At 35.6% G+C, this 115,343-nt stretch carries 100 protein-coding genes, 1 tRNA gene and 1 riboswitch (1 of these 102 running past the window's edge); of the genes, 33 read left to right on the plus strand and 68 right to left on the minus strand.

The genetic code is table 11. From position 1 onward, the window contains the following. The first annotated feature begins 349 nt into the window (after positions 1 to 349). From L3049_RS19000 to L3049_RS19015, 4 genes are all read left to right on the plus strand, one after another. Entirely contained in the window at positions 350 to 1,081 is a 732-nt protein-coding gene (locus L3049_RS19000; protein WP_275111412.1) for a polyprenol monophosphomannose synthase, read from the plus strand. Positions 1,082 to 1,111: 30 nt separating this feature from the next. After that, positions 1,112 to 2,452, plus strand: coding sequence for a dihydroorotase (locus tag L3049_RS19005; RefSeq protein ID WP_275111413.1), 1,341 nt, complete (start codon positions 1,112 to 1,114; stop codon positions 2,450 to 2,452). Positions 2,453 to 2,480: 28 nt separating this feature from the next. Then, positions 2,481 to 2,978, plus strand: coding sequence for a hypothetical protein (locus tag L3049_RS19010; RefSeq protein ID WP_275111414.1), 498 nt, complete (start codon positions 2,481 to 2,483; stop codon positions 2,976 to 2,978). Positions 2,979 to 3,478: 500 nt separating this feature from the next. Next, entirely contained in the window at positions 3,479 to 4,420 is a 942-nt protein-coding gene (locus L3049_RS19015; RefSeq protein WP_275111415.1) for an NAD(P)-dependent oxidoreductase, read from the plus strand. 74 nt (positions 4,421 to 4,494) lie between these two features. Here the strand turns inward: L3049_RS19015 and L3049_RS19020 are convergent, their stop codons facing one another. The 9 genes from L3049_RS19020 to L3049_RS19060 form a co-directional block, all read right to left on the minus strand. Then, entirely contained in the window at positions 4,495 to 5,127 is a 633-nt protein-coding gene (locus L3049_RS19020) for a hypothetical protein (protein ID WP_275111416.1), read from the minus strand. A gap of 96 nt (positions 5,128 to 5,223) precedes the next feature. After that, entirely contained in the window at positions 5,224 to 5,763 is a 540-nt protein-coding gene (locus tag L3049_RS19025; protein WP_275111417.1) for a hypothetical protein, read from the minus strand. A 429-nt stretch (positions 5,764 to 6,192) separates the two neighbouring features. Beyond that, the gene (gene metF, locus L3049_RS19030; RefSeq protein ID WP_275111418.1) at positions 6,193 to 7,152 is read right to left on the minus strand and encodes a methylenetetrahydrofolate reductase [NAD(P)H]; all 960 of its coding nucleotides are present in this window, start codon (positions 7,150 to 7,152) and stop codon (positions 6,193 to 6,195) included. A 55-nt stretch (positions 7,153 to 7,207) separates the two neighbouring features. Then, positions 7,208 to 10,876, minus strand: a complete 3,669-nt coding sequence (gene metH, locus L3049_RS19035; protein ID WP_275111419.1) for a methionine synthase — start codon at positions 10,874 to 10,876, stop codon at positions 7,208 to 7,210. 1 nt (position 10,877) lies between these two features. Continuing rightward, a complete protein-coding gene (locus L3049_RS19040) occupies positions 10,878 to 12,137 on the minus strand; it encodes an aspartate kinase (protein ID WP_275111420.1) in 1,260 nt (419 codons plus the stop codon). Positions 12,138 to 12,160: 23 nt separating this feature from the next. Continuing rightward, positions 12,161 to 13,351, minus strand: coding sequence for a homoserine dehydrogenase (locus tag L3049_RS19045; RefSeq protein WP_275111421.1), 1,191 nt, complete (start codon positions 13,349 to 13,351; stop codon positions 12,161 to 12,163). Continuing rightward, entirely contained in the window at positions 13,341 to 14,375 is a 1,035-nt protein-coding gene (locus L3049_RS19050) for a homoserine O-acetyltransferase family protein (RefSeq protein ID WP_275111422.1), read from the minus strand. The genes L3049_RS19045 and L3049_RS19050 overlap by 11 nt, the downstream gene beginning before the upstream one ends. Positions 14,376 to 14,503: 128 nt before the next feature. Next, positions 14,504 to 15,823 (minus strand): O-acetylhomoserine aminocarboxypropyltransferase/cysteine synthase family protein, encoded by a 1,320-nt coding sequence (locus L3049_RS19055; protein WP_275111423.1) that lies wholly within the window; start codon positions 15,821 to 15,823, stop codon positions 14,504 to 14,506. 471 nt (positions 15,824 to 16,294) lie between these two features. After that, positions 16,295 to 16,401, minus strand: a riboswitch (SAM riboswitch). Positions 16,402 to 16,514: 113 nt separating this feature from the next. Then, entirely contained in the window at positions 16,515 to 17,768 is a 1,254-nt protein-coding gene (locus L3049_RS19060; RefSeq protein ID WP_275111424.1) for an aspartate kinase, read from the minus strand. A 353-nt stretch (positions 17,769 to 18,121) separates the two neighbouring features. On the opposite strand from L3049_RS19060, the gene fbp reads away from it, so the two are divergent. Then, the gene (gene fbp / locus L3049_RS19065) at positions 18,122 to 19,144 is read left to right on the plus strand and encodes a class 1 fructose-bisphosphatase (protein WP_275111425.1); all 1,023 of its coding nucleotides are present in this window, start codon (positions 18,122 to 18,124) and stop codon (positions 19,142 to 19,144) included. A 94-nt stretch (positions 19,145 to 19,238) separates the two neighbouring features. On the opposite strand, the gene L3049_RS19070 is transcribed toward fbp, so the two are convergent. Both L3049_RS19070 and L3049_RS19075 read right to left on the minus strand, forming a co-directional pair. Beyond that, the gene (locus tag L3049_RS19070) at positions 19,239 to 19,643 is read right to left on the minus strand and encodes a hypothetical protein (protein WP_275111426.1); all 405 of its coding nucleotides are present in this window, start codon (positions 19,641 to 19,643) and stop codon (positions 19,239 to 19,241) included. 56 nt (positions 19,644 to 19,699) lie between these two features. Continuing rightward, positions 19,700 to 20,806: a transglutaminase domain-containing protein gene (locus L3049_RS19075; RefSeq protein ID WP_275111427.1), complete on the minus strand. Its 1,107-nt coding sequence runs from the start codon at positions 20,804 to 20,806 to the stop codon at positions 19,700 to 19,702. 467 nt (positions 20,807 to 21,273) lie between these two features. Between L3049_RS19075 and L3049_RS19080 the strand changes: the two genes are divergently transcribed. Then, a complete protein-coding gene (locus tag L3049_RS19080; protein ID WP_275111428.1) occupies positions 21,274 to 21,858 on the plus strand; it encodes a hypothetical protein in 585 nt (194 codons plus the stop codon). Position 21,859: 1 nt separating this feature from the next. On the opposite strand, the gene L3049_RS19085 is transcribed toward L3049_RS19080, so the two are convergent. Beyond that, complete coding sequence (locus L3049_RS19085) at positions 21,860 to 22,150, minus strand: YciI family protein (RefSeq protein WP_275111429.1); 291 nt, start codon at positions 22,148 to 22,150, stop codon at positions 21,860 to 21,862. A gap of 328 nt (positions 22,151 to 22,478) precedes the next feature. On the opposite strand from L3049_RS19085, the gene L3049_RS19090 reads away from it, so the two are divergent. Together L3049_RS19090 and mfd are read left to right on the plus strand one after the other, a co-directional pair. Then, positions 22,479 to 23,621 carry a transcription-repair coupling factor family protein gene (locus L3049_RS19090; RefSeq protein WP_275111430.1) on the plus strand — a complete coding sequence of 381 codons (1,143 nt, stop codon included), beginning with the start codon at positions 22,479 to 22,481 and terminating at the stop codon, positions 23,619 to 23,621. After that, complete coding sequence (gene mfd, locus L3049_RS19095; RefSeq protein ID WP_483874633.1) at positions 23,579 to 25,828, plus strand: transcription-repair coupling factor; 2,250 nt, start codon at positions 23,579 to 23,581, stop codon at positions 25,826 to 25,828. Before L3049_RS19090 ends, mfd begins: the two co-directional genes overlap by 43 nt. Before the next feature lie 42 nt (positions 25,829 to 25,870). Here the strand turns inward: mfd and L3049_RS19100 are convergent, their stop codons facing one another. Then, the gene (locus tag L3049_RS19100) at positions 25,871 to 26,980 is read right to left on the minus strand and encodes a PAS domain S-box protein (RefSeq protein WP_275111432.1); all 1,110 of its coding nucleotides are present in this window, start codon (positions 26,978 to 26,980) and stop codon (positions 25,871 to 25,873) included. Positions 26,981 to 27,186: 206 nt separating this feature from the next. On the opposite strand from L3049_RS19100, the gene L3049_RS19105 reads away from it, so the two are divergent. The 7 genes from L3049_RS19105 to L3049_RS19135 all read left to right on the plus strand — a co-directional run bounded on the left by L3049_RS19105 (position 27,187) and on the right by L3049_RS19135 (position 33,963). Beyond that, a complete protein-coding gene (locus L3049_RS19105) occupies positions 27,187 to 27,924 on the plus strand; it encodes a type III pantothenate kinase (protein WP_275111433.1) in 738 nt (245 codons plus the stop codon). 249 nt (positions 27,925 to 28,173) lie between these two features. Continuing rightward, positions 28,174 to 29,085, plus strand: a complete 912-nt coding sequence (locus tag L3049_RS19110) for a hypothetical protein (protein WP_275111434.1) — start codon at positions 28,174 to 28,176, stop codon at positions 29,083 to 29,085. Between the two features lie 14 nt (positions 29,086 to 29,099). Next, positions 29,100 to 29,510, plus strand: a complete 411-nt coding sequence (locus L3049_RS19115) for a hypothetical protein (protein ID WP_275111435.1) — start codon at positions 29,100 to 29,102, stop codon at positions 29,508 to 29,510. Positions 29,511 to 29,514: 4 nt separating this feature from the next. Then, a complete protein-coding gene (gene lptC / locus L3049_RS19120; RefSeq protein ID WP_275111436.1) occupies positions 29,515 to 30,084 on the plus strand; it encodes an LPS export ABC transporter periplasmic protein LptC in 570 nt (189 codons plus the stop codon). Between the two features lie 41 nt (positions 30,085 to 30,125). Beyond that, on the plus strand, positions 30,126 to 30,329 hold the full coding sequence (locus L3049_RS19125) for a hypothetical protein (RefSeq protein ID WP_275111437.1): 204 nt from the start codon (positions 30,126 to 30,128) through the stop codon (positions 30,327 to 30,329). Beyond that, complete coding sequence (locus L3049_RS19130) at positions 30,330 to 31,589, plus strand: hemolysin family protein (RefSeq protein ID WP_275111438.1); 1,260 nt, start codon at positions 30,330 to 30,332, stop codon at positions 31,587 to 31,589. A 250-nt stretch (positions 31,590 to 31,839) separates the two neighbouring features. After that, a complete protein-coding gene (locus L3049_RS19135) occupies positions 31,840 to 33,963 on the plus strand; it encodes a peptidylprolyl isomerase (RefSeq protein ID WP_275111439.1) in 2,124 nt (707 codons plus the stop codon). 165 nt (positions 33,964 to 34,128) lie between these two features. Here L3049_RS19135 and L3049_RS19140 read toward each other — a convergent pair whose 3' ends face one another. The 17 genes from L3049_RS19140 to L3049_RS19220 form a co-directional block, all read right to left on the minus strand. Then, on the minus strand, positions 34,129 to 34,575 hold the full coding sequence (locus L3049_RS19140; protein WP_275111440.1) for a GatB/YqeY domain-containing protein: 447 nt from the start codon (positions 34,573 to 34,575) through the stop codon (positions 34,129 to 34,131). 34 nt (positions 34,576 to 34,609) lie between these two features. Beyond that, a complete protein-coding gene (gene ftsZ / locus L3049_RS19145; protein WP_275111441.1) occupies positions 34,610 to 35,839 on the minus strand; it encodes a cell division protein FtsZ in 1,230 nt (409 codons plus the stop codon). A 43-nt stretch (positions 35,840 to 35,882) separates the two neighbouring features. Next, complete coding sequence (ftsZ, locus tag L3049_RS19150) at positions 35,883 to 37,079, minus strand: cell division protein FtsZ (RefSeq protein ID WP_275111546.1); 1,197 nt, start codon at positions 37,077 to 37,079, stop codon at positions 35,883 to 35,885. Positions 37,080 to 37,227: 148 nt separating this feature from the next. Next, positions 37,228 to 38,490: a cell division protein FtsA gene (gene ftsA / locus L3049_RS19155; protein WP_275111442.1), complete on the minus strand. Its 1,263-nt coding sequence runs from the start codon at positions 38,488 to 38,490 to the stop codon at positions 37,228 to 37,230. Between the two features lie 4 nt (positions 38,491 to 38,494). After that, positions 38,495 to 39,223 (minus strand): cell division protein FtsQ/DivIB, encoded by a 729-nt coding sequence (locus L3049_RS19160; protein WP_275111443.1) that lies wholly within the window; start codon positions 39,221 to 39,223, stop codon positions 38,495 to 38,497. Continuing rightward, positions 39,223 to 40,590 (minus strand): UDP-N-acetylmuramate--L-alanine ligase, encoded by a 1,368-nt coding sequence (gene murC, locus L3049_RS19165; RefSeq protein ID WP_275111444.1) that lies wholly within the window; start codon positions 40,588 to 40,590, stop codon positions 39,223 to 39,225. Before murC ends, L3049_RS19160 begins: the two co-directional genes overlap by 1 nt. A 3-nt stretch (positions 40,591 to 40,593) precedes the next feature. Then, on the minus strand, positions 40,594 to 41,691 hold the full coding sequence (gene murG, locus L3049_RS19170) for an undecaprenyldiphospho-muramoylpentapeptide beta-N-acetylglucosaminyltransferase (RefSeq protein ID WP_275111445.1): 1,098 nt from the start codon (positions 41,689 to 41,691) through the stop codon (positions 40,594 to 40,596). Then, a complete protein-coding gene (locus L3049_RS19175) occupies positions 41,678 to 42,847 on the minus strand; it encodes an FtsW/RodA/SpoVE family cell cycle protein (protein WP_275111446.1) in 1,170 nt (389 codons plus the stop codon). The genes murG and L3049_RS19175 overlap by 14 nt, the downstream gene beginning before the upstream one ends. A gap of 9 nt (positions 42,848 to 42,856) precedes the next feature. Further along, on the minus strand, positions 42,857 to 44,194 hold the full coding sequence (gene murD / locus L3049_RS19180) for a UDP-N-acetylmuramoyl-L-alanine--D-glutamate ligase (protein ID WP_275111447.1): 1,338 nt from the start codon (positions 44,192 to 44,194) through the stop codon (positions 42,857 to 42,859). Positions 44,195 to 44,204: 10 nt separating this feature from the next. Next, on the minus strand, positions 44,205 to 44,555 hold the full coding sequence (locus tag L3049_RS19185; protein ID WP_275111547.1) for a four helix bundle protein: 351 nt from the start codon (positions 44,553 to 44,555) through the stop codon (positions 44,205 to 44,207). 54 nt (positions 44,556 to 44,609) lie between these two features. Beyond that, a complete protein-coding gene (gene mraY, locus L3049_RS19190) occupies positions 44,610 to 45,296 on the minus strand; it encodes a phospho-N-acetylmuramoyl-pentapeptide-transferase (RefSeq protein ID WP_275111448.1) in 687 nt (228 codons plus the stop codon). Further along, positions 45,280 to 45,864, minus strand: coding sequence for an MraY family glycosyltransferase (locus L3049_RS19195; protein ID WP_275111449.1), 585 nt, complete (start codon positions 45,862 to 45,864; stop codon positions 45,280 to 45,282). Before L3049_RS19195 ends, mraY begins: the two co-directional genes overlap by 17 nt. Positions 45,865 to 45,866: 2 nt before the next feature. Then, positions 45,867 to 47,324, minus strand: a complete 1,458-nt coding sequence (locus tag L3049_RS19200) for a UDP-N-acetylmuramoyl-L-alanyl-D-glutamate--2,6-diaminopimelate ligase (RefSeq protein ID WP_275111450.1) — start codon at positions 47,322 to 47,324, stop codon at positions 45,867 to 45,869. Between the two features lie 12 nt (positions 47,325 to 47,336). After that, positions 47,337 to 49,433: a penicillin-binding protein gene (locus tag L3049_RS19205; protein WP_275111451.1), complete on the minus strand. Its 2,097-nt coding sequence runs from the start codon at positions 49,431 to 49,433 to the stop codon at positions 47,337 to 47,339. A gap of 68 nt (positions 49,434 to 49,501) precedes the next feature. Continuing rightward, entirely contained in the window at positions 49,502 to 49,837 is a 336-nt protein-coding gene (locus L3049_RS19210) for an FtsL-like putative cell division protein (RefSeq protein WP_275111452.1), read from the minus strand. A gap of 9 nt (positions 49,838 to 49,846) precedes the next feature. Continuing rightward, positions 49,847 to 50,746, minus strand: coding sequence for a 16S rRNA (cytosine(1402)-N(4))-methyltransferase RsmH (rsmH, locus tag L3049_RS19215; protein WP_275111453.1), 900 nt, complete (start codon positions 50,744 to 50,746; stop codon positions 49,847 to 49,849). Between the two features lie 57 nt (positions 50,747 to 50,803). Then, positions 50,804 to 51,265 carry a division/cell wall cluster transcriptional repressor MraZ gene (locus tag L3049_RS19220; protein ID WP_275111454.1) on the minus strand — a complete coding sequence of 154 codons (462 nt, stop codon included), beginning with the start codon at positions 51,263 to 51,265 and terminating at the stop codon, positions 50,804 to 50,806. A 207-nt stretch (positions 51,266 to 51,472) separates the two neighbouring features. Here L3049_RS19220 and glsA point away from each other — a divergent pair, with 207 nt between their 5' ends. Together glsA and glsB are read left to right on the plus strand one after the other, a co-directional pair. Continuing rightward, the gene (gene glsA, locus L3049_RS19225) at positions 51,473 to 52,309 is read left to right on the plus strand and encodes a lyso-glycine lipid O-acyltransferase GlsA (protein ID WP_275111455.1); all 837 of its coding nucleotides are present in this window, start codon (positions 51,473 to 51,475) and stop codon (positions 52,307 to 52,309) included. Positions 52,310 to 52,461: 152 nt separating this feature from the next. Continuing rightward, entirely contained in the window at positions 52,462 to 53,442 is a 981-nt protein-coding gene (glsB, locus tag L3049_RS19230; RefSeq protein WP_275111456.1) for a glycine N(alpha)-acyltransferase GlsB, read from the plus strand. 98 nt (positions 53,443 to 53,540) lie between these two features. Here the strand turns inward: glsB and L3049_RS19235 are convergent, their stop codons facing one another. From L3049_RS19235 to L3049_RS19245, 3 genes are all read right to left on the minus strand, one after another. Continuing rightward, positions 53,541 to 55,442 (minus strand): amidophosphoribosyltransferase, encoded by a 1,902-nt coding sequence (locus L3049_RS19235; RefSeq protein ID WP_275111457.1) that lies wholly within the window; start codon positions 55,440 to 55,442, stop codon positions 53,541 to 53,543. A 36-nt stretch (positions 55,443 to 55,478) separates the two neighbouring features. Then, positions 55,479 to 55,973, minus strand: a complete 495-nt coding sequence (locus tag L3049_RS19240) for a hypothetical protein (protein ID WP_275111458.1) — start codon at positions 55,971 to 55,973, stop codon at positions 55,479 to 55,481. 85 nt (positions 55,974 to 56,058) lie between these two features. Further along, complete coding sequence (locus L3049_RS19245; RefSeq protein ID WP_275111459.1) at positions 56,059 to 56,892, minus strand: universal stress protein; 834 nt, start codon at positions 56,890 to 56,892, stop codon at positions 56,059 to 56,061. Positions 56,893 to 57,296: 404 nt separating this feature from the next. On the opposite strand from L3049_RS19245, the gene miaB reads away from it, so the two are divergent. Beyond that, entirely contained in the window at positions 57,297 to 58,628 is a 1,332-nt protein-coding gene (miaB, locus tag L3049_RS19250) for a tRNA (N6-isopentenyl adenosine(37)-C2)-methylthiotransferase MiaB (protein ID WP_275111460.1), read from the plus strand. A gap of 99 nt (positions 58,629 to 58,727) precedes the next feature. Beyond that, a complete protein-coding gene (locus tag L3049_RS19255; RefSeq protein WP_275111461.1) occupies positions 58,728 to 59,246 on the plus strand; it encodes a GNAT family N-acetyltransferase in 519 nt (172 codons plus the stop codon). Here the strand turns inward: L3049_RS19255 and L3049_RS19260 are convergent. Beyond that, positions 59,243 to 59,554, minus strand: coding sequence for an STAS domain-containing protein (locus L3049_RS19260; protein WP_275111462.1), 312 nt, complete (start codon positions 59,552 to 59,554; stop codon positions 59,243 to 59,245). The genes L3049_RS19255 and L3049_RS19260 overlap by 4 nt on opposite strands. A gap of 297 nt (positions 59,555 to 59,851) precedes the next feature. Between L3049_RS19260 and L3049_RS19265 the strand changes: the two genes are divergently transcribed. The 3 genes from L3049_RS19265 (at position 59,852) to L3049_RS19275 (ending at position 66,737) form a co-directional block, all read left to right on the plus strand. Beyond that, positions 59,852 to 63,115 carry a S41 family peptidase gene (locus tag L3049_RS19265; RefSeq protein ID WP_275111463.1) on the plus strand — a complete coding sequence of 1,088 codons (3,264 nt, stop codon included), beginning with the start codon at positions 59,852 to 59,854 and terminating at the stop codon, positions 63,113 to 63,115. Positions 63,116 to 63,600: 485 nt separating this feature from the next. Then, on the plus strand, positions 63,601 to 66,021 hold the full coding sequence (locus L3049_RS19270; RefSeq protein ID WP_275111464.1) for a S9 family peptidase: 2,421 nt from the start codon (positions 63,601 to 63,603) through the stop codon (positions 66,019 to 66,021). Between the two features lie 134 nt (positions 66,022 to 66,155). Next, positions 66,156 to 66,737: a HutD/Ves family protein gene (locus tag L3049_RS19275; RefSeq protein ID WP_275111465.1), complete on the plus strand. Its 582-nt coding sequence runs from the start codon at positions 66,156 to 66,158 to the stop codon at positions 66,735 to 66,737. A 13-nt stretch (positions 66,738 to 66,750) separates the two neighbouring features. Here L3049_RS19275 and L3049_RS19280 read toward each other — a convergent pair whose 3' ends face one another. Together L3049_RS19280 and L3049_RS19285 are read right to left on the minus strand one after the other, a co-directional pair. Then, complete coding sequence (locus L3049_RS19280) at positions 66,751 to 67,587, minus strand: LytR/AlgR family response regulator transcription factor (protein ID WP_275111466.1); 837 nt, start codon at positions 67,585 to 67,587, stop codon at positions 66,751 to 66,753. A 6-nt stretch (positions 67,588 to 67,593) separates the two neighbouring features. After that, the gene (locus L3049_RS19285) at positions 67,594 to 70,500 is read right to left on the minus strand and encodes a sensor histidine kinase (protein ID WP_275111467.1); all 2,907 of its coding nucleotides are present in this window, start codon (positions 70,498 to 70,500) and stop codon (positions 67,594 to 67,596) included. 259 nt (positions 70,501 to 70,759) lie between these two features. Here L3049_RS19285 and L3049_RS19290 point away from each other — a divergent pair, with 259 nt between their 5' ends. The 5 genes from L3049_RS19290 to L3049_RS19310 all read left to right on the plus strand — a co-directional run bounded on the left by L3049_RS19290 (position 70,760) and on the right by L3049_RS19310 (position 78,814). Beyond that, positions 70,760 to 71,782 carry a hypothetical protein gene (locus L3049_RS19290; RefSeq protein WP_275111468.1) on the plus strand — a complete coding sequence of 341 codons (1,023 nt, stop codon included), beginning with the start codon at positions 70,760 to 70,762 and terminating at the stop codon, positions 71,780 to 71,782. 81 nt (positions 71,783 to 71,863) lie between these two features. Next, entirely contained in the window at positions 71,864 to 75,433 is a 3,570-nt protein-coding gene (locus tag L3049_RS19295; RefSeq protein WP_275111469.1) for a PKD domain-containing protein, read from the plus strand. Positions 75,434 to 75,611: 178 nt separating this feature from the next. Next, complete coding sequence (locus L3049_RS19300; RefSeq protein ID WP_275111470.1) at positions 75,612 to 76,460, plus strand: hypothetical protein; 849 nt, start codon at positions 75,612 to 75,614, stop codon at positions 76,458 to 76,460. A gap of 76 nt (positions 76,461 to 76,536) precedes the next feature. Beyond that, positions 76,537 to 77,538, plus strand: coding sequence for a S41 family peptidase (locus tag L3049_RS19305; RefSeq protein ID WP_275111471.1), 1,002 nt, complete (start codon positions 76,537 to 76,539; stop codon positions 77,536 to 77,538). A gap of 205 nt (positions 77,539 to 77,743) precedes the next feature. Beyond that, positions 77,744 to 78,814, plus strand: coding sequence for an ATP-grasp domain-containing protein (locus L3049_RS19310; protein ID WP_275111472.1), 1,071 nt, complete (start codon positions 77,744 to 77,746; stop codon positions 78,812 to 78,814). Between the two features lie 59 nt (positions 78,815 to 78,873). Here L3049_RS19310 and L3049_RS19315 read toward each other — a convergent pair whose 3' ends face one another. The 16 genes from L3049_RS19315 to L3049_RS19390 form a co-directional block, all read right to left on the minus strand. Beyond that, positions 78,874 to 79,866, minus strand: coding sequence for an electron transfer flavoprotein subunit alpha/FixB family protein (locus L3049_RS19315; protein ID WP_275111473.1), 993 nt, complete (start codon positions 79,864 to 79,866; stop codon positions 78,874 to 78,876). Between the two features lie 12 nt (positions 79,867 to 79,878). Beyond that, positions 79,879 to 80,661 carry an electron transfer flavoprotein subunit beta/FixA family protein gene (locus tag L3049_RS19320; protein WP_275111474.1) on the minus strand — a complete coding sequence of 261 codons (783 nt, stop codon included), beginning with the start codon at positions 80,659 to 80,661 and terminating at the stop codon, positions 79,879 to 79,881. Between the two features lie 93 nt (positions 80,662 to 80,754). After that, positions 80,755 to 81,894, minus strand: a complete 1,140-nt coding sequence (locus L3049_RS19325; RefSeq protein ID WP_275111475.1) for an acyl-CoA dehydrogenase — start codon at positions 81,892 to 81,894, stop codon at positions 80,755 to 80,757. Between the two features lie 122 nt (positions 81,895 to 82,016). Continuing rightward, positions 82,017 to 83,222, minus strand: coding sequence for an acetyl-CoA C-acetyltransferase (locus tag L3049_RS19330; RefSeq protein ID WP_275111476.1), 1,206 nt, complete (start codon positions 83,220 to 83,222; stop codon positions 82,017 to 82,019). Between the two features lie 56 nt (positions 83,223 to 83,278). Beyond that, positions 83,279 to 83,938 (minus strand): 3-oxoacid CoA-transferase subunit B, encoded by a 660-nt coding sequence (locus tag L3049_RS19335; RefSeq protein WP_275111477.1) that lies wholly within the window; start codon positions 83,936 to 83,938, stop codon positions 83,279 to 83,281. 80 nt (positions 83,939 to 84,018) lie between these two features. Continuing rightward, positions 84,019 to 84,807 (minus strand): lysine 5,6-aminomutase subunit beta, encoded by a 789-nt coding sequence (gene kamE, locus L3049_RS19340; protein ID WP_275111478.1) that lies wholly within the window; start codon positions 84,805 to 84,807, stop codon positions 84,019 to 84,021. Between the two features lie 152 nt (positions 84,808 to 84,959). Next, positions 84,960 to 86,513, minus strand: coding sequence for a lysine 5,6-aminomutase subunit alpha (gene kamD, locus L3049_RS19345; protein WP_275111479.1), 1,554 nt, complete (start codon positions 86,511 to 86,513; stop codon positions 84,960 to 84,962). Positions 86,514 to 86,519: 6 nt separating this feature from the next. Further along, the gene (gene kamC, locus L3049_RS19350; protein ID WP_275111480.1) at positions 86,520 to 87,938 is read right to left on the minus strand and encodes a lysine 5,6-aminomutase reactivase ATPase KamC; all 1,419 of its coding nucleotides are present in this window, start codon (positions 87,936 to 87,938) and stop codon (positions 86,520 to 86,522) included. Positions 87,939 to 87,942: 4 nt separating this feature from the next. Next, positions 87,943 to 88,950 carry a lysine 5,6-aminomutase reactivase subunit KamB gene (gene kamB, locus L3049_RS19355; RefSeq protein WP_275111481.1) on the minus strand — a complete coding sequence of 336 codons (1,008 nt, stop codon included), beginning with the start codon at positions 88,948 to 88,950 and terminating at the stop codon, positions 87,943 to 87,945. Beyond that, a complete protein-coding gene (gene kamA / locus L3049_RS19360; RefSeq protein ID WP_275111482.1) occupies positions 88,950 to 90,200 on the minus strand; it encodes a lysine 2,3-aminomutase in 1,251 nt (416 codons plus the stop codon). Before kamA ends, kamB begins: the two co-directional genes overlap by 1 nt. Next, a complete protein-coding gene (gene kdd / locus L3049_RS19365; RefSeq protein WP_275111483.1) occupies positions 90,200 to 91,234 on the minus strand; it encodes an L-erythro-3,5-diaminohexanoate dehydrogenase in 1,035 nt (344 codons plus the stop codon). Before kdd ends, kamA begins: the two co-directional genes overlap by 1 nt. Positions 91,235 to 91,298: 64 nt before the next feature. After that, entirely contained in the window at positions 91,299 to 92,144 is an 846-nt protein-coding gene (gene kce, locus L3049_RS19370) for a 3-keto-5-aminohexanoate cleavage enzyme (RefSeq protein WP_275111484.1), read from the minus strand. 7 nt (positions 92,145 to 92,151) lie between these two features. Then, entirely contained in the window at positions 92,152 to 92,535 is a 384-nt protein-coding gene (gene kal, locus L3049_RS19375) for a 3-aminobutyryl-CoA ammonia lyase (protein WP_275111485.1), read from the minus strand. Positions 92,536 to 92,548: 13 nt separating this feature from the next. Continuing rightward, positions 92,549 to 93,196 (minus strand): CoA transferase subunit A, encoded by a 648-nt coding sequence (locus tag L3049_RS19380; RefSeq protein ID WP_275111486.1) that lies wholly within the window; start codon positions 93,194 to 93,196, stop codon positions 92,549 to 92,551. A gap of 570 nt (positions 93,197 to 93,766) precedes the next feature. Continuing rightward, positions 93,767 to 94,282, minus strand: a complete 516-nt coding sequence (locus tag L3049_RS19385) for a hypothetical protein (RefSeq protein ID WP_275111487.1) — start codon at positions 94,280 to 94,282, stop codon at positions 93,767 to 93,769. A 119-nt stretch (positions 94,283 to 94,401) separates the two neighbouring features. Then, positions 94,402 to 95,082: a zinc metallopeptidase gene (locus L3049_RS19390; protein ID WP_275111488.1), complete on the minus strand. Its 681-nt coding sequence runs from the start codon at positions 95,080 to 95,082 to the stop codon at positions 94,402 to 94,404. 296 nt (positions 95,083 to 95,378) lie between these two features. Between L3049_RS19390 and L3049_RS19395 the strand changes: the two genes are divergently transcribed. From L3049_RS19395 to L3049_RS19410, 4 genes are all read left to right on the plus strand, one after another. Then, on the plus strand, positions 95,379 to 96,545 hold the full coding sequence (locus tag L3049_RS19395; protein ID WP_275111489.1) for a 1-acyl-sn-glycerol-3-phosphate acyltransferase: 1,167 nt from the start codon (positions 95,379 to 95,381) through the stop codon (positions 96,543 to 96,545). Between the two features lie 83 nt (positions 96,546 to 96,628). Beyond that, on the plus strand, positions 96,629 to 96,844 hold the full coding sequence (locus tag L3049_RS19400) for a hypothetical protein (protein WP_275111490.1): 216 nt from the start codon (positions 96,629 to 96,631) through the stop codon (positions 96,842 to 96,844). A 165-nt stretch (positions 96,845 to 97,009) separates the two neighbouring features. Then, positions 97,010 to 97,201, plus strand: coding sequence for a hypothetical protein (locus L3049_RS19405; RefSeq protein ID WP_275111491.1), 192 nt, complete (start codon positions 97,010 to 97,012; stop codon positions 97,199 to 97,201). A 133-nt stretch (positions 97,202 to 97,334) separates the two neighbouring features. Continuing rightward, positions 97,335 to 97,631, plus strand: coding sequence for a hypothetical protein (locus tag L3049_RS19410; protein ID WP_275111492.1), 297 nt, complete (start codon positions 97,335 to 97,337; stop codon positions 97,629 to 97,631). Positions 97,632 to 97,694: 63 nt separating this feature from the next. On the opposite strand, the gene rprY is transcribed toward L3049_RS19410, so the two are convergent. The 5 genes from rprY to L3049_RS19435 all read right to left on the minus strand — a co-directional run bounded on the left by rprY (position 97,695) and on the right by L3049_RS19435 (position 102,577). Further along, positions 97,695 to 98,381, minus strand: a complete 687-nt coding sequence (gene rprY / locus L3049_RS19415; protein ID WP_275111493.1) for a response regulator transcription factor RprY — start codon at positions 98,379 to 98,381, stop codon at positions 97,695 to 97,697. Positions 98,382 to 98,387: 6 nt separating this feature from the next. After that, on the minus strand, positions 98,388 to 99,902 hold the full coding sequence (locus tag L3049_RS19420; RefSeq protein WP_275111494.1) for a sensor histidine kinase: 1,515 nt from the start codon (positions 99,900 to 99,902) through the stop codon (positions 98,388 to 98,390). Positions 99,903 to 100,316: 414 nt separating this feature from the next. After that, positions 100,317 to 101,060 carry a ribonuclease III gene (gene rnc / locus L3049_RS19425; protein ID WP_275111495.1) on the minus strand — a complete coding sequence of 248 codons (744 nt, stop codon included), beginning with the start codon at positions 101,058 to 101,060 and terminating at the stop codon, positions 100,317 to 100,319. 3 nt (positions 101,061 to 101,063) lie between these two features. Next, complete coding sequence (gene fabF, locus L3049_RS19430) at positions 101,064 to 102,317, minus strand: beta-ketoacyl-ACP synthase II (protein WP_275111496.1); 1,254 nt, start codon at positions 102,315 to 102,317, stop codon at positions 101,064 to 101,066. A 23-nt stretch (positions 102,318 to 102,340) separates the two neighbouring features. After that, positions 102,341 to 102,577: an acyl carrier protein gene (locus L3049_RS19435; protein ID WP_129255248.1), complete on the minus strand. Its 237-nt coding sequence runs from the start codon at positions 102,575 to 102,577 to the stop codon at positions 102,341 to 102,343. 199 nt (positions 102,578 to 102,776) lie between these two features. Here L3049_RS19435 and purN point away from each other — a divergent pair, with 199 nt between their 5' ends. Further along, positions 102,777 to 103,337, plus strand: a complete 561-nt coding sequence (gene purN / locus L3049_RS19440; protein ID WP_275111497.1) for a phosphoribosylglycinamide formyltransferase — start codon at positions 102,777 to 102,779, stop codon at positions 103,335 to 103,337. Here purN and L3049_RS19445 read toward each other — a convergent pair. From L3049_RS19445 to leuS, 4 genes are all read right to left on the minus strand, one after another. After that, complete coding sequence (locus L3049_RS19445) at positions 103,329 to 104,600, minus strand: peptidoglycan DD-metalloendopeptidase family protein (RefSeq protein ID WP_275111498.1); 1,272 nt, start codon at positions 104,598 to 104,600, stop codon at positions 103,329 to 103,331. The genes purN and L3049_RS19445 overlap by 9 nt on opposite strands. A 91-nt stretch (positions 104,601 to 104,691) precedes the next feature. Next, positions 104,692 to 105,564 carry a YitT family protein gene (locus L3049_RS19450; RefSeq protein WP_275111499.1) on the minus strand — a complete coding sequence of 291 codons (873 nt, stop codon included), beginning with the start codon at positions 105,562 to 105,564 and terminating at the stop codon, positions 104,692 to 104,694. Positions 105,565 to 105,590: 26 nt separating this feature from the next. Further along, positions 105,591 to 106,451, minus strand: a complete 861-nt coding sequence (locus tag L3049_RS19455) for a YitT family protein (protein WP_275111500.1) — start codon at positions 106,449 to 106,451, stop codon at positions 105,591 to 105,593. Positions 106,452 to 106,546: 95 nt separating this feature from the next. Beyond that, positions 106,547 to 109,309, minus strand: a complete 2,763-nt coding sequence (gene leuS, locus L3049_RS19460) for a leucine--tRNA ligase (RefSeq protein ID WP_275111501.1) — start codon at positions 109,307 to 109,309, stop codon at positions 106,547 to 106,549. 221 nt (positions 109,310 to 109,530) lie between these two features. Here leuS and L3049_RS19465 point away from each other — a divergent pair. Continuing rightward, positions 109,531 to 109,604, plus strand: a tRNA-Arg gene (locus tag L3049_RS19465). A 293-nt stretch (positions 109,605 to 109,897) separates the two neighbouring features. Here the strand turns inward: L3049_RS19465 and L3049_RS19470 are convergent. The 7 genes from L3049_RS19470 to gdhA form a co-directional block, all read right to left on the minus strand. After that, the gene (locus tag L3049_RS19470) at positions 109,898 to 110,365 is read right to left on the minus strand and encodes an ExbD/TolR family protein (RefSeq protein ID WP_275111502.1); all 468 of its coding nucleotides are present in this window, start codon (positions 110,363 to 110,365) and stop codon (positions 109,898 to 109,900) included. Next, entirely contained in the window at positions 110,365 to 110,940 is a 576-nt protein-coding gene (locus tag L3049_RS19475) for an ExbD/TolR family protein (protein ID WP_275111503.1), read from the minus strand. Before L3049_RS19475 ends, L3049_RS19470 begins: the two co-directional genes overlap by 1 nt. 48 nt (positions 110,941 to 110,988) lie before the next feature. Then, complete coding sequence (locus L3049_RS19480; RefSeq protein ID WP_275111504.1) at positions 110,989 to 111,438, minus strand: hypothetical protein; 450 nt, start codon at positions 111,436 to 111,438, stop codon at positions 110,989 to 110,991. Between the two features lie 9 nt (positions 111,439 to 111,447). Further along, a complete protein-coding gene (locus L3049_RS19485) occupies positions 111,448 to 112,260 on the minus strand; it encodes a MotA/TolQ/ExbB proton channel family protein (protein ID WP_275111505.1) in 813 nt (270 codons plus the stop codon). A 213-nt stretch (positions 112,261 to 112,473) separates the two neighbouring features. Beyond that, positions 112,474 to 113,508 (minus strand): asparaginase, encoded by a 1,035-nt coding sequence (locus L3049_RS19490; RefSeq protein ID WP_275111506.1) that lies wholly within the window; start codon positions 113,506 to 113,508, stop codon positions 112,474 to 112,476. A 14-nt stretch (positions 113,509 to 113,522) separates the two neighbouring features. Further along, positions 113,523 to 114,290 carry a TatD family hydrolase gene (locus L3049_RS19495; RefSeq protein WP_275111507.1) on the minus strand — a complete coding sequence of 256 codons (768 nt, stop codon included), beginning with the start codon at positions 114,288 to 114,290 and terminating at the stop codon, positions 113,523 to 113,525. Between the two features lie 122 nt (positions 114,291 to 114,412). Next, a protein-coding gene (gene gdhA / locus L3049_RS19500; protein WP_275111508.1) for an NADP-specific glutamate dehydrogenase crosses the window boundary here: on the minus strand, positions 114,413 to 115,343 show its 3' portion. Its footprint extends 404 nt past the window's final position; 931 of the gene's 1,335 nt are visible here — the last part of the coding sequence; its start codon lies beyond the right edge, outside the window; its stop codon occupies positions 114,413 to 114,415.

A 115,343-nucleotide genomic window follows, 5' to 3' on the forward strand; every position in this document is an offset into this window, starting at 1 on the left:
CATTTTGTGATCGTCTTCACATTACGAGCCTAAGCATCTGAAAACGTGAGAGAAAAAATTTCAAAAAATATAAAATGAGCGAATGCCAAACTGTATTGCTGAGATAAATTGCATTCGCTAACAATAGAAACAATTATCCATTAGGGATAGAAGCGATATCCTTTTGACGAGGAACGAGAGAAAAGATTTAGCGGATAGCCCGACCAATTATCTATTAAAACAAATAGATAATTGGGAATGGCCAGATAAAAAATAGAAATTTTAGTCTTTTTAACTATCCATCGGAAAAGAAATTAGGTAGATATATTATCTTCGTACGATAAAATTGTTTTAACACTTTAATTCTCTCATGGTGACAAATCGTATTGTTATTATACCTACTTACAATGAAAAGGAAAACATTGAAGCTATTGTAAGGAAGGTTTTTTCGCTGGATACCCCTTTTGATATTCTTGTTATAGAAGATAACTCGCCTGATGGGACTGCTGCTATTGTGAAAAAGCTACAAAAAGAGTTTTCGCAGCTACATATTATAGAACGTAAGGGCAAACTTGGATTGGGTACGGCATATATTGCTGGATTTAAATGGGCATTGGAACACAATTATGAATATGTGTTTGAAATGGATGCTGATTTTTCGCACAACCCGGAAGATTTGGTACACCTATATAAGGCATGTTCGGAAAAAGGTGGTGATATGGCCATTGGTTCTCGCTACGTTTCCGGTGTAAATGTTGTAAATTGGCCTATGGGTAGAGTATTGATGTCGTATTTTGCATCGAAATATGTTCGTATCGTTACTGGTATGAAGATTCATGATGCTACTGCGGGCTTTAAATGCTACACGAAAAAGGTACTTGAAACGATCGATTTGGATAAAATTCGATTTAAAGGCTATGCTTTTCAGATAGAAATGAAATTTACCACATGGAAATTTGGCTTTACTATTATTGAAGTGCCGATTATTTTTACTGATAGAACCCAAGGAACCTCTAAAATGAGTGGTGGAATTTTTAATGAAGCTGTTTGGGGCGTGATTAAAATGAAATTGAGAAGCTTCTTCACCAAATACGAAAGATAGATTTACTATACTATATAACTAAACAACCAAATGTCAAGTATTCTTATAAAAAATGCCTTGATTATTAATGAAGGCAAAAAGTTTGCAGGAAGTGTTCTTGTAAAAGATCAGTTGATTGAAAAAATTTATACTTCAGCACCAGAAGTAACAGATCCTAATTGCAAGGTGATTGATGCTGGTGGAAGAATATTAATTCCTGGTGTAATCGACGATCAAGTTCATTTTCGTGATCCGGGAATGCCTCACAAAGGCGATATATTTACGGAATCGAGAGCAGCTGTGGCCGGAGGAACAACTTCATTTATGGACATGCCAAATGTAAAGCCTCAAACTCTTACACAAGAATTGCTTGCTGAACGATACAAACTGGGTGCTGAGAAATCTCTGGCTAACTACTCGTTCTATATGGGAGCTTCTAACACGAATTTGGAAGAGGTTATTAAAACCAACCCTAAAGATGTTTGTGGTATTAAAATCTTTATGGGGTCGTCTACCGGAAATATGTTAGTTGATGATATCGATACGCTTTCTCAGATTTTCGAAAAAGCACCTTTGCTTATCGCAACACATTGCGAAGATTCACCAACAATTGATGCCAATCTTGAAACTTACCGTGAGAAATATGGTGATGACATCCCTATGGATTATCATGGTGAAATTCGATCGGCTGAAGCTTGTTACAAATCATCTTCAAAGGCAATTGAACTGGCTAAAAAATACAACACTCGCTTGCATATCCTTCACCTTTCCAGTGGAATAGAAATGGATTTATTCGATAATAAGATTCCATCGAAGGATAAGCGAATCACTTCTGAAGTTTGTGTTCATCATCTAAGATTTAATGATTCAGATTATGCAGAAAGAAAAGCAAGAATCCGTTGGAATCCTGCCATTAAAACTGCTGATGATCAATCTAAAATTTGGGAAGCTTTACTTGACGATCGTTTAGATGTTATTGCAACAGATCATGCGCCACATACAATTGAGGAAAAAGATGGCAACTATATGCAAGCTGCTGGCGGTGGACCATTGGTACAACACTCTCTTGTTTCTATGCTTGAATTTGCACACAAAGGTAAGCTGTCTGTTGAGAAAGTAATTGAAAAAATGTGTCATGCTCCTGCTGATGTGTTCCAGGTTGAAAAAAGAGGTTATATCCGTAAAGGTTACTTTGCAGACTTAGTTCTTTTATCAGAAGATGAATGGACAGTAAACAAAGAAAATATCCTATACAAATGCGCTTGGTCACCTTTCGAAGGCGATCGTTTCCATTATAAGGTAGATCAAACTTTTGTAAACGGACATTTGGCTTACGATAATGGTCAATTTGATGAAAGTAATAAAGGAATGCGATTGAGTTTTGATAGATAGATCTTCTGAAAAATAACATTGTACTAAAATGATAAAACGTAATAATATACTAACAGCTCTGATTTTTTCAGGGCTGTTTTTGTTTTCCTGCCAGCAGAAAGAGACAGTTAAAAACAATGAGCAAACGGGAATAAAAATAGCAAAGCCGATTACTTATGAAGTTTTGGTAAAAAATCCGAATCCCGATGATGATTGGAAAACAGAGTGCTTGGCAAATACCGACACAAAAATATTGGTAGAGGACATTCTTAAAGCCGTAAAAAATGGAAATTTACCGGCCTTTGATTATTACGACAATCATGAATTATCAAAATCGGAAATTAAAGAAATCATTAAAGAAGGCAATTTAAGCGAGAACACGGCCAATATACAATTTGAAGAAGAATGGTATTGGGATAAAAACGAACTTGCCTTAAGCAAGAAGGTTAATAAAATAATGTTGGGCTATGCTGTATACGATGGTAAAGGAGCTGTTCGTGGTTACAAGGCTAGTTTTGTGATTGATTTAAACTTGAATAAAAATTAACTATTTTAATTACTTAAGGCTTATAAGTATTACAATCTATTTTTTGCATTGGGCTATCCGCCCAAACCCGACTTCATTTATTCATTAAAGCCTACTTTTATTTGTATTCATGATTTCCGCTTTGCTCCAATTGTTGGCTTGATCCAAAAAACGAAGCAAAAAAAATCAAGGCTGCTTTTTAAATACCTTTCTTATCTGCCTCATGCTTAAGTGCGGCCAGGTGATCTTCGAACAATCCCGATAGCTATCGGGACTAAGCTTCCCGGTCTTACTAAATCTTAGAGGCAAAACAAAAACTCTTTAAAATAAATGCCACTTAACGTGTGCCTTATACAATATTCCTTTATAGGATCACACACTATTAAAACGTCTAAATAAATTTAGTAAAAGCTTTTTTCAGAAACGTTTAGGACGCGATTGATTTTCCATCTATTTTTGCACAAAATATTTGAGTCTCGAACATTCTTGATTCTTGATCCTTTAAACTTGACACTTAAAGAATGAAAGTACTATTTATAGATTCTACCCATCCAAGATTGATGGAGATGCTTGTTGAAGCAGGATTTGATTGCACTTATGCTCCAGAAAAAAACAAGGAAGAGCTTTTAGAGATATTTCCTGAGTTTGATGGTTTTATTATCCGAAGTAAGTTTAAGCTGAATAAGGAAGAATTAGATCAGGCGGCAAACTTAAAATTTATAGGACGCGTTGGTGCCGGTCTTGAAAATATAGATGTGCCATACGCCGAAAGCAAAGGAATTACTTGTTTTAATGCCCCGGAAGGTAATCGCGATGCCGTGGGAGAACATGCACTTGGTATGCTTCTTTGCTTATTCAACAACCTATACCGATGTAACACTGAAGTTGGCATGGGAATGTGGCGTAGAGAAGAAAATCGAGGATTGGAAATAAAAGGTAAAACTGTCGGAATTATTGGTTATGGTAATATGGGAAATGCCTTTGCTCAACGCCTTAAAGGTTTTGGTTGTAAAGTAATTGCTTACGACAAATACAAATTCGATTATACCGACGAGTATTGCGAAGAAAAACAATTGCAAGATCTTTTCGACAATTGTGATATTCTAAGTCTTCATATACCTCAAACCGAAGAAACCATGTTTATGGTAAATGAAGAATTCATAGCTAAGTTCAAGAAACCTTTCTTTCTTATTAACACAGCTCGTGGAAAAATTGTAAGAATTTCTGACTTAGTTAAACATCTAAAAACGGGTCAGGTTCGTGGCGCTTGTCTCGATGTTTTAGAATACGAGAAAACTTCTTTCGAAGATTTACATGCCAATGAACTTCCTGATGATTTCAAATATTTAATTGATGCTGAGAATGTCTTATTAAGCCCGCACGTTGGTGGCTGGACACATGAATCAAACATTAAATTATCAGAAGTTACAGCTCAAAAGATCATTGATGAATTTGGGAAGTAATCTCCATTAAAATAAAACAAAGCCTCAATTCGAAAACGAATTGAGGCTTTTGCAATTATATAGGTGCGACCAAATTATAAAATTAAATTCGGTTCATTTTCACGAATCACGTAAGTTCTAATTTTTTCAACAAATTTAAACAGTATTTCAATCTTCTCTGGTTCCTCAAACCAATCTTGCGTTGTATAGATTCCAAAATGAGATTCTTCCTTTAGTTCAGGAACAAAACTCACATCAACACCATTAATACCGACCCTTAAACGCAAATCAAATTCCAGAGCATTTTTAATTATTTCTTGCACTCTCGTATTTGTGAAAATTCGATCGGCTCCAGTCAATTGATATTTTTCAAAAACTACCTTAGAATCGAAATTTTGACTTCCAGTTTTATTATTCTCATTGTTAGAGAAAAAGTTCAATTTATCGGTAATGAACTTCTTACGAATACTAATTTTTGTTGACTTAGAAACTGGTAAAGAGAAAAATACCCCACTACAATGCGCTATTCCACTAACATTTTTAGGATCAGAAAAGCAAGTAAAGAAAGTATTACTGTTAGGATGATTCTTAATGTATACTAATCTTTTATGATACACAATTGGCTGCATAGCATTTGACGAGTAGGCATCCTCTGAAGATTTAATATCTCGCCCTGTACTTTTTGCAAAATCTTGCAATTTCTGAATACTTGATTTTTCCCCTTCCATAAACAATGATTCTAATATTAATTTGCTTTCAATGACTTACAACAATCAAAGGATTAATTTAGCATAAAAACATTTTAGAATCAAAACACATAAGAACTAGAAACCGTAAGCCATACCTAATCCAAAGTAGTGATAAGCCTCATCGGTTAGTTCAATTTCCGATTCCATAATTACAGACCATCCATTTCCTATTGAAACTCTGATACCAATTGGCACCCACAATGGAATTGTTGTTTCATCACCAAAGTTGATGTCCATGTCTAAACCAGTAATTAGTTTTGTTCCTGATGTTAGTGGTATTGTAATATTTGCTGTTCCATCGAAACAAAAATCATGGAAATGATGCGCTCCTGCCGACAAGGATAGATTTTTGCTGATACCAAATTCAAGATCACCACCATAATAGTTTACATCTCCAAAGGCACCAATTTTTGCTCCAAGATCAACGTTTCGTCCAATACCTACGCCAGCATGAAAAAACATCAAAAACTCTGTATTTCCATCATACACAAACATAGAAGGTTCAAAACCAATTGCTGCTTCTCCACTTCTTAATACTCCAGATGTGTTAAAAACTTGCGCGTTTCCCACTATTGCAATAAATATCAAACTCAATAATATTATTCTTCTCTTCATAAGTCCTCTTTAAATTATTATCTAGAAACTAAGGAATGACCTATAATATTGTATTTAAAAGGACATTTTATAATTCGAGCCGTAAGGCTTTTACTTTTACCTTTTAGAGCCAGAGAGGCTCTTCATTTTTGGCTTAACCCAAAAACGAAGCAAAAAACTCAAGGCTACTTAAAAAATATCATCCAAATTCTTGTAATACTTAAGTGCGGCCGAGTGATCTTCGAACAAGTTCTCAGCTTCTCGGTCTTACTAAAGCTTTACTTCAATTCAGATAACATTTCTTAAAATGCCAGTACAATAGTATGTACATTATCTTTATTTTAATACACCATATTATAAAATAAAAATCCCTGCTCCAATCAGGAACAGGGATCAAAATATTTTATTAGACTCTTATAGGTACTTCGAACGCTGTCAGGTCAATAATTACTAATAAATAGCTTTTGCGATATCTCGAACACAATTCGATGCCATTAAGGTATAAAAATGTAATGAAGGAACTCCATGTTTTATCAATTCTTTTGATTGATGAATTCCCCATTCTGTTCCAAGCTCTTTCACTTGTTCGTTCGTTTTACATTTGCGAACCTCAGCAGCTAATGCTTCGGGAATATCAACTTTAAAAACCTGAGGTAATAAATTCAACTGACTAAGTGCAGAGATTGGTTTTATTCCCGGAATTAAAGGCACTGTTATCCCAGCTTCACGAATTTTCTTCTCAAACTCGAAAAACTTTTGATTATCGAAAAACATTTGTGTGACTATATAGTCAGCCCCGGCATCAACTTTCTTCTTAAGGTGATAGATGTCAGAATCCAAATTTGGAGCTTCTTCATGCTTTTCAGGATATCCAGCTACGCCAAAAGAAAAAGGAGAATCAAAAGCTTCAGTTTGAGTTCCATCCAAATACTCTCCTTTATTAATTTGATTTACCTGATTAATCAAATCAATCGCATATTTGTGCTCTCCCTCAATTGGAATAAAACCATGACGAGGTGAAGAATCTCCACGAAGTAATAACAAATCAGTTATCCCAAGAAAATTCAAGTCAATCAAAGCATTCTCGGTTTCCTCAGGTGTAAATCCTTGGCAAATAACATGAGGTACAACTGTTAACTTATATTTATTTTTAATTGCAGCAGCAACGGCAACCGTCCCTGGTCGTTTATTAGTCAGTTTCTTTTGAAAAGTTCCATTAGCAGATTCTGAGAAAATCACCTCATCGCAATGTGACGTAATATTTATATACTTAGGATCAAACTCTTTAAGCATATCAATAGTATTGAATACTTTGTAGATACTATTTCCTTTACGAGGAGGCAAAAGCTCAAAAGAAAAATGTGTGGTCTTATTTTCTATGGCCTGGTTGATATGATCAATTACTTTCATTGGTTTTAGTTAGATATAAGCTTCGAGACAGAAATCTCAATCCTTATTATTGATACTATATTATTGCACTAAGCAATTTTTTTGCTTTTTCTTCTGATATTCCTTTACGGGATGCGTAATCCTTCAACTGATCTTCTTTGATTTTATCAATCGCGAAATACATTGCTTCCGGATGAGCCATTACCAATCCACTTACAGTTGCCGTTGGATACATTGCAAAATTCTCTGTTAAAGTTGCTCCAATATTCTCCTCTACTTTTAAAAAATCCCAAAGCACCTGTTTTTCTGAATGTTCGGGTAATGATGGATAACCAAATGCCGGGCGAATTCCCTGATAGTTTTCACGAAGCATGTCCTCTATACTTCCATCCTCATTGGTAGCATAACCCCAATCTTCTTTACGGATTTTTTCGTGCAACAATTCAGTAAATGCTTCTGCCAATCGATCAGCCAAAATCTTTACCATGATACTGTTGTAATCATCATGATTTTCGTTCAATTTTTCTACAATCTCATCTAATCCCAGACCAGATGTAACTACGAAAGCACCTATATAATCAGTTCTGTTAGATTCTTTTGGAGCAATAAAATCGCTCAAGCATAAATTGGTTAAGCCTTTCTTGAATTTCTCTTGCTGACGAACACCACAGAAGCGTGTAATTTCTTTCGATCTATCCTCATCCTCGTATAAAACAATGTCATCTCCTACACTATTTGCAGGGAACAGACCAAAAACTGCTGCTGCTTCAATCAAATTTTTCTCTTCAATCTCATCCAACATCAGATTAGCATCATCAAAAAGTTTCTTAGCCTCATCTTTAAATTCTGCATCCTCCATAATTTCAGGATACATACACTTCAGCTCCCAAGCCACAAAAAAGAATGTCCAATCAATATACTTTCGAATTTCGCCAATCGAGTAGTTTTTTAACACCTGCAAACCTGTTTTATTCGGCTTATGAATCGGTTCAGTAGACCAATCGTAACGTTCCCTATTCGCACGAGCCTCTTCTATAGAATAATATTCTTTTGGTTTTTGATTTTCGTGAGCAGCTCGAACTTCCTGATATTGTTCTTTAACGGTTGACAGAAATTCATCGCGCTTCTTTTTATTACACAGGTTTTTGAAAATACCAACCGATTTTGAAGCATCAGCAACATAAACAACACCTCCGGAATAATTGGGTTCAATTTTCACAGCTGTATGCAGTTCTGATGTTGTTGCTCCTCCTACTACCAAAGGAATGTCTAAACCAAGTCGTTCCATTTCTGAAGCAACAAAAGCCATTTCTTCCAAAGAAGGTGTAATCAAACCACTCAAACCTATAGCATCAACTTTTTCTTCAATGGCAACTTCCAATATTTTAGCGCAAGGCACCATCACACCAAGGTCAATTACTTCAAAATTGTTACAGCCCAATACAACGCCAACAATATTTTTACCAATATCGTGAACGTCACCTTTTACAGTAGCCATCAGAATTTTACCCGCATTACTTGCTGCTAAACCTTTTTTCTCCTCCTCGATAAAAGGTTGAAGGTAAGCAACAGCTTTTTTCATAACCCGAGCAGATTTTACAACCTGAGGTAAAAACATCTTTCCTGATCCAAAAAGATCTCCAACAACATTCATCCCATCCATTAAAGGACCTTCAATTACTTCAAGTGCTCTTGGATAATTCTGACGAGCTTGTTCAGCATCCTCATCAATATAGTCAGTAATCCCTTTCACCAATGAATAGGATAATCGCTCCTTGACAGGCTTTTCTCTCCAGGCATCCGTCTTAACTACAGCTTTCCCTTGCGATTTCAATCCTTCAGCAAAATCGATTAACTGTTCAGTTGCTTCCGAATGACGATTAAGGACAACGTCTTCAACTTTCTTAAGAAGTTCTGGTTCAATCTCATCGTAAATCTGCAACATGCCCGGATTCACAATTCCCATATCCAAACCTTCCTTTATGGCATAATAAAGGAAAACAGAATGCATCGCCTCTCGAACAATATTGTTACCACGGAAAGAAAATGACAGGTTACTAATACCACCACTAATTTTAGCATGCGGTAAGTTGGCCTTAATCCAAGTCATTGTCTTAATAAAATCAACAGCATAATTATTGTGTTCTTCGATACCCGTTGCTATAGCCAATACATTAGGATCGAAAATAATATCCTCTGGTGGAAAATTTACCTTTTCAGTAAGTGTCTTATAAGCTCTTCCACAAATTTCGATTCGTCGCTCGTAAGTATCGGCCTGACCTTTTTCATCAAAAGCCATAATTACGGCAGCTGCTCCGTATCTTTTTATCTTTTGTGCCTTTTCAATAAAATCAGCCTCACCTTCTTTCATAGAGATAGAGTTGACCACACATTTACCTTGTACGCATTTCAATCCAGCTTCGAGCACCGACCATTTTGATGAGTCAATCATGATAGGCACTCGAGAAATTTCTGGTTCAGAAACCAATAATTTTAGGAAAGTGACCATCTCAGCTTCGGCATCCAACATGGCGTCATCCATATTCACATCAATCACCTGAGCTCCATTCTCAACCTGACTGCGTGCTATAGACAAGGCTTCTTCGTATTTCTTCTCTCCTATCAAGCGTGCGAACTTTCGAGAACCAGCCACATTGGTTCGTTCTCCCACATTCACAAAATTACTTAAGGAATTCACACGCAATAGTTCCAATCCACTCAAACGAGTTTCTTTTTCAACTACAGGAATCTCTCTAGGTTCAGCATCTTTAACTGCCTGAGCTAATGCTTTAATATGTTCTGGTCGAGTGCCACAACACCCACCTACAATATTTATCTTCTCGCCCTTCAACAAAACTGAAAGGTCAGAGGTCATCGTTTCAGCAGTTTCGTCGTATTCCCCCAGTTCATTGGGTAGTCCGGCATTCGGATAAACACTTACATAAACGGGAATTAATTTATCTAATTGCTCAATATATGGTACCAAATCCTTAGCTCCAAAAGCACAATTCAAACCTAAACTCAACAGACGATCTGTCTTCATCGATGTCACAAAAGCCTCCAAGGTTTGTCCGGAAAGTGTTCTTCCACTGTTATCGGTAATGGTACCCGAAAGCATGATTGGAATATCAAGATCTCTTTCAGTCAATATTTCATCCGCAGCAAAAACAGCAGCTTTAGCATTCAGGGTATCGAAAATAGTTTCAATCAACAAAGCATCTACACCACCATCAATCAAACCTTTTATTTGAACCGAATATATCTCAACCAAATCATCGAATGATACCTCACGATAACCTGGGTCTTCAACTTTGGGCGACATAGACGCCGTTTTATTGGTTGGACCAATTGCTCCAGCCACCCAACGTGGTGTTAAAGGATCTTCCTTTAGAATTTCATCAATAACTTCGCGCGCATTCTTGGCGGCTTCAAAATTCAACTCATAAGCTAAGTCTTCCAAACCATAATCGATTAACGAAATCGCATTGGAATTAAAGGTATTTGTTTCAAGAATATGAGCACCTGCTCTTAAAAAATCTCTATGAATAGATTTTATTATATCAGGTTTGGTCAAAGTTAATAAGTCATTATGCCCTTTCTGGTCACTTGAGAAATCTGCAAAACGAGTTCCACGAAAATCCGAATCAGTCAACTTGTGTGCCTGAATCATTGTTCCCATTGCTCCGTCTAAAACAAGAATTTGCTTCTTTAGTGCTTCTTTTATAGATATCAATTTCTGCTCCATTTTAATTTGCGACTGTTAGATAGATTGCGGTATTACTATTTTTTTGTTCAACCAAAACGTGATGTTTTAGTTGTATTTCTTCAATTGTAGCTGGTGTGTAATGTCGAACAGTGATTAATTCTAAATCATCACTCAATTCAACATCGTATTTTTGCTCTAATTCTTCCACTAAACTCTGCATGTCTCTTGCCGAACTGTTTGCACAAAAAGCAAAGCTAACTGCAGTGTTCTGAGTAAAATTAAGCTTTATTCTATATTTTGTCACCAAGGTGAAGATAAAAACCAAGTCTTTCTCACCAATAAATGAAAAATTTAAAGGTTTTAAAGTCACTAACATCTGCCTTTTCTTTACAATGTAATTTGGCAACAATGGTTGCGGCTGATCTCCCTTGGTAATTAATGTTCCTTTTTGCGATGGATCGATAAAAGATTTTACCCACAAAGGAATTTTTTTAGCCTGCAAAGGCTTTATGGTTTTCGGATGAATTACTCTTGCTCCATAGTACGACAACTCTATTGCCTCATGGTATGGAATCAAATCAATCTTAGTAGTTTCTTCAAAATAATCAGGATCTGCATTTAATATTCCCAACACATCTTTCCATATGATCATTTTATCAGCGCCAAGCAAGTGAGCCAAAATGGCTGCGGTATAATCAGATCCTTCTCTTCCTAAAGAAGTTGTATTTCCTTCTGGATCTCTGGCAATAAACCCTTGCGTAATGTACAATGCAGTCGGATTATCAGAAAATACAGCATTTGCCTTTTCCTTGGAAGAATCCCATAGAATATTGGCATCTACATAATTATCATCTGAATCCAAACAGGTTCTGACATCAATCCATTTGTTGCTTTGCTCTATTGAATTTAAGTAAGCAGATACAATTTTTGTTGATAAAAGCTCTCCAAAACCAATCACCTGATCGTATTCAAAATTGAATTGATCAGATGATGGTTTCGAAATTTTGGTTTTTAGCTCAATGAAAAGAGCGTTAATTTCCGAATTTAGACTCGTAGGAATTTCTTCGAATAAATCTTCGATTACTGAAGTGTGGTTTCTCTTCAGTAAATCAAAAAGTTCCAAGGTCTTTGTATCTCCAGAAAAATAAGCATCTACAAGTTCTTCCAGCAAATTGGTGGTTGTACCAATCGCCGAAATCACGACAGTGAGTGGACGCTTGACTTTGCCAATAATTTGGCAAATATTTTTGATAGCAGTCGCATTTTTTACCGATGCGCCACCAAATTTGTATATGATCATTTTTTGATATCTGATTAGTGTTGCTATTCTTCGCCTAAGTATGCTAGGAAAATATCTTTCCCTTCAATTTGCTTTCGGATTTTTATCAGTTCTGAAATATTCAAAGTTCCAATCACATAATTAAAATCTTTCCCTTTAAGCGATTCTGAGATTTCTTTGAAATTAAATAAGGCCAAGTCGTTGGTATCTGAATACCTTAAATAGATTTGAACCGGCATATCATTCGTGTATTCTAAACCACCATAATATTTCAATTTCTTGTACTCATACTTATAATTATAAGCCAAAGCCGTAATATCTGAAAGTACCGCCGATCCTGTTGGATGCGAACCAGCTCCTTTACCATACATAAACTGGTTATCGTAGAAATTCCCTTGGATCAACACACCATTATAATGATCTTCGACTGTATAAGCATGTTCCGAAGGTTTTACAAATTTAGGTGCTACCAATAAATTCACATGATTACCATTCACCTTAGTTACTTTACCTAATAAACGAATCTTATAGCCTTTTTGTGAAGCCAATTGAATATCATTAGCTGTCAATCTTGAGATACCAATATTAAAAACCTGATCAGGATGAACAAACAATCCAAAACCATGTACTGTAAGCGTAATTAGTTTATAAAGCGTATCGAAACCTTCAACATCAGATGTTGGATCGCTCTCTGCAAATCCCAATTCTTGTGCTTGTTTTAAAGCTACCTGATAATCTGAATTTTCATTGAAAATTTTACTCAAGATATAATTTGATGAGCCATTTAAAATACCACTTACCGATTGCAATAAGTCATTATCGTAATACTCCTCAAGATTACGGATGATTGGAATACTACCACAAGCCGATGCTTCATATAAGAATGATACCTTCTTCTCCCATTGTAATTGAATCAACTCCTCGATATGATAGGCTAACATCTTTTTATTTGCAGAAACAACATGTTTTCCATTCTGAAGCGCTGTTTTTACAATTCGATACGCCTCATCAGCATCATCAATCAATTCTGCAACAACATTAATCTTTGGATCATTCAAAATATCATCTGGATTAGTGGTTAGTAATTTAGAATCTATATCTCTTTCCTTTTCTGCATCCTTCACACAAACTTTTACGATTGATGCATCTAAGCCTTTACTATTTTTAAGAACGTGGGCCAATCCAGAACCAACTACTCCGAATCCGAAAATGCCTATTTTTAATTTATTGCTCATTGCTATTGTTGTCGATTAAGAAGGTTTTTAATACTTGAGTTAGTTGTTCTTGTTCCAAAAGGAATCCATCATGTCCGTAAATCGAATTGATTTCAAGGAATTCTGCCTTTGGAATATGATCTGCAATAAATCTTTGTTCTTGAATTGGGAAAATTTGATCAGAATTCACACCAATAACCAATGTTCTTGATTTTATTCCGCTTAAAGCTGAAACCAAACCATTTCTACCTCTTCCCATATCATGGCTGTCCATGATCTTTGATAAATGCCAATAAGCATAGGCATTAAATCTTCTGGCTAACTTCTCTCCTTGGTATCGTTGGTATGAACTTGCACGGTAATCATCTACTTTTCCTTCCTCATTTTCTTGCTGAGAATGATCGTAGGTAGCATAAGTCCGATAGCTCAATAAGGCAATCGATCGAGCAACACGCATGCCATTCAATCCTGCTTTATCATTCGATTCTTTCCAAGTTGAATCATTTGCAATCGCCATTCTTTGCGACTCATTAAAAGCTATTCCCCAAGGCGAATGCTGTGCATTACTTGCCAAGAAAACCAGATGATCTAAATATCCATTCAAATTGTAAGCCCACTCTAAAGCTTGCATCCCACCAAGAGAACTTCCAATCAGCGTGTGAATTTTTTCAATGCCTAGTTCTATTCGTAAAAGTTCATGAGCCGCAGTCAAATCACGAACGCTTAAGTGTGGAAAATCATGATAATAAGCCTGTCCGTTGTCCGGATTTTTTGAAAGAGGACCAGTTGAGCCATAACATGAAGCAAGTGTATTGTCGCATACGATGAAATAATCTTTCGGGTTAAAGAAATCTTCTTCACCAAATAAACCAGCCCACCAATCGAAAACATCTGAATTAGCTGTTAGTGCATGACAAACCCATATCACATTATTTTTCTCAGGATTATATTCTCCATAAGTGTGATAAGTTAGTTCTAGCTCTTTCAGACATTCGCCTGATTCAAGTTCTAAACCTTCTTTATGGATATAACAATTGGAATTCACAGTTTACAATTTTTGTTTTGTTTGTTGTTTTGTATTAAGAATAGATTGCACAATGCTAAACTTGTACAAATACTAGTTCCCAGTCGATCACCTACGAGAAGATGATCGGCTGGGATAAACTATAAAAACTAATTGATTGTCTCTACATTAATTGCTTTCTCTACAGATTGCTTGATATCAGCTTTTATATCTTCGATATGCTCAATACCTACGGAAATCCTTAACAATCCTGGTTCAACTCCCGAATCCTTTTGCTCCTGTAAACTCAGTTGTTCATGCGTTGTTGAACTCGGATGGATAATCAATGTTTTAGCATCTCCCAAATTGGCAACATGAGAAAGTAATTCAACACCATCAACCAATTTATCTGCAACTTCTTTTCCTCCTTTTACTTTGAAAGTCAGAACTGAACCTGCACCTTTTGTAAAATATTTTTTTGCTTTTTTGTAATAAGGGCTTGAAGCTAAACCCGGGTAGTTCACTTTCTCAACCCAATCCTGCTCTTCTAACCATTCTGCCAAAGCAATTGTATTTTCAACATGACGATCTAATCGAAGGGACAATGTTTCCAGCCCTTGTAGAAGCAAAAATGAATTAAATGGACTCTGTGAACAACCATAATCTCTTAAACCTTCAACACGTGCACGAATTGCAAAAGCAATGTTTCCAAATGGGCCTTCCGAACCGAAAACATCCCAGAATACAAGTCCATGATATCCTTCTGAAGGTTCACTAAATTGAGGAAATTTTCCATTACCCCAATTGTAATTTCCGGCATCAACTATAACACCACCTACTGCAGTTCCATGTCCGCAAATCCATTTAGTTGCCGACTGTACAACCACATTTGCTCCATGATCAATTGGTCGAAATAGATAACCGCCAGCACCAAGAGTATTATCCACGATTAAAGGCAAATCATACTCTTTTGCAATGGCTGAAACCTTCTCAAAATCAGGGATAGAAAATTTTGGATTCGGTAATGCCTCAACATAAATTGCTTTTGTATTTTCATCGATCAAAGGCACAATTGTTTCAGGCTCATCAATATCAACAAATCGGCACTCAATCCCCAAACGTTTAAATTGAACTTTGAACTGGTTATAAGTTCCACCGTATATTTGAGCAGCACTTACAAAATTGTCGCCACACTCAAGAATATTGGTTAGTGCAAGAAATTGAGCCGCCTGACCAGAACCTGTTGCAACAGCAGCAACACCACCTTCCAGTGCTGCAATTCGCTTCTCAAAAACATCATTAGTTGGGTTCTGTAAACGGGTATAAATATTCCCGAATTGCTTCAAACCAAATAAGTCTGCTGCATGCTTAGAATCGTTGAATGTATAGGCAGTTGTTTGATATAATGGTACCGCTCTTGAGTTAGTTGTTGCATCAACTTCCTGACCTGCGTGTATTTGTAATGTTTCGTATCTTAAATTTTCAGACATAGCTATTCGTATTTTGAACAGGCTGATAGCTGTTAGCTATTTGCTTTTTTATTAGCATGGCCACCAGTTTTCCTGATTTGCCATCCAGCACAAAAGCCTACTCCTTGATTAAAAAAATTGTTTAATTGGTTAGAAACCTAAAAGGTTTCGAATGGTCACAAATACAGATCTATCTTATCAGTAAACTATCTGAATGTGGTTTTTTCAGGTTTAGTTGTACCTATTCCTTGTTCTGAAAATACAGAAACATGAAAATTAAGCAAGATTGAATTTGAGTTCCCTAATCGGAGTTATTTTATACGCACCGGCATCTAAAAAAGGGGAAATTTTATAGACAGAATGCGTTATAGCATACGCATAGCCATTTGCATTCGCATCATTGGAGTTGATGCATTATGTAGTTGCAAATGTAAATTTAACTCCTGTGGAGTTACCTGATTGATGTAATGATTTTCTGTCTTCATAATTTCTAATTTATATTCACCAATTACTTGGTCAGGATTTGACACCTTTCGGTTTTGGTACCGCGGTTGTCAGAAGGTCATCGAGCCTGTTCTCTCACTTCTTCTGTATAAATTATAGATATCCTCCTAGGAGTTTTACCTTAAATAACTTTGACAAAGATAGAGAAGTTTTTTAATTGTCCAAACAATTAAGACCTCTTTGTCTTTTTATTTTTTAAGTTAAAATCCTAAACCAACACAAATTGAGCTGTGTCTCTACTTCGCTGTTCTAACAGTATTTCTCTACCTTTCGTCATTCTTTCAACTGCCTCTTGGTTATGATGACGAATGGTTATCAATTCCAAGTCATCATTGTATTTTACCTCAAAATCGATTGATATTTCTTCAATTAATTCTTTTAATCGTCTGTCAGAATTATCAACACAGACCGAAAAACTAATTGCTGAATTCTGAATTAAATTTACTTTGACGCGATGTTTTGCAAACAAGGAAAACAAGGAACTCAACTTTTCTTCCAAAATAAAAGAGAAGTCAATTGGGCGAATCGAAATCAAGACCTGATCCTTTTTTTGAATGTAAACAGGAAGTAAATAATCTAATTTTTTAGATGCGGTGCTAATTAAAGTTCCCGATTCATTCAAATCAAGAAAAGAGCGCACTTGCAATGGAATCTTTTTCTTTTTTATTGGTTGTATTGTCTTTGGGTGGATCACCTTTGCTCCATAAAATGCAAGCTCTATTGCCTCCTGATAAGTAATCCGTTCTAATTTTTGTGCATCTGGCAACCATTTCGGATCTGCATTCATGATTCCTGGTACATCTTTCCAAATTGCCAACTTATCAGCATCTAAAATATAGGAAAGAATTGCGGCTGAATAATCAGAGCCTTCTCTTCCTAAAGTAGTTGTTTGATTGGTTTTTGTTCCACCAATAAAGCCTTGAGTTATATAAACGAAAGTACTGTTGAAACTAAATGTTTGTGAGACCAACTTCTCTGATAATTTCCAATCAATTCTCCCCTCTTTGTATGTATCATCCGTTTTTAAACAAGTACGAATATCTACCCACTTATTTGGACGACCACTTAAGCGAAGAAATTCAGATACAATTGTGGTTGAAATCAGCTCCCCGAAAGATACAATTTGGTCATACTCAAATTCAAAACACAAAGACGGCTCTTTTTCAAGATATTGTGACAATTGATTAAAAAGAACTTCAATCTTTTCATATACTGCATCCTCTTTTTTAGGAAACAATTCATTTACTATTGATAAATGATATTGTTTTACAGCTAATAATTTAGAGTCTTGATCATTTTTATTAAAAAAGGCTTCAACAATTTCTTCCAACGCATTAGTCGTTTTCCCCATAGCAGAGAGAACAATTATTGTTTCCTCCCTATACGACTGAACGATCTTCACAAAATTACGCACGCCATCAGCACTATTTACCGAAGCTCCACCAAATTTAAATATGTTCATCAGATAATTATTAAAACGATTCTTAAATTAACACTTTAAACTCTATTCTTAGAATTAAAAAATGAAGTTACTAAATATTGTATTAGCATTTTCATCTTTACCAAAAATTAAAGAATTCTGTTCTAATTTTCGCTTCTCAAACCATAAAAAATGACACAATTTCACTTCTCTTAAAAAATCATCTAATTGTTAATCAAATTGGCTAAAATAATGAATCACTACCTCTACCTAGTATACCTAGGCCGATACCCCCAAAAACACCTCCCGAAAACGTTTGAAATAAGCTTTAGGAGGTTCAATAAAAAAAATTAACTTTATGGCACCAAACAAGACCAAACCAAAAGCCAAAAAAAATGACTGAACAGAATAACGTTCAAACACTGAACCAGTTCATAATTCAGCGTCAAGCTGAATACCCAAATGCCTCGGGTGAATTATCTCGTATGCTACATCACATTGGCATTGCTTCTAAAATTGTAAATCGTGCTGTTAATAAAGCAGGCTTAGTTGATGTTTTAGGAGCTCATGGAGATCAAAATGTACAAGGGGAAGATCAACAAAAGCTAGATATTTTTGCAGATACGCATTTCATAGATGCACTTAGAGCAAGTGGTGAATGTGCCGCAATAGCCTCGGAAGAGCAGGAAGATATGATCATTTTTGATGATGAAATGGGACGTAATGCAAAGTATGTTTTTTGTATGGATCCACTTGACGGTTCTTCGAATATTGATGTGAATGTTTCTATTGGAACAATCTTCTCAATTTATCATCGTGTAAGTAAAAAAGGAGAATTACCAACCAAAGAAGATTTTTTGCAGGAAGGAACAAAACAAGTTGCTGCAGGCTATGTGATTTATGGATCTTCGACTATGCTTGTGTATTCTACAGGTAATGGTGTAAATGGATTTACTCTGGATCCTTCAATTGGAGAATTCTGCTTGTCACATCCTAATATTAAGACACCAAAGAATGGAAATATTTATTCCATTAATGAAGGAAACTATATCAACTTCCCAGAGGGTGTGAAGAAGTTTATCAAGTATTGTCAGGAGAAAGATTCAAAGACGAGTCGTCCTTACACATCGCGTTATATTGGATCCTTAGTAGCTGATTTTCATAGAAACTTGTTAAAGGGCGGTATTTTTATTTACCCTAATACCAGTAAAAATAGTAATGGTAAATTACGCTTACTTTACGAATGTAACCCTGTTGCCTTTATTGCAGAACAAGCCGGAGGTTTGGCTACGGATGGCACACAACGAATTTTAGAAATCAAACCAGAATCTCTTCACCAACGTGTTCCTTTTTATACTGGATCAACAAAAATGGTGGAAAAAACAGAAGAATTTCTACATTTCTTTAACAACATCTGAAACAGGATTTTCAGAAAAATAAAGTAACACACTACTATTAACAAAAGCCACTTCGTAAGAAGTGGCTTTGTTTATATGTAAAATCAATTGTAAACTAAACCAATATTGTTTTACCTGGCTCTAAATTTAAACTTCTTAAAATTTTATTTAATTCGATTAAGGATTCTTCATCAATTAAACCTACATTAATTTTTATTTCCGTCTTTTTCGTCTTTATAACATAATTACCTGAAGCTGATTTTACACAAACAACTTCTGATAAACTAATCCTTCTAGGTATTAACGAATTCTTGCAAAGAACTCCACTTTCAATTGTTAGAAATTGATTTTTCGATTCGTAAATATAGGTTGCGATATGAGTTACTCCTAAGACAATATACGCATAGTCATTCCATCTCAATTGTTCATTAAACAAAAGGTTTGCCACACCTAATAAGATCCATGCAATTCCAAAATAAAGGAAGTATTTTAGTCTTTTTCTTTTGTACTTTATTCTCATTTTACTTATCTCAAATATTAATTACAGCAAAAAAGTGCATTCAATCTGTTCCGTAATTACATTTTATCATAGAACAACGATTTCCGATAATTCTTACTCGTACTTAAAATTTTATCAAGAAATTTTTTCTGTGCATTTACATTTTGCATATCAGCTTTAAGAGCACTATAAAGTTGATCCATTTTCTGCTTAGTGATTTTATTAGGCGTCCTTATCTTATCCAAATGCCTCTTAGCGGTATCAAAAGAACTAAAAATATCATCCATCATTTCAATTAAATATTCATCTCCTTTGTCAGGCTTAAATAAATCATTTCTGAAATCAATAAATCTATTTAGCGAAAATATACCTTCCTTATACGCCTTTAAAGCTAAATTATATTTCATTGTCACATCTCGTTTATAACAAGATTCTATTGCCTTTTCCAATTCTAAACTATAAACATAACTCAAATAATTATTTATACCACCTTTATCAATTCTACCTTTAATGCAAATGATCCGCGCAAGATCATATTGAGAACTATATTTCTTAATACTATCCCGATAATTAAAATAAACGTCTCTATTTTTCCCTATTGTTTTTCCCTTTTCAAACTCTATATTTGATACCGGATAATTTAACAATTGCCATATTGGATCAAATGGCATATGGGTCTTTATTGCATTTTCAGCTCTCATCTGAAAATAATCATAGGTCATCTTCTTTTTGAAAGATCTCTTACGTAACTCACCTGCTCCCCAGGTAGGATCAAAAACAAACCACCTGAAATCAATCTTTGCAACACACCAAGCATGAGGGCTTCTACTAATAACTCCTTTCTCCTTTGTATAACCTACTACAATGTAGGATTCAATCCCTATTTTATTTACAATTTCATTAAATAAAATGGTATAATTTTGACATGTCCCTTTTCTATTTTTTAAAGTGACCTCTGAATTCCTCTCTATATTAAACTTATACATACTTTCAACATCATAACTGATATTTCTTGTAATCCAAGAATAGGCCGCTTTTACCTTGTTACTTTCCGATCTTAAATTAGCACTTATGTAATTGGCTATATTTTTAGTGTTTGTAGTAAGAGAATCAGGAATATTAAATCTATAGCTATTAGACTTAAAGCTGTCAGGATCAAAATTTTCTATTGTATGTTGTCCCATTGATATTGTATTTGAACAATATAAAATGACGAACAACAAACTCATTCTCATCGTTAATTTTTTATGAAAGGTAAACGCCATATTCTTTCAATTTATTAATGCAGTTTTAAAATATCAATTTTTTATGATAAAATGAATCATCGACACAACAAAAAATACTAAACATATTCATTACAAATACACACTCTATTTAAGGTTGTTATAAAGGATGTCTTTATTCTAATCAATCGGTATTCATACATAAAAACAATAAGATTTTTTTTTACCAAGCGCAAGTGCTTTTCACAAAAAACACAAGTTACAATTCCAATATTAGATAAAGAATTTCATCTATTAGCCATGAGACATCACACTAATTGCTTGACACTTAAAAACCATTTTTGTAAATTAAAACTTGTATTACTTACAGATCTCTCAGTATAAAATTGCGCGTTTAGCATCCATTTCTGCACGAAAACAAAAAAAATATGGAAAATTCAATTTCAAAATTATTGATTACTATCATTCTAATCACTATTCCTGCGATTATCTTTTCACAAGATCAAAAGGTAATTATTAATGATTTAGAATTAAATGAAATACAGCTAAATGAAATTGAAACGAAATATGGAGTTCAACCAAAAGCTGGAAATTATTGGTATGATAGCAAAAGTGGTTTGTATGGAGTTGTTGGTTATGCTTCTTATGGATTCATGTTGTCTGGTCATGATTTTGGAGAGTTAAGACAAGATGCTTCTAATGGTAACACAAATGTAATTGTAAATGGCCGTGAACTTCCTAAAAACGAATGGATGGTCTGGAGTTACGTTTTGGGTTATTACATTCAAGTTGGAAATTACTGGTTCGATCATCAAGGTAATGCTGGTTATATTGGCAACCCAATTCCAACAGTTAATTTATATTTAGCTGCCCAACAAAACTATTATACCGGACAAGGCAGCGCTGGTGATAACTTTTGGTCTACCCGATTTAGTGCAGGAAATTCCGATCGCGGAAATACGCGAGGATATGTGAGTGTACCTGGCCATGGTCCTGTTGGGTACGGATTTTGAACTAAACCTCTAACAAACAAGTCAACTCATCACTCGTCATGCTTGGAATAAATTCGGTGATCGAATAATCAGCTAAATCATTTTTATGGAAAGGATCCATTGCTAAAACTTCTTCCAACTGACTCTTATCCTTCATTTGTGATAGAATAATGCCACCCGTCCTAGGGACTTTTCTTCCCGAAGCCTTAAAATTACCTAAAGCATATTGCTCCTTTAAATATTGAACGTGATTATTCAATTCGGCCTCTACTTTTTCTAAAGGAACTTTATAGGTTAATGATATAATGAACATGATTTATTATTTGCTTTGTATTTAATGAAAAACCAAGTTTCGAAAGTAACTATTATTTATAATCAGTGAAATTAAAGAATCTAAAAATATTGGAACAATTACTGTCATTTATTTCACCCTTTCGCCTATCGGCACTTTCCCTTAAAAGGGAAAGATTGAATTTGAAAATACACTGCTAAATATTCTTTACCAATCTTTGTACTTTTTCTTTGGTTCTTGATCCTTTCTCCTTGTTACTTGGCACTTTGTTCTTGATCCTTGTCACTTTTAACCTGTCCCTAAAATATTTTCCCTAAATTTGCCAATCAAATAATAAAAGGATAAGGATTTGGAACTAAAGCAACTTATACAAATTTTCTCTGAGCATCCTGCTCGTTATAGCATTGAAAAATACCTAGAACAAAAAAAGAACTTTCAACTTCATTTAAAAGGTGCAATTGGATCTTCTTTGTCATTGGTTATATCTGCACTTTCGCCAAGTAAACGTCCACATGTTTTAATTTTTAACGATAAGGAAGAAGCAGCGTACTTCTACAACGATTTGTGTAATCTTATAGATGATAAAAGTGTTTTGTTCTTTCCATCGTCATACAAACGATCGGTACAATACGAGAAAACAGATAGTTCCAATATCATTCTTCGTGCTGAATGTTTAAAACGATTAACTTCAGACCAACATCCAACATTTATCATCACCTTTCCAGAAGCTATTGTTGAAAAGGTAATTACGCAAGGGCAATTAGAAGAAAACACCTTAAGCATTAAAGTCGGAGAAAAATTATCGCCTGAATTTGTTGAAGAAGTACTGGTAGATTATGAATTTGAGCGAGCCGATTTTGTTGTAGAACCAGGACAGTATTCTATTCGAGGAAGTATTATCGATATTTTTTCCTTTTCGGATGAACAACCTTACCGAATCGATTTCTTTGGAGAAGATGTAGATTCCATTCGTATGTTCGATGTGGAAAATCAGCTTTCTATTAAAAAATTCGAATCGGTTGATATTATCCCAAACATACAAGAGAATCTGTTAAAGGAATCACGAATCTCATTCCTTTCCTTTGTTCCTAACAATACAATTTTTTGGTGTAAAAACTTCCAATTTTCTTGCGATAGAATTCAGTCTATCTACGAAAGTACAATTGAGAAAGTACCTTTTTTAGAACTTGGAGAAGACCGAGTTTCTACTAAAGATTATTTAATAGACAGCAAAGAATTCTTACATCAGATTAATGAGTTTTCCATTCTTGAATTTGGTCAGAAATTCTTTTTAGCTGCGCAAGAGGTTATTCAATTCAATCAAAGCCCTCAGCCAGCTTTCAATAAAAATTTTGATTTGCTCGGTCAGGAATTGATGAATAATAATGCAAAGCAGAAAGCAACTTTATTCTTTCCGATAATCCGAAACAAATCGAAAGGATACACAACATATTTGAAGATAAAGGAATTGAAGTTGAATTCCAAGATGTAAATCAAACGCTTCACGAAGGCTTTTCTGATCAGGATTTGCGAATTTCATGTTATACCGATCATCAAATTTTTGACCGGCATCATAAATTTAAACTAAAGAATGCGACGGTTCATAAAGCGAAAGAAACAGTCACCTTAAAGGAAATAAATAGGCTTCATCCTGGAGATTTTATTGTGCATTCCGATCATGGTATTGGTCGTTTTGGAGGATTGCAAAGAATTGAAACCAATGGAAAATCGCAGGAAGTTATTCGTTTGGTTTATAAAGATGACGATATTCTTTTTGTGAGTTTGCACTCATTGCATAAAATATCAAAGTATAAAGGGAAAGACGGATCTGCACCTAAAATATATAAACTTGGTACTGGTGCTTGGCAAAAACTAAAGGATAAAACCAAGTCTAAGATTAAGGATATAGCTAAGGATCTTATTTTGCTCTACTCAAAACGTAAAGCCGAACGAGGATTCCAATTTAGCCCTGACAGTTTCATGCAGCAGGAGCTAGAGGCATCCTTTATATACGAAGACACACCGGATCAGGTAAAAGCGACTAAATCGGTGAAAGAAGGTATGGAATCTGCTATCCCAATGGATAGATTGGTTTGTGGTGATGTAGGATTTGGGAAAACCGAGATAGCTATACGTGCTGCATTTAAGGCTGTGGCCGATGATAAGCAAGTTGCAATTCTGGTTCCTACAACCATATTGGCTTTCCAACATTTTAAAACTTTTTCAGACCGATTGAAGGATTTTCCATGTACGATTGATTATATCTCGCGAATGCGAAAGCCAAAGGATCAAAAGGAGACCTTAAAGAATCTGAAAGCTGGTAAAGTTGATATACTAATAGGAACACATCGAATAATTGGAAAGGATATTCAGTTTAAAGATTTGGGACTTTTAATCGTTGATGAGGAACAAAAGTTTGGTGTATCTGTGAAAGAAAAACTAAAGCAGATGAAAGTGAATGTAGATACATTGACCCTAACTGCAACACCAATTCCTCGTACACTTCAATTCTCATTGATGGGGGCACGCGATTTATCTATTATTAATACGCCACCACCAAACCGTTACCCAATTGCTACCGAAATTCATAATTTTAATGAAGATATTATTCGTGAAGCTATAACTTACGAGGTTGAGAGAAATGGTCAGGTTTTCTTTATTCACAATAGAGTTCAGAATATTCACGAAGTAGAAGCCATGCTTCATCGTGCTGTACCGGGTATTTCTACCATTGTGGCACATGGACAAATGGATGGGCCGAAGCTTGAGAAGATTATGCTTGAATTTATTCGGGGTGATTACGATGTTTTAATTGCGACAACAATTATCGAGTCGGGGCTTGATATTCCAAATGCAAATACCATTATTATAAACAATGGGCAGAATTTTGGTTTAAGTGAGCTGCATCAGTTACGTGGGCGTGTTGGCCGTTCCAACAAGAAAGCCTTTTGTTATCTTCTAACACCACCAATGGAGTCGATGACTCAAGAGGCCCGACAGCGTTTAAACGCTATCGAGAGTTTTTCAGAACTAGGATCTGGCTTTAATATTGCCATGCAGGATTTAGATATTCGTGGTGCAGGTAATTTATTAGGAGGAGAACAAAGTGGTTTTATTTCTGATATAGGATATGAAACCTATCAGAGAATTTTAAATGAAGCGATCTTAGAACTTAAGGAAACTGAGTTTAAAGATGTGTTTGCCGAAGAAAAAGCACAAGAGGAAATAGAAATTAAGCGATTCATTACGGATTGTCAGATTGATACTGATTTGGAGATTCTGTTCCCTGAATCATATATTGAGAGTATTTCAGAACGTATTCGTTTGTACCGAGAACTAGATAATATTCAAAAGGAAGAGGAAATAGATGTTTTCGCAAGCCAACTTAAAGATCGATTTGGTGAAATCCCGGAAGCATCTATTGAATTACTTAATGTGGTTCAATTAAGATGGTTTGCACTTGATTTGGGTATTGAAAAACTGATTCTTAAAAGCGGTAAGCTAGTTCTTTATTTTATTTCTGATCAAAGCTCTGCCTTTTATCAATCAGCCCAATTTAGTAAGGTCTTACAATTCTTACAAACGCAACCAATTCCGTGCAAAATGAAGGAAGCAAAAAATCGTTTGAGTCTAAGTTTCGATAAAATTAACAACATAAAAAAAGCCAGTGAAATACTGACTTTAATTAATACTTTATAATAATAAGAATTCCCATTCAAATTTGAATGGGAGTTTATTTTTTTAAGAACATGCTTTTGTATCTCTTATATAACATACAATGCCCGTTTCTTCACCGTTATCATTTTTAAGCAGATTAGCCATTAGCTTTAAGTCTTTTTTTTCATTCTTAATGTCTAAAGAAACATCCACCTTATAAATTCCATTTTCTCTTACCGGACTTAATATATCTCCAACAAAAGATTTTTCTTCTCCTTCAATAATTACTTCTTCGTATTCCTTTCCAAGAACTTTAGCTTCTTCAATTCCAAAAATACGTTCGCAGGCTCTATTCCATGATTTAATTGTTCCATTTAAATCGAAAGTAACAACACCATCTGCCAAATTATTAATAATGTTCGCTTTTTCAGCTAACAATTGACGATATGCAAATTCCTGGGTGATATCTCTAACAATTAATTGCAAATTCATTTTCCCGTTAAACTCAATTTGAGCACCAGTTAAACCAACATCAAAAAGTTCACCATGAATTGTTTTCAACTTAAGATGTGTATAGGCAATTCCTTTTTCCATTGCTAGAGACGTTTCCAAACGCTCTTTGAAAATAGGGGCATAATGTTCATCTACAAAAGAAAGCAATGGCAAGCCCATTAAATCTTCAATGTATGCTGTTTTGAAAAGTTTTAAACCCAAGCAGTTTAAATATTCAATCAATCCATTTTCATTAATTACGATAATGGCCTCAGGAGAATCAGTAATAAAATTTCTAAACCGTTGTTCACGCATTTTCTGATCCAAATCGAATTGATGTTTGTAAAAAGCCAATTCTATTGAAATACCCAATTCTTTTTTATCAATGGGTTTTACAAGATATCCATACGAGTGGGTATTGATTACTCTTTGAATTGTACTTTCCTCAGTATCGCTCGACAAGAAAATAACTGGAATATCAAATTTAGATTTAATTAATTCGGTGGTTTGAATTCCATCCATGCTTCCACCTAAATGTACATCCATTAAAATAATGTCAGGCTTTAAGGTTTCGCATAAACGAATAGCTTCCTTACCATCTTCTACAATTTCCAAAAGATCATATCCTAATTCTTTCAAGAACATTCTAAAAATGGTCGAAATCAAACTATCATCCTCTACAATTAATATTTTTTTCTTCATCAATCTGAAATTGAATAATTAATCGAATTAACTCTACATTGACACTACATCCTATCATTTCTTCGCATTAAAATTGAAGATGTAAAACCTCTTCCCTTTAAAATGATTTTGTAAAACCATAGTATCACTCCAATATATGCATAAAGTTTGCTAATTTTAAGCGATTTTACAAGATATTTATAATAATTAAGTTTACATTTTTTCTTTTGAATCTAATAATCGACATAGGAAACACGCAAATAAAAGCAGCCTTATTTGAAAACCATCAATTGGTGAAGCTTTTTACATCAAGTAAGCCTGAAATTGATTTTATCAAAGAAATCTTTTCGCGGACAGATAAAATTCAAAACGCCATTGTTTCCTCGGTTCGAAAATCTCCTGAAGAATTAGTCTCTTTCTTAAAACAACAGTGTGGGAAAGCAATATTTTTTAATTCCGAAATTGCTATTCCACTTGAAAATTTATACGAATCGAAAAGCACATTAGGATATGATCGTCTAGCCGCTTGTGTTGGTGCTTATGGCAATCACCCCAATCAAAATCTTCTTGTGATAGATGCAGGAACTGCAATTACTTTTGATTTTGTGAATGATAAAGCACAATATATAGGAGGTTGTATTTCACCGGGATTAAAAATGAGATTTAGAGCTCTGCATGAATTTACTCAAAAGCTTCCTGAACTTTCCCAAAATGATGACTTTCATCTAATAGGCAAGAATACCAATGATGCAATTGTATCAGGTGTTCAAAATGGTTTACTGTTCGAAGTTGATGCTTATATCAACAATTTAAAAAATGCTCATCGCAACATAGAAGTTATTTTTACTGGTGGCGATGCTCCTTTTCTTGTAAAATCAATCAATAACAATGCAATCTTAGCTCCTGAGATCGTGTTAGAAGGCTTAAACAAGATACTGGAATTTAATTTGTTGAATCACTCTTAATAATCACTTTTCTTTGCAACTTTCCAATTTATTTATAGTTTTGCATTGAGCTCAAAAAAAGAGCAGTTGAAGGACGTTTTTAAAGCTTGTACAAATTTTTGGTACGAGTTTTGCAGTTTTAATTCTGACATAACTAAAACTTTCGTTATATTTATAGCATGATTTTGAAATCTGATTTTATCAGTAAAATCTAGTGATCGAAATTTTAGTTTAGAAACAAAAAGAAACTTGATTATAAAAATTAGTAATATGAAGACAAGAATTTTATTCGTAACAATGGTTCTTTTGTTTTCAGGTCTGTTTACTTCAAAAGCACAGACTTTGGAATCAAAATATGGGTTAGATAGTACTCAGACAATTTTGAATGCATCTCTTTATATTGAGATGGTAAAGCAAAAAAATTATACTGAAGCATTATCACAATGGAGATATGTTTATAATAATGCTCCTGCCTATCAGAAGTCTACTTATATTAATGGTGTGAAAATCATGACTGCACAATTGCGTGCTACAAAGGATTTCAAGTATGTGGATACCTTGATGATGATTTACGATAAAAGGATTAAATATTTCGGTACCGATCGTAAGTATTCTAAAGGATGGATTCTTGGTCGTAAAGGTGGTGATTTATTCAAATACAAAAAGAAAAGTATTCCTGCTGTTAAAGAAGCTTATAGTATTCTTAAGCAGTCAATCGAAATTCAAGGGTTGAAATCAGAAGCTAAGGTAATTGCTAATACAATGGAAGCTTCTAAAATTTTGGTTCAAAACAACGAGATTGAAGCAGAAGAAGTAATCGACAACTATCTATTGTATATGGATATGGCGAAAAAGCAAATGGATGCTCAAACGGATGAAAAGAAGAAAGCTAACATTAACAATGCTAGATTAAACGTTGAGAAGATTTTCTTTGCTGCAGGTGTAGCTGACTGTGAAACATTAAGTAATATTTTCACGCCTAAGTTTGAAGCAAATCCTGAAGATATGGTTTTGATCAACAAGATCATGAAAATGTTGAATCGTCAGGAGTGTGAAGATGGTGCTTTATATGCAAAAGTAGCAGAGCAGAAATATAAGCTTGAGCCTAGTGCTGATGCAGCTCACAACTTGGCTAAAATGTTTATCAAGAAAAAGCAATTTTCTAAAAGTAAGGTTATCTAAAACAGGCCATCGAATTGGAAGAAGATGCTGATGTTAAAGCTGATTTACACTATAAATTAGCATATATCAAATTTTCAAAAAAAGAATATGCTGGTATGAAGTCTAACGCTTTAAAAGCTGCAGCATTAAGATCAAACTGGGGACAGCCTTACTTATTAATTGGAAAAGCATATGCTGCTTATAGCCAAAAATATGGTTCTACTGAATTAGAAAAGCAAGCTGTATATTGGGTTGCGGTTGATAAATTCAAGAAAGCTAAGAGCGTAGATCCTGAGTGTGCTGAAGAAGCTCGTAGTTTAATTAACGATTACTCAAGACACTTTCCAAGAACAGAAGAAGCTTTTTTCGAAGGAATTAAGCAAGGTGATACTTATAAAGTAGGTGCTTGGATTAACGAATCGACTAAAGCAAGATTAACAGAATAACACATTGAAAAATATCAACAATATTATCAAAAGCATTGTTGCCCTGGTTGGGGCGACAATGCTTTTGTCTTGTGAAAATAACATCAAAGAGGTACAAGATGCCACAAGCAAAGAAGACACTCCTGAAGTATCGGGCGAAGAAGTAGAATTTATCTATACCGATTCAACCAGAATTGTACATCGTGCATTTGCTGTAGAATTTACCCAAATTACTACGGAAGGTAAAGAATATGATGAATTCCCTAAAGGAGGAAAACTGATTTCATACGATAAAGATGGCACTGTAGCTGGACAAATTGAAGCCAAGTATGCCAAACACATTGTCTCTGAACAATTATGGGAACTTCGTAACGATGTTGTCGCTGTAAGTGACGATGGTAAAACCATTAACACTGAATTAATGTATTGGGATCAGAAAAAAGGTGAGATTTACTCTGATCAATATGTGAGAATTACTGATGAAGATGGTCAAGTTTTAGAAGGCAATAGTTTTTCTTCAGATGAGAAAATGAATAATATTATATTGAAAAAAGTTTCTGGTGAAGTATATTTAAAAGATGAAACAGAACAATAAGATAAAATTCATATTATATTGCAACTAAAATCATTTATAACGTGAAACAGAAACTACCTTTTATTTTAGAAATCATTTGGTTTGTGGTTATGATTGTAGCTCTAGCAGCTGCCATTCACAAAACTACACAATCAGGTTTTTCTGAGAGCATTTTACTTTATGTTATCGCTCTTGTTGCAACATTAATGTTCGCCAGTAGAAGATACATGAGAAAGTTACAAGAGAAAAACCAATCCCCGAAATAAATGAATGACCTGATCATCATTTTTATCATGTTAGCTTTGTCGGCTTTTTTCTCCGGCATGGAGATTGCTTTTGTTGCTGCCAACAAGCTAAGAATGGAACTTGATAAGAGTAAAAATACTTTGACCTCAAGAATCATCAATATTTTTACGAATCATCCTGGTCATTATATTTCAACCATGTTAGTTGGCAATAATATTGCATTGGTTGTTTATGGTATCATGATGGCTAAAATTCTAGAGCCAAGTATTGCTAATTGGGTCGATTCTGAGTTGTTGATAATGACAATACAGACCTTATTTTCTACGCTTTTAATTCTGTTTACTGCAGAGTTTTTACCCAAAACACTTTTTAGGCTAAATCCAAATTTCTCCTTGAACCTATTTGCGGTGCCAGTCATGTTTTTTTACATTGTCTTCTATCCGCTTACCTCGTTTACCATTTTTCTATCGAAGAACATTATCTATAAGGTCTTCAAAACAAAAATCAGCGAAGACGAAGAAACCAGAGCATTTGGAAAGGTTGATTTGGATCATTTGGTGCAGGAAGGGCAAGAAGGGCAAACTGTTTTAGACGAAGATGAGCATAACATGAAACTTTTTCGTAATGCTCTGGATTTTTCGAATGTGAAGCTACGTGAGTGTTTTGTGCCTAGAACTGAGATTGAAGCCATGGAAATGGGTGGTGAAATTGATGTGCTGACACAGCGTTTTATTGAAACGGGCTATTCGAGAATCATGATTTATAAAGAATCTATCGATAATATTATTGGTTACGTCCACTCTTCGGTTCTATTTAGAAATCCTCAGAGTATAAAGGCGGCTTTAAGCCGTGTTATTATTGTACCGGAAACAATGGCTGCTCACAAACTATTAAATTTGTTTACCCGAGAGCAGAAAAGTGTAGCAGTAGTGGTTGATGAGTTTGGAGGCACATCTGGAATGGTAACCATTGAAGATATAATGGAAGAGATTTTCGGTGAAATTGAAGATGAACATGACAATATTGACTTAGAGGAAGAAAAAATTTCGGATACTGAATATATCTTATCTGGACGGTTAGAAATAGACTATTTAAATGATAAGTATGAACTAAATCTGCCTGAATCGGAGGATTTCGAAACACTTAACGGCTATTTGTTATTTACCCATGAAAGTATTCCCAAATACAATGAAACCATTCGCATTGAAAATTTCCATTTTAAAATAATGGAAGTAAGCAGTACAAGGGTTGACAAAATCCGCCTAACAATTCTCGAATAATTCTCCTTTTTTATATTGGAGAAACTCAGGAAGAACTTCACTATTTATATCAATAACAAATACGCTTTTATCTGATTTTTCTCTACAAATATGTAGGTAAAAGCCTTTCTTATCAGTCATTAACAGATCTGTTTTTCAATCTCTTCTTATTTTACTATAAAACCTAACAATCCTAATGAAATAAAAGGCGATCATTTCCCATTTTTTTGTATATTCGTAGCCTATTTTAAGAATAATTAAATCTTTTTAGATGGCAACATTACAGAAAATAAGAAACCGCGGAGTTTTTATAGGAATTATCATTGGTGGAGCCTTGTTGGCATTTATAGCTGGTGACGCCTTAAAATCAGGTGGTTCTCTTTTAACAAACTCACGAAATGAGATGGCTGAAATTGCAGGGGAATCTGTGAATATTCGTGATTTTCAAAATCGTTTCAACCACAACCTAGAAGTAACCAAAATGATGGGAGGTCAGAACTCTATACCTTCTGATCAAATGGATAAGATCAGAGAGCAAGTTTGGCAACAAATGGTTCAAGAGATCGTAATGAATCGTGAGTACGATGAGTTAGGAATTTCGATTTCTTCTGACGAGTTATTTGACATGGTTCAAGGTCGTAATATCGATCCAACGATCCGTCAGATTTTCCAAAATGAAAACGGTCTTGTTGATAAAGATCAAGTAAGAGCAACACTTAAGCAACTGATGGCAGCTCCTGATGGAACGCCTCAAAAAGCATACTGGTTAAATATTGAAGAATCATTAATTGCTCAAAGAACCTTAACTAAGTATAATACTTTAATTGCTAAAGGTCTTTACATGCCAAGTGCAATGATTAAAGAAATGGCAACTAAAGGAAGTAAAAAAGTTGATTTCAACTATATCGTAAAAAGTTATAATCTTATTCCTGATAGTACAATTACTGTTACTGAATCAGAAATTAGAGAATATTATAACGATAATAAAGAACTTTTTAAGCAAGGCGAATCTAGAAAAATTGACTACGTTCCTTTTAGTATCGAGCCATCAACTGACGATTTTAAATACACTGAGAAGTGGATCGCAGATCAAAAGGAAGATTTCGCAAAAGAAAGTAACAATGTTCAGTTTGTTGAATTGAATGGTGATACTGATTTTAACGCATATTATTTCAAGAAAGACGAAATGTCTAATAAGGAAGTAAACGACTTTGCTTTTGCAGCTGCTAAAGGTGATGTTTTTGGTCCTTATGACGAGAATGATGCTTACAAATTAGCAAAGATTGCTGATGTTAAGATGATGGCTGATTCAGTTAAAGCTCGTCATATTTTAATTCGTCCGCTTAATGGAGATTTTAAAGCTGCTGAAGCGAAGGCTGATAGTTTGAAACAGCTAATTAATAAAGGAGCTAAGTTTGCTGAAGTAGCTAAAGCTAATTCTGAAGATCAAGGTTCTGCTGTGAATGGTGGTGATCTAGGTTGGTTTACTCAAGGACGTATGGTTCCTGAGTTTAACGATGCTGCTTTCTCATCAAAGAAAAATGAAATTAAGATTGTAACAACACAGTTTGGTGCTCACTTAATTCAGGTTGTTAATTTAAGCAAGCCAGTTAAAAAAGTACAGATTGCTGTTCTTGATCGTAAGGTTGAAGCGAGCACAAAAACAACTCAAGGTGTTTATGCTAGAGCTCGTACTTTTGCAGGAAACAATATCGAAAGAGCTGCTTTCTTGAAAGCAATTACTGCCGAGAACTTAAGTCGTAGAACTGCAAATCTTAAAAAAGATACCAAGTTAATTCCAGGATTAGAAAACTCTAGAGATTTAGTTAGAGCTGCATACAATACAGATGAAATGGAAAGTGTTTTACTAACACATGACAACTCAGCTGTATTTGAGTTTGGTAATAAGTTTGTTGTTGCTATACTTTCAAATATCAAAGAAGAAGGATATGCTTCAATTCAAGATCAAGTTTCTGCTATTAAGCGTGCAGTTAGAAAAGAAAAGAAAGCTGAGCAAATTATTGCTGCTATGAATAAAAATAGTGCAAGCGCTCAAAGTTTACTTTCTGTTGCTCAAAAGGAAAACTTGGAAGTTAAGAATGCTGCTGATGTATCATTCCAATCGTTCCAGATACCAGGTGCAGGAATTGAGCCAAAAGTTATCAGTACTGCTGCTTTACTTGAAAAAGGTAAGATCTCTTCAGCTATAGAAGGAAACCAAGGTGTTTACATGTTGGTTGTAACAAATGAAACTTCTGATGAAGTAACAGATATGACTGTTGAAGCTTTCAAATCGAGATTAGAGCAAGGTTACCAATACAGAGCAAACTATCAAGCATTCCAAGCATTAAAAGAAAATGCTAATGTTGTTGATAAAAGATACAAGTTTTACTAGAGATTAGTAAAACCACAAAAAAAGCGAGATGAATTTCATCTCGCTTTTTTTATGCCTAATTCCTTATGCCACATTAAAATTAATAGCATTTGATGCATCGTATACAGGCCCAAAAAAAGAGGCTTAGCCAAAGCTAAACCTCTTCAATGTATTTTCTCGTATGGTTTAAGCCAATACTGCTTTTACCTTATCAGCAATTGCTTTTCCATCAGCTTTTCCGGCCAATTGTTTCGATGCCATTCCCATTACTTTCCCCATATCTTTCATTGAAGAAGCTCCTGTTTTAGCAACGATCTCTTGAATTGCAGTAGTTAGTTCCTCATCACTTAGCTGAGCAGGCAAATACACCTCTAAAAAGCCCATTTCAAGCAATTCTTTATCTGCTAAATCTTCACGTCCACCAGACTTATAAGTATCTGCTGAATCTTTACGTTGTTTTACCAATTTTTGAACAAGCTTAACAGCTGAATCGTCATCTAATTCGCTAGCTCCAGTTTTAGTCATCTCCAGAGTAAAAGCCGTTTTCAATGCTCGAATAGCTTGTAATTTATCTTTTGCTTTTGCCTTCATGGCAGCTTTCATATCCGAATTGATCTGTTCTAATAAGCTCATTGTTCTGTCTATTTAAATTTTCAGTATGTATTCCTTATTCTTCGTCAAGAGTAAATTTAATTACTTTTCCTGATTGATATCCATGTCTACCCAAATTCTTTAACTTTCTTTTGTAAGCAGGTACATTTTCGATTTCATCAATTTCAGATTCTTTCAAATCAGTAAGAATCAGTTTTTCATCCACCACTTCTTCTTCTTCCAACTGCATTTTGGTTTGTTCTACAGTATTTGCCTGACCTCGTTTGGCATGAAAAGTCGTTGTTCTAGATTGCTGGTTCTGTTCTGGAATCAAACCATGATCAAAGCCAGTTGCAATAATTGTAACAGAAACTTTATCGCCCAAGGCAGAATCCTGGCCAGTTCCCCAGATAATATTTCCACTATCGCCAACAGCTTCGTATACATAGTCGGTAATTTCTCCCACTTCATCCATAGTTACTTCTTCCTGACCAGAACTAATATTCAATAAAATATTACGAGCTCCTCGAACATCATTACTATTCAATAATGGTGAGGTAAGAGCCTCACGAATGGCATTAACTGCACGATCTTCTCCTTCGGCACTTGCTGATCCCATAACTGCTACACCACTGTTGGTCATAACTGTTTTAACATCTTCAAAGTCAACATTGATATAACCATGCAGGGTTATAATTTCAGCTATACCTTTAGCTGCAGTGGCTAAAACATCGTCGGCTTTTGAGAAAGCTGTCGAAAGTTTTAAATCGCCATATATTTCAGAAAGTTTAGCATTATCAATGACCAGAAGGGAATCAACACTTTCCTTAAGTTTCTTAATACCCTCTATTGCCTGATTGATGCGTTGCTTACCTTCAAAACGGAAGGGAATGGTAACAATTCCAACCGTAAGAATATTCATATCTTTGGCAGCTTTTGCAATAATAGGAGCCGCTCCTGTACCTGTGCCACCGCCCATACCAGCTGTAATAAATACCATTTTGGTATTATCTTCTAGAACATCGGTAACATCATCTAAATTCTCTATTGCTGACTGTTCTCCTTTTTCAGGCTTATTTCCAGCACCACGTCCTTCTGTTAAAGATTCTCCAAGTTGAATTTTTTTAGGCACACTACTTTTCGCTAATGCTTGTGCATCGGTATTACAGATGACAAAATCAACGTCTTTGATGCCCTGCTGATACATGTAGTTAACAGCATTGCCTCCGCCTCCTCCAACTCCAATTACTTTAATAATTGAAGATTCGTCTTCTACTAAGCCAAAATCCATTAATTCCTCGCTCATTTCTTCTTATATTATACAGATCAAAATATTCAACAACTCGACACTACATAGAAGTATCATCATTATCAAAAATCTGTGTAAACTTACCTATAAACCAATTGTCTAATCCACCTTTCTTGTGTTCCTCTTCTGGTGTTTCTTCGACCTCAACAGGTTCCTTTTTTTGAACAGGAGCTTCTCTTTTCACTTCCTGTTCTTCAACCACCTCGCTACGCGCTTCCTCAGAACGTCTTCGCATCAATTCTTCTCGACGCTGCTTTTCTTCTCGTCTTTTTGCCGCTGCAATTTCCTCCGACTCAGCCGGATTCTCAATAATTAATTCCAATTTTGGAGCTGCGTCACGAACCGATTTTCTTGGCTCTATATTCAAATCAGGAATTGGATTTTCAGAGAAGCCAGTTGCAATTATGGTCACACCTAACTCATCATCCAACTGATCGCTATTCCCATTTCCCCATATAATGCTCACCTCATCACCTACTACATCATGAACGTATTCGGTAATTAGACTAACTTCTTGCATTGTAACCTCTTCTTTTCCCGATATAATATTCAATAGAATATTTCGAGCTCCGCAGATGTTATTGCTATTCAATAGTGGTGATGTAAGAGCTTCTTCGATTGCACGAATTGCTCTGTCTTCTCCAGAGGCAGATGCAGAACCCATAACGGCTACTCCACTATCACGCATCACAGTTTCAACATCGGCAAAATCGACGTTTACATAGCCGTGAACTGTAATAATTTCTGCGATACTTTTAGCTGCAATCGATAAAACATCATCAGCCTTTGCAAAGGCATCCGATAATTTTAAATCGCCATACATCATCCTTAACTTTTCGTTATTAATGATCAAAAGTGCATCAACATGTTTCTCCAGGTTTGCAATTCCTTCCATCGCCTGCTCAATTCTCCGTTTGCCTTCAAATCGAAATGGAATGGTTACAATGCCAACCGTTAATACACCTTGTTGTCTTGCTGCTTCTGCAATAATTGGAGCGGCACCAGTACCTGTTCCACCTCCCATACCTGCAGTAACAAATATCATTTTGGTTTTTTGGCTTAAAACCCTGTTTATTTCTTCGATGCTTTCCTTTGCAGATTCCCTACCACGTTCTGGTTTATTTCCAGCTCCTCTGCCTTCGGTAAGTGATCTACCAAGTTGCACTTTAATAGGTACCTGACTATTTTCCAATGCTTGTGCATCGGTATTACAAATTACAAAATCAACCCCTGTGATGTCCTCCTTTTACATGTGGTTAACAGCGTTACTTCCACCGCCACCAACACCAATCACTTTAATTATAGATTTCTCTTTAGGTTCAAAATCAACCGGTAACAATTCGTCAACCATGATCTCACAAGTATTAGGGTTACAAATATTCTATTTACATTTTCATATCATCAGTATCAAACAAAGCACCAAAAAACCGCTGTAATCCTTTCTTTTTTGGTTTATTCCCTTTGTCTGAATTCCGATTTTGAGTCTCTTGATCAGGCTTGTTCATTCCCTGCAACAGCAATCCGATTCCTGTTGAAAAGATTGGTAAATCCAAAGCTTCTTCCAATTCGATCTTATCAGAAGTACCTGGATATCCTACTCGAACATCAAGTCCAGTTTGTTCTTGCGTTAACAAGTCAAGATTTTTCAATAAGGCACCACCTCCAGTTAAAACAATTCCAGCTCCAATTTTATCATGTAAGCCAGTTATCTCAATCTGAAATTTCACACTATCAATAATCTCCTCCATTCTACATTGAATGATTTGAGCTAATGTTTTAAAAGAAATCTCTTTAGGATCCCATCCTCCAACACTTGGTATGGTAACTACCTTTTCTTCGGCAGCCATATCAGCCACAGCTTCACCAAACTGAATTTTTAGAGCTTCGGCTTGCTTAATTAGAACAGAACAACCTTCTTTAATATCACGAGTTACAATGTCTCCCCCAAATGGGATTACAGCCGTATGTCTTAATATACCATCGAAATATACAGTAATATCTGTAGTACCTCCTCCAATATCTACTAAAACAACACCAGCTTCTTTTTCCTCTTCGGTAAGCACTGCAAGCGAGGAAGCCAAAGGTTCCAAAACAAGCTCTTCAATCTCGAGCCCAACTTCTTTCACACATTTTTCAATATTACGTGCAGATGCAGTTCGCCCAATGATAATGTTAAAGTTACCATCTAATCTTCTTCCAGCCATTCCAACTGGATTTCGAATACCTGCCTCTTTATCCACAACAAAATCTTGTGGAATTACATGCAATATTTGTTCTCCGACCTCAATCGGAATTCTCAAATTTTCATTTAATATTTCGTCTACATCCGCCTTGGTAATTTCACCAATTCCATTCTGAATGTATTTAAATTGTCTGTTTTTGATACTTCTGATATGTTGGCCTGCTATACCAACATACACGCGAGAGATGTCTTTATTTGATTTTGCCATCAATTTCTCAACAACTTCTCGAATTGCTTCTATTGTATCTTCAATACTGTGTATAACTCCTCGTTTCACACCTTTCGAAACGGTCTTCTCCATTCCAAGAATGCGCAATTTCCCCTCGGAGTTTTTCTCTCCCAGAATGGCAACAATTTTTGTTGTGCCAATATCGATAGCTGCTATTATCTTATTTCTACCCGTCATTCTATTACTTTTTTGTGCAAACTACCTGATCCTTATACTTCAAGTTGATCGTTTTGTATGCATTCCAGCCTTTTTTTGAAAAACCTTCAGAATACAAAGCACCCAACTTTTGAAATTTCCGATGATAATTTTCTATACTCCCTAATTCAATTTTATGTGCACCAACGCGTGGAATCAATATATACTCTTTATTCCTACTAACATGTATCTGCGTTATTTGCGACTTCCAAAATTCATCATTTGTAATAAATTTCACCAAGTCGAACAGCTCTTCTTTTATCAACTTATCATTTACTGCCCCTGAAACAACTAAAACCCTTGATGTATAGTTCCTCGACAAAGGCATTTTCTCTCCTTCTTCGTCAATATAATACCCATTACCTTGAAGTATCCTAACAATTGGATTGCGTTGCTTAATTTCAACAATCAATTTTCCCGAAAGAGAATTGTAGACCTCCGATTTTTTCACGTAGGGAATTTGATCAATCAGCTCTTCCAATACCTCCTTGTTAATATCGGCAATTGGCAATCCTTCTAAAGAGGGATATTCCTTTTTTATAATTCTTTCAACATCAGAATTATTCACAAACCCCCTTGTTATGCTATCTACAACGTTAACTGTAGTGCCCGCAAAACTAAGCTTCTCATTTTTGCTGTTCGCAAAAGAAAAAACCACAATTAAATATCCAAAAAAGAATACCCAAACCAATATGTTCGCTACTTTCTTCAGCATTATATTCTTTGATTCAATACCTTTTCTATAGGTTCTACCAATTTATCAATATCACCTGCTCCCAAAGTTAATAATACTTCAAGTTCTATTTCCTTAAGTACTTCTATCAATTCCTCTTTCTTGCACAATTTAGAAGGCACTTTCAAATTTTTAAAAATAATCTCAGAAGTAACGCCTTCGATAGGCAATTCCCTAGCCGGATAAATATCCAACAAAATCACCTCATCCAGAAGATTTAAACTTTCGGCAAACCCATCAGCAAAATCCCGAGTTCTCGTGTATAGATGAGGTTGAAAAATACCCGTGATTTTTTTATCTGGATAAATGGCTTTAACCGATGAAATGCTTTCCCATAATTCTTTTGGGTGATGTGCATAATCATCAATAAATACTAAATTTTCATTTTTGATGCGATAATCAAACCTTCTGCGAACACCTTCAAAAGAAGCCAGCGCTATTCGAATTTCTTCTTCTTTCACTCCGCAAAGTAGAGCCACACTTGTTGCCGCTACTGCATTTTCTACATTTATCTTACCTGGATAAGAAAACTTTAAATTTTGAAGAACCCCACTTGGATGAATTAAATCAAATTGATAAAACCCTTCAACCAACTTCATGTTTTTCACATAAAAATCAGCCTCCTCTTTTAAAGAATAAGAGTAAGTTGATATGTCATTCGTTTTAAGAATCAAGCCCTTTTTATGAACTAAACTTCCTCCTTTTTTGATTTGAGAAACAAACTCCTGAAAACTTTTTTCCAACTCATTTTTATCGCCATAAATATCCAAATGATCCGCGTCCATCGAAGTTATTACCGCAATTTGTGGATGCAATTGTAAAAATGAACGATCGAATTCATCAGCCTCTAAAATAACCCAAGGGCTATTTTTTGAAAGCAACAAATTAGATTGATAATTACGCGAAATACCACCTAAAAAAGCATTACAGCCAAGAGATGATGTTTTAAAAATATGTGATGTAATAGTGGAAACCGTAGTTTTTCCATGCGTTCCTGCTATTCCTATTCCATTTAAATGATCGGAAAGCAAGCCTAAAACTTCAGAACGTTTTTTAATCACAAAATCATTTGCTTGAAAAAATTTCAATTGCGCATGACTAGAAGGTATAGCAGGAGTATAAACGACTAGCGTTTTTTCATTTGCTTTGTATGGCTCAGGAATTTGATTAAGCTCTTCGTCGAACGTAATTCCAATTCCTTCTTTTATTAATTCTGCGGTGAGTTGAGTCGGTGTTCGATCGTAACCAAACACATTCTTGCCAATGGAATGAAAATATCGAGCAATAGCACTCATTCCGATTCCACCGATGCCTATAAAATAAATATTTTTAAAATCCTCAATCCGCATAATCTATATTAATGCAATTATTTGTTCTGCAATTTCATCTGCTGCGTTTGGCTTAGCTAAAGCCTTGCAGTTTTCTGACAAAAGAGCTAATTTTTCTTCATCCTTAATCAATTCCAAAGCTGTACCTATCAACTTGTCCTCTGCTTCAATATCCTTAACCATTACAGCGGCATTTTTATTTACCAATGCCATTGCATTTTTGGTTTGATGATCTTCAGAAACATTAGGAGAAGGTACTAAAATACATGCTTTCTCGACCAGGCAAAGTTCAGAAATTGTACCTGCACCCGCTCTTGATATAACCATATCCGCGGCAGCATAAGCCAAATCCATACGACTTAAAAAATCGGATACTTTCAAGCATGGAATATCCCAATTGCTTAATTCTTCTCGAACTTTTTCAATGTAAAATTTTCCTGTTTGCCAGATTACCTGAACATCCGAATCTGACAGAGCTTTAAGTGACTTAAGAACACTGTTGTTAATTGTTCTTGCACCCAAACTTCCTCCCACAATTAGAATTGTTTTCTTTGCTGGATCTAAGTCGAAATACGCTACCGCTTCTTGTTTTTTAGAAGAGATATCAAGTAAATCTTTTCTAACCGGATTTCCCGTCATTAGAATTTTATCAGATGGAAAAAAACGTTCCATACCTTGGTAAGCCACACATATTTTATTGGCTTTTTTTGCCAGTAGTTTATTGGTAATTCCAGCGTATGAATTCTGCTCTTGAATCAACGAAGGAATTCCCATTTTATTTGCAGTGTGCAAAAGAGGACCACTTGCGTAGCCACCAACACCAATCACGACATCTGGTTTAAATTCTTTTATTATTTGCTTGGCCTTTCTTAGACTTTTGAATAATCTGGAAAAAAACTTTAAGTTCTCTTTGCTAAAATTTCGTTGTAAGCCTCTGATAGGTAAACCTATTATTTTGTAACCAGCCGATGGTACTTTCTCCATCTCCATTTTGCCTTCTGCACCAACGAATAGTATTTCAATATTGTCTTGTTTTGCCTTTAGAGCATTGGCAATAGAAATGGCCGGATAGATATGTCCTCCGGTTCCTCCTCCGCTAACTATTATTTTAATTTTCTGCATGCTTTAATTCTTCTTGTTCTTTTACTGAACGACTTACGCTTAAAATCATTCCCAAGGCTGCACTGGTAAATATTAACGATGTACCTCCCATGCTGACGAGTGGTAAGGGTTGCCCCGTAACGGGAATTAAATTTACCGAAACAGCCATATTAGTTAAGGCTTGTGCCACAATGCTTAAGCTGAGACCTATGACGAGAAATGCGGGAAATGTCCGATCACATTTCCTGACAATTGATCCTGCTCTGTAGATTAGAAAAAGATAAAGTGCCAAAATTCCAAAACCTCCTGTCCAGCCTAATTCTTCGAGAATAATGGCGTAAATAAAATCAGAGTAGGGATGAGGTAAGAAATTTCGCTGATCACTATTACCAGGACCTTTCCCTAGAATTCCTCCCGAGGCAACTGCTATTTTAGCTTGATCTACTTGATAGTTCTGACTATTATTTACATTGGTTTCATCTTTATCGAAAAAGTTAACAATTCGACTTCTTACGGTCTGCACACGACCAATACTTGGCAATAGTGGCGCCATAACAATTAGCATAATTACCAATCCCAATACAACTCCTACCGATCCAAGCAAATACTTTTTAGCTACTCTACCAATAAACATTAGCAAATAACAAACTCCTCCAAGCAGTACCGAAGTTGAAAAGTCATCTAAAAAAATTAGAAAACAGACAATTCCTACGGGTATAATTATATGCAGAAAAGCTTCTTTTTTACAGGAATCTTCGGATTGAAATCGCGATAAAGTCCTGGAAACATGAAGTATTAAGGCCAATTTTGCGAGTTCCGAAGGCTGAAAATTAAAGCCAATCCCAGGAATGGTAATCCATCTGGATGCATCGTTCAAATTCGTCCCTACAAATTTGGCCAGTATGAGCAAACCAATGGAGACGATCAACACCAAGTTTGCCGAACTCGAGTAAACCTTAAAATGTATTCGGTGAACCACATACATGATCATGTAACAACCACCTAATAATATCAATTGCTTGATAAAAAAGTAAGAGGTATTACCACCTTTTACCTTATAGGCAAGCGTTCCGGTCGAGCTATACACAACCAGCAAAGAAATCATCGATAAAAAGAAGATGATGACCCAAATCACCTTATCTCCCCTTAAGCTTAAATTCTTTAACAACTTCCCCATCTCAAGTATTTATAAATTTCGTACTTCTTCTTTGAACTGATTTCCGCGATCTTCATAATTCTTGAACAAATCGAAACTTGCACAAGCTGGAGATAACAAAACGATTTCTTCTTTTTTTGCTATTTGATAAGCCTGACTTACCGCCTCTTTCATCGAACTAGCATCTACGATTGTATTGACCTTTCCATCAAAAGCGGCATGTATTTTAGAGTTATCAACTCCCAAACACACAATACCACTCACTTTTTCACAAACCAAATCAGCCAATATAGCGTAATCATTTCCTTTGTCTACACCACCAACAATCCAAACAATTGGCTCTTCCATACTCTCCAACGCATACCAAGTTGCGTTAATGTTTGTCGCCTTTGAATCATTAATAAATTGAATTCCCCTAACACGCACAACCTTTTCTAGACGATGATCGACACCTTGAAAATCACTTAAACTTTCGCGAATAACTTCTTTTCTGATCTGTAGAACGTTGCCTGCAATTCCAGAAGCTAGTGAGTTATAAACATTATGAATTCCGTGTAAAGACAAATCTTTTTTATCCATTGAAAATAAATTTTCGTTGTATTGAATTTTTAAAAGTTCGTTCTCAATCCATCCACACATTTCCTTTTCTTCCTGAACAGAAAATGGTAATAATTGAGCGAGAGTATCACAATTCAACAATTCAGTTCTAATGATTTCGTCATCAGTGCAAAAAACAAATGAATCCTCGGATTTCATATTTTGCAAAATTCTAAATTTTGAATTGATATAGTTTTCCATTTTATAATCGTACCGATCTAAATGATCTGGCGTAATATTTAATAAAATGGCAATATTGGCTCTAAAATCATACATCCCATCTAGCTGAAAACTGCTCAATTCAATCACATAATGGGTGTAATTTTGTTCTGCCACTTGCCAGGCTAAACTTTCTCCTACATTTCCTGCTAAACCAACATTTAAACCTGCTTTTTTTAGCATGTGATGCAGCAACATAGTTGTAGTTGTTTTGCCATTGCTTCCTGTAATACAAATCATTTTCGCATCGGAATACCTTCCTGCGAATTCAATTTCCGAAATCACAGCTATTTTTTTCTCTTTCAACTTTAAAATTATTGGAGCTGTATCAGGAATCCCTGGACTTTTAACAACTTCATCAGCTGATAAAATCAATTCCTCGGTATGCTTCTTTTCCTCAAACTTTAGTTGATATCGATTAAGCGCTTCTTTGTACTTAGGACTTATTTCTCCTAAGTCTGAAACAAACACATCAAAGCCTTTTGACTTAGCCAATACAGCTGCGCCAACCCCACTTTCTCCTGCTCCTAATATGACGATTCTATTTTTCAATGATTAATGTTTAATTGTTATTGCTTAATGATGCCTTTGCTGACTTAATAATACTCGTTATTAATTTTATGACCTCAATGGCATCCTTATTTATATCTTCAAATTGTTTCGAATTTAAAAAGCCAGTTTCACTCAACAGTTCAATCCAATAAATTGCTTCATTAATCTCCTTTTGAGCTATTGCCATTTTATGAATAAAATCTTTTTTACTCTCAGCAAATTCAGCCTCTCGGATCATTGCACCAACACTTGTTCCACTTCGTAAAAGCTGCTTAGAAAGTGTAAATTCTTTTTTATCCTCAGACAAAAATTTATGCAGCCTCACAATCCGAATTGCAAATACAAAACTCTTATCCCTTATTACATTTTTCCTTCATCAATTGATTGGTGATAATTAATCCTTAAACATTAATAACTACCTAATTTTAAGGGTCACGATAGTGATTACTGCCAAGAAAATACCAATAATCCAGAATCGTGTAACGATTTTAGCTTCAGGGTATCCCTTTAATTGATAATGATGGTGAAGAGGTGCCATTCTAAATATTCGACGACCTTCACCGTATTTTTTTCGTGTGTATTTAAACCATGAAACTTGCATCATTACAGAAACATTCTCAACCAAGAAAATTCCGCATAATACAGGTATTAAAAGCTCTTTATGGATGATAATTGCAAGAACAGCAATAATTCCTCCCAACGAAAGACTTCCTGTATCGCCCATAAATACTTGTGCAGGGTATGAATTGTACCAAAGGAAACCAATAGTTGATCCAATAAATGCGGCGATGTAAACAACAAGTTCACCCGAGTGAGGAATGTACATGATGTCGAGGTAACTTGCATAAACCAAGTGACCTGATAGGTAAGCTAAAATACCAAGTGTTGCTCCAATTATGGCAGAAGTTCCGGTAGCCAGACCATCTAGACCGTCGGTCATATTTGCACCATTTGAAACTGCTGTAACAATAAATATCGTAACGATAATAAAAAGAATCCACGCAAGAATCCCTGAATATTCACCACCAAAACGAACTAAATCTTCATAATCGAATTCATTATTTTTAAAGAAAGGAATCGTTGTTTTAGTTGACTTTAACATCTTTCGTTAAACGAGTTACTCCTGGATCTTCTGCGGTAAAACCTGTATCAACCAATTCTGTTTGAACGCCTAACTCATCTATGGATACCTTTTCTCTAACAACTACATCATCATTCATGTATAAGGTTAGACCAACAATTAATCCTAAACCAACTTGCCCAGCAATTTTAAATCGACCTTTTAAACCTTCTTTATCTTTTTTGAAAACTTTGATATAGTCATCTATAAATCCAATTAACCCTAACCATACAGTGGTTATAATCATTAGAATGATATAAATATTGTCGAGCTTGGCAAATAAAAGAACAGGTACTAAAATGGAAATTAGAATAATGATTCCCCCCATAGTTGGTGTTCCTTTTTTCTCAATTTGACCAGCAAGTCCCAAGTCTCTTACGATTTCGCCAATTTGTTGTTTTTGTAGATAATAAATTATCTTTTTACCAAAAACAGTAGCTATAAACAGTGATGTCATGATGCTTAATGCAGCACGAAACGAAATATAATCAAACATTCCAGCTCCTGGAAAATCTAACTCATGTAGGTATTTAAAAAGGTAGTATAACATGCTTATTGATTAAATATTTCGTTAATAATTTCTTTGTCATCGAAGTGATGCTTCACACCGTTTATTTCCTGGTAATCTTCGTGTCCTTTTCCAGCTACCAGGATAATATCATCTTTTTGGGCCAGCATAATTGCTGTACGAATAGCCTCTTTACGGTCGGTAATGGCCAAAACCTTACGAAGGTTGTGCGCATCAACACCCACTTTCATCTCCTGAATGATCTGATCTGGATTTTCAGAACGAGGGTTATCAGATGTTAGAATAACCTTATCACTATATTCTGCACTAACTTGCCCCATTAACGGACGTTTGGTCTTGTCTCTGTCACCACCGGCGCCTACAACTGTAATTACAGTTTCGTTATGAGTTCGAAGCTGGTCAATTGTTACAAGTACATTTTTTAATGCATCAGGCGTATGGGCATAGTCCACAATGGCCATTACACCGTTTGGAGAAATAAGACTTTCAAATCGGCCTGCAACAGAAGTTAGTTCACTCATCTTCATTAGAACTTCATCTTTCGGTTGATCAAGAAGTCGAGCAGCACTATAAACAGCAAGCAAATTATGAGCATTGAAATCACCGATGAAATTTGACCATAATTCAAGACCATCCATTTCCAACATCATACCATTGAAATGTTTTTCCAGAATTTGTGCTCTAAAGTCGGCAAAGGCACGGGTAGAATAAGTGAACTTATGAGCTTTTGTATTCTGAAGCATTATTTTACCATTCTTATCATCTGCATTGGTAATAGCAAAGGATGTTTTACCCAGTTGATCGAAAAAACCTTTTTTGGCTCTTAAATAAGCATCAAAAGTTTTGTGATAATCAAGATGGTCATGAGTAAGGTTTGTGAAAATACCTCCTTTAAAATTTAAAGCACTTGTTCTATGTTGATCAATTGCGTGAGAACTAACTTCCATAAAACAGTAGTCGCATCCTTCCTCAATCATCTCATTTAAAAGTTTCGAGATTTGAATGGCATCAGGAGTCGTATGGGTTGCTTTTACTTCTTTAGTGTCGATATAATTGGTTACCGTTGAGAGTAAACCAACTTTATAACCTAATTTTCGAAACAGCTCGTAAAGTAAACTTGCAATTGTTGTTTTTCCATTTGTTCCTGTAACGCCTACTAATTGAATATTTTCTGTAGGTTTATTGTAAAAGTTATGAGCAATGTGCGACAATGCTTCCGAAGCATCTTCAACCAACACAAAACTTGTTTCAGAAGAGCTAGATTTTGGCAACTCCTCACAAACAACAACTTTCGCACCTTGTTCTACTGCTTTTTCAATAAAATCATGTCCGTCGGAGACAGTACCTCTGCAGGCAACAAACAAATCTCCTTCTTTTACTTTTCGCGAATCGAAGTGCACCTCGTTCACCTCAACATCTCTGCTCCCCTTTACACTCTGTATGTTAACCGAAGCAAAAAGCTCGTTAATATTTACACTCATTTTGTTCCTTTTTTACGATAAACTAATCGAAATTCGATCTCCCTTTTTAAAATAAGAACCAGGTCGAAGAGATTGTTTTGCAACCGATCCCATTCCTTTTACCTGCACTCGTAATCCGGCATTTTCGAGAATGTACAAGGCATCTTGCACGCCCATTCCTTTTACATTAGGAACTACAAACTTCTTAACCGTTCTATATTTGTATTCAATAATTGAATCTTTTCGAGATGTCATTACCCAATCAGAATTAATATCCTCATTGGCGATCTCGATATCCAATTCACCAAAAACATTATCTAAATCGGCTTTAAATCCATTCAATGACACAGGTACAAGCGGCTCTATGCTTTCCTCGTCCACTTTAATAGGGTGCATTGAATAACTCATTGCATAAACCTTATCAGCAATGGTTTTAAAAACGGGTCCAGCTACCTGATTCCCATAAAATCCTTTGGTCTTGTTTGGTCGATTAACAACCACAATACAAGAATACATCGGATCATCTGCAGGAAAATAACCAACAAAGGAAGCTTGATAAACCTTGACTTTATATCCTTTGTTTTTATCAGCAATTTGAGCAGTTCCTGTCTTTCCGGCAATCGAATAATTGGCATTTCGTAAATTTCTAGAAGTCCCTCTTAAAACAACACCTTCCAACATATTCTGAACATATTCTAAAGTTTGATTAGAACAAATTTTCGATTTCAAAACCTCATCATCGAACTCACGAATCACCTCACCATGGTAACGAAGCTCTTTTACAAAACGTGGCTTCATCATTTTACCATCGTTGGCAATTGCATTGTAAAAGGTCAGCGTTTGTAGCGGCGTTTGCTCAACAGCATAACCAATTGACATCCATGGCAAGGATACTCCTGACCAAGTTGGATCATCAGGATATTTTATACTTGGAATGCCCTCTCCTTTTATATCTAAACCTAAAGGTTCGTTTAATCTGAATTCGTATAACCGATTGATAAATGATCTTGGCTTATTTTTATAATGCTCGTTCACCAATTTTGAAATTCCAACATTTGATGATTTTTCAAAAGCTTCTTGCACAGTTATCTTCCCATACCCCCCATAATGAGAATCACGCATTTTTTCTTTGTAGAAACTATAAACGCCATTTCCTGTATCAACAGAATCCATTGGACCAACATAGCCATCCTCCAACAATGCCATTACCGATGCTAACTTAAATGTAGAACCTGGTTCGGTTGCTTCTCCAATTGCATAATTGTAATTTTCCTTATAAGATTGACTTTTTTCGTCGAAACCTAAATTGGCAATTGCCTTGATAGCTCCAGTTTTCACTTCCATTAAAACTACCGAACCATGACGAGCGTTGTATTTAATTAGCTGTTGCTCCAATGCCGATTGCGCAACATCCTGATAATTCACATCGATAGTCGTAATTAGATCGTTACCATCTTTTGGTTCTACCATATTAACAGGCAACCATCTGCCAGACAGTTTTTGAATGATGCTAATTCCATCAACACCCTTTAATTCACTCTCAAAAGCTCCCTCAATACCAACTTTACCAATTTTTTGCTTTTGTTCTCCCTCTAACAAATAACCTATTGTTCTGTTTGCCAGATTTAGATGCGGTTGAATTCTTCGATTCTCTTGCTCACAAATTAAGCCACCCTTATTTTTCCCTAATCTAAAAAGGGGAAAGTTTTTGATTTTCTTTAATCCGTTGTAATTGATTTTTCTTCTATTAATTAAGAAATAGCGATTTTTCTTGGTGCGATATTTCGCCTTCCAAAGCATATTTCTATAATCTCTGGCTGATTTATCATTGAAGAATCGAGACAAACATAAAGCTAAAGAATCAACATCAGCACGAAAAACTGAATCTGTTAATCCGTGGGCTCTAAAATCCATACGGATCTGATAATAAGGCAATGAACTTGCCAGAAGGCGGCCATCTGCAGCGCAAATATCACCACGATTGGCATGTACGATCACATCTCGTTGCGAAAGAGTCTGAGCTTTACTTCTCCACTTATCTCCTTCGAACAATTGCAAGGCTACAACTCTACCTACAATAAGTATTGCAAAAATCAACACCAAAGTATAGATAGCCCCAACTCGCCACATGATGTCGTTTTTTATTTGCACAGTTTACTCTTCTAAATAGATTTTTACCGGAGGTTCAGTTGATTCGATTAAATCAAGCCCTCTCTTTTTACTCTTTTTACAACTTCTGATTGTTTGCTCATATACATCAAATCTGATGCAGTTGTTATTGATTCAAAACGAAGCTCTTTTAATTCTTTTTCCAGACTAATCATTTCTCGATAAACGCGCTCTGAGTGATATCGATTACTGATATAAAAAATACCTAAAGCCACTAAAAAAAGGATAAAAGGCAATTGCTGTACAACTGCCGTTTTCGATAAAATACTTCCATCAATAAAATCCTTGATCGAACCTGAAGGTGTCTCTTTCAGTTCCTCGCTAGGCTTGATAAAATCATTGTATTTTTTACGAAATTTAAACATCCTACATTTCTATTTAGGTTGAGCAATTCTCATTTTTGCACTACGTGCTCTACCGTTTAATTCAATTTCCTTTTCGCTCGGAAGAATTACTTTTCTGTTTACCGCCATCAATGGCGTTTGTACATTTCCGAAGAAATCCTTCTCTGCAGAACCATCAAACTTCCCATCTCGTATAAAATTCTTAACCAATCGATCTTCCAAAGAATGATAGGTTATTACAACAAGACGGCCTTCAGGCTTTAACATATCAGCACACTGCATTAACATCTCTTTCAACACATCCATTTCTTGATTAACCTCAATACGAATGGCCTGAAAAACTTGAGCTAAATATTTATGCTCCTTAAATTTTGGCGTGCAAGGTGCAATTACCTCTTTAAAATCTTGAATTGTTGTAAAAGGTGTTTCTTTTCTTCGATTATCAATCAATCGAACCAACTTACCAGGATTTTTCACTTCCCCATAGTATTTAAAAATTCGAAACAGATCTTCAACACTGTAATCATTTAACAAATCAGCCGCAGTAAAATCTGAGGTTTGATTCATTCTCATATCCAAGTCACCATCAAATCGGAATGAAAACCCACGTTCTGCAACATCAAATTCGTGAGATGACACACCAAGGTCGGCAAGAATACCATCCACTTTTTCGTAGCCAATATATTTTAGAAAATTTTTGAAATATCTAAAATTGTGACGAATAAAAATAAAACGTTCATCATCAATTATATTTCTCTCTGCATCCACATCTTGGTCGAAACCAATAAGTTTGCCTGTTGTAAGATGTTTAATAATTTCTCTTGAATGACCACCGCCACCAAAAGTTAAATCGACATATATCCCATCTGGTTTGATGTCTAAAGCTTCAATGCTCTCTCCTAGTAAAACTGGTATGTGATATTCACTCATTTTTTTGTCTTTTAATTGAAGCACAAAGAAACAACTCTAAATGCTCATTTTCAACGATTACTCATCATTTGCATCACCACCCAGAATCTCATCAGCTAAATCGCTAAACCCATCCTGTCCTAATGCTGATTGTTCGTAAGTTTCTGTATCCCATATTTCAATTTTACCATCTTGCCCAGCTAATGTGACCTCTTTGGTAAAACCTGCAAACTCAAAAAACTTCTTAGGTATTAAAATTCGCCCATTGGCATCAATTGGAACTTCGGCGGTGCCACGAAAAAACTCACGTAAAAAGCCCGCATGTTTTTTATTAAATGGATTCACCTTAGCTCTTACCAACTCTGTTTGCTTCTCCCATTCTGTAATCGAATACAAGTCCAAACATTTTTCATAGAGATTTTTTCGCAAGACACAACGACTCTCAGAATCTCCATTTAAGAGTTTCCGAAAAGGCGAAGGCAATAAAACACGGCCTTTAGCATCTAATCGACAAGGATAATCACCTATAAATGTTACCATTGGGAAAATTAATTTACAATTGTAAAATTAGAGAAAAATTTACCCACTTTCAACCACATCGCCCCACTTTTATTGTTTTGTTAATAACTTTTATATCACTCCTCAAGTAATTATCCCTCAATTAATTTGATATTGCTTTAGAAATAGAAAAAACAATGACATAAAATTGCGATATTTGCCATCTGAATAAACGACTTCTTTATATTTATGGAAAAAGAAAACACAAGCGAAAGCTATCCAAAAATCGATATCGAAAAAGTTATTGCAAGTAAAAGTGAAAAACTAGCCAAAGTATTACCAGGTTTTATTGTTCGCTATTTAAAAAAGATCCTTCATCAAGATGAGCTAAATGATTTCCTATCAAGAAATCACCAAAAGCAAGGCATTGATTTTGCTGATAGTGTTCTCGAAGAACTTGACATTACCTTTGAAGTAAAAGGATTTGAGAACATTAAAACTGATGGTAGATATATTTTTGCCTGTAATCATCCACTGGGTGGACCAGATGGTCTTATCCTTATTAGTCTTTTTGGCAAACACTTTAAAACCATCCGCTTTTTGGTTAATGATATTCTTATGAATATTAAAAATATGGGCAAGGTCTTTGTTCCTATCAACAAACATGGTGGTCAGGCCAAAGAAGCAGCAAAAATTATTGAAGCAGCATACAGTTCTGATTCTACAATTCTGACTTTCCCTGCCGGACTTGTTTCCAGAAAACAACAAGGTGTAATCAAAGATCTTGAATGGAAAAAGAGCTTTATTGTAAAAGCTAAGAAACACGAGCGTGATATTGTGCCTCTTCATATTGACGGAAGAAATTCTAACTTTTTTTACAGACTAGCTAATCTTCGGAAATTTCTAGGCTTAAAATCTAATTTGGAAATGTTATATTTGCCAAACGAACTTTTTAAGCAAAGAGGAAAGAAGTTTACTGTTCGAATTGGCAAACCGATTTCTTACCAAACCTTTGACAGCAGTTTATCGTATGATAAGTGGGCTGAAAAAATGAAAAGAGCAACCTACAATTTAGCGGACCAATAATTTCAATTAAATAAGATTAAAACTATTTAATCAAATAATGTTACTATACATTTCATTATTGACCATAAAGTAGGTATTTTCGAAATCCATTTTAATTAAAGAGAAAACCAAGTAATAATATTCCTTAATTTAAGGAAACAATACACCACGTGATGAAAGAAATTATTCCCCCTGTAGCGCGAGAGGAACTTGAAAAGGAGTTGACTGAAGAAAGATTTGTACGCAAGACCAACAAGGGCTCGAATGAAATCTATAGTTTCACACATCACGACTCTCCAAACTTGATGAGAGAAGTTGGTCGTTTACGCGAAATTACTTTCCGTAAAGCTGGTGGTGGAACTGGAAAAGACATAGATATTGATCATTATGATTTAGATGAGAAGCCATATCATCAGCTTATTGTTTGGGATCCAAGTGCAAAAGAAATTTTAGGTGGTTATCGCTATATTATCTGCAAAGATGCTCCCATTGATGAAAATGGGAAAACTTACCTAGCAACTTCCAGGTTGTTTAATTTTTCTGACGAATTCAAGAAGGATTACATGCCTCACACCATTGAATTAGGAAGATCTTTTGTTCAGCCGGAATATCAATCAATTTTAAAAGGACGAAAGAGTCTTTATGCATTAGACAATTTATGGGATGGGCTTGGTGCTCTAATTGTGGAGTATCCTGAGGTCAAATATTTCTTTGGGAAAGTGACCATGTATCCTCATTTTAACACCGAGGCTAGAAATCATATTTTGTATTTCATGAATCGCATGTTCAACGATCCTGATAAACTGGCTACGCCAACAACGCCTCTTGTAACTAACATGGATACTGAGACGCTAGCAAAAGATTTTTGTTACGATACATTTGAAGAGAACTATAAAGTTTTATCGCAAAATGTTCGCAAAAATGGAGCTAATATCCCACCATTAATCAATGCTTACATGGGCTTATCTCCAACGATGAGAAGCTTTGGAACAGCTGTAAATTCGCATTTTGGTGATGTTGAAGAAACAGGTATCATGATTACTATTGAGGATGTTTACGATCAGAAAATTGACAGACACACCTCTTCTTATCTTTCATTCTTAAAGATCAAATTTCCAAAGGCTCCTAAATTAAATATTTTCAAAAAGAAATAATAGCAAAAAGCATTCCTAACAGAATGCTTTTTTATTCCCTATCCAATAAAAAACCCCGCTTTGAAAAAGCGGGGTTTTATTTTTATAGCAAACTATAACTAGTAAGCTCTTTTTGTATTTCCTTCAACATAGTTGATAAATGATGTATTTACAACCTTGTTTCCTCCCGGAGTTGGGTAGTCACCTGTGAAATACCAGTCACCATTATTTTCAGGACAAGCAGCGTGTAAGTTTTCTATTGATTGGAAAACAATCTTCACTTCTGCATTCATGTTTTCCGGAGTTAACTGTTCAGAAATTTTATCCGATATTTCTTCCGGAGTAAATGGCTTATAGATTTCAGTTACATAATTCATAACTTCTTCTTTAGGCAAGTTTTCCTGAGCTTTACATTTCTGGTAAACATCATCAATTACGTTCTCCATATTTCTTTCCTTAAGCAAAGCAATTGCTGCATTAAAGGCACAGAAATCGCCCATTCTTGTCATATCAATACCATAACAGTCTGGGTAACGAATTTGAGGTGCCGATGAAACAACAACAATCTTCTTTGGATGAAGTCTATCGAGAATTCTTAGGATACTTTTCTTAAGCGTTGTTCCCCGAACGATTGAATCGTCAATAATCACTAGATTATCAACATCGTTACGAACAATACCATAAGTTACATCATAAACGTGACCAACTAAATCGTCACGACCTTCGTCTCCAGAAATAAATGTTCTTAGCTTAACATCTTTAACAGCTATTTTCTCAACACGAGGTTCTACCGAAATAATCTCCTGTAATTTTTCTTCAGTCCATTCGCCGTTTAGATCATGAATCTTACGTTTCTTGTCCTCTTGCAAGTGATTTCGAACACCTTCCATCATTCCGTAAAAAGCAGTCTCGGCTGTGTTAGGAATGAATGAAAAAACAGAGTTCGCAATATCATTATCGATACTATCAAGAATGGCAGGTGTTAAAAGCTCACCCAATTTCTTTCTTTCAAGATAGATATCCTTATCAGATCCACGAGAGAAATAAATACGCTCAAATGAACAAGATCTGCGTTTTTGTGGCACACGTACAGGTACTTCAGCAACATCACCATTCTTTCTAATGATTACGCCATTTCCTGGCTCAATTTCTTTAATCGTATCAGCTTTTACATTCAAGGCTGTTTGAATAACCGGACGCTCTGAAGCAACCACGACAATCTCATCATCCTGATAATAATAGGCTGGACGTATACCCCATGGGTCACGCATTACAAAAGAATCACCATGCCCAAACATACCAGCAATAGCATAACCACCATCCCAATCACGAGAAGCGCTTGCCAATACTTTCTGAACGTCAAGATTATTCTCAATTAATGGAGAAATTTCCTGAGAAGTAAAACCTTCATTTTTATATTGTCTGAATTTAAGTTGATTCTCCTCATCAAGATAATGACCAACCTTTTCAAGAATAGTTACTGTATCAGTATAATCTGTTGGACTCTGACCTAAGGAAACCAATAGATCAAATAATTCATCAACATTGGTTAGGTTAAAGTTACCTGCCAATACCAAGTTACGAGAACGCCAGTTGTTTTCACGCTTAACAGGGTGAACAAAATCGATACTGTTACGACCAAATGTTCCGTATCTTAAATGCCCCAAATACAATTCCCCCGCGAATGGCAAATTAGCTTTCGCCCAAGCCGGATCATTAAACTTATCTGGATCACTAGCTTCAGCTGCTGCAAGATCTTTATAAACTCCATCGAAAACATCCTTTATTGGCTGATTCCCATTAGAACGATGACGATGAATATACTTTGTTCCTGGTTGCTGATCGATTTTTATACTAGCGGCTCCTGCTCCTTCTTGTCCTCTGTTGTGTTGCTTCTCCATCAAAAGACAAAGCTTCTGAATTCCATATTGCCAAGTCCCATACTTTTCCTGATAATACTCAAGAGGTTTACGCAAACGGACTAAAGCTATTCCGCACTCGTGTTTAAGTTGATCACTCATTTCGATTTATTATAATGGTTATTTAGATTGTATTTGTTATTCTGTCACTTCTTCCAAAATCACTTCTTCCACTTCCTGTTGTATAGGAATTAGATCAGTAAACAATATTCTTGTTTTTACTGGATAGCAATTTGGAAAATATTCTAAGCAAGCTTTATACAGCTCGATTGATTCAATTTTACTTCTAAAATTACCAACACGCACTCGAAAATCTGGAGCTTTGTAAACTACATACGCTCTTTCCTCAGGAAACAATTCATTAAATTCGTGTTTCACCTTAAAAGCACGTTCTCTATCGGTACTTCTTCCAGAAAAAATTTGCACACGATACCCTGTAAAACCAGGATTTTTAGCACTAATCATTTGATCTGTTTCCAACAGTTGATCCACCCTTGCGTCCTGAATAATATTTACTATCCCTAAGGTATCTGCACTTGCCATTTCAGTTTCCTGAACCGCACCATATTGAGCTCTTGCGGAAAAGCCCAAAACAATTAAAAAAGAAAGAAATATAATTTTCTTGTACTGCATTTTACTCTTTTTATCAAAATCTAATAAAAAAGATTACCAGCCGAACAACGGCTAAATAATCTAAGTCTAATCTAAAAACCGAATTTTAATCGTTAGGAACAGATAAAATTGGAATTTCCGATCGATTCACCATTTGTTGAGCATAGGATCCAAAGAACATATTAAACGAGCTTTCTGCTTGCTCTGTCATTATTGTTATTAGGTCAGCCTCCACTTCACGAGCATAATCAAGAGAGGAGAATGTATTATTATCTCCCTGACGAAGGCTCGACACAAATTCGACATTCGCCTCTTTAAAATAACCTTCGGCTTGTCTCATGTAATGCTCAATTTTCCCAACAATTTGCGAGTTTGTTGTTTCATGAACCCCTAAAATATGAACTTTTGCATTGCAACTAGAAGCTATATCAGTAACAAAAGGGATCTTCTTTCTTGTTTCAGTACTCGCATCGATAGGCATAACAATTGTTTTCAACTGCCCTTTTGTAAATTCATTTTGAACCGTTATAACTGGACAATCAGCATTTCGAACAACCTTAAAAGCGTTACTTCCAATAAAAAACTCTTCAAAACCAGAAGCTCCATATGCTCCCATTAGAATCATATAGGCATCTCCGTATTTAGCCTGATTTACGATTTCTCGATAAACACTTCCGGTTCTTATCTTAAAATCAAAAACTCCATTCTTGACACAATAGCCAGCAGAATGAAGTTCTATCAATTTTTCTAAATATTCTTGCACCGTATGAATGATCTCATTTTTCATTTCTTCAAAATGAAATGGAATTTCAAACTTTTCGGATTTTTGCACATGAATTATCCTAAGATGGCAATCCAATTTATTCGCCAAATAAATGGCAAACCTCAAAGCTTTGAGTGAATCTCCTGAAAAATCGATTGGAACTAAAATACGCTTCATGATGTCTACTTTTACATTTACACTACTTATCGTAACACAAGAACTATTCCTTTTTTTTCATTTTCTAAAACAAAAAAAGGTTTCAAAACAGATACGAAATCTTCAAACCCACTCTAAATCAAGCCCTTCTCAGACCTCTAATTTGCGAGGTAAAAATACACAAAAATATTTAGCAACAAACACTATTTCCAAGCCAATATCAACTAAATATTTTAGGATAAAAAAAACAGTTCACTTAATTCTAAAAGTACGAATTAATCCACTATTTATAATCATAAACATGGAAAGCAAAATTTATTTTTAAGGATCTTTTTTTAAACTTTTCTAAATGATTCTCTTAGGCCTTGTCAATCAATTGAGATAATATAACTTTGCACGGAAATTTTAACTGGTGAAATACAACGATGGAGCAAGACAAGAAAAAACTATTCATGGAAACCTATGGGTGTCAAATGAATGTTGCCGATAGTGAAGTCGTAGCTGCCATTATGGAGCACGACGGTTTTGAGAGAACTAAGGAAAGAGCTGCGGCTGATGTGATTTTGGTTAACACCTGCTCTGTGCGTGAGAATGCAGAACAAAGGGTTCGTGGTAGAGTTCAGGGATTTAGCGAGTTAAAAAAGAAGAATCCAAAACTCTTGGTTGGTGTTATTGGCTGTATGGCTGAGCGACTGGGGGAGAAACTTTTTGAGCAAGAGAAAAACGTAAATATTGTCGTTGGGCCAGATGCTTATATGGATCTGCCATTGCTTGTTAAACAAGCAGAGAAAGGGGAAAAGGCCATCAATATTGACTTGTCGTTGACTGAAACTTATAAGGATATTTGCCCTTCTCGTATTGATGAAACTGCTATCTCGGGTTTTGTTTCTATTATGCGGGGTTGTAATAACTTTTGTACTTACTGTATTGTTCCTTACACAAGAGGTAGAGAACGTAGCCGTAACTTTGAGAGTATTCTTAAAGAAGTTAAGGATTTGGCGTCAAAAGGTTATAAAGAAGTAACTCTACTAGGACAGAATGTTAATTCATATCATTTTAAGAATTCTGTTTCTGAAATTACATTCCCGGAATTATTAGAGATGGTAGCTCAGGCTGAGCCTAATATGCGTATTCGTTTTGCCACTTCGCATCCTAAGGATATGAGTGACGATACTTTGCATGTAATTGCGAAATATTCTAACATTTGCAATTTCATTCACTTACCAGTGCAATCGGGAAGTGACTCTGTATTGAAAGACATGCGTAGAAAATATACGCAAGAATGGTACAAAGATCGCATTACTGCAATTCGAAAAATCATCCCTGGATGTGGCATTTCTTCGGACATTTTTGTCGGATTTCATAACGAAACAGAAGAGGAATTTCAAGAAACTTTAGATTTGATGAAGTGGGCAGGTTATGATTATTCTTATATGTTTAAATATTCTGAGCGTCCGGGAACTTTTGCTTATAAAAATTTAAAGGATAATATTCCTGAAGATGTAAAATCGAAACGTTTGGATGAAATGATTGCTCTTCAAAGACAATTATCTCTTGAAAACAATCAAAATGATATCGGAGAAGTTTTTGAGGTCTTAATTGAAGGAATATCGAAAAGATCAGAACAAGATGTTTACGGAAGAACGTCACAAAATAAAGTAATTGTATTTCCTAAAGGGAGCTTTGAGGTCGGCGATTTTGCTAATGTAATAGTTAATTCTTGCACCAAGGCGACGCTCGTAGGAGTATCTGTTTAGTTACGATACAACAACATATAAATCCAACTAATCATCGTATTAGTTGGATTTTCTGTATCCTCAAAATTAACTATCTTTCTATCTTAAAATTTACCTTTTATGAAGATTCAAATTCGCCCAGAAAACAAAAACGATTATAAAATCATATCTATGGTTAATGATATGGCCTTTGGACAAGAAAACGAAGGTATTTTAATTGAGAAACTGCGAAAAAATCGAAAATTCATAAAAGAACTCTCCTTAGTAGCTTGTATGGGTAATGAGATCATTGGTCACATCTTGTTTTTCCCCATTAAAATTAATTCAGAAAAAGAAAGCTTTGAATCTTTAGTATTAGCGCCAATGTCCGTTATTCCAGAACTACAAGGTTTAGGTATTGGATCCCAATTGGTAGAAAAAGGCATTGCAAAAGCAAAAAAATTAGGACACCAATCAATCATTGTTTTAGGCCACGAAAAATATTATCCAAAATTTGGATTCAAAGCAGCTTCTGAATTCAATATCAGTCCTCCTTTTGATGTTCCTGATCAAGTTTTCATGGCCAAAGAAATACTGCCAGATGCTTTAAAAGACATAGCAGGATGCGTTGAATACCCTAAAGAGTTCAAGGATCTTTAATTTTTGAAGATCACAAAAGATTCTTTCATTCCAACCAACTCAATCAATTCCATTACATCCTCAGAAACATTCATGTAGGAAAAGATTTGATTGTTTACACGAGCGAATTCGGCAATTGCCTGTAAGGCGGAAAATCCCTCACTATCAATAAAACTCACACCTCGTAAATCGAGCACTACTTGCTGCCCTGATTTTTCAATAAATTCATTTATCTCCTTTTTCACTAAGTCTGAAATTTTAGCGTTAATTCTCTTTACTCCTTCCAAAGATGCTATAACAGACTGCTCTTTCACTTGATAATTTAGCATATCGAATTCAATTGATTTTAAGCAATATATTTTCGAAACAAAGAAAATAATTTTTCTTAAAAACACAATTCGTAACAGCTTAATTCTAAAAGCTTTTACACGAACGAACAAAGTTCGATTCCGAACAGCTATTTGTCCACTTTCGAACAATAAATATTACTGTTGAGCAGCCACTCTTTTACTAAAACGACACATTACCAGATGCTTATTTGCTTTGGTACAAATTATGATAGAAAAACTTGATTATTACTAAATAGTAAACCTAAGACCTTAATTTTTAACACAAATTAATAAGACATGATTAAAAAGTTGTTTTTCATTACCACATTTCTAATTGCTCTTGCTAAAAGTCTTCTAGGTATGGATACTCCTCAGTGGCTTAGATATCCATCAATCTCTCCCAACGGACAAACTATTGTCTTTGAATACCATGGTGATTTATTCACAATATCATCGGACGGAGGTGTGGCTACAGCACTTACAACAAATCAAGCTTACGATTATCAGCCAATTTGGTCACCAGATAGCAAAACAATTGCTTTTGCATCGAATCGATATGGCAATTTTGATATTTTCACAATACCAGTTGAAGGAGGAACTCCTCTTCGACTCACCTATAACTCTAGTGGCGAAACACCATCTAGTTATACACCTGATGGGCAAAACATTTTATTTTCATCATCGATAAGCGATGATTCTAAGAATGCAATGTTTCCTTCTGGAGTACTTCCTGAATTGTATAGCGTTCCTGTTGCTGGAGGTAAAACTACTCAAGTTTTAACGACACCAGCATTGGATGCTAAGTACAATAAAAACATGGATTTGCTTCTTTATAGAGACAGCAAAGGATATGAAGATCATTGGAGAAAACATCACACCTCGGCAGTTACACGAGACATTTGGTTATACGATGTCAAAAATAAAAAACACAGCATGTTTTCAACCTTTAAAGGTGAAGATCTTTACCCTGTTTTTAATGCTGCGAACGATGCGATTTTCTATTTATCGGAAAAGAGTGGAAGTTTTAATGTTTGGAAGGCTCCTGTAAACAACAAATCTCAGTTAAAACAAATAAGTAGTTTTGAAAAACATCCTGTTCGTTTCCTAAGCATTTCTGAAAACAACACACTGTGCTATTTTTGGAATGGAGAAATCTACACGCAAAAAGAGGGTGGAGATCCAGTAAAATTAGCTGTTAGTGTTGCTACAGACAATAAAGAAAATGCAGTAAGCTTCGAAAAATTAAGAAGTGGTGCCAGCGAGATGACTGTCGCTCCTAATGGAAAAGAAATTGCTTTTATTGTTCGTGGTGAGGTGTTTGTCACTTCTGTAGATTATGGAACAACCAAACGAATCACAAATACTCCTGAGCAAGAGCGTAGTGTTAGTTTTAGCCCTGACGGGAAAGCTTTATTATACGCTTCAGAAAGAAAAGGAAGTTGGAATTTATATCAAACAAAAGTTGTTCGCGAGCTCGAAACAAATTTTGCCAATTCAACCTTATTAAAAGAAGAAGTTGTTTTAGAATCGACTCCTGAAACATTTCAACCAAAATTTTCTCCTGATGGAAAAGAAGTGGCTTTCTTAGAAGAACGTACAACTCTAAAAGTAATCAATCTTAAAAGTAAAAAAGTCCGTACTATTCTTGATGGAAAATGGAATTATTCATATACTGATGGTGACCAACATTACGACTGGTCTCCTGATAGTAAATGGTTCTTAGTAAATTTCTATCCTCACACAATTTTCATGGCCGATGTAGCATTAGTAGATGCTCAAGGCAATAAAAAAATGGTAAACCTTACCCAAAGTGGATACAGCGATTCAAATGCCAAATGGTCTCTCAAAGGAAATGCAATGATTTGGGATACTGACAAACGAGGCTACAGAAGTCATGGTAGCTGGGGATCTCAAAACGATGTTTATGCGCAATTCTTTACTCAAGAGGCTTTCGACAACTTCAAACTTTCAAAAGAAGAAAAAGAGCTGATTGAGGAAGAAGAAAAAGCGAAAAAGGAAAGTGAAAAAGAAGAGGAATCTTCTAAAAAAGATAAGAAAGGCAAAAAAGACAAGAAGGATAAAAAGGAAGATGAAGAAGAGAAAGATTTGAATATCGAATTTTCTGGTTTGGAAGATCGTCAAATCTGCTTAACGATTAATCCTTCAAAATTATCTGATGCAATTTTAACTCCTGATGGAAAGAAGCTTTTCTACCTAAGTAAATTTGATGGTGGATATGACTTATGGGTTAACGATTTAGTTGAAAATTCGACTAAAAAGGTATTAGACTTAAAAGGTGGTGGTGGTGCTATGCAATTCGACAAGGATGCTAAAAACCTATTCTTAATGTCGGGTAACAGCATTATTAAAGTTGATGTTGCTAGTAATAAACGTAAGAATATCAGCTATAATGCTGAAATGTATTTGGATAAGGCCAAAGAAAGAGAATATTTATTTGAGCACGTTTGGCGTACCATGCTAAGAAAATTTTACGATCCTGAAATGCATCAATTGGATTGGGATTTTTACAAAGCTGAATACAAACGCTTCTTACCTTACATCAACAACAATCACGATTTCTCAGAAATGCTAAGTGAATTACTAGGTGAACTAAATGCCTCTCACACAGGTTCTGGCTATCGCTTCAGAGCAAGCAATGCTGACAATACTGCGAAACTAGGAGCATTTTTCGACTGGAATTACAAAGGTGATGGACTAAAGATTATTGAAGTTCTTGAAAAAGGTCCTCTTAACAAGGCTGATTCTAAGATTAAAGCTGGTGTTATTATCGAAAAAATTGATGGTGTTAGTTTAAGTAAAGATAAGAGCCATTATCCTCTACTGAATCACAAATCTGGTAAGAAGGTATTATTGAGCCTTTATAATCCAGCAACTAAAAAACGTTGGGATGAAATTGTTAAGCCTATTTCATGGACAGGAAATTTATTGTACGAACGTTGGGTTAAAAACTGCCAAAAAGAGTGTGATAGACTTTCAAACGGACGCATTGGATATGTCCACGTTAAAGGAATGAACTCTGCCAGTTTCCGTAAAGTTTACTCTGAAATGTTAGGTAAATATGGTACTCGTGAAGCCATTATTGTTGATACTAGATTTAACGGTGGAGGTTGGTTACATGATGATCTTGTAACACTATTGAGTGGTAAGGAGTATGCCAAATTTAGCCCTCGCGATCAATTATTTGGTTCAGATCCTATGTCAAAATGGAAAAAGCCTTCTGCTGTATTAATCAATGAAGGAAACTACTCTGATGCTTGTGCTTTCCCTTACGCTTACCAATATCTTAAGATTGGTAAATTAGTAGGAATGCCTGTTCCCGGAACAATGACTGCAGTTTGGTGGGAAACACTTCAAGACAAGAGCATTTACTTCGGCATACCTCAGGTTGGTATTAAAGACATGAAAGGTGATTACATCGAAAATCAGCAGATTGAGCCAGATATTCGAGTTGAGAATCAATTAGAAATGGTAACAAAAGGTAAAGATCAGCAACTACAAAAAGCGGTTGAACACCTACTAAACGAAATTGATAAGAAATAGTCTGTTTACAAAGATCCTGCAATCAAACACTTCTTCTTTTATGGAGATGTGTTTGGCAGGTACACACACACATTGACTATTTTTTTTTAGATGACTACAACTAGAGCCAGATAACAACTACAACATTAACTGGACAATTAAGTGTAAATGAGACGGAGCTCAACCCTCCTTTGATCACCTCAATTGAATTGAGCTTTGTTCTCATTTTATTGGTATGATATTTGCTATTAAACCACAACAAAAGAAACTATAAAAATATTCCATGCATGTTAAATTTACCTACTAGCCATCGGAATAATAGCTTGGCAACTTATTTTCTTACAAGTATGGTCAAGCAGCTGTTTATTATTCATATTTATGAAAATTGAGCAGATAATTTTTGCCGAAAATTACACGGAATAGGGGCCGATGTAGTTTTCGGCATTTTTTATAAAAAATTGACTTTAAATACAAACAGTGTTAAATTGGAACATAAAAATTAAATTATGAAACGACTAATGTATTTGCTAATCCTCCTAGCTTTTTCAAGTGCCAATGCACAGGAAAATTTAGGTTATCAAAAACCATCAGCAGAAATACTTGACCTTGTAGATGTTCAGGTAGCACCTTCTGTATTAATTGATGAAAGTAAAGAATTTATGCTATTACGTTACCGTGATTCGTACAAGAGCATAGCTGAACTTTCGGAGGAAGAAATGCGCTTGGGAGGCTTACGAATTAATCCAAAAACGAATATTGGAAGTCGAACCAATTATTACAACAACTTAAAAATTATTAACCTTAAAAATAAAGACAAACAGCCTGTGGAGGTTAAAGGGCTTCCTGATAATCCACGTTTAGCCAACTTTTCTTGGTCACCAGATCAGAAGAAAATTGCCTTTACTCATACCACCTTAAGTGGTGTTGAAATTTGGTTTGTTGATATGAAAAAATCAGAAGCTAAAAAACTAACCGAGGCAAATGTTAATGCAAACATGCGCGATGTAATTAATTGGTTTGAGGATAGCGAATCTGTTTTAGTTAAGATGATTTCTACGGATAAAAAAGACCTAATCGATACAAAAAGTTCGATTCCAACTGGGCCAACCATTTCAGTAAATGAAGGAAGTAAGGCACAAAACAGAACATATCAAGATCTGCTTAAAAATAAGAATGACGAGTATAATTTTGAACAACTGGCTCATTCGGAACTTTACAAGGTGAATATTAATGGGCAGAAAAATAAATGGCTAGGTGCAGCAATGTATAGCAGCATTAGTTTTTCTCCTGATGGCGAATACGTAATGGTAAATACTGTAGAAAAACCATTTTCTTATATTGTTCCTTACCGCAGGTTCCCATCAAAAACGACAATATATTCTAAAGATGCGAAGAAAATAGAAACCGTATTGGAAGTTCCTTTAATTGAAGAGCTTCCGAAAGGATTTATGGCAGAACGCACTGGCAGAAGAAATTTAGATTGGCGTGATGACAAAGCTGCTACTTTAACTTTTGTAGTTGCTCTTGACGATGGAGATCCAGAGAAAAAAGTTGATTTTCGAGATGAAGTTTTTGAGCTTGAAGCACCTTTTAATGGAGAGCCGAAAAGTATTCTAAAAACCATTAATCGCTTTTATACCATCAATTGGGCAAACGACAATACTGCCATTGCAATGGATTATTGGTGGAATACTAGAAATACAAAAGCCTACCTATTTAACCCATCAGATAGCAAGCAGGAAACTAAAATCATTTCTGATAGAAATTACCAAGACAAGTATAATGATCCGGGAAGTTTCGTTACCAAAAGAAATAAATATGGAAATTACGTTTTGGCTTTAGAAGGTGATAATGTATTCTTAATTGGTGAAGGGTACTCGGATAAAGGTCAATATCCATTTGTTGATAAAATGAACCTGACAACTGAAAAGAAAGAGCGTTTATACCAATCAACTTATGATGATAAAATTGAGGATTTAAGAGATTTTGATCCTAAAAACAACAAACTATTAGTGCGAATTGAGTCGAAAACAGATTACCCTAACTACTATTTCAGAAATTTAAAAAAGGAAGATTTAAAACAACTAACCAACTTCAAAAATCCTTTTAAAAGCATCCAAAACGTTCATAAAGAAGTATTAAACTACAAACGTGAAGATGGGTTGGAATTATCTGGAACTTTATATCTACCAGTTGAATATGACCTAAATAAGAAAGAAAAAATGCCAATGATTTTGTGGGCCTATCCTGAAGAATTTAAGGATAAAGCCAGTGCTTCTCAGAACACACAGAATCCAAATGAATTCACATATCCATATTGGGCATCCCCTATTTATTGGGTAACAAAAGGATATGTTGTACTTGACGATGCCTCTTTCCCAATTGTTGGCGAAGGTGAAACAGAACCTAATGACTCTTTCCGCAAGCAATTAGTTTCAAATGCAAAAGCCGCTATTGATGCTGTTGAAGCTTTAGGATATATTGATAGAAATAAAGTTGCTGTTGGTGGTCACTCTTATGGTGCATTTATGGTAGCAAACCTACTTAGTCATTCTGATTTATTTGCTGCAGGAATTGCGCGAAGCGGAGCTTATAACAGAACCTTAACACCTTTTGGTTTTCAAAGTGAAGAACGCTCTTATTGGGATGCTCCAGAGGTATATTACAACATGTCTCCTTTTATGCATGCAGACAAAATGAAATCTCCTTTGCTTCTTATTCACGGTGAAGCAGATAATAATTCGGGAACCTACCCAATGCAAAGTGAGCGCTATTTTAATGCTCTTAAAGGATTAGGAGCAAATGTTCGTTTGGTAATGTTTCCTAAAGAAAGTCATAGTTATCGAGCCAAAGAAAGCATATTACACTTGCTATGGGAACAAGATCAATGGCTTGAAAAACATGTGAAAAATCGAGAAGTTGAATAATTCTTAAATCTAAAAAAACACATACTAAGGGAATCTGTCAAATTATGATGGATTCCCTTTTTTTCTATCTAAAAAATCACTTCGCTTTTCATGGATTATAGTAGATTTGGAATACTTTTTCAAAACACCAACAAATGCAATATTCAATCATTACTCCTAACAATTTTGATACCATTAAGTGGTCGGGTGGAACTAGCACTGAACTACTAATTTATCCTCCAAATTCTGATTATAAACAAGGAAATTTTGATTTTAGATTAAGTACAGCAACAGTTGAAGTTGAAAAATCAAATTTTACTTCATTGCCAGGTATATCACGAAAATTAATGATTCTAGAGGGAGAAATAGAGATCACTCATGAAAATCAATATCGTAAAAAACTCGCTAAATTCGATATTGATAGTTTTGAAGGAGATTGGAAAACCTCATCGATTGGAAAGTGTGTCGATTTTAATTTAATGACGAGAGGAAATACAAATGGAGAATTAACAGCCATTTCTATTGCAGCTAAAGAAAAAGTTCAATGCCAAATAGAAGACACTATTGAACACCTCGTTTTATACATCTTAACAGGAGCCGTTCTTGTTCATACAAATGAAGAAATTCATCGTTTACCAAAAGGAAACCTACTTGTAATTCACCAATTAAAAGATGTGAAAATAAAGATCGAAGCAAAAGAAGACAGTGAATTAATAGAATCTAAAATCTTTAAATAAATTCAGTAGATATTTATTCGAGTATCCTTTTCCAAAATTGTGTAATACTTTTAAAAACACTTGAACCATTGTTTTTTTGTGTAAAAGTATCTTTAAAACTCTTACCAAATCGTTTGGAGGCAAACAGACTTGTCCCATCGTTTAGCGTAAGTTCCAATTCTTTATGATTGTAACGAAGTATGTATTCCTGGTTCACCAATAAACTGTTGCTAATTGGATAAAAATTGTAATCCATCATCAGCATTTCTTTGTAATAACCCAGGTTTCGAGTTGTTGTAAGTCTATCTCCATTGCTCAAGAAAACATAAGCTACAACACCGTCAGCTTCGAGGTATTTTATCTCATCAACATTTACAAACTCAACAATTCCATTGTGCAGATGCAAGGCAATCTTATTGGTTTTATTCAAATTATCTCCACCAACTCTATCCAATAACAATTTTATTTGCCGATTAAAATATTGCGTTTTCAGCTTGTCACATGCTTTGTTAACTGCCATAATCAAATCATTATCATCCAATGGCTTATAAAGAAAATCAAGCGCAGAATACTTAATCGCTCTCAAAGTGAATTCTTTGGCACTTTCCCCAGTTATGAAAATGATTTCGAAATCAATTTTCCCCTCCTCGGACAATTTTCGTAACAAATCGAATCCAGTCCCCTTAGGTAATTGTATATCTAAAAAAATAATATCAAAATGTTCCACAATTATCTTATCGTAGGCCTCATCAATGCTAAAAGCTTGCTGAATACTTTTGATCGATGGACACAGTTTCTCTATTCTCTGTCGAATATAGGTCGATGTATCTTTGACATCCTCCACTACTAATGCTGAATATACTTCTTGCATAATTGACTAATTTGAAAATATGACATGAACCTCCGTGCCAACATTTGTTTCGGCATATTCCAATCGAATTTGATAATCCAAATCGTTCAGAATTTCTATCTTTTTATTTATTAATTCCACTCCTCGTGATTGATATAGTTTTATTGATTCCTTTTTCAATTCCTCTGACTTTTCCCTACCGATTCCATCATCCTTTATAACACACTTTACTCCTTCTTCAAGTTCTGAAAAAGAAATTTGTAAAAACCCCATTTCTTCTTTCGGTTCCAAACCATGTTTAATGGCATTTTCGACCAGTGGTTGCAATATCATTGGAGGAATAGTCCTATTCAATAGAGAATCAGTAGAAACATCAATTTTAAAATCAAATTTCTCACTGTTGTGTTTCACCTTTTCCAATTCAATATACATCCTTAAAAGATCCACCTCTTCTTTCACACTTATCTCACTGCTAACCGAAGCTCCCAGCAAAACCTTTGAAGATTTGATAGATGCTTCCATGTAGGAACGAATTAATCGTGAAAATTTAATCAAATACTCATTGGCTATTTCTGGTTTATGAAGGCTAATTAAATTTTGAACCGACGAAAGAATATTAAATATAAAATGAGGATTTAACTGCGCTTGAAGGGTAGCAATCTCAAGAAGTTTTATCTTCCTTTCTCTATCAATCATTTTTAATTTGATATGGAATCGAGAATGCACAAAAAATCCAAGTATTAAAGTCAAAAGAATAAATCCAAACAATGCATGTTGATAGAATCGTGGTTCTTTATAAAACGGAAGTGAAATGCATATATGAATATGATCTTCTTTTATCACACTCAAATTTGGATTTCCTCCGGGACGAGCCATCACATGAAAACAGTACTTACCCGAAGCAAGATTTCGATAGTTTGCATATTCTTTTGTTGTCCAAGGACTCCATTCATCGTCTACTCCATCAAGTTTATATTTAAACATTGGACTAGTAGGCAATCCAAAGCCTATGGTTTCAAATGAAAAATCCAACTCGTTGCATCCGGAACACATCGTATACAACGAACGTGACAAAGTATCTGAAAATACAATTCCCTCATCATTTAATTTGCTAATTCTCACATCGTAAAAATCCGCATCGAAATTAATTTTGTCTAGATTAAGAACTGAAGTAGATGTTGTAGAAGGCACATAAAGCAAATTCCTATCTAGTAGAAATCCATTCTGGCAAACTTCTTCAGATAAAAATCCATTACGGAAATTAAACAGCTTAATTTTCAATTCTCCAGCATTAAAAAACGCCTTCAAATCCATCACAAAAATCTCCAATGATGTCCCTATTACGAGAAAGTTGTTATTTGATGAAATGATATCTGTAATATTATTATCTATAATTCCTTCGGCTATTCTTTTGCACTCATTTGTCTTTCCATTATACAACCAAAGTCCATTTTTCCCGCCAAGCCAAATATTATTTCTCTTATCGCGATGAATAACTGTGAAAGTTTGCGAAGGACACACTTTTGTTGAAGTAAATCTCTCCTCTTGTCGATTCCACATTGCCAAGCTAGATTTTGTTCCAACCCAAATATTCCCATCCTCATCAAACTCAATAGCAGAAGGATGGGAAGCAATAAATCTTTTACTTGAATCAATTAATATTTTAACATTCTCTTTTTCATCGATAAATCCGAGACCATTCAATTGGCCAAAAACAACTTGATTTGAAAGAGAATCATACTTGGAGATTAAAGAAATTCCAGTATCAAATTTCTTGGTTTGCTTGTAATCATATTTCACCAATCCATAATGGGTTGGGAAATATAAATCTCCTTTTGAATCTTTGCTAGCACCATAATAATAGTCTGTCTCTTTTCGATTATATGGTCCTGGAGCTACAATCTCACTTTTGGTTTCATTGTTAAAGTCATAACGATACAAAGCTTCCTTAAAAACGGCACCATAAAACTCTTGATCAGCACCTTTAATCAGAGTCCACACATCATTCATGAATGAACGTGGGTAATTCTTTATTACACCATTAAAAACCTGATAAAGTCCATTATCTGAACCAGACCAAATGTTATTATCACGATCAAATATTACAGGATAAGGTGCTTTTATAAAGCTCAAATCTATTTTTGTACTGGAACGCAAAACACTATCCAACAGGAAATAAGAATAATCATGTGAAAATAAATAGCTTTTTATAGGCAAATGTTTAACCTGAATACTATCAACAAGGTTATTGGTTTTGTAAACTGTAAAAAACTCCTTTTGTGATTCAGGATCAATATATCTATCAGTATTTCCAAGCACTTCGATGTATGCAATTGTTCCATTAAAATCTACTGCTCTTACCTCCTTACAGTCTGTATTAAATTCTTCTTTCTTGATTTTCCCATTGCAACAGCTATGAATCTCTTTTGATCCCTCAGAACTGAAATGCAACTTCTTATTTGCCTTATCATATCCAACAGAATTGACTGCACCTTTAATATCTTTTCCTATTTCGAATCTACAAATCTCTATGGAATCAGAATAATTGATTAGATTTTTAGCTGAAACAAGCCAATAATCATCATCTCCTACAAATACACGAGAAATATCAGAGAAAGTCGATAGTAACTTCATTTCTTTTCCATCATATCTAAATAGTTTATCGTAAGTTTTAACGTAAACTCGCCCCTGAGAATCACTATTGATTTTGAAAATTCTCTCCTTGGGTAAGAAGTGTTCAAAACTCTCACCATTAAACTTAACGATTCCTGACTTCGTTCCAGCCCAAATATACCCCGAGGGATCTTGATGAACAGCCATAACCTGAATTTGTGGTAAGCCTGAATGCGTCGTATAATTAATATACGGCCGTTCTTGTGCTTGTATGCTAAACCAAGTACAAATGAGTAGCAAGAATAAAAAAACTTGTTTCATTTAAGTGTTTATACAGATAGATTTAAGGTTTCCAAGCTCAAGATAATAATTCTAAATCGAATTATTATTCAATACATAACAAGTGAGCAAATAAGCTAATAAGTGGTCGCTAAGTAATTATTAATGACGAATAATTAATAATTAAGCCATTAATTCCGCCCACTTATTATCGAAATCTCCCACTTATTGTTTTTTGCTATTAGCTCTTATTATATCAGGCTATTTTAGAGACAAATTGAAAAACCTAAAAACTAAAATCATGAAAAAATCTCTACTCTTAAGCCTTATTTTAATAAGTTCAGTTCTTCTTGTACAAGCTCAAAAAAAAGTACTACTTCAACATGCTGGAACACCAACATTGCACACAACAATATCTGATGCTATAACTGCTGCAGTAGCAACGGACACCATTTATATTCCTGGTAGTACCTACAACGAAACAATTACTCTTGACAAACAATTGACCATCTTTGGAACAGGACATTATGCAGACTCTACTGCTGCTTCTGGAATGACACAAGTAATCGGAAATTTTTATCTCAACACCGGCTGTGATGGATCAAAAATTGAAGGTTTATATACAAACGGTTATATCTACACATCATCACAAACTATTAATAACATTACAATAAGTAGATGTCGAATTGGTGGACAAACTCAATTAAATGGAACTATTGACGGCTTTATTATTAGTGAATGTGTACTTCTTGGGACTGTTTCATCTTCTAACGCTGGTACTGCTACTAATATTGCAATTGAAAAATCTATTATTCAAGGACAAATTATTTATTTTAGAAATACCTCCTTAATATCAAATTGTGTACTGGTTCGTAATTATACTGGCTCTAGTGGTAGTGGATATAATTTCTATGACTGCCAAGGAATAGTATTTAGCTCTAATGTTATTCTAGATCAATCATGTAGCATACCAAACACTTGTGAATTTGATAACAATTTATTTAGAAAGGACTACGCAGGCTCGATGGGAGTCGATGATAATAACAACTTATTTAATCAAGACATTGCAAGCATTTTTGTAAATCTGGAAACAGGAAAAGAATATACTTTCGATTTTGCAAATGATTACCATTTACAAGCTTCTTCTCTAGGTGTGAATGCTGCTCTTGACGGAACAAATGTTGGAATATATGGAACAACTAACCCTTGCAAAGCTTCTGCCGTTCCATCCAATCCTCATTTTTTCAAAGTTGATATTGCAAGTGAAAATGATGCTGATGGTAAGTTAAGTGTGGAGCTAGGCGTACAAGCTCAAGACAGATAATTTCCTTTAATCCGATTAATTAATACACATCGGAAATACCCATAAAATAATTTATTAATGGTATAAATGGAGGAAATCAATATGAAAAAAATACTCCTGGTCTGTTTTTTCTGGCTATTTGCCTTAGCAGGATTTAGTCAGAACCAGATAACAGAATATGAATATTGGATTGATGATGATATCGCAAACAGAACATCTGTTAACCTATCGTCTCCAAGTAATAATATTGCAATAAACGAACTAGTAGATTTATCAACTGTATCCGATGGATTGCACTCTATTAGTATTCGATTTAAAGACACCAATAAGGTATGGAGCAACACTGTAAATAAACTATTTACCAAACGCGAAGCTTTGGCTCCATCTCAAAGTTTACATACCCTACAATATTGGTTCGATAATGATCTTGAAAATGAAGTAACGACCACTTTTGTATCAACCGACAAATTGGATCATTCCGATTTAATCGATTTATCGGCCTTAAGCAATGGAATGCATTTGATTAATTATCGTGTTAAAAATGAATCAAACATTTGGTCTTGTGTAGTTTCAAAACAAATTATTAAGCGTGAAGCATTGGCTGAATCGCAAAAACTGAATACCATACAATATTGGTTCGATAATGACATTGAAAGGGCAATAACAAGCACTTTTGTAGCCACAAATCAATTGGATCATTCCGAATTGATTGACTTATCGGCCTTAAGCAATGGAATTCACTTATTGAATTATCGCATAAAGAATGAGGCAAACATATGGTCTTGTGTAGTTTCAAAACAAATTATTAAGCGTGAAGCATTGGCTGAATCGCAAAAGCTGAATACCATACAATATTGGTTCGATAATAATGTTGAAAGTGCAATAACAAGCACTTTTGCCGCTACAAATCGATTGGATCATTCCGAATTGATTGATTTATCCACCTTGAGTGGTGGAATGCACTTATTGAATTATCGCATTAAGAATGAAGCAAACATATGGTCTTGTGTTGTATCAAAACAAATAATTAAACGAGAAAATAACACACAAGCACATCAACTTACAACAGTTCAATATTGGTTTGATAGCAACATCGAAAATATTGTAACTACCACTATTCCTGCAAGCGATAAAGTTGACAGTAAGGAGTTGATCGAACTATCTGAATTACCAGTTGGACTTCATGTTATTAATGTCCGAATTAAAGACGAAAGTAACATTTGGTCTTCGGTAGTAACAAAACAATTTATTAAAAGTCCAATTCAGCAAGTAGCCAAACTGAATCAATACCGATATTGGTTTAACGACGATCTTACCAATCTGACTACTGTAACTATTGATCCTACAACAGTTCAATTCTCTTTAAATGAGATGGTAGATGTACTGTCCATCCCGCCAGGAGTCGATCAAACCATCAGTTATCAATTTAAGGATGATCAAGGAAATTGGAGTGTGCCGCTTAGCGATACCATTAATCGCATTGCAGTTGTTAAAGCAAGCTTTACTGCCGACAACACCGAAAACTGCGGTTCTTTAACAGTTCAATTCACCAATAATTCTACTGATGGAGAAAGCTATCTGTGGGATTTTGGAGATGGAAATACAAGTACCGAAATTGATCCAAGTTACACTTATAATACAGCAGGTTCGTACACCGTTTCGTTAACAGCGACAAACGACACTTATTCCTTATCGGATGTTTCTAGCATGGCAGATTTAATAACCATTCATGCTATACCAGCTGTTAATTTAGGTGCTGATATACAAATCTGCGAAGGCAATGATCATACCTTTAGTATAGCTGATAATTTTGCGCAATACTTTTGGAATGATGCAAGTGGAACCAATGAATTCACTACTGCCATTGCTGGAGATTATACATTACGCATAGTTGATTTAAATGGCTGTGAAGCAACAGATATTGCAAACTTGTCCTTCTTTACTGCTCCTACAGTTGATCTTGGTGCTGATATTCAAATCTGCGAAGGCAATGAATATACTTTTAGTGTAGCTGACAATTTTGTGCAATACTTCTGGAACGATGTGGAAGGCACAAATGAATTAATTGCAGCTACCGAAGGTGATTATAAGTTAAAAGTTATCGATGCAAATGGATGTGAGGCAACTGATGTTGCAAACCTAAGCTTTCACTCTGCTGCAATTATCAATTTAGGTGATGATGTTCAAATTTGTGAAGGTGGCTCACACACTTTTAGTATTCCTGATAATTTCGAGCAGTACTTTTGGAATGATGTAGAAGGAACCTACCAGTTCTCTACAGAAGTTACTGGGGAATACACCTTAAGAGTAATAGACATTAATGGCTGTGAAGCAAGCGATGTGGTAAACTTACTTGTTAATTCTACGCCAAACATAGATTTAGGAGAGGATATCTTAATCTGTGAAGGTAATTCACATACCTTTAGTGTCGAAGATAACTTTGCTCAATATTTCTGGAATGATTTGGAAGGTACAAACGAAATTATCGCAACAACAGAAGGCAATTATTCTTTAAGGGTTATCGATAACAATGGCTGTGAAGCAACAGACAATGTTAGTCTAACAATTTCATCCATATCAATTAATTTAGGACAAGATGCACAAATCTGTGAAGGTGGCGCATTCTCCCTTAGTGTTCCAGATAACTTTACCCAGTATTTTTGGAATGATGTAGAAGGAACAAATCAATTTTCAGCAACTGAAGAAGGTACGTATACGCTTCGGGTTATTAACGCCAATGGATGCGAAGCTACCGATGAAGTTCATTTAACGGTATTCCCTGCTTCAACAATTGAGCTTGGTGATAATGTTATTGCTTGTGAAGGATCTGAGCACACCTTTAGTGTTGCGGACAATTTCGCACAATACTTCTGGAATAATGTAGAAGGTACAAATGAGTTCCTAACTAGCACCGAAGGAACATACACCCTTCGAGTAATTGATAACAATGGATGTGATGCAACAGATGATGTGAATTTTTCATTTTACACTTCTCCATCTGTTGATTTAGGTAATGATATCAATATCTGCGAAGGCTCAGAACATATTTTTAGTGTGGCTGACAATTTTGTGCAATACTTCTGGAACGATGTGGAAGGCACAAATGAATTGATTGCAACTACCGAAGGTAATTACGGCTTGAAAGTTATCGATGCAAATGGATGTGAAGCAACAGATGCAGTTCATCTAGGACTTTACGAAACTCCAGAAACACCAATCGTAAGCTATGCCAATGGAATTCTCTCATCTACTATCGAAAATGGGTACCAATGGTATTTAAACAATCAGACTCTAAGCGGATTCACAGCCCAACAATTCACCCCAGAACAAGATGGTAATTACTCCGTTGAAGTTTGGAGCGAATTTGGATGCAAATCTTCACAATCAGAATCTGTCGAAGTAATACTTGTTGGTATTGCAGACCTATTAAAAGAAAACATGTCGATTTATCCGAACCCAACCAAGGGCAAACTTGTTATCGATTTACGAAATAACTTCAACCATGTATCTACTCTACAGCTAAAACTGCTCGATTCGAGCGGAAAACTAATCTTGTGCAAAAAACTAGAACCAATAACCACTCTAGACTTGAGCAGTTATCCGTCAGGATTGTATTTTATTCACTTTATCAACCTTAATGAAGCAGTTAGCTTCAAAATTGTTAAGCAATAATGTAAGTAGAGATACATTTTAGTTAGCAGCGAGGGAATTCACCTATTATTGGTGGGTTCCCTTTTTCTTTTTCATGAATATAAAAAACCTAGCCATGTACGTGTTTGCACGAACATGGTTGTCTTAACCCTACTTGGTGCCAAACTAAGTGCAAATAATTACTAATATCAATTCACAAATGAAAAGAAAACAGCTCATTATTTTATTGTTGGCAATTTGTCCTTTAGGAGCATTTAGCCAAATGCAAGAAAGTAGTTTATCAAAAAAAGAAATTCGTAAATCAAGACCAACATACATCAATCTTAGTGCTGGTCTTAACATTTCAAAACTCAGAGATTTTGCAACCTCTCCACTGTTTTACAACGGAACAGCAAAAACATTTTCAGTTTCCCGCTTAAAAGCAGATGACAATAGAGAAATTGAAATTGGTCTGTCATACGGATTCGGAAATTACAGTTCAAGTTTTAACGGCACCACATCAACAAGTCAAATAAAAACATTTGCATTTAATTATTCCCAATTATATGCAATTCGATCTTTATCAACCGAAAAATGGAACGTTAGAGTTGGAGCACTCTTTAATACCACAGGTAATTTTCGAGTTAACCCAATTTTACAAAACAACTCAACAGGATTAGAACTTTTCTCTACCTTATTTGGGTCCGTTAAAGCAACCCGTGATATCTCAAGCCTTAATCGTTTTTTATTTTTCAAACTCAAGCCTGCAGATAGAACTCTTTCGTTTCGATTTAACCTTGGATTAATGAACAATACTTATCGAAATGGCTATGCATATTCTGGCCAAGAAGGTGTATTAAATGATGATGGCTTTCTAAAATCATATGAATTCAAAGCTTTTTCAGGAGCAAGATTCAGCTCTGCCTTAGATTACACAGTGTATCTAAAAAACAAAAATGGAATACGCCTTTCTTACGAATGGGATGCTTACAAAACAGGAGGGAACTTAGATCAATTCGAGATGAGTAATCACACTCTTAAAATAGCTCTCTTATTCAATAAAAAGTAATAAAATACTTTACTCACCAGTTCACCAGAAGGTGTTATTAATGATTTAGTATCTCGAAAAATAAAAAAATAATACAATGAAAAAGATATATTTAGCACTCCTAATAATTCCATTCTTTTTTTCTTGCGAAGACGCGATGTTCGAAAAAGATTTGGCTTCCACTGATCCAATGACAAACTTTGAATACCTATGGACCCAATGTGATGAAAAATACTCCTATTTTGAATTAAAAAATATCGACTGGGATCAAATTAAAACAAAGTACTCGGCAAAAATAAGTAATGACATGTCGGAGGAGGCATTGTTTACCGTATTAGGCGATATGCTTACCGAACTTAAAGATGATCACACCAATTTGATTTCCGATTTTAACATATCCTTTTTTGGCGTAGATCAACTGGGTCAGGATAATTACGATTCTCGAATTGTAAAAGACCAATACCTATCCGAAGATTATTATATCTCGGGCCCTTTTACTCACGATTTTCTAGCCAATAATGAGGTTGGCTACATACGCTTTGGTTCATTTACGGGCACAGTAGACAATACAAACCTTGATTTTATTTTGAATCGTTACAAAAACACAAAAGGTCTGATTCTTGATTTAAGAGAAAATGGCGGAGGTGCCGTTACCGATATTTTTAATATTCTGAGTCGCTTTGTCGAGAAAGAAACAATCTTGAATTACTCAAGAATAAAAACAGGACCAGCACACAACGATTTTTCGGAAGATAAACCTGTAAAAGTTACTCCTCACGATGGCATTAGATACACAAACAAAGTAATGGTATTGGTCGACAGAGGAACATACAGCGCAGGATCGTTTACCTCTTTAGCAACAAAGGCATTGCCTAACATGATTCTTGTAGGAGATACAACTGGTGGCGGATTAGGCTTACCAAATGGTGGTCAGCTACCAAATGGTTGGACTTATCGATTCTCAATAACTCAAGCTTTAACATTGGATAAAAATAATACATTCGAAAACGGTGTTCCTCCAGATATTAAAGTTTCATTCGATTGGGATGACCGTACAAAAGATGAAATTATCGAAAGAGCCTTGAAAGAGCTTCTTTAAGCGTGAAAACTTAATCTTAAAAGGGAATTCACCTATTATTGGTGAGTTTTCTTTTTTTAACCCTATAAAAATACCTTACACATTCTTGGATATCCTTTACCAACTACTAATCAACGCATTTAACACATCTATCATTTAATTTTGCTTCGGCTTGCCTAAATACCTATATTATATAGATATATACATAATCAGCAAAATGCAGAAGATGAATATTTTACTCGTAGATGATAAAGGAGGACCGTATATTCTGGATACAATCCGATGTTTGAGTTATAAACAAGATGTTAATATCTATGTAGTATCACCAGAACGCAAAGAATATTTTAATACCATTCCCTATTCTCGTCACGTTAAAAAATATGAATACCTTAATTTCAAAAGCAAAAAAGAGGAAATTGAAAAAATTAATGTCAAAATAAGGGAATGGAAAATAGATGTCGTTCTTCCTGTAAAACAATCGAACTATACATTTTTCGCTAGTTTAAATGGAGAATTTGATCGTTCTCTTCTTCCTCCTCAATCCACAAAAGAAACCTTAGAAATCGTTTCTGACAAATGGCTACTTTTTAATTGGCTGAAAGAACATTCATTTCCAACACCAAAAAGTTATTTAGTTTCAGAGGAAAATCTTCAATCCATAACATTTCCAATACTTCTAAAACCAAAACTAGACACAAACGGAAATAAGGTTAAAATGATTAAGTCAGCAGATTCTTATCTAGAAACCACAAAAGAAAATAATTTTAACAAGGAAGATTTCATCCTTCAGGAAAATATTTATGGTGAAGATATTGATATCAGCTTACTAGCCAAAAATGGTATTATTAAAGCCTATACAATCCAAAAAGGATTGGTTAGAGAAGCTCTTTCTTTCGCTACAGGAATTGAGTTCATTGATAATAATGAACTGTTAAAGCAAACCGAAGCTATTATCAAAAAACTTAACTGGAATGGCATTGCTCACTTAGATTTTGTTCACGATCCTAAATCTAACTCCTATCACCTTATTGATTTTAATCCTCGCTTGTGGTCTACTTTAATTGGCTCTTTATACGCTGGTGTTAACTTTCCAATATTAATGGTAAAACTCGCACAAAATCAAACAATCGATTTTATTGGCTATCGTAAAACTCAATTTTATCTTGCCCAACAAGCACTTCAACAAGGCAAACTAAAAAGCATTAAAAACTCTTCTTGGAAATATGTGCTAAATGATCCGCTTCCTGAAATAGTAAAAACTTATAAAAAACTAAGTTCGATCATTAAACTTAAATAAAAAGCCTACTCGAAATGCATCGAGCAGGCTTAATAAACACTAGTTAGTGATATTCTTATCTATTTCTCCAATCTTTCGTTTAGTTTTTTGATGATTTGCTTAGCGTCACCAACAATACCAAGGTCTGACACCTGGAAAATAGGTGCGTCCTTGTCTTTGTTTACCGCGATAATCAAATCTGAATCTTCCATACCTGCAACATGCTGAATCGCACCTGAGATACCGAAAGCAAAGTAAAGGTCCGGACGAACCGTTTTACCTGTCTGCCCTACCTGGCGCTCGTGTCCGATATAACCGGCATCAACCATAGCACGAGAAGCTGAAACTTCAGCATCAAGCGTAGTAGCTAATGAATCCATGGCATCGAAACCTTCCTGATTACCAATACCACGACCACCTGAAACCAAGATACGTGCTTCAGTAATATCGATTAGATCCGTTTCTTCCTTAACGGTTTTAACCAACTTTACTTTGATCTTCGAAGAATCGAATTCAACTTTATAGTCAGTAATAATTCCTTCACGACTTGTATCAGCATCGATAGCGAACAAAACGCCCGGACGAACGGTTCCCATTTGAGGACGGTGATTTTTACAAACGATAGTTGCCATTAGGTTACCACCAAAAGCCGGACGAGTCATCAACAACTCACGGTTCGCTCCCACTTCAATCTTCGTACAGTCAGCCGTTAAACCTGTTTTAACACGAGCTGAAACACGTGGTCCCAAATCACGACCTAAAGTCGTTGCTCCGATTAATACTGAATCTGGCTTTCTGTCGTTGATAATTTTGCAAATAGCCTGAGTGTATGGCTCAGTTGTATAATCAGCCAATTCTGGCGCATCAACAACTAAAACCTCATCAGCACCAGCAGCAATAAGCCCTTGTGCCTTAGCAGCGATGTTATGCCCTAAAAGCATAGCATAAACCTTATCGTTTAACTCATCTGCCAATCGTCGTGCTTGTCCCAAAAGTTCCAATGCCACATTCTGAACAAAGCCTTCGCGCTGCTCAATAAAAACATATATGCCTTTGTAATCTTCTAAATTCATAGTCTCAACGATTTATAGAATGAATTTTTCTTTCATCTTGTTAATAATGATTCCAACAGCCTCGTCAGTATCTACCTCATAAAGTTCGCCAGCTGGTTTTAAACCACGAGCAAATGCTTTGTGTACACTTGTTGGTGATCCCTTAAGACCCAAAAGTGTTTCATCAACTTCAATCTGATCTTTACCCCAAACCTCAACTTCTTTTTGGTAAGCATCAACAATACCACCAACACTCATGTAACGAGGATTGTTAGCTGAAGCAAGAACAGTCACCACACAAGGTGCTTCCACCTCTAAAATTTGGTAACCTTCTTCGATATGACGTTTCATTGTGAATGTTTTCTCACCATCAAATTTCAAATCTTCAAGATAAGATACCTGAGGTAAATCAAGATGCTCAGCAATCTGGGGACCTACCTGTGCAGTATCACCATCAATCGCCTGACGACCGGTAATCAAAAGGTCGAAATCAAGCTTTTTAAGCGCTCCTGCAAGTGCGTATGATGTTGCAAGAGTATCAGCTCCAGCAAACTTTCTATCTGTTAAATGGATGGCTCTATCAGCTCCCATTGCAAATGCTTCACGAAGAATTAAATCCGCTTGTGGAGGTCCCATCGTAATCACAGTAATGTGAGCACCCTTTTCTTCTTTTAACTGTAGCGCCATTTCCAAACCACCCTTATCATCAGGGTTGATAATACTTGGTACGCCTTCTCTGATTAGAGTTCCTGTTTTTGGATCGATTTTAATCTCGGTAGTATCAGGAACCTGCTTTATACAGACAACTATTTTCATTTTTTCTGATTTTATTGAAACAACAGATCAACTGCGTTTCGGTAATGATTCATACGGTCAAGACATGTCCTGACCCTACAATTACATTATATCTTACTTAAGCATATTAGCTGAAATCACCATTCTCTGAACTTCAGAAGTTCCTTCGTAGATCTCAGTAATTTTAGCATCACGCATCATACGCTCAACCGGGTATTCGCGAGTGTAACCATAACCACCGTGCAATTGAACGGCTTTGTTTGTTACCTCCATAGCTGTTTCGGCTGCATAAAGCTTAGCCATAGCTGCATCAACAGAATAAACTTTCTTTTGATCTTTTTTGTAAGCCGCTTTGCGAACCAACATACGAGAAGCTTCTGTTTTTGTGTTCATGTCAGCCAACTGGAACTGTGTGTTTTGGAAAGCAGAAATGGCACGACCAAACTGTTTTCTTTCTTTCACATATTTCACAGTCTCATTAATTGCACCCTGAGCTAAACCTAAAGCCTGAGCAGCAATACCAATACGACCACCATCAAGGGTTTTCATAGCGATACCAAAACCTTTGCTCAATTTCCCTAACATATTAGTTTTAGGCAATACACAGTTTTCAAAAATCAATTCGCAAGTTGCAGAACCTTTAATCCCCATCTTCTTCTCTTTCTTACCGATAGAGAAACCAGGTGTGTCTTTTTCAATAATGAAAGCTGTGATACCACGAGTTCCCTTAGACTTATCAGTCATAGCAAAAATCACATATACATGTGCATATTCAGCATTGGTAATAAAGATTTTAGAACCATTGATGATATAGTTATCGCCATCTTCAACAGCTGTTGTTTGCTGACCAGCAGCATCAGTACCCGCATTAGGCTCAGTTAAACCAAAAGCTCCAATCCACTCACCAGAAGCAAGCTTTGGCAAATATTTTTGCTTTTGCTCTTCGGTTCCGTGCTCTAAAATAGGAGCTGCACACAAAGATGTGTGAGCTGAAACAATAACGCCAGTTGTACCACATACCGCTGAAAGTTCTTCAACAGCCATAGAATACATTAGGTTATTTCCACCTGCACCACCATATTGCTTTGGAATTGGAATTCCCATGATACCAATTTTTGCCATTTTCTCAACCGTTTCGATTGGAAAACGCTCTTGCTCATCAACTTCTGCAGCAAGTGGCTTTACTTCATTTTCAGCAAAATCTCTAATCATTTGCTGGAACAATTCCTGTTCTTTTGTTAGGCTAAAGTCCATATTTTTTATTAGATGTTTGTAGAAAAAACACAATACGCCTCTATACTCATCACTATAAATCCCTGTTTACAAGGGCTGAGATAAGACAGATAACATACTGCGCTCTAACGACTCAGTACTAATTAAACGTTCTTAAGAATCAAAGCAGTACCCATACCACCACCAATACAAAGTGATGCTAAACCGAATTGCTTATTTGTACGTTTCATCTCGTGAATTAAACTTACAGTAATACGTGTTCCTGATGCCCCAATTGGGTGACCTAATGCAATAGCTCCACCATTCACATTATTTCTCTCCTGGAAAAATTCCGGAGCTACACCGTGATCTTCGCATAATTGCTTAACCACACCTAATGATTGTGCTGCAAAAGCTTCATTCAATTCCAACACTTCCATGTCAGTTAATTTCATATCAGCCTTTTTTAAAGCGCTTGCAATAGCAGGAACTGGTCCCATACCCATAATAGCCGGATCTACACCACCCTGACCAGTAGCAACAATCTCTGCAAGTGGAGTCAAATTATGCTCTTTTACAGCCTCTTCAGAAGCAACCAATACAAAAGCAGCACCATCATTAATACCAGAAGCGTTACCAGCTGTTACCGTTCCATCCTTTTTGAAAGCAGGACGTAAACCAGTTAATTTCTCTTCGCTTGTTCTACGGTTGATGAACTCATCAGCATCGAAAACAATTGTTTCTCTACGTGATTTGATTTCAACAGGAACAATCTCATTCTTAAAATGACCTGCATCCTGTGCGGCCATCGCTTTTTGCTGAGATGCAAATGCAAAAGCGTCTTGATCTTCGCGAGTCAGGCTATATTTTGCTGCAATATTCTCAGCAGTAATACCCATGTGGTAACCTTCGAATGCATCTGTTAAACCATCGCATACCATATGGTCAACAGTTTTAATATCCATCATTTTATGTCCTGTACGAACGCCACCTGGCATTACAAAACCTGCAGCAGACATATTCTCAGTACCACCGGCAATAATCATGTTAGCTTCGCCTGATTTAATATTAGCATAAGCCAAATTGATTGTCTTCATACCAGAACCACAAATCATGTTAATTCCATAAGCTGGTACCTCTTGAGGCACACCTGCTTTAATTGAAGCCTGACGTGCAATACCTTGCTTTTGACCTGCCATTAGGATATTTCCTACAACAACTTCATCAAGTTTAGATGCGTCGATCTTAGTTTCTTCAATAATATTTTTGATAACTCCTGCAGCTAAATCAGCAGCGGCAACCGGAGTTAGTGTTCCTAAAAATTTTCCTATAGCCGTTCTTTTGGCTGCAACGATATATACTTTACTCATTGTATTTTAATTTTCTAATTGGTATAACATCGTTAAGGATTCGACGAATCGTTTCCCTACTTTTTCATTTCAGCCAGATCCTCTGCAATAATCAATTTTGCATCGGTAGCTTCTTGTACTTGCTCAACAGTAAACATTGGGTTAATCTCAGTTAAAAGAATTCCCTCAGGCGTAATTTTCATTACTCCCATTTCTGTGATAATCATTTCCACTTGCTCTGCAGCAGTTAATGGCAAATCACAAAGTGTCATAATCTTGTGATTACCTCTGGCTGTGTGTTCCATTGACAGGATAACACGCTTTGCACCTACAATAAGGTCCATTGCACCACCCATACCTGGCGTTTTCTTACCTGGAATCATCCAGTTAGCAAGATTCCCTTTTTCATCAGCCTGAAGAGCTCCTAAAAAAGTAACATCAACATGTCCGCCACGGATAATAGCAAAAGAAGCTGCAGAATCGAAACTACTTGCGCCTTCCTTATAAGTAATATGTCCGCCACCAGCATTTACAAAATCCTTATCTTCTTCACCCTCAGCTGGGACAGCACCCATGCCAAGCAAACCATTCTCCGATTGAAGAATTACGTTTACATTATCAGGGACATAATTAGGAATAAATGTAGGCAAACCAATTCCTAAGTTTACTACATCACCATCTTGTAATTCGAGAGCAGAACGCTTCGCGATGATCTCTCTGATTTCTTTTTTATCCATTTGAGTGTTTTTTTAGTATTCAGTATCAAGATGTAAGTATCAAGACTTAAATCCTGATACTTTGTACTAGTTTCTCGTATTTATGCGTTCAATCTTCTGCTTAATTCTTGTGCGGCATAAGATGCCACGTCATCAGCATATTTGTTCATACCGAAACCTGCATCGTAACCCAATTCTTTTGCTAATTCATGCGATAAACGTGGTCCGCCACATATTAAGATAACCTTATCACGCAAGCCTTCTGCCTCCAGCATTTCTACCAGTTCAACAAGGTTTTGAATGTGAACATCTTTTTGTGTTACAGTCTGAGATACTAAAAGAACATCAGCTTTCATTTCGATAGCTTTAGCGATGAATTCTTCGTTAGGTACCTGAGATCCCATATTTAAAGCTTCGATCATCTCGTAACGCTCCAAACCATAGTGACCAGCAAAACCTTTCATGTTCATTATCGCATCGATACCCACTGTGTGTGCATCTGTACCTGTACTTGCTCCTACAACGACAACTTCACGTCCAATATGCTCTTTGATGAAATCATCTGTTTCGTGCATGTCCATTGTCGTTGACTCTACTTTTGGTACAACGATACTTGTAAAATCTACTGTATGAATTGAGCTACCGTAACAGTTGAAAAAGGTAAAACCTTCCATAAGTTCCTGTACAAATACAACTTGTACATCTTCGAAACCCATTTTTTTCATCATCTGCTTAGCAGCCTCAATCGCCTCTTCGCCTTTAGCTACAGGCAATGTGAAACTTACCTGAGTTTTACCATCGTTCATGGTATCACCGTAAGGCTTAATTTTTGTTAGATCTAAGGTCTTGTCGAATTCATTCGAACTGGTAGAATAAAGTCCTCCACTCATTTTGCTTATCTCCTATATTTTAAGCAGAATCAAGAAGTGATCTTAGTTGAGCATTTAACACTCTCCTAAATTCCCTTTGAAAGAGGGAATCACCAGTTCCAAAAAATAATTTTCCTGGAACTTTTTACTTGATCCTTTATACTTGTTATTTGTTACTTTTTATGCAATATTTCAATGTAAGGGTTGAAGTAGTTGCTTCCTTTTTCCACAACTCCATCAAGACCTTTACCACCATTGATTGGACGCTTAATATCAGCGAAAATTCCTTTCTCAAGTGCAGTAAACATTCCCTCTTTTTCAATCTTTTCTAGCAATTCAATTGAATCTGCAAGAATCTTTTGAGCTCTTGTACGAATTAAACCTCCTTCTTTAAATTCAACCTCATCACCAATATTCTTCATATTATTGAAAATGTATTTTGCATTCTCAAGAGAAAGGTAACGGTCAGACATGAAAGGCGTGTGAATTGCTTCCGTCAACATACCCAAAAGTTGGATTCCTTGTCCTGTCCAGATTGAAATCTGATTAAACAAAGCATCTTGTACGTTTCCTTTGAAGATATTACCTGTCATGAATTTTGTAGGAGGCATATACTTAAGTGGTGCCTTAGGGAAGATCTCACGAGTCATTTGAGCTTGTGCTAACTCATAAAGGAAACCATTCTCTAGTCCTGGCTCCATCTCGAAAGCATGACCTAATCCCATTTGCTCTTCCGGAAGATCAGCAATTACCGCTAACTGCTCATTAATAAAGTCAGAAGCCAAAACAGTATGTGCTTCGTCGAATGCATCAGCAGTCGTTAGGTAGTTATCTTCACCTGTATTGATGATTACACCAGCAAAACCATTCAATACTCTTGAGAAGTATTGGTCAACCAATGTACGTTGCATATTGATATCACGGAAAAGGATTCCGTAAAGTGCATCATTCAACATCACATCTAATCCTTCAAGAGCACCCATAGCAGCAATCTCAGGCATACATAGACCAGAACAATAGTTACAAAGGCGAATGTATTTACCTTCTTCCTCACCAATCTTATCAAGGTGAGTACGCATAATTCGGAAGTTCTCCTGAGTCGCAACAGTTCCACCAAAACCTTCAGTCGTTGCACCGTAAGGTACATAGTCAAGTAACGACTGACCTGTTGTACGAATTACAGCAATAATATCGGCACCCTGACGAGCTGCAGCCTCAGCCTGAACAACATCTTCGTAGATGTTACCTGTTGCTACAATTACGTATAAGTATGGTTTAGGGCCTTCACCAATCGTTTCAATATAGTTATCTCTCTTAGCTTTACGATCTCTAATTACCTTAATACTTTTCTCAACAAAAGGTTGAATTGCTTTGTGAATTTCTTCAGTTGAACGAACAGGAATCTTCGTTAGATCCAACTCGCCTGCAGCAATTTTCTCAGCAGCTTGTTGTGGATTTAATCCAGCTTCAATAATTGCATTTCCTAAAAAATACATCACCCCTTGGTTAAGAACACCTTTGTCCTTAATCTCATCCACTACAACATTTGGAAGTGGTACCTCGTTATTGTCAACACCATCAATCCCCAAAAGACGACACAAAGTACGTTCTACAGATACCGTTGTATAGCTATCCACAAACTCCTGAACGTTGTCAGCAATTTTTCTCGAAACGCCCTTTGCGTAGTTAACTTTATCAAAGTCAAGACCTAGTTTACTCCTTTGCATTTTCAATTATCCTTTTATAAATGTATTTTCCTTGCTAGCTTCTTCATCCAAATGGCTTTGCGCTCTTTCAATTATTTCTTTATCGATTCCCAATAAAGAAGCAATTCGAAGCGCTTCATGAGGAACTTCCCCTTCAAGATCCTCAACCAATGAATAATCCATATAACTGTTAATATTTTTGTGGGTGATTACATTTGCACCCAAATCTTTGTCCAAACCTTTCACTCTAAGTTTTCTGAACTTGGATTTCAAACCACTATAATGAGTGGTAATAACACTTCTAACTTTTCCTTGATAAAAAATATCTGCAACAGCATTCACAATTGCCAAACCTTCCACCGGATTTGTTGTTCGAGCCAATTCATCAATCAAAATCAAAACATTATTCTGATTTTGCGAATCCTTTACCATATGACTCACATTCAACATTTCCGAAGCGAAAGAAGACAAGCCATTTAATTCTGACTGCTCATCGCCTACCGATATCATCACTTTATCAACAATGCTAATTTGTGCCGATGTAGCCGGAACAAAAAAGCCAAATTGAAACAAATACTGACAAAGAGCGAGTGTTTTTAACACCACTGTTTTTCCAGCCATATTTGCTCCCGTAATCAAACAAACAGATTTTTCAAGATCAATATCAATTGCTTGATATTGCTTGTTCTGATTTGCCAGTTCATTTTTTATCATCGGGTTGAACATTCCCGTATATAAAGTTTTCCCTTCCGATATTTCCGCCTTACTTAAATTCCATTTACTTACTTGTACCGCTTTCGCGATAAGTAAATCCAAATGCGCCAATTGACTTAATGCATTTGCCAAAATAGCTCCAAACTGAGAAATTTTAGTACAAAGCTCTTCACGAACTTTCGCTTCAATTTCCTGCATTTTGGAAAATAAAACTTCAATATCTAAATCAGAATCACCATTCTTACTTTTAGCCAATTTCAGTTCTTTTCGAGCCTCTGCTAATTCTTCCGAGTAATTGTCGTAGATGTAAAAAGATGGAATTTTTGTATTCTGAGGATCCAACAAACGAATTAGTTGACTTAAGTCTGGAACAGCAAGAAAATTTAATTTCCCTCCCTTTTGCAGTTCTTCAATTTCCTGAACAACCAGAGAAAAAACCTTTATTTCGAACAATTCAACATCATCAAGAACCAAGTTTCCAATCAAATTATTCACGCTGCCGCGGATATCGCGAAGCTGAGCCAATTTATTTTGTAATTTGGCAATCAAATCAGAATTGGATTCTAAGGCTACCACTGCCCGATCAACTAATGTCAATTCTGCAGCAATCTCCTTTTCGCAGCACATCATTTTCGAATCTAGCAGATAGCGTCTTCCCATTGGAGATCTTAAATCAAGATCTTCCATTAAAAATTGCAATCCGCTTGTATGTGCTACTACTTCTCGAAACATTTCTTTACAATCTTTTTATATCGTACACAGGAATATTTACCTTATCCTGCAATGCACTTTTCAACTCATCCGAATTTAATCGGTAACCATCGGGTGAAACTGGGTTAATCGTAATCGCCAATAAATTGGTTTTATTCAAAACCTGCATTTGTCCACCTCTTTTTAAAAAAGCGTAATAGGTTTCAGGTTTTGCAAACACTCGCGTAAAATCTCTTACAACCAAGTTGATTTCAGAAATCTGCTTCTGATTTTTTAAGAATTCTAAAAACTTATCAGTAATCGCACCATTTACAAAAATACGATTCCCCTTTTTAAAGAGTTTATCTTTCGCTTTTTCAATTAATAGAACAGAACTAATTCCTGTATCTATTACATTCCCAACAGAATCAATTGCCCAAATACCATTTTCAACTTCAGCTAATTGAGCTTTCAAATACCTATCAATTTCCGGCAATTGAATTAAATCATACACATACTTGGTTTTATAAACCAATTGTGGAATATTTGCAGAAAGTGCCGCTCCAGTTGCTAATATCATAGCATCAGTCACAGCTGGCGATCCTAAACTCTTGCGTGACAAAGCCCCATCAACAATGCACAGCTCTACCCCTTTGTTTTTTAAATCAGCAATTAACTCCTTTATGGAATGATTGCTGGCTGGTCCTGATAATAGAACCTTGCCTTTGCTCAAAGCTTTTGCGGTAACCAATCGACCTAAACTCGTTGATTGACGAGAGATATCAACAATTTCTGAAATCAGCTTTCGCTGTTTGTAATGCAATTCGGAAGTAACAAAAATCATCCCTTCATAAACCTCAATTTCAGGCTTGTGAGTTTGAGTCACTGCATCGGTATTCTCTCCATCAACACCTATAGAAGTGAGTGCAATTTGTTTAGTGCTGCCGCTCAATCGCGACAGCACATAATTCAAACACTCGGTTTTCCCGGTATTTTTTTCGAGTCCAACAATCGATAAACTCTTGTATTTTTCTATTTCCTTTATAAAAGGCATTATTTTTTCTTATTTCTCTCTTTACGGGCCAAGTGATCTGGTTCAATAGACAACATATCTCCGTTCAATAAAGAAGCAACACCTTCGTGTTTCTCATTCATTGTACAATCCGGACAAGCACACTTGTTATCGTAATGAGTTGGCTCGGTATAAGTTGTAATTACACCCTCGAAGTTACGCAAAATCACTTTAGTTGGACTTTGTGAAACAACATACTGAGGCATAACCGGAATTTTACCACCTCCACCTGGAGCATCAACTACAAAAGTTGGAACTGCAAAACCAGACGTATGACCACGAAGACTCTCGATAATCTCGATACCCTTAGAAACAGGTGTTCTAAAATGTGAAAGTCCCATAGATAGGTCACACTGATAGATATAGTAAGGACGAATACGGTTCATTACCAAGTTGTGAACCAATTTCTTCATGACGTGTACACAGTCGTTAACACCTTTCAATAGTACCGACTGGTTACCCAATGGTACACCTGCATTAGCTAAACGAGCAACAGCTTCTTTAGCTTCTCCAGTCATCTCGTCAGAATGGTTGAAATGCGTATTAACCCAAACCGGATGGTATTTCTTAAGCATATTCACCAATCCTTCAGTAATACGCTGTGGCAATACAACAGGTGTACGAGTTCCGATACGGATAATCTCAACGTGAGGAATATCGCGTAATGAACTAATGATATATTCTAACTGATCATCACCAATCAAAAGAGCGTCACCACCAGAAAGAACAACATCTCTTACTTGAGGTGTGTTTCTGATGTACTCAATTGCTTTGTTGATATTGTCCTTTGGTGTTGAAGCATCAGACTGACCCGCAAAACGACGACGTGTACAGTGACGACAATACATCGAACACATATCAGTAATCAAGAATAATACACGATCCGGATAACGGTGAGTTAATCCAGGAACCGGAGAATCCTCATCCTCGTGTAATGGATCTAAAAGATCAGCATCAGCATGGTGAACTTCCAATCCTGTAGGAATAGCCTGCTTACGAACAGGACATTCTGCATTATCAACATCTACAAGAGATAAATAATATGGTGTAATCGCCATACGTAATGTTGCTAACGACTTCTTAACACCTTCTTCTTCATCAGCAGTAAGGTTAATGTATTTCTTAAGATCCTCTAAAGTTTCAATACGGTTTCTTACCTGCCATCTCCAATCGTTCCACTGCTCGTCTGTAACCTGAGGAAACATTGATCTGCGTCTGTCGTTGTTAGTCATTATACGTATAATTTTTCAAATAACTCTCTAATTCCTTTTGACTCTCTAACGATTTCAAGTGTTAGGTCGGCATGTCCAATTGCATAACCGTTTCCAACAATCATATCAACGTCTTTACCAACACCTTCAGCACCTAAAGCTGCTTTAGAGAAAGAAGTCGCCATAGAGAAGAAATAAACACAACCACGATCTTTAGTAATCAAGATTGAAGACATCTCAGTAGAAGCAACATTTACATTGTTGATTACCACATCACATCCTTCTTCGCCAGTGATTTCAGTTACACGCGTGTAAATATCCATGACGTCAGTTGCATCACCGATCAATACGTCGTGAGCTAATCCTAATTCTTTAATTCGCTGTGCGTTCTCTTCAGAATACTCAACAACAATTACTTTTCCTTTAGGACCTACCTTTTTCATTGCCTGATAGCAACAAAGTACACCTGATTTTCCACCACCACCGATGATGCAAACTGTGTCGCCTTCCTTAACCAAACGATCAACCTGAGCAGGAGCACCCGCTACATCAAGAGCAGCTAAAGCTAATTTCTCCGGTAGGTCAGATGGAAGAACAGCGTAAAGACCTGAAGCGAAAAGAATCGCTTGTCCATCAATATCAACCTGATCATTAGATAGGTTAATATTCGTGATCTTATCGATATTAAGAGGTGTAAGAGATAGAGAAACTAAAGTTGCTACCTTATCGCCTACTTTAAGATTTTGATTTGGAAAATTTGGTCCAACTTCTTTAATTGTACCAATTAACATTCCTCCGGAACCCGTTACCGGATTTTGCATTTTACCACGTTCGCCAACAATAGAAAGAATCATTTCTTCCATCTTAGCCGTATCAGCATTGCAAGCACCTTTTACTTGAGTAAAACTTGCTGAGTCGATATTAAGTGTCTGTACATCAATCAAAACTTCATTATCGTAGATTGACATTGTATTATCCAACTTTTGAGCTGGCTGTGGAAGAGTTCCTTTTGGCTCAAGGACTCTGTGAGTTCCGTATTTGTTTCCTTTGTTCATTTCTATATTCTAAAGCTGTTAGCAATTAGCTGTTGGCAATTAGCTATTCCCGTTACGAAAATCACTAAAAGCCAATGGCATTTTTTATTTTTGCTTTTAAACCTAAAATTTCTCTTGCCTCAGCTGGAGTTGCAATTTCGCGACCAAACTCATTAGCCAAACGAACTACTTTCTCAACTAATTGACCATTCGATTCTGCAACAACACCTCTTGAAATCATTGTGTTATCTTCGAATCCAACACGAACATGACCACCATCGATAATAGCAGCTGCAGCTAATGGGAATTCAAATCGTCCGATACCTGCTACTGTATAAGTTGCATCAGCAGGAATACTACCACGCATGAATACAAAATCGCGAAGTGTTCCGGAGATTCCACCGTTTACTCCCATTACAAAATCGAAGTGCATTGGTGACTTAATAAAACCTTTCTTGTGAAGGCGAAGTGCCATGTCAATCATCGACTTATCGAAAACTTCCAATTCAGGCTTAATTCCTCTTTCAATCATTTTTTCACCGAAATACTTGATCGTATTCTCAGTGTTTTCGAAAATCTCATCACCACCAAAGTTTAATGTACCACAGTCAAGAGTTGCCATTTCCGGATTCAACTCAGTAGGCTGAAGTCTTTCGTCGTTGGTCATACCAACTGCACCACCTGTTGATGGCTGAATAATTACATCAGGATATTGAGCATGGATAGCATCCATTACTAGCTTAAAACGATCTTTATCCTGAGTCGGTGTACCATCGTCATGACGAACATGAAGGTGAATGATACTTGCACCAGCTTTAATTGCTGATCCGGCTTCGCGAACACATTCTTCAACTGTATATGGAACAGCAGGGTTATGCTCTTTTGTTACTTCGGCGCCACTAATTGCGGCTGTGATAATTAACTTTTCCATGGCTTAATTATTTACGTTGGCTAGCTTTTGGCGTCACACAAGTTCCGATAGCACGACATGTTACGATTGGCTCTTCCAGCAAATCACAAGCAGAATCAGAAATATCTGTTCTAGGAACGATAACCTTACGAGCTTCAAATTTCATCTTACGGCTAGAGTTACCTTCTTTGATAATCTCACCTACTGCCTCAATGTAATCGCCAGCATAAACAGGAGCTAAAAATTCAACGCTTTCGTATCCTGCAAACAAACCCTCATCGCCATCACGACGAATCAATAGCTCAGTAGCTACATCACCAAAAAGCTGAAGCATTTTAGCACCATCAACAAGATTTCCACCATAATGAGCATCGTGTGAACTCATGCGTACTCTAATAATTGCTTGTTCCATTTGTATATATTAGTTAGTTGTTTACAATAAAATCTACGAAAATATGAGGCGTTTTGATCTCTTCTGGCTTTAAGCTTCCAGCCTCCACCATTTGTTGAGCCTCTACAATGACAATATCAGCAGCAGTAGCCATCAATGGATTGAAATTTTGAGACGTTCCGCGGTAAGTTAGATTACCATGGGTATCACTCATGCTTGCTCCAATTAAAGAAACATCAGCACGAAGTGGTTTTTCAAGAATAAACTCTTTTCCATCAACAGTAATGATGTCTTTTCCTTCTGCAACAACAGTTCCAAGGCCAGTTGGTGTTAAAACACCGCCTAAACCAGCTCCGCCAGCACGCACACGTTCAGCTAAAGTTCCCTGAGGACTAAACTCAACAATTAATTCACCATTATTCATTTGCTCAATTGAAGCAGTATTAGCTCCAATGTATGAAGTGATAACCTTATCAACTTGCTTATTTGCAATCAATTTACCTAAACCCTTATCGGCAAATGCTGTATCGTTACAAACAATTGTTAAATTTTTAACATTCGATTCAACAATACCATCAACTATTTTATTGGCAGTTCCAACCGTTAAAAAGCCACCAATCATGATAGTCATACCATCTTTAACCTTGGCAACAGCCTCTTCAAATGAAATTATCTTGTTCATCGAAAAAATATTTTTACTGTTTCGCCAAAAAACTCCTGATTTCAAACAAAATAGAAGCTATGAAACTATTTTCGAAACAAAGATATACTTTTAATGCAGTAGTGAAAACGTTTGCGAGTCTTCATATTAAGAATTATTCTAAATGGTGAAAAACTGAAACAACATCATCTTTTGATTCATTCTAAACAAGATCAAATTTCTTATAAAACTGCTCAATATCGATCAATTCTGCGTGTAATTTTAAACATTAATGTTAATTTTACGCTATCGAGTTGAAAAATTTCAATTCGATTCATGCTTAAAAACACACATTAAATTAGTTTTTACTCGACATGTTATACAACATATCAGTGCTTAGAATGCAAAACTTCAAGCAAAAAGTATGATTCTAATCAGAAATTGGGTTATTTCTTAAGAATTTCAGAAGGAAAAAGGGGATTTGAGAATATCCACCCCCTCTCTGCGACTAGCTTTGTCGCAGAATGGAGTTTAGCTATGTTAATGTTTATTTTTTAACGAGTATTATCTTATAATCAAACAAGTATTTGGATTTCTAAAACCCATCGCATTTTAGGCTTTCTTAAAAATTTCAATCTGCCTAAAACCTAATACAAAAAGAGCAATCAGTTTAAGCACCTCCATCAAAATGTACATTTTGTGTACTGAACTTTTTTCTGGAACCATACCCTGCATTATTAGTTGAGCATGTTGTTTTAATTCTGGAAGTAGGTAACCTGACTGCGCAACAATAAATGTGAAAATGGTCAAACCAGTCACAACCACGATCTTATCCGTATAATAAATGAATACATAGATCAATAAAGCAGCACTAAACAGCCGCTCTACCATATTTAAAGCCCCAAAAACATGCGTCCCTACTTCTAAAGCAGTTGGTAAGTCGAGCGATTGTGCCCTAAATTTGACCCAGGCCTCCATAAAACTAATTGCTAAAAGAAAACCAATCCAAACAAAGGAAAGGACAAATCCATATTTTGATATTTTATTCATTTCACCATTATTATTTTGATTGATTAAAAATAAGAAAATGTATTTAATTCTATCCTCTTTTATCATCAAATTATTCATGCGTATTTTAAGACGGGAATTACAAACAGAAAAAGTCCCTTTCCTTTTTCACAAACTCATTTGTAAAAAAGCAAAAGGACAACACATTTCATTTTTATAATCTCCTCACATCAGGATCATTAATCTCGCCTTCCCATGTAAAGCATCACATAATAAAGTAAGGTAGCCAAAGACGAAAGAGCCGCAACAAAGTAGGTGTATGCTGCCCATTTCAAAGCATCGTAAGCACTCTTTTGAGTTTCTTGCGTTGTGATACCCGATGTTTTTAGCCACACAAGGGCACGTCTACTAGCATCTACCTCTACAGGTAAAGTTATAATACTAAACAAGGTAGTTCCTGCAAACAACACGATACCAGCCAAAAGCAATTGTGGAAAGCTATTTACCATGACAATTCCGGCTAAAAGAACCCATTGCACCCACTTGGAACTAAAGCTAACAACAGGGACCAGAGCAGAGCGCATCTGCAACCAAGAATATGCCTGTGCATGTTGAATTGCATGTCCAGTTTCGTGCGCAGCTACGGCCGCTGCAGCAATGCTTTTACCGTAATAAACATCCTGACTGAGATTAATGGTTTTATCTGTCGGATTGTAATGATCTGAAAGCTTACCTCCAACAGAACCAATTCTTACTCCATTGATACCATGATCTCGTAGCATTTGCTCAACAACCTCACGACCTGTCATTCCATTAGCCGTAGGAAGTTGCGAATACCTCTTAAACCTCGATTTTAATTGACTACTCACCAACCAACTTAGTAAAGTGAATGCAATAAATATGATCCAAATTCCGCTCATTTTAATCCTCCAATTATTTTTATTCCAACTGTAATATCAATAAACAAGCTCACAAAGTCAAATTCTTTGCCAAATTTGAATCACTTTCTATTTCTGCCTATTTGACAGATAAAGACACACATAAATGAAGAGCCATCCTCCCCAAACCCAGTTAGATAGTAAACCTATCTAAAAATGCAAATATTTGAATTTCAAGGGGATTAATATATCTGAATGATAAAAAGTAAGTCCTATTTCTTAGACTTTCCATATAATTTGCTTATTTTTGCCTTTCCTTAAAACAAAACGAATCAGCAATGTTCACCGACTCAGATTTTGATGCCATTCGCCCCTATAACGACACTGAAGTAGTAGAAATTATTGGGCGTTTAATAAAAGAAGAAGCTTTTATTCGTTTCGCCCAACAGTTATTCCCAGGATTTTCGAAAGAAATGATTGTGAAATCTCTAGGAGGTGTTAATACAGTAAAAGAATTTCAGAGCAACTTCACTGTTCGACTGGCACAACATATTATCGACCATACTACCAAGGGAATTACCATTGATGGTTTGGACAATTTAGATCCAAAAGAAAGCTATTTATTTATCTCAGATCATCGAGATATTATTTTAGATTCGGCACTACTAAACGTAATGCTTCATAACAATGGATTTGAAACGACAGAGATTGCAATTGGTAGTAATCTTTTAATTCAACCCTGGATTTCAGATTTAGTAAAACTGAACAAAAGCTTTGTTGTGCAAAGAAATGTTTCAGTTCGCGAAATGCTAACTAGCTCCAAGCAACTATCTTCATATATCCAATACGCGTTGAATACTAAAAAAGCATCAATTTGGATTGCTCAAAGAGAAGGGCGAACCAAGGATGGTGACGACAGAACTCAGCAGAGCTTGTTGAAGATGCTACAAATGGATAGTGGAGAATGTTCTTTTTCAGAATATTTTAAAAACTTGCGCATTGTTCCTGTAGCAATTTCGTACGAATACGAACCGTGCGATGCAATGAAAACAATTGAGCTTTATAAAAAAGAAACTGATCCTGCTTTCAAAAAGACTCCAAAAGATGATTTGCGAAGCATGATTAGAGGAATGGTAAATGAAAAAGGACGTGTAAACTTTGTCATTGGAAAGCCTATCTCTGAAATGTTAGATGTGATTGAAAAAATGGAAGATAGCAGAGATAAATACAAAGCTCTTGCGGATTTAATCGATTACAGAATTCACAAAAACTACAAACTGTGGCCAGATAATTACATTGCCTTTGACATTGTAAATAACACGAAAGAATTTGGACACAAATACACCGAAGAAGAAAAGGATCTTTTCTTAAAGCACATGGAGAAGAAAATTAGCTCTGAAGAAGGTGATATGGATCGATTAAGCCAAATATTCCTGGAGATCTATGCAAATCCTGTAAAAAACAGACTAGAACTTACAAAACCGGATTTTATACCGGAGAAATAATATACAATGGCTTTCTTTTCGAAAGCCATTTTTTTATGAACCTTTTTTTTAATAATTTCATTCCACGAATAAATGAAACGTATATGAAACTAATTAAACTACTTTTAATCATGTCCACCTTTTTAATTATGGTGGCTGCAATTTTAAACCTTTTAAGTTCATCGGCACCAGAACCCGACAGAACCGGAATTTACATTGAACTTGTTGTAATGTTTATTCTTACCATATCTATGGTATTACTTAACAATCAAGAAAAAAAGATAAAAGAATTAGAACAAAATAAGAACGAGGAACTATAATAGTTCCTTTTTTTACGCTTTTTTTTTTAAGAATTGAAACAAAAAATGGAATGAATAAGTAAAATCGTAAAAAATGTTAAGGCATGTTAATCGACTCTTTTAACTACAAATAAAATTGTAGATTCGTAACACAAGCTTTATCAAAAACTATAAATTCAAACCAATATGCTTGAACAAACAAAAATCGTACTTGCTAATGTTAGTTTTGATTTCGCTCTTTTTAGAAAAGAGTTAGTAAAGGCCATAAAATGGCTGAATCCTGCAGATTTCGAAACACTGAAAAATTGGTGTTTGGAAAATTACTCTGGACAATATCAAGAAATAATCTCGGAAGTAATGCTTCCACAAACATCTTAACATAGAAAATTTAATTATTCTATACTGAGGATCTTGGAAGCAAGATCCTCTTTTTTATGCAATTAATTCATTCTCTGAAATATCTATCATTAAAAAAAATGAAGTATCTTCGCAACAGAAAAAAAATCAGAAAATGATAAAAATATTACGTCATATTAAAGTAGGAGATCAGGAATTTGTAACCTGGTTTGGAATGGAAATCAAGAAAAAAGGAAATAGACCTAACATAGATATTTTCTATTATACTTCTGATCCAAGTGAAGAGTTAAGCGTCCACCAGTTGATCAAATCAAATTTTCAAAGCAAACAAGAAGCTATGCAATTTGGGATCAAATATATGCGTAGCATGTATCAAGAAATGCTAAAGCGCGAACGTGAACTTGCTTATGAGAAAAAGAACGACGACTCTGAAGACTCTGATGACTTTTAGAGAATCTAATTAAAAAAAAACGCCGATCAAATGATCGGCGTTTTTTTTATATCTCAATATCTGTTACATGATCAACTTATATCCTTTACCATGAACATTAATAATTTCAATCCCTGGTTCAGGCTTAAGATGCTTTCTAAGCTTGGTAATATACACATCCATACTACGAGCGTTAAAATAATTATCATCCGACCAAATCGTTCTTAAAGCTAAATTACGCTCCAAAACTTTATTTACATTATTACAAAGAAGCTTTAACAACTCCGATTCTTTTGTAGTTAGTTTAGTTGTAACGTCACCATCTTGAAGAAACTGCTTTTTAGAATCAAACAAAAAGCGACCCAACTTAAATTCTTCCTGAGTATTCTCATTTTTCACTCCGGAAGTTCTTCTTAGCACAGCCTCAATTCGTACCAATAACTCTTCCATACTAAATGGTTTGGTCATATAATCATCTGCACCCAATTTAAAGCCTTCCAATACATCTTCCTTCATTGACTTTGCAGTTAAAAAGATAATAGGAATCTCGCTGTTGATCAAACGAATATCTTTGGCTAGTGTAAAACCATCTCTATGTGGCATCATGATATCAAAAATGCACAGATCATATGGATTTTTCAAAAACTCATCATAAGCTTTATCACCATCCTCACAAAGAGTGGTATCATAACCCTTGGCTACCAAATATTCTTTTAATAAAAGTCCAAGATTAGCGTCATCTTCTGCTAGTAAAATCTTTACTTGTTCCATATGTATCTATTTTTTTAAGGGAAGATAAATTTCAAATTTAGATCCTTTATCGGGAATGCTATCAACAGTTACCTGACCATTATGAGCATCAGTAATTTTTTTAACATAGGACAATCCCAATCCAAATCCTTTAACATCATGAACATTTCCTGTATGAACTCTAAAGAAACGTTCAAATATCATTTTCTGATCTTCTTTTGTTATTCCGATACCATTATCCGTAATTGAGATCACAATACCTTTATTTTTATTTCTTGTAGTGATACTAATTTCGGGAGCATCCTTACAATATTTAATTGCATTATCTAGCAAATTTGAAATCACATTACTTAAATGAACTTCATCTGCCATAACTAAATCATGTTCAGCATCAATATTTTGGTACATATTACCCTTTCGATCCTCAACCCTTATCGTAAAGTTAGGCAATAAAACCTGAATAATCTTATGAACATTAGTAGCCTTCAATTTTAGTTTCATCCTTACTTCGTTGAACACTGCCATTTGTAAGACTTTTTCAACTTGATAACTCAAACGTCGGCTTTCATCATTAATAATTTTTGCAATATGATCTACAGTAGATGCTGTAGTTGTTACCGTATTGTCTTTTAACATTTGAGAAGCCAATGAAATAGTAGATATTGGCGTTTTAAACTCATGGGTCATATTATTAATAAAATCATTCTTAATTTTCGACAACCTCTTTTGTCGAAAAATAATAAAGATTGTAAATGCACTAGAAAGAATAAGTACCAAAGTTAAAATGAAAGCCGGCAAAAGCATAAAATAGGATTGCACCATAAATTTCTGTTGCCCTGGAAAATAAATATACAAATGATTAGAATTTAAACTCAAATCATCAGGAAATAATTGCTTGCTATATTTATCAAAAGAAGGGTTTGTAAAATAGTTTACAGAATTTTTAACATACCTGCTATTTGATCTTATTGCATATTCAAACTTCAACTTAATTCCGTTATCCGTCAACTTCTGCTCAATTACCTTCTTTAAGTCATTCATATTTATCCTTTCGGACAAAGCTAAATTAGAGCGTGCCATTTGATTCACAATCTGCCCTACCTGATAAGAACCTCCATTTAGTCCTTTATTAAATTGGTTTTGTAATTTTTCAGCTGCTTTAGACAAACCGCTCAACCCTTTTGAATTAAACTCTGCCTCAGCAATAACCGAATGAGAACTTCCAGTAGAAACACTAAGCGTTGCTTTTTCGTGCAAGTTAGGGTTCATTGGAATATTAATGTTCAGCACTGAACTTGATACACTTATATTTTTCGATGGCTTATTATTAGAGAAACTATTATTATAATTATATCCCCCTTTTGTCATGTCATCTACTTTGAGCTTATTCACAACCTGATCCAAAGCTTTACTTACCGTTAAGGCAAATTGTTCCTCTTGAATCTCAGATGCTTTTTTAAAGAAATTAATCTGAACTAGGATGAGTCCTGACAGGGAAATACAAAGCACAATTGTTACAAGCCAAATATATTTTTGATTCATAGGTACAAATATAAAAAAAAGAGATTGCGAGTAAGGCTGCTTAACAATCTTTAACACAAGTTAAACGATCATCAATCTATAGTGGAATATCGAACCAAAAAAGCGATACTTTCGTAGATCTAGATTTAATATATATTAGCAAAAAACAGTCAAAAACAGATAAATTTCACAAAAAAACTGTTTGAAGTTAATAATTTGACACTATATTTGCCTCTGGAGAGCGAATCTATAAGAAACAATCTCCTTGATTAAAAATTTTGGTTAATAGTTAGATGAAAGGGCGGTTGTGGTTACCGTCCTTTTTTATGCCCAATTCTCAACTATATCCACTTGTTTACAACAGGACATAAGCATTTTTATTACACACAAAACTTGCCTGTAACAAATGAGAACTCTAATAAAAATTTTAGATTGTTAGGATGCCATTTCTTTTTGGCGAATGCGCATTAGCGCTTCTTGTGCAGCCTTCTGCTGAGCTTCCTTTTTCGAAGTTCCTTTTCCGCTTCCCATTTTCACTTCCTCTACCTCAACATCTGAAGTAAACAAAGGCAAACGCAAGACTTTGTCTACACCTCCTTCGTGGGTATCAAAAACAATATCTTTCTTATTCTTTTGAGCCCATTCAATAAGTTTACTCTTAAAATTTGTTTCTACAGTAACCACCTCTTCAATGTTTATGTAGTTGCGAAAGATTTTATCCTCGATAAAGGTTTTTGTTATAGTATATCCCTGATCCAGATAAATAGCTCCAATTAAAGCTTCGAATGCATCACCATAAATATGCTTATTGTTATTCAGGTTTACATTTGACATCACCTGTTTATCCAAGCCAATTGTAAGAGCCAATTTATTTAAAGATTCACGGCTAACAATTTTTGATCGAATCTGAGTAAGAAAACCCTCACTCTTGTTGGGAAAGTATTTGTATAGAATGTCAGCAATAATAGATCCTAAGATTGCATCTCCAAGGTATTCAAGACGCTCATTATTCATAGGAACTCCATCCTTACAAGGGATAGATGCTGATTTATGTACTAACGCAAGTTGGTACAAATCGTGTTTGATGGGTGTAAAACCCAAAAGATCAAAAGACAATCCATAAAACTCCCTCTTAGGTAAGAAACGAAGTTTTATGGATTGAATAATAGACTTAATCACAAATTACTCAGTAAATGATTTGAAAATTACTGAAGCATTGTGTCCACCAAAACCAAACGTGTTGCTTAAAGCAGCTCTGATAGGGCGCTCTTGAGCAGTGTGTAGAGTAAGGTTTAATTTCTCATCAATCTCAGGATCCTGTTCTCTGTGATTGATAGTTGGCGGTACAGTAGAGTTTTTAATTGCTAGAATACTAGCGATAGCTTCAACTGAACCGGCAGCTCCCAAGAGGTGACCTGTCATTGATTTTGTGGAACTAATGTTCACTTTGTATGCATGCTCACCTAAAACAGTCTTAACTGCTCTCAATTCAGGAATATCTCCTACAGGAGTAGATGTTCCGTGAACGTTGATGTAGTCTAGTTCATCAGGTTGCATATTAGCGTCGCTAATAGCCATTTTCATAGCGTTAATAGCACCGCGTCCTTCTGGATGTGTCGCTGTCAAGTGATAAGCATCACCAGACATCCCGCCACCAACAACTTCTGCATAAATCTTCGCACCACGAGTTTTAGCGTGTTCATATTCTTCAAGAATAAGAGCACCAGCTCCTTCTCCCATTACAAAACCATCACGGGTTTTACAAAATGGACGAGATGCTTGAGTGTATTCTTCGTTGTTAGTTGAAAGGGCCTGCATTGAGTTAAATCCTCCTAATCCCGCTTCATTGATAGAAGCTTCTGAACCACCTGATATAAAAATATCAGCTTTACCCAAACGGATATAGTTCATTGCGTCAATCATAGCGTGAGTGGAAGAAGCACATGCAGAAACTGTACCGTAGTTCGGTCCCTGGAAACCATATCTCATAGAAATATGACCGGCAGCAATATCAGAAATCATCTTAGGAATAAAGAAAGGAGAGAAACGAGGAGTTCCGTCCCCGTTTGCATATCCTGTAACTTCATCTAAGAAAGTCTTAATACCGCCAATTCCAGAACCCCAAATTACTCCGGCTCTTGTTAAATCTTCGGCCTCCAAATCGAAACCCGCATCCCCAATTGCTTCTTTAACAGCAATTAAAGCATACTGCGTATAAAGATCGAGTTTACGAACTTCTTTGCGATCGAAATGCGCTTTTGGATCGAAGTTTTTAACCTCGCAAGCGAACTGAGTCTTGAATTTTGAAGCATCGAATTGCTGAATCTTATCAGATCCGCTCTTTCCATTCTTCAAACTTTCCCAATATTCAGCAATATTATTACCGATTGGGTTAATGGTTCCAAGACCAGTTACTACTACTCTTCTAAGTTCCATAAAAAAGGTTCTGGGTTAATTAATTACTTAGCGTTTTCTTCGATATAAGAAATTGCGGCACCTACAGTCCCGATGTTCTCAGCTTGATCGTCTGGAATAGCAATGTTAAATTCCTTTTCGAATTCCATGATTAACTCAACTGTATCCAATGAATCAGCTCCTAGGTCATTAGTGAAGCTAGCTTCAACAGCAACTTCTGTTTCATCAACACCCAATTTGTCAACAATGATTGCTTTTACTCTAGATGCAATATCAGACATAACTTTAAAATTTTAGATTAATATTTAAAAAACTAATTAATTTCTAACTCTGCAAAGAAATAAATTTAGGATATAAAATCAAACTTATTTCCACATAGTTGGTCGCAAAGATAATCCTTTTTCCTTTTCTGCGAAATAATTCCCCTTCGAAATGCATTTTGCATATATTTGTATAATTGAGACAACACTAAAAACCGACATGAAAAAAATAGCCATTTTTGCTTCTGGATCAGGAAGTAACGCTGAAAATATTGCAAGATATTTTAGCAATAAACCTGATTTTGAAATTTCTGCAATACTTTCTAACAACGCTAATGCCTTTGTGCTATCCAGAGCGAAAAACTTAAATATTCCAACTTTCGTTTTTTCCCGCTCAGAATTTAACGAAACGGATAAAATCGTTGATTTTTTAGCCGAAAAACAGGTCGATTTTATTGTTTTAGCAGGATTTCTATGGCTACTTCCTCTTAATCTATTGCGGAAATTTTCGAATTCTATTGTTAATATTCACCCAGCTCTACTTCCTAAGTATGGAGGAAAAGGAATGTACGGAATGAATATTCACAAAGCTGTTGTTGCAAATAAAGAAACCGAAACTGGAATTTCCATTCACATGGTAAATGAAAAATACGATGAAGGTAAAATTGTTTTTCAAACGAAATGTGATGTTTTTCCAAACGACACTGCTGATGATGTAGCCGAAAAAATTCATCAATTAGAGTACGAATTTTTCCCTAAAATTATTGAGCAATTACTCTAAGGTAATTGCTTCTTCTTTATTAAGCTCTTTCATTAAGCTCTCCATCACTAACTGATATCGTACTTCGTTCTCCTTTTTAACAGGAGAAACGGGAGGCGATTTCATCCTTAATGGATTGATTGCTTTTCCATTTTTATGAACTCTAAAATCTAAATGTGGTCCCGTAGCTAAACCTGTCGCACCAACATAACCTATAACTTGTCCTTGTTTTACTCTGGATCCAACACTTACATTTTTACCGAAACGCGAAAAATGCATGTAAGTCGTTGTATAGACTGAGTTGTGTTTAACCTTAAGATAACGTCCTCCTCCTCTTTTCTGGAATCCTCTCTTCACAATCACACCATCGCCAATGGTCATTACAGGCGTACCTGTTGGTGCAGCATAGTCGATTCCATGATGAGCACGATAACGTTTAAGAACCGGATGAAAACGTCTATTTGAAAACTTAGAACTTATGCGGGAAAAACGAAGTGGGGCCTTCAAGAATGCTTTCTGCAAACTCTTTCCTTCTTCATCAAAATAACCTCCTTTTTCTCCATCAGTAAAAGCAAAGGCATAATTATTCGATTTGTGGTGAACAAAGTTCGCTGCAATCACATCAATTTGATGAATAGATTCACCATCAATCATTTCTTCATCGTAAATCACATTAAATTCATCTCCCTTTCCAATTCCAAAGAAATCAATCGTCCAAGCATAAATATCTGACAATTCCATTGAGAGAACCGGATCTGCTCCTGCATCGACCATAGCATTCCACAGCGATGATTCAATTGTACCTTTTATTTGTCTCCTATGTTTAACAATTTCCTTTTCGCCCTTAAATACATTTAAGGTATCACGTAAGTCAAAAACAATATATTCAACAGGCGTATTCTCGTAAACGAAATATTCTGGCGTTTTTAAACTATCCTTTGTAAAGAGAACTGAATATTCATGTCCAGATTTAATTCTACGAACATTAAATACCTTCTTAGCTTTTCTAGCTATTTTATCGATTGTTCCGAAGCTAACATCATATTGTCTCAAAATAGTAGACAAACTATGATTTCTCTTTACTCTATTGGTTTCGACATTAAATTCTTCAATTGGAAATCCATACTTTAAATGAATTTGTTCTTTTTCCGTTGTATCAATTACAACTGTTTCCTGTGCAATTTCTTTTACTTGATTCTCTTTCGAAAGCCATTTTAAAACAATTAAACCTAAGAGAACAGCACCTGCAATCAGGAAGAATTTATAATTGAAGAATTTTTTCATCGTGGATCGTTATTTTTTAGAAGCCTAAAGGTATAACTATTATTATAGTTGTACAACAAGCTATTACCCATCTTTATTGATTTAAGCTTTTTTAAGACTTTATCTTATCGAATCCTTGTCCGTATACACCCATTACCGATCCCATAGATATGAAAGCGTCTGGGTCTACAATTTTTACCATTTTAAGTATAGCTTGCGAATCTTTCTTCTTTGCTAAAAGCATCAAAACTTTTACATCTTGTTGAGAGTAGCCACCTTTGGCCTCTAGAACCGTTAATCCTTGATCAAGATTTAAAACAACTTCATTACGAATTTCTTCATGCTTTTTGGTGAAAATAAAAATTTGAACAGATTGTTTAGCTCCTTCAATCGCCATATCAACACAATAAGCACTCACTCCCATAGCTACAAAACCATAGACTACTTGCTCAATGGAATTTGAGATAAAATATGATGAAGAGATAATAATCAGATCCAGAGTTAAAAGAAGTTGACCTGGGCTGTAATTTCGATATTTATTAATCATCATGGCAATGATATCGGTACCTCCGGTACTTCCACCTTGCGATAGTATAATACCAGCACTTGCTCCAGCCATAATACCACCAATTATAGCACACATAAATCGGTCAGAAACCAAAGGCTCCGTTATTATTGACTGAAATAGCCAAAGAAAAAATGAAATCACGAATATTCCATAAATGGTCTTAAGTCCAAAACTGAAGCCTAATACTCTTAAAGATGCTAAAAGGAGTACTGAATTTATAATAAAAACAGAATATCCAACCTTAAAACCGGTCACAAAATAGATAATCGTAGCCATACCAGTAACCCCACCACCTACAATTTCTGATGGAATTAAGAAACCTGTCCAACCAACAGATCCAATAAACAAACCTATTGCAATTATAAAGTAGGACCGCAATGATTCTTTTAAATCTGTTGTTTTAAATATATTTTTCATCAAAATAGATAAATTAATTGTAGATGTTATGCTCTTATTTCTTCGAATCCTTCTCCAAATACGCCCATTACTGACCCCATAGTAATAAAAGCTTTTGGATCAAGTTCTTTAACAACTCTAAAGATATATTGTGTTTCATGCTTACGCACAACGATCATTAACATCATTGTATCTTTTCGAGTGTACCAACCAGTACTGTGAAGCATTGATATACCTCTACCTGTTTCCTCGCTAAGCATTTCTGCAACCTCTTCATATTTGGTTGACATGATAAAAAGCTGAGCCGATTGCTTAGAACCAGATATCATCATATCGATGGTATAAGCTGCCACACCCATTTCCACATAACCATACACAATTGTTGAAATATCCTCAAAGATAATATAGGAAGAAGCAATGATAAAAATATCGATATAGAGTATGACTCTACCAGGGCCAATATTTCGATACTTGTTAATCATCATGGCAACAATATCGGTTCCACCTGTACTTCCGCCTTGTGTTAACGTAATTCCAATACCAACACCAGCTAAAATACCACCAATGATACTCGCCATAAATTTCTCATCTACTAAAGGTTCCGTAATCCATTGCTGCTGAAAGTATAACAAAACAGAACCTACAATAATCCCAAAAATTGTTTTGATTCCAAAACGACTACCCAGAACTTTCAAGGCAATTAAAATCAAGAAAATATTAATTACAAAAAAGGAATAACCAACAGGGATGGTTTCTCCCGAGGCATAGTAAATGATGGTTCCGATACCTCCAACTCCTCCTGCCACAATTTCAGATGGAATTAAAAAAGCAGTCCAACCAAAACTATAGATGCATAATCCTAAGGTAATAATAAGATAGGATTTCGCTTCAGCGATTGAAAATTTCATTAGACAGTACGTTTTAAATATTTAGACAAAAAAAGGGCTTTGTTTTCAGAAGAAAACAAAGCCCTTTGTATAATATACAACTTTATTTTATTCTCTTAGACTACTATGTTTACAATTTTCTTAGGAACAATAATTACCTTTCTAGGGGTTTTTCCATCTATCCATTTCTGGGCCTGTTCACAGGTCATCACAGCCTGTTCAATTTCATCTTTATTCAGACTTAATGGCAGTTCCAGCAAAAATCTCATTTTTCCATTAAACGAAACTGGATATTTATGATTGTTTTCCAGAACAAAACTTTCGTTAAACTCTGGAAAACTTGCTTTGGTAATACTGTTTGTATTTCCACACAATGCCCAAAGTTCTTCGGTAATATGAGGTGCAAATGGTGCTAAAAGAGCAAGTAATTCTTCTAAAATTGCTTTCTTATTACATTTCGCACTATTCAATTCGTTAACACAAATCATAAAGGCAGAAACAGAAGTATTGAATGAGAATCGCTCAATATCATCTTGAATCTTTTTGATAGACTTGTGAAGAATTTTATACTCTGCTTTAGTTGGTTCATCAGTTGAGATTGCAAACTCATTCTTGTCATTATGGAATAAACGCCACAATTTTTTTAAGAATTTATGAACTCCATCGATACCATTAGTATCCCAAGGTTTTGAAGCTTCCAATGGTCCTAAGAACATTTCGTATAAACGAAGTGTGTCAGCGCCATATTCTTCAACAATCACATCTGGATTAACCACATTAAACATCGACTTAGACATTTTCTCAACTGCCCAGCCACAAATATATTTTTCATCTTCCAATACAAATTCAGCATCAGCATACTCAGGCATCCAATTTTTGAAAGCTTCAGTATCTAATACATCATTCTTCACGATGTTAACATCAACGTGAATTTGAGTCGTCTCATAATCTTTTCTCAAACCATACGACACATACTTATTGGTATTCTTAATACGGTATACAAAGTTCGAGCGACCTTGAATCATACCTTGATTAATAAGCTTTTTGAAAGGCTCATCTTTACAAACCTTACCTATATCGTAAAGAAATTTATTCCAAAAACGTGAATAAATTAGGTGACCTGTAGCATGCTCTGTTCCACCAATATATAAATCCACATCTTGCCAGTACTCATTTACTTCCTCGGACACCAAGGCTTCGTTGTTACGAGGATCCATATAACGCAAGTAATAGGCAGATGAACCTGCAAAACCAGGCATTGTATTCAATTCAATAGGATGACCATCGTCAGTTGTCCAGTTTGTTGCACGTCCCAATGGCGGCTCTCCCGTTTCGGTAGGTAAATATTTATCAACCTCAGGTAACTCAAGAGGCAACTTATCCATATCCATCATTTTAGGCATACCATCCTTAAAATAAACTGGGAATGGCTCCCCCCAATAACGCTGACGTGAGAAAATAGCATCGCGCAAGCGGAAATTCACTTTTCGCTTACCTAATTTTCTTTCTTCAATTTCTTCGTTAGCTTTTACAATAGCATCTTTTACGTCCAATCCATTCATGAAGTCTGAATTGATCATTTCTCCAGCTTTTGCATCGTATGAGCCTTCACTTAAATCACCATCTGATACTACAGGAACAATTGGAAGATCAAATTTCTTAGCAAAAGCATAGTCACGGCTATCGTGTGCAGGAACAGCCATAATAGCACCTGTTCCGTAACCAGCCAAAACATAATCACTCACCCAAACCGGAATTGCTTCTCCTGAAAATGGATGTATAGCATATGAGCCTGTAAATTCACCACTAACCGTTTTAACATCGGCCATACGTTCTCGTTCAGTACGCTTTTTAGTAGCTGCAATATAAGCTGCAATTTTTTCTTTATATTCTGGAGTAGTCAATTGATCAACCAACTCACTTTCTGGAGCCAAAACCATAAAGCTAACACCAAAAATAGTATCAGGTCTCGTTGTAAAAACTGTCATTTCTACGTCTGAGTCCTTTACCTTAAAGTCCATTTCTGCACCTTCGGAACGTCCAATCCAGTTACGCTGAATTTCTTTCAATGAGTCAGTCCATTCCAACTTTTCCATATCCTCAAGTAAACGCTTTGCATAAGCAGATACTCTTAAAGACCATTGACGCATTTTCTTCTGCTCTACAGGATGACCACCTCGAACAGATAAACCGTCCTTAATTTCGTCATTAGCCAAAACTGTACCCAAAGCAGGACACCAGTTCACCATCGTATTGGCTAAATAAGCTAAACGGTAATTCAAAAGAGTTGCCTGTTTTTCGGTATCAGAATAAGCTTTCCACTCTTCTGCTGTAAAAGGTTCAATTTCCGAACAAGCAGCATTAACAGAAGCATTTCCATTCGCCTCGAACTTTGCAATTAGAGTTTCAATAGATTCAGCTTTTTGTGTTTTATTATTAAAATAGTGATTGAACATTTCTACAAATGCCCACTGTGTCCACTTGTAATATTCAGGATCACAAGTACGAATTTCTCTATCCCAATCGTAAGAAAAACCAATTTTATCTAATTGCTGACGGTATCTCTTAATATTTACATCAGTTGTAATAGCTGGATGTTGCCCCGTTTGAATTGCATATTGCTCTGCAGGCAGACCATAGGCATCATACCCCATAGGATGCAAAACATTAAACCCTTTTAAACGCTTGTAGCGAGAATATATATCAGAAGCAATATAACCAAGTGGATGACCAACATGCAAACCAGCACCCGATGGGTATGGAAACATATCGAGCACATAAAATTTTGGTTTACTTGTATCAACATCAACTTTATAAGTCTTGTTATCTACCCAAAACTTCTGCCACTTCTTTTCTATTTCTTTAAAATTGTATTCCATGGTATTATTGATAAAATATGGTTATTCGAAGCTTTCGAACCGCAAAATTAGCAAAAGTTTACAAATATTAATCGTGTTTGAAGAGGAAGTCTGATTTTATTAAAAATTGGTTCTTAATGCCTTAAGCATACACCTTTATCGAGCTGCTATTTATTTCCCAAATGATATTGTGTAGAATAAACATGCAGAACAAAATAATTTTTTAAATTTGTGCACGCAATGGCCCGTTAGTTCAGCTGAATAGAACGTCAGATTCCGGTTCTGAAGGCCATGGGTTTGAATCCGCCACGGGTCACAACAATGAAATTCCATAACAATACTGGAATAATAAACAAGGCTTAACGACCTGTTAAGCTTTGTTTTAAATCAATCCTTTCCCAAGGTGAAAACAGTAATTTCCTAAGAAAACTCCCCAACACTTCTCTCAAATAAAATAGAAACAAATCATTAAAAAATAACGATTTCAGATCTGGCAAAACACACAATTTGCTTGTCCCTACTTTTCTTGTTAGGAAAAAATTCAAAATTATAGGCACAAAAAAAAGGAGTCCTATTGGACTCCTTTTTAATTATATATCGAATAATAAATTATTCTGCAGTTTGTCTAGTTGAGTAGTTCAACTTAAGTGAACTTGCTTTTCTAAGTTCCTGCTTAATATCAGTGATAATACCCATTTTAGTGTATTGATCAACTTTCAATGAAGTAGTCAACTTATTACGCAATTCTTCTTTTCTTGATTCACGTTCTGAAGCAATAAAAGCTTGAATATCTGCAACTGTAGCAAATTGATCGTTTAGCTGAATTCTTGGTTCTGTACCAAACGTCTTTTGAAATTTCCTTAAAGGAACTCCAACGTGAATGTTACTAACCAAATCCTTCTTTTCTAACTTCACCAATTCATTCGCCTTAGGCTGAGTATAATTTACACTCAATTCAACGTCACGCATGGTTGTAGCAACCATAAAGAAGAAAAGTAACATAAATACAATATCAGGAAGAGAAGCTGTTGATATGGCCGGTAGATCTTTTTTACCGTCTTTTCTAAACTTTGACATTATTTACCTCCTGTGTTTCTTGGTTCTGCTTCAGAAATCTGAACTGGGATATATTTTCTAACCGCTGCTTTCTGATCATCATCAAGCTCGGCATATTTTTTACCCCATTTTTGTACCGACTTCTCATCCTTTAACTCTCGAGAAGCCGCTGCAAGTTCATCCTGAACGCGAATATAAGTTTCATATCTTGTTCCACGGTCATTCTGTAACGAAATCAAACCTTTTGAAACCATCACGTCACCAAAATATGGAATCGTAGTTGGTTTCTTCTCAGGTAAGTCTTCTTTATTAAGTGGATTCAAGATGAATTCTTTTGTTTTTTCACGCAATTGTGAAATACTAAGAACTTCACCATTTACCAACAATTCATTGTTACGGTTCACCAATATGGAAAAAACATTACGTTTCTTAACCTTAACATCATCATTCAGTTGTTCATCTTCTGGAATAGGTGGCAACTTTTTGTAGATACCAGTATCTACGTCCATTGTAGTTGTCACCAAGAAGAAAATAAGCAACAAGAAAGCGATATCGGCCATCGAACTCGAATTTATCTCTGGTGTTTTTCTTGCCATAATATTATTTCTTAAGGTTTACGATTCGAATTTAATCGAATCATTGTCTTAGCGTAATTTTCTTAATGCTTCAGTCACTACGATAGAAGCGATAGCACCTACACCTAAAATATACATGGTGTAAAGAATGGTATCAGCAAACTTTAACGAGCTAGGATTATTGTCTTCTCCAGTATAACCAGGAAGATTCAATAATGTACCATCTGATAAAGAATATGCGATCAAGATAACTAGTCCAAGACCAGCAAGTCCAGCTAATCCCTTAATTGCCCCTTTAGGATTCGTTACTAATTGAATAATAGGGAACAAAATTGACAAGCCAACAGTGATATAGAATAATGCCTTAGCCCAATAGATCAACGAATCGGTGTGAACCGGAGTTGTATAAGCTGCGTTTGGCACTTCTCCACCAAAGTAAAACATGGCTACAAAAACAACTGTAAGACCAAGCATTACATAGGTAAGAATATTTAAATATTTACTCAATGTATTTGACATAGTCGGAAATTATTTTTTCAAGTTGTATTTTACTAAGATATCAAGAAGAGAAATAGATGCATCTTCCATGTTGTTAACGATACTGTCAATTTTAGCAGTACAGTAGTTATAGAATACCTGTAGGATCATCGCAACGATCAAACCAGATACTGTTGTAATCAAGGCAACCTTAATACCACCAGCTACAGCAGCAGGAGAAATAGTACCCATTGACTGAATAGAGTCAAATGCACCAATCATACCGATTACTGTACCCATGAAACCCAACATAGGAGCAAGACCAATCATCAATGAAATCCAAGAAAGACCTTTCTCTAAAAGACCCATCTGAACTGAACCGTAAGCGATTACTGATTTCTCAACAACCTCTACACCTTCATCGATACGATCAAGACCTTGATAGAAGATACTAGCGATAGGACCGCGAGTGTTTCTACAAACTTCTTTAGCAGCATCAACACCACCGTTGTTCAACGCTTCCTCTAGGCTAGCGATCAACTTCTTAGTATTTGTAGTTGACATGTTTAAGTAAATGATTCTTTCAATACAAAGAGCCAAACCTAAAATTAATGACAACAATACAAAACTCATAAACATCGCACCACCCTGGATGAATTGCTTCTTAACAATAGCGTGAAATGAAGTACTTTCTACTTCTTCTTCTACTACAGTTTCTTCAACTGCAACTTCTTCTGCAGCTTCATCCTGAGTATCTACGGTAGCTTCGGTAGTTTCAGCTGTCTCATCTTGAGCAACTGCATTGAATGATGCTCCAAAATTCAGCATCCCGATAACTGCTATAAATGCAAATAACTTTTTCATAGTCTGTTTTTCAAATTTTAATTAACGAAATTATTTTTTACAAAATTAAACGGTTGCGGTCTTTAATACAACTAAACACATAGTTGTCTGTCAAATATTATTTAAAAGTCTTTCTATTTCTACACTTCATATCATTCCTTACATGACCTTATGTAATATAGAACACTTTTAACAGTGCACCAAATTACAAAAAAAAAGTGAAAAACAAATTTTCTATTGGCATAATTCACCTTTGATGGACTTATTTAAAAAGAATTTGATTTGTTCTTCATTAAGCTTTTTTCCCAAGACGTACATTAATTTTGTAACAGCCGCCTCTGTTGTGATGTCTCGTCCACTAACAACACCTGCTGCTAATAGTTCAAGACTAGTTTCGTACAAGCCCATATCTACACTTCCAGAAGGACATTGAGTCACATTGTACACAATAACTCCTCTACCAATTGCTTCTTTAATTGAATCAACAAACCAAGCATCTGTCGGGGCATTACCAGCTCCATATGTTTCCATAACAATTCCTTTTATACCTTCACAATTTAAAATAGAATCGACAACTTGCTTGTTAATTCCAGGGAATATCTTCAATATTGCAATATTAGAATCTAAACTTGTTGAAATTTCCAATTCTTGTGGCTGACTTGGGTAATGAATGGCAGCATAATTGTAATTGATATGTATTCCGATTTTTGCCAAATCAGGATAATTATAAGAATAAAAGGCATTAAAATATTCAGCATTGTGCTTGGTTGTGCGATTTCCTCTAAACAATTTGTTTTCGAAAAGCACACAAACTTCAGGAACAAGTGCTTTACCATTTTTATTGTCTGCTGCAATCTCAATAGCTGTAATTAAATTCTCTTTACCATCGGTACGTAACATACCAATTGGCAATTGCGATCCTGTTAAGACAACCGGCTTATCTAAATTCTCCAGCATGAAACTCAAAGCAGAGGCTGAGTAAGACATCGTATCAGTACCATGAAGAACTACAAAACCATCATATTTCTCATAGTTCTCTTTAATCAAACTTGCAATCTTGATCCAAACTTCTGGATTCAAATTTGAAGAATCGATAAGTGGATCAAAAGCAATAGACGACAATTCAAATCCAAAATCATTAAGTTCGGGAACCTGCTTTAAGATGTGATCAAAATCAAAAGGTTTTAAAGAACCATTATCCGGATCTTTAACCATTCCAATAGTTCCTCCGGTATAAATTAATAATATCGATGTTTGTTTTTTATCCATTTTAATGACCTCAATTATAAATTGAACAATCCTTCGGCATTTTTACTAGTAACACTTGCTACCTCATCCAAACTCACTTGATAGATATTTGCCAATTTATTAGCAACATGTATCAAATAAGAACTTTCATTTCTTTTTCCTCGCTTTGGAACTGGAGCTAAATAAGGTGCATCCGTTTCCAAAATCAATTTATCCAAGCTGAAAGATGCAAGCGTTTTGTCCAATCCTGCATTTTTAAAGGTAACAATCCCATTTATCCCTAAAAGGAAACCGAATTCAATTGCCTTCTTTGCCTGTTCCTCATTTCCAGTAAAACTATGAAATACACCATTTAGTTTTGTATTTCGGTATCCTTCCAAAATTTCGAAAATCTCATCAAAAGAATCTCTTGCATGAATAACAATAGGCAAGTTTCGATCTAAAGACCAATTAATTTGCTTGTCGAAAGCAAACTGCTGTTCTTTCACAAAAGTCTTATCCCAATACAAATCGATTCCTATTTCTCCAATCGCACAAAAACTGCCTTTATCTAACCATTCTTCACAAATCTGAAGTTCCTCCAAATAGTTTTCCTTAACGGATGTTGGATGCAATCCCATCATTGGGATACATAGATCAGGAAACTGCTTAACCAATTGATTCATTTTTGGTATTGATTCTGAATCAATATTCGGCAATAGAATTTTCTCAATGTTTACGTCGCGACAATTAGATATGATTTGTTCAATATCATGTTCAAAATCATCAGCGTATATGTGAGAATGGGTATCAATAAATTTCATAAGGAATTACTTTTCTGCAAACATATAGAAAGAGCAAAGAATAGCCAAAAGAATTACCTTTCAATAAGAATAAAAAAAGCCGGCATAGCCGGCTTTTATATATTTAGGCATGAATTATCATACTATACGCATCCCTGAGCTACCATTGCTTCAGCTACTTTTACAAAGCCACCAATGTTTGCACCATTTACGTAGTTAATCTTACCATCCTTAGTACCAAATTTCACACAAGTATCGTGAATATCTTTCATGATACGAGAAAGTTTAGCGTCAACTTCTTCAGCAGTCCAGTTGAAACGTAGTGAGTTTTGTGACATTTCAAGACCTGAAACAGCAACTCCACCAGCATTAGCGGCCTTACCTGGAGCAAATGCGCAGTTATCAACTAAATAAAGCATTGCTTCTGCAGTACAACCCATGTTAGATGTCTCAACAACATACTTACATCCGTTAGTAACAAGAAGTTTTGCATCTTCTTCGTTCAACTCGTTTTGAATTGCACAAGGGAAAGCCATATCTACTTTTGCTTCCCAAGGTTTCTTACCTGCGAAAAATTCAGCACCGAATTTCTCAGCATAAGGAGCTACAACGTCGTTATTTGAAGCACGAAGATCCAACAAGTAATCAATCTTCTCAGCATCTAAACCTTCTTTATCGTAAACATATCCATCAGGACCAGAAACAGTAACAACCTTAGCACCAAGCTCAACTAATTTAAGAGCAGCACCCCAAGTTACATTACCGAAACCAGAAAGAGCAACAGTTTTACCTTCTAATGTTTCTTTGTTTTCAGCAACCATATGCTGAGCAAAATAAACAGCACCAAAACCAGTAGCTTCAGGACGGATCAAAGAACCACCAAACTCAAGTGGCTTACCAGTTAATACACCAGTAAACTCGTTACGAATTCTCTTGTATTGTCCAAAAAGGTATCCGATCTCACGACCACCTACTCCTATATCACCTGCAGGAACGTCAGTGTTAGGACCAATATGCTTACACAACTCAGTCATGAAGCTTTGGCAAAAACGCATGATTTCGTTATCTGATCTT

It is taken from the genome of Labilibaculum sp. DW002, assembly GCF_029029525.1.
Classification (GTDB): Bacteria; Bacteroidota; Bacteroidia; order Bacteroidales; family Marinifilaceae; genus Paralabilibaculum; species Paralabilibaculum antarcticum.

Bases quoted from the DNA above. Each gene is read 5' to 3' on its own strand.
- L3049_RS19315 (WP_275111473.1), bottom strand. From the start codon at position 79,866: ATGAATTTAGAAGATTACAAAGGCATATATGTTTTTATTGAGCAGCGC.
- L3049_RS19175 (WP_275111446.1), bottom strand. From the start codon at position 42,847: ATGGGGAAGTTGTTAAAGAATTTAAGCTTAAGGGGAGATAAGGTGATT.
- L3049_RS19330 (WP_275111476.1), bottom strand. From the start codon at position 83,222: ATGAGTAAAGTATATATCGTTGCAGCCAAAAGAACGGCTATAGGAAAA.
- L3049_RS19275 (WP_275111465.1), top strand. From the start codon at position 66,156: ATGCAATATTCAATCATTACTCCTAACAATTTTGATACCATTAAGTGG.
- L3049_RS19200 (WP_275111450.1), bottom strand. From the start codon at position 47,324: ATGAGTGTAAATATTAACGAGCTTTTTGCTTCGGTTAACATACAGAGT.
- L3049_RS19325 (WP_275111475.1), bottom strand. From the start codon at position 81,894: ATGGACTTTAGCCTAACAAAAGAACAGGAATTGTTCCAGCAAATGATT.
- kamB (WP_275111481.1), bottom strand. From the start codon at position 88,950: ATGCCTTTTATAAAGGAAATAGAAAAATACAAGAGTTTATCGATTGTT.
- L3049_RS19255 (WP_275111461.1), top strand. From the start codon at position 58,728: ATGAAGATTCAAATTCGCCCAGAAAACAAAAACGATTATAAAATCATA.
- L3049_RS19485 (WP_275111505.1), bottom strand. From the start codon at position 112,260: ATGAAAAAGTTATTTGCATTTATAGCAGTTATCGGGATGCTGAATTTT.
- L3049_RS19130 (WP_275111438.1), top strand. From the start codon at position 30,330: ATGAATGACCTGATCATCATTTTTATCATGTTAGCTTTGTCGGCTTTT.
- L3049_RS19420 (WP_275111494.1), bottom strand. From the start codon at position 99,902: ATGAATCAAAAATATATTTGGCTTGTAACAATTGTGCTTTGTATTTCC.
- kamC (WP_275111480.1), bottom strand. From the start codon at position 87,938: ATGTTTCGAGAAGTAGTAGCACATACAAGCGGATTGCAATTTTTAATG.
- L3049_RS19045 (WP_275111421.1), bottom strand. From the start codon at position 13,351: ATGAGCAATAAATTAAAAATAGGCATTTTCGGATTCGGAGTAGTTGGT.
- L3049_RS19070 (WP_275111426.1), bottom strand. From the start codon at position 19,643: ATGAGAATAAAGTACAAAAGAAAAAGACTAAAATACTTCCTTTATTTT.
- L3049_RS19240 (WP_275111458.1), bottom strand. From the start codon at position 55,973: ATGCAGTACAAGAAAATTATATTTCTTTCTTTTTTAATTGTTTTGGGC.
- fabF (WP_275111496.1), bottom strand. From the start codon at position 102,317: ATGGAACTTAGAAGAGTAGTAGTAACTGGTCTTGGAACCATTAACCCA.
- L3049_RS19305 (WP_275111471.1), top strand. From the start codon at position 76,537: ATGAAAAAGATATATTTAGCACTCCTAATAATTCCATTCTTTTTTTCT.
- L3049_RS19135 (WP_275111439.1), top strand. From the start codon at position 31,840: ATGGCAACATTACAGAAAATAAGAAACCGCGGAGTTTTTATAGGAATT.
- L3049_RS19005 (WP_275111413.1), top strand. From the start codon at position 1,112: ATGTCAAGTATTCTTATAAAAAATGCCTTGATTATTAATGAAGGCAAA.
- L3049_RS19335 (WP_275111477.1), bottom strand. From the start codon at position 83,938: ATGGATAAAAAAGAAATCAGAGAGATCATCGCGAAGCGTTCTGCTCTC.
- L3049_RS19210 (WP_275111452.1), bottom strand. From the start codon at position 49,837: ATGTTTAAATTTCGTAAAAAATACAATGATTTTATCAAGCCTAGCGAG.
- L3049_RS19445 (WP_275111498.1), bottom strand. From the start codon at position 104,600: ATGAAAAAATTCTTCAATTATAAATTCTTCCTGATTGCAGGTGCTGTT.
- miaB (WP_275111460.1), top strand. From the start codon at position 57,297: ATGGAGCAAGACAAGAAAAAACTATTCATGGAAACCTATGGGTGTCAA.
- L3049_RS19435 (WP_129255248.1), bottom strand. From the start codon at position 102,577: ATGTCTGATATTGCATCTAGAGTAAAAGCAATCATTGTTGACAAATTG.
- L3049_RS19055 (WP_275111423.1), bottom strand. From the start codon at position 15,823: ATGTCTGAAAATTTAAGATACGAAACATTACAAATACACGCAGGTCAG.
- L3049_RS19235 (WP_275111457.1), bottom strand. From the start codon at position 55,442: ATGAGTGATCAACTTAAACACGAGTGCGGAATAGCTTTAGTCCGTTTG.
- L3049_RS19490 (WP_275111506.1), bottom strand. From the start codon at position 113,508: ATGGATAAAAAACAAACATCGATATTATTAATTTATACCGGAGGAACT.
- L3049_RS19400 (WP_275111490.1), top strand. From the start codon at position 96,629: ATGAAACTAATTAAACTACTTTTAATCATGTCCACCTTTTTAATTATG.
- L3049_RS19060 (WP_275111424.1), bottom strand. From the start codon at position 17,768: ATGAACATATTTAAATTTGGTGGAGCTTCGGTAAATAGTGCTGATGGC.
- mraY (WP_275111448.1), bottom strand. From the start codon at position 45,296: ATGTTAAAGTCAACTAAAACAACGATTCCTTTCTTTAAAAATAATGAA.
- L3049_RS19475 (WP_275111503.1), bottom strand. From the start codon at position 110,940: ATGGCAAGAAAAACACCAGAGATAAATTCGAGTTCGATGGCCGATATC.
- kamD (WP_275111479.1), bottom strand. From the start codon at position 86,513: ATGCAAAGGAGTAAACTAGGTCTTGACTTTGATAAAGTTAACTACGCA.
- L3049_RS19010 (WP_275111414.1), top strand. From the start codon at position 2,481: ATGATAAAACGTAATAATATACTAACAGCTCTGATTTTTTCAGGGCTG.
- L3049_RS19015 (WP_275111415.1), top strand. From the start codon at position 3,479: ATGAAAGTACTATTTATAGATTCTACCCATCCAAGATTGATGGAGATG.
- L3049_RS19080 (WP_275111428.1), top strand. From the start codon at position 21,274: ATGGAAAATTCAATTTCAAAATTATTGATTACTATCATTCTAATCACT.
- L3049_RS19245 (WP_275111459.1), bottom strand. From the start codon at position 56,892: ATGAAGCGTATTTTAGTTCCAATCGATTTTTCAGGAGATTCACTCAAA.
- kal (WP_275111485.1), bottom strand. From the start codon at position 92,535: ATGGAACAAGCAATTATTAGAGTACGCATGAGTTCACACGATGCTCAT.
- L3049_RS19410 (WP_275111492.1), top strand. From the start codon at position 97,335: ATGATAAAAATATTACGTCATATTAAAGTAGGAGATCAGGAATTTGTA.
- L3049_RS19075 (WP_275111427.1), bottom strand. From the start codon at position 20,806: ATGGGACAACATACAATAGAAAATTTTGATCCTGACAGCTTTAAGTCT.
- L3049_RS19295 (WP_275111469.1), top strand. From the start codon at position 71,864: ATGAAAAAAATACTCCTGGTCTGTTTTTTCTGGCTATTTGCCTTAGCA.
- L3049_RS19300 (WP_275111470.1), top strand. From the start codon at position 75,612: ATGAAAAGAAAACAGCTCATTATTTTATTGTTGGCAATTTGTCCTTTA.
- L3049_RS19480 (WP_275111504.1), bottom strand. From the start codon at position 111,438: ATGTCAAATACATTGAGTAAATATTTAAATATTCTTACCTATGTAATG.
- L3049_RS19025 (WP_275111417.1), bottom strand. From the start codon at position 5,763: ATGAAGAGAAGAATAATATTATTGAGTTTGATATTTATTGCAATAGTG.
- glsA (WP_275111455.1), top strand. From the start codon at position 51,473: ATGGAAAAAGAAAACACAAGCGAAAGCTATCCAAAAATCGATATCGAA.
- L3049_RS19040 (WP_275111420.1), bottom strand. From the start codon at position 12,137: ATGATCATATACAAATTTGGTGGCGCATCGGTAAAAAATGCGACTGCT.
- metH (WP_275111419.1), bottom strand. From the start codon at position 10,876: ATGGAGCAGAAATTGATATCTATAAAAGAAGCACTAAAGAAGCAAATT.
- L3049_RS19085 (WP_275111429.1), bottom strand. From the start codon at position 22,150: ATGTTCATTATATCATTAACCTATAAAGTTCCTTTAGAAAAAGTAGAG.
- L3049_RS19405 (WP_275111491.1), top strand. From the start codon at position 97,010: ATGCTTGAACAAACAAAAATCGTACTTGCTAATGTTAGTTTTGATTTC.
- leuS (WP_275111501.1), bottom strand. From the start codon at position 109,309: ATGGAATACAATTTTAAAGAAATAGAAAAGAAGTGGCAGAAGTTTTGG.
- L3049_RS19205 (WP_275111451.1), bottom strand. From the start codon at position 49,433: ATGTGGCGAGTTGGGGCTATCTATACTTTGGTGTTGATTTTTGCAATA.
- murC (WP_275111444.1), bottom strand. From the start codon at position 40,590: ATGCGGATTGAGGATTTTAAAAATATTTATTTTATAGGCATCGGTGGA.
- L3049_RS19290 (WP_275111468.1), top strand. From the start codon at position 70,760: ATGAAAAAATCTCTACTCTTAAGCCTTATTTTAATAAGTTCAGTTCTT.
- ftsZ (WP_275111441.1), bottom strand. From the start codon at position 35,839: ATGAGCGAGGAATTAATGGATTTTGGCTTAGTAGAAGACGAATCTTCA.
- metF (WP_275111418.1), bottom strand. From the start codon at position 7,152: ATGAAAGTAATTGATCATATCAACCAGGCCATAGAAAATAAGACCACA.
- L3049_RS19495 (WP_275111507.1), bottom strand. From the start codon at position 114,290: ATGAAATTTATTGATACCCATTCTCACATATACGCTGATGATTTTGAA.
- L3049_RS19455 (WP_275111500.1), bottom strand. From the start codon at position 106,451: ATGAAATTTTCAATCGCTGAAGCGAAATCCTATCTTATTATTACCTTA.
- L3049_RS19140 (WP_275111440.1), bottom strand. From the start codon at position 34,575: ATGAGCTTATTAGAACAGATCAATTCGGATATGAAAGCTGCCATGAAG.
- L3049_RS19020 (WP_275111416.1), bottom strand. From the start codon at position 5,127: ATGGAAGGGGAAAAATCAAGTATTCAGAAATTGCAAGATTTTGCAAAA.
- kamE (WP_275111478.1), bottom strand. From the start codon at position 84,807: ATGAGTGGAGGACTTTATTCTACCAGTTCGAATGAATTCGACAAGACC.
- rprY (WP_275111493.1), bottom strand. From the start codon at position 98,381: ATGGAACAAGTAAAGATTTTACTAGCAGAAGATGACGCTAATCTTGGA.
- L3049_RS19450 (WP_275111499.1), bottom strand. From the start codon at position 105,564: ATGAAAAATATATTTAAAACAACAGATTTAAAAGAATCATTGCGGTCC.
- rsmH (WP_275111453.1), bottom strand. From the start codon at position 50,746: ATGAGTGAATATCACATACCAGTTTTACTAGGAGAGAGCATTGAAGCT.
- kce (WP_275111484.1), bottom strand. From the start codon at position 92,144: ATGGAAAAGTTAATTATCACAGCCGCAATTAGTGGCGCCGAAGTAACA.
- L3049_RS19470 (WP_275111502.1), bottom strand. From the start codon at position 110,365: ATGTCAAAGTTTAGAAAAGACGGTAAAAAAGATCTACCGGCCATATCA.
- murG (WP_275111445.1), bottom strand. From the start codon at position 41,691: ATGCAGAAAATTAAAATAATAGTTAGCGGAGGAGGAACCGGAGGACAT.
- fbp (WP_275111425.1), top strand. From the start codon at position 18,122: ATGACTGAACAGAATAACGTTCAAACACTGAACCAGTTCATAATTCAG.
- L3049_RS19270 (WP_275111464.1), top strand. From the start codon at position 63,601: ATGAAACGACTAATGTATTTGCTAATCCTCCTAGCTTTTTCAAGTGCC.
- ftsA (WP_275111442.1), bottom strand. From the start codon at position 38,490: ATGACGGGTAGAAATAAGATAATAGCAGCTATCGATATTGGCACAACA.
- L3049_RS19390 (WP_275111488.1), bottom strand. From the start codon at position 95,082: ATGAGCGGAATTTGGATCATATTTATTGCATTCACTTTACTAAGTTGG.
- L3049_RS19280 (WP_275111466.1), bottom strand. From the start codon at position 67,587: ATGCAAGAAGTATATTCAGCATTAGTAGTGGAGGATGTCAAAGATACA.
- L3049_RS19380 (WP_275111486.1), bottom strand. From the start codon at position 93,196: ATGAACAAGATAATTTCATTTGAAGAGGCTGTTGCCAAGGTTAAAGAT.
- L3049_RS19320 (WP_275111474.1), bottom strand. From the start codon at position 80,661: ATGAAAATAGTTGTCTGTATAAAGCAGGTTCCTGATACTACCGAGATT.
- L3049_RS19100 (WP_275111432.1), bottom strand. From the start codon at position 26,980: ATGAAGAAAAAAATATTAATTGTAGAGGATGATAGTTTGATTTCGACC.
- L3049_RS19395 (WP_275111489.1), top strand. From the start codon at position 95,379: ATGTTCACCGACTCAGATTTTGATGCCATTCGCCCCTATAACGACACT.
- kamA (WP_275111482.1), bottom strand. From the start codon at position 90,200: ATGACTAACAACGACAGACGCAGATCAATGTTTCCTCAGGTTACAGAC.
- glsB (WP_275111456.1), top strand. From the start codon at position 52,462: ATGAAAGAAATTATTCCCCCTGTAGCGCGAGAGGAACTTGAAAAGGAG.
- L3049_RS19260 (WP_275111462.1), bottom strand. From the start codon at position 59,554: ATGCTAAATTATCAAGTGAAAGAGCAGTCTGTTATAGCATCTTTGGAA.
- kdd (WP_275111483.1), bottom strand. From the start codon at position 91,234: ATGAACAAAGGAAACAAATACGGAACTCACAGAGTCCTTGAGCCAAAA.
- L3049_RS19385 (WP_275111487.1), bottom strand. From the start codon at position 94,282: ATGAATAATTTGATGATAAAAGAGGATAGAATTAAATACATTTTCTTA.
- L3049_RS19220 (WP_275111454.1), bottom strand. From the start codon at position 51,265: ATGGTAACATTTATAGGTGATTATCCTTGTCGATTAGATGCTAAAGGC.
- L3049_RS19285 (WP_275111467.1), bottom strand. From the start codon at position 70,500: ATGAAACAAGTTTTTTTATTCTTGCTACTCATTTGTACTTGGTTTAGC.
- L3049_RS19195 (WP_275111449.1), bottom strand. From the start codon at position 45,864: ATGTTATACTACCTTTTTAAATACCTACATGAGTTAGATTTTCCAGGA.
- L3049_RS19310 (WP_275111472.1), top strand. From the start codon at position 77,744: ATGAATATTTTACTCGTAGATGATAAAGGAGGACCGTATATTCTGGAT.
- L3049_RS19265 (WP_275111463.1), top strand. From the start codon at position 59,852: ATGATTAAAAAGTTGTTTTTCATTACCACATTTCTAATTGCTCTTGCT.
- L3049_RS19160 (WP_275111443.1), bottom strand. From the start codon at position 39,223: ATGCTGAAGAAAGTAGCGAACATATTGGTTTGGGTATTCTTTTTTGGA.
- purN (WP_275111497.1), top strand. From the start codon at position 102,777: ATGAAAAAAATAGCCATTTTTGCTTCTGGATCAGGAAGTAACGCTGAA.
- L3049_RS19110 (WP_275111434.1), top strand. From the start codon at position 28,174: ATGAAGACAAGAATTTTATTCGTAACAATGGTTCTTTTGTTTTCAGGT.
- L3049_RS19000 (WP_275111412.1), top strand. From the start codon at position 350: ATGGTGACAAATCGTATTGTTATTATACCTACTTACAATGAAAAGGAA.